Annotated in this window: 100 protein-coding genes, 1 tRNA gene, 1 rRNA gene and 1 pseudogene (1 of these 103 running past the window's edge); 56 read left to right on the forward strand and 47 right to left on the reverse strand. The window is 66.1% G+C overall.

The genetic code is table 11. The features are described from left to right. Positions 1-58: 58 nt before the first annotated feature. A 5S ribosomal RNA gene (gene rrf, locus PRN20_RS14025) occupies positions 59-174 on the forward strand. 144 nt (positions 175-318) lie between these two features. After that, positions 319-2,073, forward strand: a complete 1,755-nt coding sequence (locus PRN20_RS14030) for an O-linked N-acetylglucosamine transferase, SPINDLY family protein (protein WP_273958101.1) — start codon at positions 319-321, stop codon at positions 2,071-2,073. Here PRN20_RS14030 and PRN20_RS14035 read toward each other — a convergent pair. After that, positions 2,070-3,068, reverse strand: a complete 999-nt coding sequence (locus tag PRN20_RS14035; protein ID WP_273958102.1) for an ATP-dependent DNA ligase — start codon at positions 3,066-3,068, stop codon at positions 2,070-2,072. The genes PRN20_RS14030 and PRN20_RS14035 overlap by 4 nt on opposite strands. A gap of 138 nt (positions 3,069-3,206) precedes the next feature. On the opposite strand from PRN20_RS14035, the gene PRN20_RS14040 reads away from it, so the two are divergent. After that, positions 3,207-4,214: an alpha/beta hydrolase gene (locus PRN20_RS14040; RefSeq protein WP_273958103.1), complete on the forward strand. Its 1,008-nt coding sequence runs from the start codon at positions 3,207-3,209 to the stop codon at positions 4,212-4,214. Positions 4,215-4,309: 95 nt separating this feature from the next. Here the strand turns inward: PRN20_RS14040 and PRN20_RS14045 are convergent, their stop codons facing one another. Further along, positions 4,310-5,155: a hypothetical protein gene (locus PRN20_RS14045; protein ID WP_273958104.1), complete on the reverse strand. Its 846-nt coding sequence runs from the start codon at positions 5,153-5,155 to the stop codon at positions 4,310-4,312. 140 nt (positions 5,156-5,295) lie between these two features. Between PRN20_RS14045 and PRN20_RS14050 the strand changes: the two genes are divergently transcribed. Beyond that, positions 5,296-6,276, forward strand: coding sequence for an aldo/keto reductase (locus PRN20_RS14050; RefSeq protein WP_273958105.1), 981 nt, complete (start codon positions 5,296-5,298; stop codon positions 6,274-6,276). 622 nt (positions 6,277-6,898) lie between these two features. On the opposite strand, the gene PRN20_RS14055 is transcribed toward PRN20_RS14050, so the two are convergent. Both PRN20_RS14055 and bfr read right to left on the reverse strand, forming a co-directional pair. Next, positions 6,899-7,309 (reverse strand): VOC family protein, encoded by a 411-nt coding sequence (locus tag PRN20_RS14055; RefSeq protein WP_273958106.1) that lies wholly within the window; start codon positions 7,307-7,309, stop codon positions 6,899-6,901. Between the two features lie 122 nt (positions 7,310-7,431). Continuing rightward, positions 7,432-7,917, reverse strand: coding sequence for a bacterioferritin (gene bfr, locus PRN20_RS14060; protein ID WP_273958107.1), 486 nt, complete (start codon positions 7,915-7,917; stop codon positions 7,432-7,434). A gap of 415 nt (positions 7,918-8,332) precedes the next feature. Between bfr and PRN20_RS14065 the strand changes: the two genes are divergently transcribed. Beyond that, positions 8,333-9,592 (forward strand): SEL1-like repeat protein, encoded by a 1,260-nt coding sequence (locus tag PRN20_RS14065; RefSeq protein ID WP_273958108.1) that lies wholly within the window; start codon positions 8,333-8,335, stop codon positions 9,590-9,592. 11 nt (positions 9,593-9,603) lie between these two features. Here PRN20_RS14065 and PRN20_RS14070 read toward each other — a convergent pair whose 3' ends face one another. The 3 genes from PRN20_RS14070 to PRN20_RS14080 all read right to left on the reverse strand — a co-directional run bounded on the left by PRN20_RS14070 (position 9,604) and on the right by PRN20_RS14080 (position 11,954). Next, entirely contained in the window at positions 9,604-10,290 is a 687-nt protein-coding gene (locus tag PRN20_RS14070) for a DUF599 domain-containing protein (protein ID WP_273958109.1), read from the reverse strand. A gap of 57 nt (positions 10,291-10,347) precedes the next feature. Further along, on the reverse strand, positions 10,348-10,554 hold the full coding sequence (locus tag PRN20_RS14075) for a hypothetical protein (RefSeq protein WP_273958110.1): 207 nt from the start codon (positions 10,552-10,554) through the stop codon (positions 10,348-10,350). A gap of 362 nt (positions 10,555-10,916) precedes the next feature. Then, a complete protein-coding gene (locus PRN20_RS14080; protein WP_273958111.1) occupies positions 10,917-11,954 on the reverse strand; it encodes an aldo/keto reductase in 1,038 nt (345 codons plus the stop codon). A gap of 156 nt (positions 11,955-12,110) precedes the next feature. Between PRN20_RS14080 and PRN20_RS14085 the strand changes: the two genes are divergently transcribed. From PRN20_RS14085 to PRN20_RS14125, 9 genes and pseudogenes are all read left to right on the forward strand, one after another. Then, positions 12,111-12,935 carry a hypothetical protein gene (locus PRN20_RS14085; protein WP_273958112.1) on the forward strand — a complete coding sequence of 275 codons (825 nt, stop codon included), beginning with the start codon at positions 12,111-12,113 and terminating at the stop codon, positions 12,933-12,935. Between the two features lie 141 nt (positions 12,936-13,076). Then, positions 13,077-13,153 (forward strand) — tRNA-Met (locus tag PRN20_RS14090). A gap of 222 nt (positions 13,154-13,375) precedes the next feature. Beyond that, a complete protein-coding gene (locus PRN20_RS14095; protein ID WP_273958114.1) occupies positions 13,376-14,722 on the forward strand; it encodes an MFS transporter in 1,347 nt (448 codons plus the stop codon). An 18-nt stretch (positions 14,723-14,740) separates the two neighbouring features. Then, positions 14,741-15,044: pseudogene (locus PRN20_RS14100) on the forward strand (GIY-YIG nuclease family protein). A gap of 588 nt (positions 15,045-15,632) precedes the next feature. Continuing rightward, entirely contained in the window at positions 15,633-16,655 is a 1,023-nt protein-coding gene (locus PRN20_RS14105; protein WP_273958115.1) for a LacI family DNA-binding transcriptional regulator, read from the forward strand. Positions 16,656-16,902: 247 nt separating this feature from the next. Further along, positions 16,903-17,787, forward strand: coding sequence for a carbohydrate ABC transporter permease (locus tag PRN20_RS14110; protein ID WP_273958116.1), 885 nt, complete (start codon positions 16,903-16,905; stop codon positions 17,785-17,787). A 226-nt stretch (positions 17,788-18,013) separates the two neighbouring features. Continuing rightward, complete coding sequence (locus PRN20_RS14115) at positions 18,014-18,772, forward strand: carbohydrate ABC transporter permease (RefSeq protein WP_273958117.1); 759 nt, start codon at positions 18,014-18,016, stop codon at positions 18,770-18,772. A gap of 32 nt (positions 18,773-18,804) precedes the next feature. Continuing rightward, complete coding sequence (locus PRN20_RS14120; protein ID WP_273958118.1) at positions 18,805-20,037, forward strand: ABC transporter substrate-binding protein; 1,233 nt, start codon at positions 18,805-18,807, stop codon at positions 20,035-20,037. 276 nt (positions 20,038-20,313) lie between these two features. Further along, on the forward strand, positions 20,314-23,493 hold the full coding sequence (locus PRN20_RS14125; RefSeq protein ID WP_273958119.1) for a glycoside hydrolase family 31 protein: 3,180 nt from the start codon (positions 20,314-20,316) through the stop codon (positions 23,491-23,493). Between the two features lie 22 nt (positions 23,494-23,515). On the opposite strand, the gene PRN20_RS14130 is transcribed toward PRN20_RS14125, so the two are convergent. Beyond that, positions 23,516-24,169, reverse strand: a complete 654-nt coding sequence (locus PRN20_RS14130) for a GntR family transcriptional regulator (protein WP_273958120.1) — start codon at positions 24,167-24,169, stop codon at positions 23,516-23,518. 262 nt (positions 24,170-24,431) lie between these two features. On the opposite strand from PRN20_RS14130, the gene PRN20_RS14135 reads away from it, so the two are divergent. The 10 genes from PRN20_RS14135 to PRN20_RS14180 all read left to right on the forward strand — a co-directional run bounded on the left by PRN20_RS14135 (position 24,432) and on the right by PRN20_RS14180 (position 36,279). Next, positions 24,432-25,547: an ABC transporter ATP-binding protein gene (locus tag PRN20_RS14135; protein WP_273958121.1), complete on the forward strand. Its 1,116-nt coding sequence runs from the start codon at positions 24,432-24,434 to the stop codon at positions 25,545-25,547. 37 nt (positions 25,548-25,584) lie between these two features. Beyond that, positions 25,585-26,850: an ABC transporter substrate-binding protein gene (locus tag PRN20_RS14140; protein WP_273958122.1), complete on the forward strand. Its 1,266-nt coding sequence runs from the start codon at positions 25,585-25,587 to the stop codon at positions 26,848-26,850. A 144-nt stretch (positions 26,851-26,994) separates the two neighbouring features. Further along, positions 26,995-27,840: a carbohydrate ABC transporter permease gene (locus tag PRN20_RS14145; protein WP_273958123.1), complete on the forward strand. Its 846-nt coding sequence runs from the start codon at positions 26,995-26,997 to the stop codon at positions 27,838-27,840. A gap of 7 nt (positions 27,841-27,847) precedes the next feature. Continuing rightward, entirely contained in the window at positions 27,848-28,735 is an 888-nt protein-coding gene (locus PRN20_RS14150; protein ID WP_273958124.1) for a carbohydrate ABC transporter permease, read from the forward strand. A 72-nt stretch (positions 28,736-28,807) separates the two neighbouring features. Then, the gene (locus PRN20_RS14155) at positions 28,808-29,962 is read left to right on the forward strand and encodes an enolase C-terminal domain-like protein (RefSeq protein WP_273958125.1); all 1,155 of its coding nucleotides are present in this window, start codon (positions 28,808-28,810) and stop codon (positions 29,960-29,962) included. Between the two features lie 41 nt (positions 29,963-30,003). Next, a complete protein-coding gene (locus tag PRN20_RS14160; RefSeq protein ID WP_273958126.1) occupies positions 30,004-31,257 on the forward strand; it encodes an extracellular solute-binding protein in 1,254 nt (417 codons plus the stop codon). 232 nt (positions 31,258-31,489) lie between these two features. Continuing rightward, positions 31,490-32,443 (forward strand): carbohydrate ABC transporter permease, encoded by a 954-nt coding sequence (locus PRN20_RS14165; protein ID WP_273958127.1) that lies wholly within the window; start codon positions 31,490-31,492, stop codon positions 32,441-32,443. Between the two features lie 4 nt (positions 32,444-32,447). Then, positions 32,448-33,293, forward strand: coding sequence for a carbohydrate ABC transporter permease (locus tag PRN20_RS14170; RefSeq protein WP_273958128.1), 846 nt, complete (start codon positions 32,448-32,450; stop codon positions 33,291-33,293). A 5-nt stretch (positions 33,294-33,298) separates the two neighbouring features. Then, positions 33,299-34,375 (forward strand): ABC transporter ATP-binding protein, encoded by a 1,077-nt coding sequence (locus PRN20_RS14175; protein ID WP_273958129.1) that lies wholly within the window; start codon positions 33,299-33,301, stop codon positions 34,373-34,375. Positions 34,376-34,380: 5 nt separating this feature from the next. Next, positions 34,381-36,279: a hypothetical protein gene (locus PRN20_RS14180; RefSeq protein WP_273958131.1), complete on the forward strand. Its 1,899-nt coding sequence runs from the start codon at positions 34,381-34,383 to the stop codon at positions 36,277-36,279. A gap of 206 nt (positions 36,280-36,485) precedes the next feature. On the opposite strand, the gene PRN20_RS14185 is transcribed toward PRN20_RS14180, so the two are convergent. The 5 genes from PRN20_RS14185 to PRN20_RS14205 all read right to left on the reverse strand — a co-directional run bounded on the left by PRN20_RS14185 (position 36,486) and on the right by PRN20_RS14205 (position 41,152). Next, positions 36,486-36,929, reverse strand: coding sequence for a MaoC/PaaZ C-terminal domain-containing protein (locus tag PRN20_RS14185; protein WP_273958133.1), 444 nt, complete (start codon positions 36,927-36,929; stop codon positions 36,486-36,488). Next, the gene (locus tag PRN20_RS14190) at positions 36,929-38,023 is read right to left on the reverse strand and encodes an extracellular solute-binding protein (protein WP_273959021.1); all 1,095 of its coding nucleotides are present in this window, start codon (positions 38,021-38,023) and stop codon (positions 36,929-36,931) included. The genes PRN20_RS14185 and PRN20_RS14190 overlap by 1 nt, the downstream gene beginning before the upstream one ends. A gap of 14 nt (positions 38,024-38,037) precedes the next feature. After that, the gene (locus PRN20_RS14195; protein WP_273958135.1) at positions 38,038-39,186 is read right to left on the reverse strand and encodes a CaiB/BaiF CoA transferase family protein; all 1,149 of its coding nucleotides are present in this window, start codon (positions 39,184-39,186) and stop codon (positions 38,038-38,040) included. Then, on the reverse strand, positions 39,183-40,247 hold the full coding sequence (locus PRN20_RS14200) for a Gfo/Idh/MocA family protein (protein WP_273958136.1): 1,065 nt from the start codon (positions 40,245-40,247) through the stop codon (positions 39,183-39,185). The genes PRN20_RS14195 and PRN20_RS14200 overlap by 4 nt, the downstream gene beginning before the upstream one ends. An 80-nt stretch (positions 40,248-40,327) precedes the next feature. Then, complete coding sequence (locus PRN20_RS14205) at positions 40,328-41,152, reverse strand: amidohydrolase family protein (RefSeq protein ID WP_273958138.1); 825 nt, start codon at positions 41,150-41,152, stop codon at positions 40,328-40,330. Positions 41,153-41,432: 280 nt separating this feature from the next. Between PRN20_RS14205 and PRN20_RS14210 the strand changes: the two genes are divergently transcribed. The 8 genes from PRN20_RS14210 (at position 41,433) to PRN20_RS14245 (ending at position 54,096) form a co-directional block, all read left to right on the forward strand. After that, a complete protein-coding gene (locus PRN20_RS14210) occupies positions 41,433-43,307 on the forward strand; it encodes an autotransporter assembly complex protein TamA (RefSeq protein ID WP_273958139.1) in 1,875 nt (624 codons plus the stop codon). After that, a complete protein-coding gene (locus tag PRN20_RS14215) occupies positions 43,304-47,224 on the forward strand; it encodes a translocation/assembly module TamB domain-containing protein (protein ID WP_273958140.1) in 3,921 nt (1,306 codons plus the stop codon). Before PRN20_RS14210 ends, PRN20_RS14215 begins: the two co-directional genes overlap by 4 nt. A 41-nt stretch (positions 47,225-47,265) precedes the next feature. Further along, positions 47,266-49,743: a DNA ligase D gene (ligD, locus tag PRN20_RS14220; RefSeq protein ID WP_273958142.1), complete on the forward strand. Its 2,478-nt coding sequence runs from the start codon at positions 47,266-47,268 to the stop codon at positions 49,741-49,743. 9 nt (positions 49,744-49,752) lie between these two features. Next, a complete protein-coding gene (gene ku, locus PRN20_RS14225; protein ID WP_273958144.1) occupies positions 49,753-50,646 on the forward strand; it encodes a non-homologous end joining protein Ku in 894 nt (297 codons plus the stop codon). A gap of 8 nt (positions 50,647-50,654) precedes the next feature. Then, positions 50,655-51,734 carry a tetratricopeptide repeat protein gene (locus tag PRN20_RS14230; protein ID WP_273958149.1) on the forward strand — a complete coding sequence of 360 codons (1,080 nt, stop codon included), beginning with the start codon at positions 50,655-50,657 and terminating at the stop codon, positions 51,732-51,734. Then, on the forward strand, positions 51,734-52,375 hold the full coding sequence (locus PRN20_RS14235; protein ID WP_273958150.1) for an alpha/beta hydrolase family protein: 642 nt from the start codon (positions 51,734-51,736) through the stop codon (positions 52,373-52,375). The genes PRN20_RS14230 and PRN20_RS14235 overlap by 1 nt, the downstream gene beginning before the upstream one ends. Then, on the forward strand, positions 52,372-53,145 hold the full coding sequence (gene xth / locus PRN20_RS14240) for an exodeoxyribonuclease III (RefSeq protein ID WP_273958151.1): 774 nt from the start codon (positions 52,372-52,374) through the stop codon (positions 53,143-53,145). Before PRN20_RS14235 ends, xth begins: the two co-directional genes overlap by 4 nt. Positions 53,146-53,208: 63 nt before the next feature. Next, positions 53,209-54,096 (forward strand): siderophore-interacting protein, encoded by an 888-nt coding sequence (locus PRN20_RS14245; RefSeq protein WP_273958153.1) that lies wholly within the window; start codon positions 53,209-53,211, stop codon positions 54,094-54,096. A 67-nt stretch (positions 54,097-54,163) separates the two neighbouring features. Here PRN20_RS14245 and PRN20_RS14250 read toward each other — a convergent pair whose 3' ends face one another. The 4 genes from PRN20_RS14250 to PRN20_RS14265 all read right to left on the reverse strand — a co-directional run bounded on the left by PRN20_RS14250 (position 54,164) and on the right by PRN20_RS14265 (position 58,313). Continuing rightward, entirely contained in the window at positions 54,164-55,507 is a 1,344-nt protein-coding gene (locus PRN20_RS14250) for an aspartate aminotransferase family protein (protein WP_273958154.1), read from the reverse strand. Between the two features lie 112 nt (positions 55,508-55,619). Continuing rightward, the gene (locus PRN20_RS14255; protein WP_273958155.1) at positions 55,620-56,006 is read right to left on the reverse strand and encodes a RidA family protein; all 387 of its coding nucleotides are present in this window, start codon (positions 56,004-56,006) and stop codon (positions 55,620-55,622) included. A gap of 16 nt (positions 56,007-56,022) precedes the next feature. Further along, positions 56,023-57,501 (reverse strand): M81 family metallopeptidase, encoded by a 1,479-nt coding sequence (locus PRN20_RS14260; protein WP_273958156.1) that lies wholly within the window; start codon positions 57,499-57,501, stop codon positions 56,023-56,025. Next, a complete protein-coding gene (locus PRN20_RS14265; RefSeq protein ID WP_273958157.1) occupies positions 57,498-58,313 on the reverse strand; it encodes an IclR family transcriptional regulator in 816 nt (271 codons plus the stop codon). Before PRN20_RS14265 ends, PRN20_RS14260 begins: the two co-directional genes overlap by 4 nt. A 211-nt stretch (positions 58,314-58,524) precedes the next feature. Here PRN20_RS14265 and PRN20_RS14270 point away from each other — a divergent pair, with 211 nt between their 5' ends. Genes PRN20_RS14270 through PRN20_RS14280 form a run of 3 tightly spaced genes read left to right on the forward strand, consistent with a single transcriptional unit; the run spans position 58,525 to position 61,666 of the window. Then, on the forward strand, positions 58,525-59,823 hold the full coding sequence (locus PRN20_RS14270) for an amino acid aldolase (protein ID WP_273958159.1): 1,299 nt from the start codon (positions 58,525-58,527) through the stop codon (positions 59,821-59,823). Between the two features lie 10 nt (positions 59,824-59,833). Continuing rightward, positions 59,834-60,607, forward strand: coding sequence for an IclR family transcriptional regulator (locus PRN20_RS14275; protein ID WP_273958161.1), 774 nt, complete (start codon positions 59,834-59,836; stop codon positions 60,605-60,607). Positions 60,608-60,616: 9 nt separating this feature from the next. Beyond that, positions 60,617-61,666, forward strand: coding sequence for a malate/lactate/ureidoglycolate dehydrogenase (locus PRN20_RS14280; protein ID WP_273958163.1), 1,050 nt, complete (start codon positions 60,617-60,619; stop codon positions 61,664-61,666). 15 nt (positions 61,667-61,681) lie between these two features. Here the strand turns inward: PRN20_RS14280 and PRN20_RS14285 are convergent, their stop codons facing one another. From PRN20_RS14285 to PRN20_RS14325, 9 genes are all read right to left on the reverse strand, one after another. Continuing rightward, the gene (locus PRN20_RS14285) at positions 61,682-62,167 is read right to left on the reverse strand and encodes a hypothetical protein (RefSeq protein ID WP_273958165.1); all 486 of its coding nucleotides are present in this window, start codon (positions 62,165-62,167) and stop codon (positions 61,682-61,684) included. Continuing rightward, positions 62,164-62,613: a hypothetical protein gene (locus PRN20_RS14290; protein WP_273958167.1), complete on the reverse strand. Its 450-nt coding sequence runs from the start codon at positions 62,611-62,613 to the stop codon at positions 62,164-62,166. The genes PRN20_RS14285 and PRN20_RS14290 overlap by 4 nt, the downstream gene beginning before the upstream one ends. Continuing rightward, positions 62,610-63,785, reverse strand: coding sequence for an N-acetylglucosamine-6-phosphate deacetylase (locus PRN20_RS14295; protein WP_273958169.1), 1,176 nt, complete (start codon positions 63,783-63,785; stop codon positions 62,610-62,612). The genes PRN20_RS14290 and PRN20_RS14295 overlap by 4 nt, the downstream gene beginning before the upstream one ends. A gap of 16 nt (positions 63,786-63,801) precedes the next feature. Further along, positions 63,802-64,563, reverse strand: a complete 762-nt coding sequence (locus tag PRN20_RS14300) for an SDR family NAD(P)-dependent oxidoreductase (RefSeq protein ID WP_273958171.1) — start codon at positions 64,561-64,563, stop codon at positions 63,802-63,804. Beyond that, positions 64,560-65,399 carry an ABC transporter ATP-binding protein gene (locus tag PRN20_RS14305; protein ID WP_273958172.1) on the reverse strand — a complete coding sequence of 280 codons (840 nt, stop codon included), beginning with the start codon at positions 65,397-65,399 and terminating at the stop codon, positions 64,560-64,562. Before PRN20_RS14305 ends, PRN20_RS14300 begins: the two co-directional genes overlap by 4 nt. Continuing rightward, the gene (locus PRN20_RS14310) at positions 65,396-66,382 is read right to left on the reverse strand and encodes an ABC transporter ATP-binding protein (protein WP_273958173.1); all 987 of its coding nucleotides are present in this window, start codon (positions 66,380-66,382) and stop codon (positions 65,396-65,398) included. The genes PRN20_RS14305 and PRN20_RS14310 overlap by 4 nt, the downstream gene beginning before the upstream one ends. Next, positions 66,379-67,248 carry an ABC transporter permease gene (locus PRN20_RS14315; protein WP_273958174.1) on the reverse strand — a complete coding sequence of 290 codons (870 nt, stop codon included), beginning with the start codon at positions 67,246-67,248 and terminating at the stop codon, positions 66,379-66,381. The genes PRN20_RS14310 and PRN20_RS14315 overlap by 4 nt, the downstream gene beginning before the upstream one ends. A gap of 10 nt (positions 67,249-67,258) precedes the next feature. Next, the gene (locus PRN20_RS14320; protein WP_273958175.1) at positions 67,259-68,206 is read right to left on the reverse strand and encodes an ABC transporter permease; all 948 of its coding nucleotides are present in this window, start codon (positions 68,204-68,206) and stop codon (positions 67,259-67,261) included. A gap of 93 nt (positions 68,207-68,299) precedes the next feature. Then, a complete protein-coding gene (locus PRN20_RS14325) occupies positions 68,300-69,823 on the reverse strand; it encodes an ABC transporter substrate-binding protein (RefSeq protein ID WP_273958176.1) in 1,524 nt (507 codons plus the stop codon). A 430-nt stretch (positions 69,824-70,253) separates the two neighbouring features. Between PRN20_RS14325 and PRN20_RS14330 the strand changes: the two genes are divergently transcribed. From PRN20_RS14330 to PRN20_RS14345, 4 genes are read left to right on the forward strand one after another with little or no spacing between them, the layout of a single operon-like run. Continuing rightward, entirely contained in the window at positions 70,254-71,183 is a 930-nt protein-coding gene (locus tag PRN20_RS14330) for a sugar ABC transporter substrate-binding protein (RefSeq protein WP_273958178.1), read from the forward strand. Positions 71,184-71,185: 2 nt separating this feature from the next. After that, positions 71,186-72,673, forward strand: coding sequence for a sugar ABC transporter ATP-binding protein (locus PRN20_RS14335; protein ID WP_273958180.1), 1,488 nt, complete (start codon positions 71,186-71,188; stop codon positions 72,671-72,673). After that, on the forward strand, positions 72,670-73,602 hold the full coding sequence (locus PRN20_RS14340; protein ID WP_273958182.1) for an ABC transporter permease: 933 nt from the start codon (positions 72,670-72,672) through the stop codon (positions 73,600-73,602). Before PRN20_RS14335 ends, PRN20_RS14340 begins: the two co-directional genes overlap by 4 nt. Then, positions 73,599-74,996 carry a xylulokinase gene (locus PRN20_RS14345; RefSeq protein ID WP_273958184.1) on the forward strand — a complete coding sequence of 466 codons (1,398 nt, stop codon included), beginning with the start codon at positions 73,599-73,601 and terminating at the stop codon, positions 74,994-74,996. The genes PRN20_RS14340 and PRN20_RS14345 overlap by 4 nt, the downstream gene beginning before the upstream one ends. Here PRN20_RS14345 and PRN20_RS14350 read toward each other — a convergent pair. From PRN20_RS14350 to PRN20_RS14390, 9 genes are all read right to left on the reverse strand, one after another. After that, positions 74,993-76,201: an ROK family transcriptional regulator gene (locus PRN20_RS14350; RefSeq protein WP_273958185.1), complete on the reverse strand. Its 1,209-nt coding sequence runs from the start codon at positions 76,199-76,201 to the stop codon at positions 74,993-74,995. The two genes, PRN20_RS14345 and PRN20_RS14350, sit on opposite strands and share 4 nt — an antisense overlap. Positions 76,202-76,332: 131 nt before the next feature. Then, a complete protein-coding gene (locus tag PRN20_RS14355) occupies positions 76,333-77,484 on the reverse strand; it encodes a mandelate racemase/muconate lactonizing enzyme family protein (RefSeq protein ID WP_273958186.1) in 1,152 nt (383 codons plus the stop codon). Between the two features lie 108 nt (positions 77,485-77,592). Further along, entirely contained in the window at positions 77,593-79,071 is a 1,479-nt protein-coding gene (locus PRN20_RS14360) for a mannitol dehydrogenase family protein (RefSeq protein ID WP_273958187.1), read from the reverse strand. A 44-nt stretch (positions 79,072-79,115) separates the two neighbouring features. Continuing rightward, positions 79,116-80,117 carry an ABC transporter ATP-binding protein gene (locus PRN20_RS14365; protein ID WP_273958188.1) on the reverse strand — a complete coding sequence of 334 codons (1,002 nt, stop codon included), beginning with the start codon at positions 80,115-80,117 and terminating at the stop codon, positions 79,116-79,118. A gap of 10 nt (positions 80,118-80,127) precedes the next feature. Further along, positions 80,128-80,955 carry a carbohydrate ABC transporter permease gene (locus PRN20_RS14370; protein ID WP_273958189.1) on the reverse strand — a complete coding sequence of 276 codons (828 nt, stop codon included), beginning with the start codon at positions 80,953-80,955 and terminating at the stop codon, positions 80,128-80,130. 187 nt (positions 80,956-81,142) lie between these two features. Beyond that, entirely contained in the window at positions 81,143-82,012 is an 870-nt protein-coding gene (locus PRN20_RS14375) for a carbohydrate ABC transporter permease (RefSeq protein WP_273958190.1), read from the reverse strand. Between the two features lie 134 nt (positions 82,013-82,146). Beyond that, positions 82,147-83,451 (reverse strand): ABC transporter substrate-binding protein, encoded by a 1,305-nt coding sequence (locus PRN20_RS14380; RefSeq protein ID WP_273958191.1) that lies wholly within the window; start codon positions 83,449-83,451, stop codon positions 82,147-82,149. A 154-nt stretch (positions 83,452-83,605) separates the two neighbouring features. After that, positions 83,606-84,565, reverse strand: coding sequence for a sugar-binding transcriptional regulator (locus PRN20_RS14385; protein ID WP_273958192.1), 960 nt, complete (start codon positions 84,563-84,565; stop codon positions 83,606-83,608). An 82-nt stretch (positions 84,566-84,647) separates the two neighbouring features. Beyond that, on the reverse strand, positions 84,648-86,360 hold the full coding sequence (locus tag PRN20_RS14390; RefSeq protein ID WP_273958193.1) for a DUF6311 domain-containing protein: 1,713 nt from the start codon (positions 86,358-86,360) through the stop codon (positions 84,648-84,650). A gap of 169 nt (positions 86,361-86,529) precedes the next feature. On the opposite strand from PRN20_RS14390, the gene pncB reads away from it, so the two are divergent. Beyond that, positions 86,530-87,837, forward strand: coding sequence for a nicotinate phosphoribosyltransferase (pncB, locus tag PRN20_RS14395; protein ID WP_273958194.1), 1,308 nt, complete (start codon positions 86,530-86,532; stop codon positions 87,835-87,837). Between the two features lie 14 nt (positions 87,838-87,851). Beyond that, positions 87,852-88,607, forward strand: a complete 756-nt coding sequence (locus tag PRN20_RS14400) for a hydroxypyruvate isomerase family protein (protein ID WP_273958195.1) — start codon at positions 87,852-87,854, stop codon at positions 88,605-88,607. A gap of 864 nt (positions 88,608-89,471) precedes the next feature. Here the strand turns inward: PRN20_RS14400 and PRN20_RS14405 are convergent. Continuing rightward, on the reverse strand, positions 89,472-90,263 hold the full coding sequence (locus PRN20_RS14405; protein WP_273958196.1) for a siderophore-interacting protein: 792 nt from the start codon (positions 90,261-90,263) through the stop codon (positions 89,472-89,474). Between the two features lie 225 nt (positions 90,264-90,488). On the opposite strand from PRN20_RS14405, the gene PRN20_RS14410 reads away from it, so the two are divergent. Then, positions 90,489-91,433: a VOC family protein gene (locus PRN20_RS14410; RefSeq protein ID WP_273958197.1), complete on the forward strand. Its 945-nt coding sequence runs from the start codon at positions 90,489-90,491 to the stop codon at positions 91,431-91,433. Next, entirely contained in the window at positions 91,433-92,041 is a 609-nt protein-coding gene (locus PRN20_RS14415) for an alpha/beta hydrolase (RefSeq protein WP_273958198.1), read from the forward strand. The genes PRN20_RS14410 and PRN20_RS14415 overlap by 1 nt, the downstream gene beginning before the upstream one ends. 52 nt (positions 92,042-92,093) lie before the next feature. On the opposite strand, the gene PRN20_RS14420 is transcribed toward PRN20_RS14415, so the two are convergent. Further along, positions 92,094-92,387 (reverse strand): GNAT family N-acetyltransferase, encoded by a 294-nt coding sequence (locus tag PRN20_RS14420; protein ID WP_273958199.1) that lies wholly within the window; start codon positions 92,385-92,387, stop codon positions 92,094-92,096. 84 nt (positions 92,388-92,471) lie between these two features. Continuing rightward, positions 92,472-93,023, reverse strand: coding sequence for a tetratricopeptide repeat protein (locus PRN20_RS14425; protein ID WP_273958201.1), 552 nt, complete (start codon positions 93,021-93,023; stop codon positions 92,472-92,474). Positions 93,024-93,314: 291 nt separating this feature from the next. On the opposite strand from PRN20_RS14425, the gene PRN20_RS14430 reads away from it, so the two are divergent. The 6 genes from PRN20_RS14430 (at position 93,315) to chrA (ending at position 100,119) form a co-directional block, all read left to right on the forward strand. Beyond that, the gene (locus PRN20_RS14430; RefSeq protein WP_273958202.1) at positions 93,315-94,058 is read left to right on the forward strand and encodes a FadR/GntR family transcriptional regulator; all 744 of its coding nucleotides are present in this window, start codon (positions 93,315-93,317) and stop codon (positions 94,056-94,058) included. Between the two features lie 179 nt (positions 94,059-94,237). Continuing rightward, the gene (locus PRN20_RS14435; RefSeq protein ID WP_273959022.1) at positions 94,238-95,320 is read left to right on the forward strand and encodes a sugar ABC transporter substrate-binding protein; all 1,083 of its coding nucleotides are present in this window, start codon (positions 94,238-94,240) and stop codon (positions 95,318-95,320) included. A 61-nt stretch (positions 95,321-95,381) separates the two neighbouring features. Then, on the forward strand, positions 95,382-96,926 hold the full coding sequence (locus PRN20_RS14440; protein WP_273958204.1) for a sugar ABC transporter ATP-binding protein: 1,545 nt from the start codon (positions 95,382-95,384) through the stop codon (positions 96,924-96,926). Next, a complete protein-coding gene (locus PRN20_RS14445) occupies positions 96,923-97,909 on the forward strand; it encodes an ABC transporter permease (RefSeq protein WP_273958205.1) in 987 nt (328 codons plus the stop codon). The genes PRN20_RS14440 and PRN20_RS14445 overlap by 4 nt, the downstream gene beginning before the upstream one ends. A gap of 12 nt (positions 97,910-97,921) precedes the next feature. After that, positions 97,922-98,905: an ABC transporter permease gene (locus PRN20_RS14450; RefSeq protein WP_273958206.1), complete on the forward strand. Its 984-nt coding sequence runs from the start codon at positions 97,922-97,924 to the stop codon at positions 98,903-98,905. Between the two features lie 44 nt (positions 98,906-98,949). Then, entirely contained in the window at positions 98,950-100,119 is a 1,170-nt protein-coding gene (gene chrA / locus PRN20_RS14455; RefSeq protein ID WP_273958207.1) for a chromate efflux transporter, read from the forward strand. Positions 100,120-100,189: 70 nt separating this feature from the next. Here chrA and PRN20_RS14460 read toward each other — a convergent pair whose 3' ends face one another. The 4 genes from PRN20_RS14460 to PRN20_RS14475 all read right to left on the reverse strand — a co-directional run bounded on the left by PRN20_RS14460 (position 100,190) and on the right by PRN20_RS14475 (position 102,901). Next, positions 100,190-100,564: a RidA family protein gene (locus PRN20_RS14460; protein WP_273959023.1), complete on the reverse strand. Its 375-nt coding sequence runs from the start codon at positions 100,562-100,564 to the stop codon at positions 100,190-100,192. Positions 100,565-100,782: 218 nt separating this feature from the next. Continuing rightward, positions 100,783-101,634 (reverse strand): fumarylacetoacetate hydrolase family protein, encoded by an 852-nt coding sequence (locus PRN20_RS14465; protein WP_273958208.1) that lies wholly within the window; start codon positions 101,632-101,634, stop codon positions 100,783-100,785. Between the two features lie 111 nt (positions 101,635-101,745). Then, complete coding sequence (locus tag PRN20_RS14470; RefSeq protein WP_273958209.1) at positions 101,746-102,177, reverse strand: RbsD/FucU family protein; 432 nt, start codon at positions 102,175-102,177, stop codon at positions 101,746-101,748. 31 nt (positions 102,178-102,208) lie between these two features. After that, positions 102,209-102,901, reverse strand: coding sequence for a GntR family transcriptional regulator (locus PRN20_RS14475; RefSeq protein ID WP_273958210.1), 693 nt, complete (start codon positions 102,899-102,901; stop codon positions 102,209-102,211). A 206-nt stretch (positions 102,902-103,107) separates the two neighbouring features. On the opposite strand from PRN20_RS14475, the gene PRN20_RS14480 reads away from it, so the two are divergent. From PRN20_RS14480 to rnk, 3 genes are all read left to right on the forward strand, one after another. Next, a complete protein-coding gene (locus PRN20_RS14480) occupies positions 103,108-104,658 on the forward strand; it encodes a UxaA family hydrolase (protein WP_273958211.1) in 1,551 nt (516 codons plus the stop codon). Further along, positions 104,658-104,936, forward strand: a complete 279-nt coding sequence (locus PRN20_RS14485) for an acylphosphatase (RefSeq protein WP_273958212.1) — start codon at positions 104,658-104,660, stop codon at positions 104,934-104,936. The genes PRN20_RS14480 and PRN20_RS14485 overlap by 1 nt, the downstream gene beginning before the upstream one ends. Before the next feature lie 272 nt (positions 104,937-105,208). Next, positions 105,209-105,595 carry a nucleoside diphosphate kinase regulator gene (gene rnk, locus PRN20_RS14490; protein ID WP_273958213.1) on the forward strand — a complete coding sequence of 129 codons (387 nt, stop codon included), beginning with the start codon at positions 105,209-105,211 and terminating at the stop codon, positions 105,593-105,595. Positions 105,596-105,758: 163 nt separating this feature from the next. On the opposite strand, the gene PRN20_RS14495 is transcribed toward rnk, so the two are convergent. Beyond that, positions 105,759-106,667: an SMP-30/gluconolactonase/LRE family protein gene (locus PRN20_RS14495; protein ID WP_273958215.1), complete on the reverse strand. Its 909-nt coding sequence runs from the start codon at positions 106,665-106,667 to the stop codon at positions 105,759-105,761. Positions 106,668-106,783: 116 nt separating this feature from the next. On the opposite strand from PRN20_RS14495, the gene PRN20_RS14500 reads away from it, so the two are divergent. Beyond that, positions 106,784-108,256 (forward strand): NAD-dependent succinate-semialdehyde dehydrogenase, encoded by a 1,473-nt coding sequence (locus PRN20_RS14500; protein WP_273958216.1) that lies wholly within the window; start codon positions 106,784-106,786, stop codon positions 108,254-108,256. Between the two features lie 26 nt (positions 108,257-108,282). Here PRN20_RS14500 and PRN20_RS14505 read toward each other — a convergent pair whose 3' ends face one another. Further along, positions 108,283-108,681, reverse strand: coding sequence for a GNAT family N-acetyltransferase (locus PRN20_RS14505; protein ID WP_273958217.1), 399 nt, complete (start codon positions 108,679-108,681; stop codon positions 108,283-108,285). Continuing rightward, positions 108,668-109,081 (reverse strand): Cu(I)-responsive transcriptional regulator, encoded by a 414-nt coding sequence (cueR, locus tag PRN20_RS14510; protein WP_273958219.1) that lies wholly within the window; start codon positions 109,079-109,081, stop codon positions 108,668-108,670. The genes PRN20_RS14505 and cueR overlap by 14 nt, the downstream gene beginning before the upstream one ends. An 82-nt stretch (positions 109,082-109,163) precedes the next feature. Between cueR and PRN20_RS14515 the strand changes: the two genes are divergently transcribed. Continuing rightward, entirely contained in the window at positions 109,164-111,677 is a 2,514-nt protein-coding gene (locus PRN20_RS14515) for a heavy metal translocating P-type ATPase (RefSeq protein WP_273958220.1), read from the forward strand. A gap of 55 nt (positions 111,678-111,732) precedes the next feature. Here the strand turns inward: PRN20_RS14515 and PRN20_RS14520 are convergent, their stop codons facing one another. After that, positions 111,733-112,509: an SRPBCC family protein gene (locus PRN20_RS14520; protein WP_273958221.1), complete on the reverse strand. Its 777-nt coding sequence runs from the start codon at positions 112,507-112,509 to the stop codon at positions 111,733-111,735. Positions 112,510-112,520: 11 nt separating this feature from the next. Then, a complete protein-coding gene (locus PRN20_RS14525) occupies positions 112,521-113,117 on the reverse strand; it encodes a helix-turn-helix domain-containing protein (protein ID WP_273958222.1) in 597 nt (198 codons plus the stop codon). 168 nt (positions 113,118-113,285) lie between these two features. Here PRN20_RS14525 and PRN20_RS14530 point away from each other — a divergent pair, with 168 nt between their 5' ends. Both PRN20_RS14530 and PRN20_RS14535 read left to right on the forward strand, forming a co-directional pair. Then, on the forward strand, positions 113,286-113,891 hold the full coding sequence (locus PRN20_RS14530; RefSeq protein ID WP_273958224.1) for a TRAP transporter small permease subunit: 606 nt from the start codon (positions 113,286-113,288) through the stop codon (positions 113,889-113,891). Then, positions 113,888-114,653 carry the 5' portion of a TRAP transporter large permease gene (locus PRN20_RS14535; protein WP_273958225.1) on the forward strand. Its footprint extends 719 nt past the window's final position, so 766 of the gene's 1,485 nt are visible here — the first part of the coding sequence; its start codon is at positions 113,888-113,890; the stop codon falls past the right edge of the window. The genes PRN20_RS14530 and PRN20_RS14535 overlap by 4 nt, the downstream gene beginning before the upstream one ends.

A 114,653-nucleotide genomic window follows, 5' to 3' on the forward strand; every position in this document is an offset into this window, starting at 1 on the left:
TGCTAGGCCTCGCGCCGGCAGGCTGAAAACCAGAATTCACCCGCATGCTTTTCGCCGATCTGGTGGTAATTGCAGGGGCCCCAGAACCCGATCCCATCCCGAACTCGACCGTTAAAGCCCTTTGCGCCGATGGTACTAAGTCTCAAGACTTGGGAGAGTAGGTCGCTGCCAGGTCTGCCAAAAGCATGTGGTCTCATACGAAACCGAACAACAAACCCCGCCCGCGCAAGCCGGCGGGGTTTTGTTTTGTCCAGTTGGCAGCGCCGCCCGCCTGAGGCATAGCTCGGCGCCGGACAAATGGGGCAGGGATCGCGCGACATGCCGACCGAAACGCAGCTGGCCAAAGCGCTCGCACTCATCCGTCGCGGCGCCAGCGCCGAGGCCGAGAGCCTGCTGCGAAGCGCTCTCGAGGCCGTTCAGCCGTCGGCGGAGGCATTGAATCTCCTCGCCTTTTCCATCCAGCAGCAGGGCCGCCTCGCCGAGAGCGTCGAGATCTGGGCCGAGGCCACGCGCCTCGAGCCGACCCGCAGCGAGCTCTTCAGCAACCTCGCCGGCGCCCAGCTGGCGCTCAGACGCGAAGCCGAGGCAGCCGCAAGCGCCCGGCAGGCGATCAACCTCGATCCGTCCCGGGCCGACGCCCATGCCAATCTCGGTGGTGCGCTGAGGCGGCTGGGGCAGTGGGAGGAGGCAGTCTCCCATCTCCGTCGTGCTTCCGAGCTCCGTCCCGACTTTGCCTCCTATCGCAACAACCTGGGCGACGTGCTGCAGCAGCTCGGCCGGATCGACGAAGCCATTCCGCTTCTGCGCTCGGTGGTGGCCGACCACCCCGCAAACCTCAAGGCGCGCAGCGACTTGCTGATGGCCATGAACTATGGCGATGCCGTCTACGGCGCTGACCTCCATGAGGAAGCCCGCCGATACGGTGCCGCGGCCAACGCCAGCATTGCCGGGAAGCCACGGCCGGTGCTTGTCCCCCGCGAACCCGGCCAATCGCTCCGCATCGGCCTCGTCTCGGCCGACTTGCGCACGCATTCGGTGGCTCGCTTCCTTCCTGATGCGCTGACCGGCCTCAAGACCCGGGGCGTGCAGCTCTTCGCCTATCCGACGTGGGCCGGCGAGGACCAGGTGACGGCTCAGCTCAGAAGGCTCTTTGCCGGCTGGACCCCCATCGACCGCATGAGCGATCGCGCCGCCGCACACGCCATCGCCGCCGACAACCTCGACATTCTCATCGATCTCTCCGGTCACACTGGCGGTAACCGGCTGCCGGTGTTCGCCTTTCGGCCGGCACAGGTGACCGCGACCTGGATCGGCTACTCAGGCACGACCGGCCTCGAGACGATGGACTACATCATCGCCGACCGCTACGTGCTCCCGCCTGAAGACGAACGCTTCTACAGTGAGCGCCCCTGGCGCCTGCCGGATTGCTACCTGCTCTTCTCGCCAGCCGAGGACGGTCCGGAGATTGCGCCGCTCCCCGCTGCGGCGACCGGCCGGGTCACGTTCGGCAGCTTCAACAACCTGAGCAAGATCGGCGACGATACGCTCGACGCCTGGGCTCGCATACTCAAGGGAGTGCCGGGAAGCCGCCTGGTGCTCAAGTCGCCGACGCTGCCGGAGGATGTCGCGCGCCGCCTCATGGTCGCGCGCCTCGCCGTACGCGGCATCGAGGAGGCGCGGCTCGAGATCCTCGGCCGCATCCCGCAGGCGGAATCGCATCTCTCGGCCTATTCCGCCATCGACATCGCCCTCGACCCCTTCCCCTATGCCGGGACCACCACGACCTTCGAAGCCCTGTGGATGGGCCGGCCGGTCGTTACCCTGCGCGGTAACCGCTTCACTGCCCGTGTCGGCGACAGCGTGCTGAGCAATCTCGGCCTCACCGACTGGATCGCGCCTGACGTTGACGCCTATGTCGATCTTGCGCTCCGCAAGGCCGCCGACATCTCCTCACTCCAACAGCTCTCCGCGTCGCTGCGCGACCGGCTGCGTGCTTCGCCGCTCGGCGACGCCGATCGGTTCGCCGACAATCTCCTCAATGCCTTCAACGGAATGCTCGCCTCGCGAACCTAGCCGGCCCCGATCTGCTCCATGGTGCATTGCCGCGGCGCCTTGTCGGGGCGCCAGCGCAGCAGGCGGGTGCCGTGGCGGAAGCGGCCGGAGGTGACGTGGTCGTAGAGAACCTCGACGACCAGCTCAGGTCTCAGCTTCTCGTAAGTGGCGGTCCGTTCGGTCGACCAGCGGCTCGGGCCGCCCGGGGCACGGCCGGTGAAACCGGAACCGCCGGCCAGGGCCTCGAGCCGTGCGGTAAGTTCGGCGCGTTCGCCGGCCGGGATCATCGAAGTGAAGCCGACATGGTTCAGCAGCCCGTCCTTGTCGTAGAGGCCGAGGAGAAGCGAGCCCACCTCCCGGCTGCCGGTGCCGTAGCGGAAGCCGCCGACCACGCAATCGGCCGAGCGCAGGCGCTTCACCTTCACCATGGCGCGCTCGCCGCTGAGATAGGGCGCATCGAGCCGCTTGGCGACGACACCGTCCCGATCGCTGCTGTTGCCCTCGAGCCAGATCTCCGCTTCGTGCCGGTCGGTGGTCGCCGGCGACAGACGCAGGCTGCCGTTGGCAATGGTCGCAAAGAGTGTCTCGAGCGCCGCCCGCCGCTCGCGGAGAGGGCGCTCGCGCAGGTCGTCGCCATCGGGCCCGATCAGCATGTCGAACACCACAAGCACCGCCGGATGCGAGGTGGCGAGCTTCTTCACCCGGCTTTCGGCCGGGTGCAGCCGCATCTGCAGTTCGTCGAAAGACAGCGCATCGCCGACCGGGATCACCAGTTCACCGTCGAGCACGAGCTTGTCGGCCGGCAGCTGCTCGAGCACGGTCAGCATGTCGGGGAAGTAGCGGCCGAGCGGCTTGCCGGATTTGGCGAAGAGGGCAACCTTGCCGCCCAGTTTCTCGGCAATGCAGCGGAACCCGTCCCACTTGGGCTCGAACTGCCAGCCGGGGCCGGCCGGCAGCTGGCTCGCGCTCCTGGCTTCCATAGGCTCGATGGGCTGCAGGTCCACGGTCGCGGCCATAGTCTTGCCTCCGGGTCATAAACGCGCCGGTGGCCGAAATGTGCCATTCGCGCGAAGAGGGCCAAGCGGTCACAAAATCTTCAGGTTCGTCGGCAATGGAGAGGGCAGCTCCCCGAAACAGTTTCGACGGCGTTCTCAATGATCGACAAGCCTTTTGCCTCCGCCACGCGGCTCATCCTCGCTTTGCTCATCGTGCTCGCCGCGGCGGTGCCCGCTTTTGCGCAGGTGACGATCTTTTCGCCGTTCAACATCGCCGAGGCGATGGACAAGGGCGTCAAGAAGAGCGCCGACGTTCCCTATGCCGACGGGCAGCGCAAGAAGCTCGACGTCTACCGGCCGACCGATGCCAAGGATCCGGCGCCCGTCGTGATGTTCATCTATGGCGGCGCCTGGCGGGCGGGCGACAAGTTCGAATACGAGTTCGCGGCGCGCGCCTTCGCCGCGGCCGGGTTCGTCGCCGTCATCGCCGACTACCGGCTGTGGCCGGAGGTCAAGTATCCGGATTTCCTCGAGGATTGCGCGCAGGCCATGCGCTGGATCCAGGACAATATCGCCGGCTATGGCGGCGATCCGAAGCGCTTCTTCCTCGCCGGCCACTCGGCGGGGGCCTACAACGCGGTGATGCTGGGGCTCGATTCCTCGTTCCGGCGCGAGTACGGCGTCACCATGCCCATCCGCGCCATCGCCGGCATTTCGGGCCCGTACAACTTCTATCCGTTCGAGGCCGACCAGGTGCGCGACACCTTCGGTCCGGCAGCCAACCCCGAGGGCACGCAGCCGATCAACCTCGTCACGTCGGATGCGCCGCCGATCCTGCTCGCCAGCGGGACGACAGATCCCATCGTCCGCGTCCAGAACTCGGAAGCGCTGGCCGGCCGGCTGAGGCAGAGCGGCGCCTGGGTCACCGAGAAATACTATGAGGGCTTCGGGCACCTCGAGCCGGTGATCGCGCTCGGCTCGATGATGCGCTTCCGCATGCCGATCCTGAACGACATCGTCGAGTTCTTCCAGACCTTCGGCGCCTTCCCGTCGGGAACGCCGCGGCCTGTCTTCACCCCCGATCCGCCGGAAACGGAGATGACGGCGGTGATCAGGCAGATGGACGAGGTGCTGGCGCCGATCGACATCGGGGCCGAGGACCAGTAAGGGGCCAACCTCTCCGCCCGGGCCGGCTGCAAAATGGGTCCCTGCTTTCGCAGGGATGACATCCGGCGGCGATGTGGACCACCGAGGCCCGGCCGCTAAACGTTGACGCTCTTCATCCGCGCCGCGAACGCCTCGCCGAAATCGGCCATGCCTTCGGCGACGATACGGCCCACCGCATAGGCGGCGATGGCGTAGAACTTCTGCGCCGCCGGGCTCTTCAGGAACTCGATGTAGCGGTCGAGCTCGGCATCGGTGAGATCGCGGTAGACATAGGCCATCATGGCGCGCTGCGTGTGGCCGATATCGGCGAGCAGGCTCGGCATCATGGCCTGGACCTGCGTATCGATATCCTGCCAGGGCACGGTGATCTGGCCCTGCTGGTGCGAGACCGACAGGCCGAGCAGCAGGGCGCGCAGCGATTGGCCCACCATGGCGGCCGAGATTTCGGCCGAGACGAGCTCCATCAGCTGGTCGATCTGCGTCGCGCGGATCACCGGGGCATCGACGAGGATCCGATCGCCGCTGGCGATGGCCGCGGTCTGCTGCGCCGGTGCGAGCAGCGCGGCCTGGCGTTCGAGGCGGGTCATGCGCCCGCCGAACTCGGAGCGAAAGAAGGCCCTGAGGACGACCTGTTCCTCCTCGGAGAACTTGCCCTCGAGGGCTCGCGCGAGCCGCTCGTGCAGCCTGTCGGCCTCGAAGACGCTGTTGGCGGTGGCCTCCCAGTGCTTGAGGAAAATCTCGTCGGTCGAGATGTCGTCGTCGCGGGCGGAGGAGGCGATGGTCTCGGCAAACTGGCTGAACACCACGTCGAGCGCCGTGGCGCGCATCAGGTCGGCGACCACCATCTGCTGCGCCTGCGCCAAGGCAGGGCGGATCTCGGCGAGGGGGATCGCGACGGGCGAAAGCGCCAGCAGCAGGACGGCGAGCGATCGGATCAGCATCGGGTGCGCCTCCTCACGAGCCATGGAAAGCTAGCGCAGCACCGGCTGCGCCGCCACGTGGCTTTCCGGTGTTTCGCACAGAACTTGCCTAAGCCCCTATCCCACCTGCTAAACTTGGTGGCCGCAACAGGAGAACCGAAATGCAGTTTACGCGCCTTGGCCGCACCGGTCTCGAAGTCAGTCGCATCTGTCTCGGCTGCATGTCCTTCGGCGATCCGGCGCGCGGTTCGCACGAGTGGACGCTGGACGAGGCGGAGAGCCGGCCGATCCTGCGCGCCGCCTGGGAAGCGGGCATCAACTTCTACGACACCGCCAATGTCTATTCGCTGGGCTCGAGCGAGGAGATCGTCGGCAAGGTGCTGAAGGAACTGGCGCCGCGCGACGAACTGGTGATCGCCACCAAGGTGCATGGCGAGATGCGCAAGGGTCCGAACGGGCGCGGCCTCAGCCGCAAGGCGATCCTCAGCGAGATCGACAACTCGCTGCGTAGGCTCGGCACCGACTATGTCGATCTCTACCAGATCCACCGCTTCGACCCGGTGACGCCCATCGAGGAGACGCTCGAGGCGCTCGACGACGTCGTGCGCGCCGGCAAGGCGCGCTACATCGGCGCCTCGTCCATGGCGGCGTGGCAGTTCCTCAAGATGATCATGACGTCCGAACGCCACGGCTGGGCGCGGTTCGTCTCCATGCAGGACCAGCTCAACCTGATCGAGCGCGAGGAGGAGCGCGAGATGCTGCCGCTCTGCATCGACCAGGGCATCGGCGTCATCCCGTGGTCGCCGCTGGCCCGTGGACGCCTCGCGCGCCCCTGGGGCGAGACGACCGAGCGCGCCGAGACCGACGAATACGGCAAGACGCTCTATGCGAAGACCGAGGCGGCCAATCGCCAGATCAACGCCGTGGTCGGCGAAATCGCCAGGGCGCGCGGCGTGAAGATGGCGCAGGTGGCGCTCGCCTGGGTGCTGCAGAAGCAGCCGGTCACGGCGCCGATCGTCGGCGTCACCAAGCTCAGCCAGCTCACCGACGCCATCGGCGCCCTCGACGTGACGCTCACGCCCGACGAGATCGCCCGGCTCGAAGCGCCCTACCGCTCAACGGGCGAGCGCAGCTTCCGGTAGGCGGCAAAAGTGCCCCATCGCCTCCCTCCCCCTTGAGGGGAGGGAACGAGGGAGGGGGTGGGCCGGTGATCGCCGATGGACCCCCACCCCCAGCCCTCCCCTCAAGGGGGAGGGGAGCCAGAAACCTCGCGYCCGGRCTCGCCGGCGGCAATAGATCCAGCATCGCCGAGCTCCGAAGCCTCCCGCCGAACATGCCCCATCGCCTCCCTCCCCCTTGAGGGGAGGGATCGAGGGAGGGGGTGGTCCGGGGATCGCCGATGGACCCCCACCCCCCGCAAGGGGGAGGGGAGCCAGAAACCTCGCGCCCGGAATTGCCGGGCGGCAATGGCCCCCAGCTTCGCCGGGCTCCGAAGCCTCCCGCCGAATACGCCCCATCGCCTCCCTCCCCCTTGAGGGGAGGGAACGAGGGAGGGGGTGGTGCGGTGATCGCCGATGGACCCCCACCCCCAGCCCCTCCCCTCAAGGGGGAGGGGAGCCAGAAACGCCCGGACTCGCCGGCAACAGACCCAGCATCGCCGAGCTCCGAGGTCTTCCCCCGAACGTGCTCCACGGCCTCCCTCCCCCTTGAGGGGAGGGATCGAGGGAGGGGGTGGTCCGGGGCTCACCGATGGACCCCCAGCCCTCACGCCGGTTCGCGGATGACCGAAGGGGCCGAGCGCGTCTCCTTGCCGTGGGTCACGGCTTCGATGTTGTTGCCGTCGGGGTCGAAGACGAAGGCGGCGTAGTAGCCGGGGTGGTAGGGGCGTTCGCCCGGGCCGCCATTGTCGCTGCCGCCGGCCTTGAGCGCGGCCGCGTGGAAGCGCTTCACCATCTCCTCGTCGCGCGCCTGGAAGGCGAGGTGGACCCTCGAGATGGCCTGGCCCGGCTGGGGCTCGCTGATGAAGAGTTCGTCGGCCTGGAAGCCATAGGGCCAGAGGTTGCCGGGCGGCATTTCCAGCGCCTCGAGCACGGCGGCGTAGAAGGCGGCCGACCGACCGAGGTCGGCGACGTTGATGTGCACGTGGTCGATCAGGCGGCCGGCGTGGAACTGCATCGGTCATCTCCTCCAAACGGCATCAACATGAACAAACAGGGAACGAGTGTCAATCTGCGGGCAAACGAAAGGGCCAGCCGCAAGGTTGCGACCGGCCCCGAAAATCTGTTGCCGATGAGGTGCTACTCGGCCTTGTCGGCGCTGTCGGAATTGAGCTGGCCGTACTTCTCGGCGCCGATGGTGTTGAGCAGCTGCAGCTGGCTCTCGAGGAAGTCGATATGGCCTTCCTCGTCGGCGAGAAGCTCCTCGAAGAGGTTCTTGGAGACATAATCGCCGAGGGACTCGCAGAGCTCGCGCGAAGCCTTGTAGGCCTTGCGGGCGTCATACTCGCCGGCGAGATCGCACTCGAGCACTTCCTTGATGGTCTGGCCGATGCGGAGAGGCGCGACGCGCTGCAGGTTCGGGTGGCCCTCGAGGAAGATGATGCGCTCGATCAGCTTGTCGGCGTGGTGCATCTCCTCGATCGACTCGGCGCGTTCCTTCTGAGCCAACTTGGTGTAGCCCCAGTCCTGCAGGATGCGGAAATGCACCCAATACTGGTTGACTGCACCGAGCTCGAGGAACAGGGCCTCGTTAAGCCGCTCGATGACCTGTGCTTCGCCTTTCATTCCGACCTCCTGGGCGCTTGCGACGCATAGCCAAAAGCCGCTCGGGGGCAGGAGGTGCCTCAGCGGGTTTTTCGACCATCTGGAGGTGGTACTCTTCCGTTACGGAGAGGATAATGTCCACCACATTCGGAACGCAGCCGGCGCATTTGCAGCGCTTCTGCAGCTCGCGGTAGACCATGGCGGGGACGATGATCCGCCAGGGATCCTCCTTGAGAAGCTCCAGGATTATCTGCTTGATCTCCCTGTCGGTGATCACATTACACTGGCAGACAAGCATGAGCAGACGGGCGCAACTCGCGGAGAACCGACAGCGATAAAGCGCCAATCAAACCTGATTGTCAAGGTCAGATATTGCGGGACGGCCTAGGCGGGCAGTGCCGCCGACGCTAGGATGATGGGCCAAGGGAGATCGTCGATGCATTTGCGCCGCCTTGCGCTCGTCCTGATGCTGGCGCCGTCACCGGCGCTCGCCACCGAGGCCTTCGATGCCTGCGCCGGCGCCGCCGCCAGCCAGTATGAGACGGGCTACGCCGAAATCGGGCGCACCGTGGCGCAGATGGATGTGGCCCGGGCGATCGAGCTCTGCAGCAAGGCCCTCGCCGAAGATCCGGAGTCCGTGCCGCTCCAGGCCTGGCTCGGGCGCGCCTACGATGCCAATGGCGAGAGCGAGACTGCGGCCAACCATCTCGAACCCGCCGCAGCGGCCGGCAACGCGCTGGCCCAGACGATCCTCGGCGACATGCTGATCGTGGGCGAGGGGGTGAGCCAGGACATGAGCCGTGGCGCCGAGCTGCTGAAGCTCGCGGCCGCCGCGGGCTTTGCTCCGGCGCAGGATAGCCTGGGGCTCTCCTACGACTATGGCGAGGGCGTCGAGCAGGACTATGCCGAGGCGGCCCGCTGGTATCGTCGCGCCGCCGATCAGGGCCTGCCGCGCGCCATGGCCAATCTCGGCTCGATGTATGCCGAGGGGCTGGGGCTCGAGCGCGACATCGTCGCCGCCTCCGCCTGGTACCAGCGCGCCGCCGACCTCGGTGACGGACGGGCGCAGTATTTCCTCGGCCAGATCTACGAGGCCGGCGAGATGGGCGCGCCCGACTACGCGCGCGCCGCCGCCCTCTACGAAGCCGCCGTCAACCAGGGCCATGCGCCCTCCGCCAATGCGCTCGCCTATCTCAAGGAGGCGGGGCTCGGCATGGAAAAGGATATCGATGCGGCGCTCGCGCTCTACCAGCAGGCTGCCGACGACGGCTTTGCGCTGGCCCAGTTCAACCTCGGGCTGATCCACGAGGATGGCACGGTGCCCGAGAACTTCGCGCTCGCCCGCCAGTACTACCGGCAGGCCGCCGAGAGCGGCTATTCCGACGCCGCGGCGAACCTGGGGCTCATGTATCTCGATGGCGACGGCGGGGTGAAGGACCTCGAAAAGGCCGTGCTCTTCACCCGGCGCGCCGCCGACGAGGGTAACGCCATCGGCCTCAACAACCTCGGCTACCTGCATGAAAACGGCATCGGCGTCGCGCAGGATGTCACGCAGGCCCGCCAGCTCTACCAGCAGGCCGCCGATCTCGACTACGAGCCGGCAATCGAGAACCTCGCCCGCCTCGACGCGCTACCGGTCGAACCGGTCGTGAAGCCGCGGGTAAAGCCCTACGGCCCGAGCAAGATCGCGAACTAGCGCACCTGAACTCAGTCGTGCCCCTTCTCGCGCCGGCTGGCGAGCACCGCCACCGACGCCGCGACACGATGCGCGCTCGAGAAGAACTCGCGGTGGATGAGGAAGGCGACCGTGACGATGCTGCTCGCGATCGCCAGCCACTCCATGGCGAACCAGAACACCATCGGCACGGCGAAATAGTAGGCGCGGATGCCGTTGTTGAAGTTCTTGGCGGCCAGCGTGTTGAGCTGCGCGATGGCGTCGATCTCCTCGGGCGTGGTGTGGCCGTGGTGGTCGATGGCGCCGATCAGGATACAGAAGTGGTTGAACTGCCGAAGCGCCAGCGTGAACGAGAAAAAGCTCATCACGAAGATGGCGAGCGTGGCGAACAGATGGATCTGCACGTCCTGCGTGGTGTAGCCGGCGCGCACGCCCACCGCGTCGAGCGTATCGGTCAGCGCCGTGAGGTTGCCGAAGGCGGTGAAGACCGCAAGCACCAGCAGCACCGTGGTCGAGGCCAGAAGGCTCACCGAGCCCATCAGGTTGCCGGCGAGGATCGCATCGAGCGGGGTGTCGCGCGTCACCGCATTCGCCACCCAGCGGCGGCGCTGCATCGACATGATTACCGAGAGCGACGGCCGCTTCCGCTCGAGGAAGGGCACGCCACAATTGTAGGCGAACCAGCACAGCAGCGGAAACAGCGTCGAGAGCAGGATCATCCAGCCGGGCCCCGGGGGAATCGATTTCCCTTTATAGCGCGGCGGAGTTGCTCTCGCTCACAGGAATGGCGGGCCGAGAAGGCTCGCGAAACGCATGGTTTCGGCGGGATCGGTCGGGGGCTTGCGCGCCTCGGGCGCGCGTCCGTCGGTGACGACGACGATCTCCGGCGTCAACCGCAGCTCGGGCCCGAAGAACGGCTTCTGGCGATCGTCGCCCGGGGGCAGGTCCTCGCGCGGGCTCAGGATTCCGATGAAGTGCAGCATGCGAACTCCTCTCGATTTACCGGCTCCGCCACCGACAGGGGGCGGCGGCGGAGCCGCTTGGCCGCCGGAGGAGGGAGGAAGGAGAGGGAACCCCGGCGCATGTCGACACTGTGCCAAAGACGACGGGATAGGTCGAGAATTGAGGTGCTAATCTGCGCGGCAGCCGGGAAAGAGCATTCTGCGCGAAGGTGGCAAGGAGAGAATGGCGCCCGCGGGCGCTGCCTGCCCCTCCCCCGCGGGGCGGGGGAGGGGGACCGGCGAAGCCGGTGGAGGGGCGGCCCCAATCACCGATGTAGCTCGACCCAGCCACCTTCTCCCCTAAGCGGAGGAGGCGACAGCCTGCGGACCTCGGGGCGTCCCGCCTACAGCGTCCGTGCGTAGCGCATGAAGATCTGCTGGATCCCCTGCAACACCTCTTCCGACAACTGAACATCGGCCGCGTCGATATTGGTCTTGAGCTGGTCCATGGTCGTTGCGCCGATGATGACCGAGGTCATGAAGGGCTTGGTCAGACAGAAGGCGATGGCCATCTGGTTCACGTCGAGACCGTGCTTTTCGGCGAGCTCGATATAGGCCCGGATCGCCGGCTCGGTGTACTGGTTGTTGCGGTAGGCCGAGCCTGCGACGGCGCCGCGCGATCCCGGCGGCAGCACGCCGCCCAGGTACTTGCCGCTGATCGCGCCGGCGGCCAGCGGCGAATAGGCCAGCAGCCCCACATCCTCGTGATAGGCGAGTTCGGCGAGGTCGAGGTCGTAGTAGCGGCGCAGGAAGTTGTATTCGTTCTGGATGGTCTGCACGCGGGGCAGGCCGAGCTCCATCGAGAGCTTGAGGTACTGCATGGTGCCCCAGGCCGACTCGTTGGAGAGACCGAAATGGAGGATCTTGCCCTCCTTGACCAGGTCGCCCATCACCTGCAGCACTTCGAGCAGGTTGGGCAGCACGCTCGCCTTGTCCTGCTCGTAGGGGTTGTAGTCCCACGAGCCCTCGAAGTGGTAGTGCCCGCGGCGCGGCCAGTGGATCTGGTAGAGGTCGATGCGGTCGGTCTTCAACCGCCGGAGGCTGCCCTCGACGGCTTCGCGCACGCTCGGCCCGTCGATGCCGCGGCCATTGCGCACCCAGGGGCGGCCGCCGCCGGCGACCTTGCTGGCGAGGACGATCTGGTCGCGCTTGCCGGTCTTTGCGAACCAGTTGCCGATGATCTCCTCGGTCTTGCCGTAGGTCGAGGCATCCGGCGGCACGGCGTACATCTCGGCGGTATCGAAGAAGTTGATGCCGCGCTCGACAGCATAGTCCATCTGGGCGTGGCCTTCGGCCTCGGTGTTCTGCTTGCCCCAGGTCATGGTGCCCAGACAAATCTCGGACACGGCCACGTCGGTGCGGCCCAGCTTCTTCATCTTCATTGGAAATCTACCCTCGAGATACGGGCGAACCCCAGCGGGGCCCGCGAGAAATGCGGGCGAACCCTATTGGCCTCACGACAATGAGACAATCCCTGCAGTTGCGCCGCCGATGGCAATCGGTGAGATTGCGCGCTCGTCCAGTCGAGGTCTCCAGTCTTGCCCAAACTGCTCCCGTCGCTCGCCCTGTCGCTCCTCGTTCTCGCCACGCCCGTCGCGGCGCAGGACCCCGTGGACAAGGCGACGATTGCGAAGATGGATACGCGGCAACTGCTCCAGCTCGTCGGGGCGATCACGACATCGGTCGGCCAGGATTCGCTGAAGCTGCAATCGGCCGCGCAGCGGAACGATTGCCTTGAGCTCACGCGGGCGGCGAACTCCTTTGCGCTCGGCTACACCATGCTGGCCGATGTCGATGCCGCCACCGAGGGACGGCCGGCGCAGGAGGCGGCGCGGGTCAAGCTGCAGGTGGTCCAGTCGCGTGTCATCACCTTCGCATCGCGGGTCAAGGCCGAGGAATACCATTCCCGCCGCTGCGCCAGCTACGTGATTCCCGCCGAGCATGCGGACGAACCGCGCTACGCCAGGCCGGCCAAGATCCAGGTCGCCGAGTACAGCCGGGCCATCGTCGAGGCGCGCCACGCGGCCGAGGCCAATCTCGCCGTCGCCATCGCGGCCGGCCGGTCGAAGAAGTGCCCCGAGGTGCTGGGGGCCATGCAGTCGATCCAGCTGCTCGTCCCCTATCTCGAAAAGCTCTCCCGGGATGTCGGCAAGCGCCCGCAGGTCCTGGGGCCGCAGGCCAGCCGCCGCGGGCTCGAGGTGGCGAGGGCCCAGYTCGTCAACGCCGGCAACGCCATCTACCGCCAGGTCGGGATCGGCTGCGCCGGCGCTTCTCCGCCGGTCCAGGCCGAAGAGAAAACCCCACCCGCCGATGCCCCCACCGACAGTGCCCCGGGGGAAGGTTCTCCCGCAATCGCGCCGTAGTTCCTGGCGCGGGTCAAAAAACTGTCACGGTCCGTGCTTTTTGCCTTGAGGTCTCCGAACTCACCACCTATATACGCCCTGCGTCGCGGTTGATGGCCGCACCCAAAGGACGCAAAAAGCCCAAGGCTTTGATCTTCTTGGCGCGGGGTGGAGCAGCCCGGTAGCTCGTCAGGCTCATAACCTGAAGGTCACAGGTTCAAATCCTGTCCCCGCAACCAAAGCTTGGCATTGGAAAACCCCGCGAAAGCGGGGTTTTTCGTTTTCTGCGCCATTGCATTGGAACGTCCTGCTGCCGCTGATGGGGCCGATCGTGGTGGGTATCGCGGTGGCCCTGCCGTGAAGAAGGCGTCGCATCACAAGTAACCCGGTGTCGATCCGGCCGGGTTCCAATCGTCAAGTCGATGCGTTACCCCTTTCAACCCTCGCGCCGGATCGAAGCCATGTCGCCGTTCCACCAGATCCTGGGCAACAACCTCGTTGCCAATGTCACGAACTACACGGTGTGGTTCGCCGTCACCTTCTGGGTCTATCTCGAGACCCGGTCGGTGTTCGCCACGGGCATGATCGCCGGCTACTACCTCGTGCTCACGGCCGCCTTCGGCATCTGGTTCGGCTCGATCGTCGATCACAATCCCAAAAAGCTCGCCATGCTGGGCTCGAGCGTCGTCTCGCTCGGCTTCTATGCCCTGGCGCTGGCGGTGCTGCTGCTCGCCCCGGCGGAGAGCTTCACCACGCCCTACAGCGTGTTCCTGTGGGTGTTCATCACGCTGGTGATGCTGGGCGTCATCGCCGGCAACATCCGCTCGATCGCGCTGCCCACCCTCGTCACCATCCTCGTCCCCGAGGACCAGCGCGACAAGGCCAACGGGCTCGTCGGCATGGTGGGCGGCATCGGCTTTCTCACCACCTCGGTCATCTCGGGCTTCCTCGTCGCGTGGGGCGGCATGACGGCCGTACTGGTCCTGGCGCTGGCGTTCACCGCGCTCGTCCTCGTCCACATCAACTTCGTCGCGCTCGACGAGAAGCGGGTCGAAGCGACACCCGAAGCGCCGGCCGAGCCCAAGCGCGTCGACATCAAGGGCACGATCAAGGTGGTCGCGGCGGTGCCGGGCCTCTTCGCGCTGATCCTGTTTGCCACCTTCAACAATTTCCTCGGCGGCATCTTCATGGCGCTGCTCGATGCCTATGGGCTGTCGCTGGTCTCGGTCGAGATCTGGGGCCTGCTGTTCGGCGTCCTCTCGACCGCCTTCATCCTCAGCGGCATCGTCATCGCCAAGACCGGGCTCGGCAAGAAGCCGCTGCGCACGCTCCTCTTGGTCAACCTCATCAGCTGGACGGTGTGCTGTTTCTTCACCATCCAGCCCTCGATCTGGCTGCTCGCCGCCGGCATGTTCATCTGGATGCTGCTCGGCCCCTATGCCGAGGCGGCCGAGCATACGACGCTGCAGAAGGTCGTGCCGCTCGAGCGCCAGGGCCGCGTCTTCGGCTTCGCCCAGTCGGTCGAGCAGGCGGCGTCCCCGCTCACGGCCTTCCTCATCGGGCCGATCGCCGAGTTCATCTTCATCCCGTTCATGACGGTCGGCCTCGGCGCCGAGCTCATCGGCGGCTGGTTCGGCACCGGCCCCGACCGCGGTATCGCGCTGGTCTTCACCCTCGCGGGCGTCGCCGGCGTCATCGTCACGATCCTCGCCTTCAACAGCAAGTACTACCACCAGCTGACCGCCGCCTACGCCGCCACCCCGGACGACGCCGAGGGCGGAACACCCGAGGCCAGTCCGGCGCAGTAAGGCAGGGACGGGCGCGCGGTGGAAAGCACCTACTTCGTGTATCTGCTGGCCTCGAAGCGCAACGGCACGCTCTACATCGGCGTCACCAACAACCTCGTGCGCCGTGTCGCCGAACACAAGGCGCGCGAGGTCCCCCGGCTTCACCAGCACGTACGGCGTCGATCGGCTGATCTGGTACGAAGTCCACAGCTCCATCGACGCTGCCATTGTGCGCGAAAAGCAGATCAAGGCCTGGAAACGCGCCTGGAAGCTCGAGTTGTTCCGTGATCTCAACCCGGACTGGAGCGACCTCTACCCGTCACTCGTCAAGGGGATCTGGTAGTTCCGGACGCCCCCCGTTTCTCCTCCATCACCGGCTGTCATCCCTGCGAAAGCAGGGACCCATCTCTCCTCCGGCACGATCTGCGAACTGGGTCCCAGCTTTCGCTGGGATGACATCGAGTCTTTCGGATCCGCCGTGGCGTGCCCTGACGCCAAAGGCCACAAACCGTCCCACCCACCAGCTGTCATCCCTGCGAAAGCAGGGACCCATCTCTCCCCTCGGCACGATCTGTGAGCTGGGTCCCAGCTTTCGCTGGGATGACATCGAGTCTTTCGGATCCGCCGTGGCGTGCCCTGACGCCAAAGGCCACAAACCGTCCCACCCACCAGCTGTCATCCCTGCGAAAGCAGGGACCCATCTCTCCCCCCGGCAAAGTCTGCGAACTGGGTCCCAGCTTTCGCTGGGATGACATCGAGATTGCCTCTCTTGACTCGCCATCCGCTCCCGCCGTACACAATCCATCTCGGTTTAACGTAAAACCAGCATCTGCCTTTCCCGCCGCACTCACCACAACAAGAATAGTCGCGGGAAAACACGGGCTTGCTGGTTTAACGCAAAACCGCCGAGGGGATCGGGGAGGGTTTCTGCTTGGCTCGCGCCACCATCAAAGACATCGCGCTTGCCGCGAACGTGTCGCCGATGACTGTCTCGAACGTCCTCAACGGGCGGCGGGCCAAGGCGTCGGACGAGACGGTCGAGCGCATCATGGTGGCGGTGCGCGAGCTCGGCTACCGGCCCAACATGAGCGCCCGCAGCCTCGTGTCCAATGCTTCGCGCATGGTGGGCGTGGTGATCCCCTTCACCGAGACGCAGAACCAGCTGCTGCTCGACAATCCGTTCTACGCCGAGATGATCTCGGGCATCGAGAGCGCGCTGCGCCAGAACGGCTACTACATGATGCTGTCGGGCGTGGGCGAGTCCAACGCCCAGCTCGATACGCTCTCGCACTGGAACATGGACGGGCTGATCGTCCTCGGCGTCTACCGAGAGGGGCTGTACCAGCACCTGCGCGAGCTCGACCTGCCGACGCTGCTCATCGACAGCTATATCGACGACGCGCATTTCCACCACCTGCGCCTCGACGACGAGGCGGCGGCCTACGCGGCGACCAGCCACCTGATCGCCCGCGGCCATACCGGTATCGCGCTGGTCACCGGCGTCATCCGCACGAGCGGCGTCATCGAGCGCCGCCTCGCCGGCTACAAGCGGGCCCTCAGCGAAGCCGGCATCGGGTTCGATGCGGCCCGCGTACTCTCGGGCTCGGTCACCTTCGACTGGGGCGCCGAGGCGGCCGACCGGCTCACCCAGCTCCCCGGCGTCACCGCCGCCTTCTGCACCGCCGATCTCATCGCCGCGGGACTGCTCGCCGGCCTCCATCGCCTCGGCAGGCGCATTCCCGAGGACTACTCGGTGATGGGCTTCGACAACCTGCCGGTGTCGCGCATGGTCTATCCGGCGCTGACCACGGTCGATCAGTCCATCCTCGAAAAGGGCAAGCTCGCCGGCGACCTCATCGCGAGAGTCCTCCGCAAGGAAGCCGCCCCGCGCGAAAGCACCACCGACGTGCGCATCGTCGAGCGCGACAGCGTGCTTGATCGGAGGCCGAAATGACCGCCCGGCCAAGCGGCTCCATCGCCCCCCTCCCCCTTGAGGGGAGGGGTTGGGGGCGGGGGTCGCCCGGTGGCGAACCGCGCCACCCCCACCCTCATTCCCTCCCCTCAGGGGGGAGGGAGGCGCCACTACCCCGGCTGGTGCGGGACGATGACTTGCGAGCGCAGGTCACCTCCCCCCTTGCGGGGGAGGGACAGGGTGGGGGGTACCCTCACGCACCGCTGCTCATGCGCCGACGGAGCCGGTCATGAGCCCGGCCAACACCCGCCAGCGGTACCTCGCGCTCGCCGTGCTGCTCGGGCCGAGCCTTGCCGGCATGTTCGTCTTCCTGATGCTGCCCGTCGCCTCGAGCTTCGTGCTCAGCTTTTCGAGCTGGGACCTGATCGGCGAGATCCAGTGGATCGGGCTCGACAACTACTGGAAGGCGCTGGCCGATCCGGCCGTCCTCGGCGCGCTCAGGAACACCGTCACCTTCATTGCCGGCTACATGCCGGCAACCGTCGGCATCGCGCTCGGGCTCGCGCTGCTGCTCAACCGGCGCATCCGCGGCCGGGTGGTGTTCCGCGCCATCTATTTCGTGCCGGTCGTTACCTCATGGGTCGCGGTGTCGCTGATCTGGAAGTGGCTGCTCAACCCGCAATACGGGCTCGTCAACGTCGCGCTCGGCTGGCTGGGCTTCAAAGGCCCCGGCTGGCTGTTCGATCCGCAGTGGGCGATGACCGGCGTCATCCTGACCTCGATCTGGAAGGATATCGGCTTCGTCACGGTGATCTACCTCGCGGGCCTGCAGGATATCCCCGAGCACCTCTACGAGGCGGCTTCGCTCGACGGCGCCACGCCCTGGCAGCGCTTCCGGCACATCACCCTGCCGATGCTGATGCCGACGACCTTCTTCGTCACCACCATCTCGCTGATCTCGTCGTTCCAGGTGTTCGACCAGGTCTGGGTGATGACCCAGGGTGGCCCGGCCGGCGCCACTTCGGTGATGGTCGAACTCATCTACAAGAACGCCTTCAGCTACTACCAGATGGGCTACGCCTCGGCGATTTCGTGGGTGCTCTTCGCCCTGATCTTCGCCGTCACCATCGCGCAGAACCTGCTGCAAAAGCGACTGGACCGGTCCGATGGCTGAGCGGGTGCTTCTTGCTGGCCGAGACGGCCCCCTCCCATCCTCCCCCATGAAGGGGGAGGTGCCGGCCGGTGCGTCAGGCACAATCGAAGATCGAACCTCGACTCTTCACCTCCCCCTTCATGGGGGAGGCCGGGAGGGGGCCGTCTCTATCAGTCAGCGCAAGAAGACCCCGCTGCGGTTCGCCGACCTCGCCACCTACATCCTCCTCATCCTCGGCGCAGTGATCATGCTGCTCCCCTTCGCCTGGATGCTGTCGACCTCGCTCAAGACGCGTGGCGCGACTTTCGCGACGCCGCCGCAATGGATCCCCGATCCGGTCACGCTCGATAACTACGCCACCGTCTTCGACTCCGTCCCGGTCGGCCAGTTCCTCGTCAACTCGGCGTTCGTCTCGGTCACGTCGACGGCGCTGATGGTCCTGTTCTGCGCCATGAGCGGCTATGCCTTCGCACGCATAGAATTCCGCGGCCGGACGCTGCTCTTCTATGCCTACCTCGCAACGCTCATGATCCCGCAGCAGGTGACGCTCACCCCGCTGTTCATCATCATGAACTGGCTGGGCTGGACCAATACCTACCAGGCGCTGATCCTGCCCTCGAGCTTCGGCGCCTTCGGCACGTTCCTGCTCCGGCAGTTCTTCCTGCGCCTCCCCAGGGAGATCGAGGAGGCCGCCTTCATCGATGGCGCGGGCTACATCCGGATCTTCTTCACCATCGCCATCCACCTCGCGCGCCCGGCACTGGCGACGCTCGCCGTGTTCGCCTTCATGGCCAGCTGGAACAGCTTCCTGTGGCCGCTGATCATCACCACCGACACCTCGATGATGACGCTGCCGCTCGGGCTCTCGGCGCTGCAGGGGCGCTGGTCGACCGTCTGGAACGTGCTGATGGCGGGCACGGTCATCGCCACCGTTCCCATCCTCGCCGTCTACGTCTTTGCCCAGCGCTTCATCATCAAGGGCATGTCCCACACGGGGCTCAAGTGACCACCAAGGTTCATAACAGGAGGAGAACCAACATGCTGCGTAGGACCTTCACCGGGCTGTTGCTCGCAACCGCCCTCGTCACCCCGGCAATCGCCCAGGACGTGACGATCAAGTACATGACCTTCTCGGCCGCGCCGAACTACCTCAAGGAACTCGACGCCACGATCGCGGCCTTCGAGTCGGAGCATCCGGGCATCAAGGTGGAGTACGAAACGGCCGCCTGGGACGCCTATTTCACCAAGCTGCAGACCGTCGTCGCCGCCAAGCAGGCGCCCGATGCCTTCGAGCTCAACTACGAGAACTTCGTCACCTATGCCGACAAGGGCGCGCTGGCCGACCTGACGCCGATCATCGCGGCCGACACCGGTTTCTCGACCTCGGTCTACAACCCGACGGCGCTCGCCGCCTTCAGCCAGGACGGCAAGCAGCTCGGCCTTGTCGAGAGCTTCTCGAACGTCGTGCTGTTCTACAACAAGGACCTGTTCGACAAGGCCGGCGTCGCCTATCCGACGGCCGACTGGACCTGGACCGAGGAACTCGCCGCGGCGCAGAAGCTGACCGATCCGGCCAACGGCGTCTGGGGGAGCTTCGCCCCCATCCAGTTCTGGGAGTTCTACAAGACCATCGCCCAGAACGGCGGCTCGATCCTGTCGCCCGACAAGAAGTCCGTCACCATCGACTCGGCGCAGAACATCGAGACGCTGACGTGGATGATCGACAAGGTGAACACCTACAAGGTCACCCCGTCCGACATCGAAATGGCCGGCCAGTCCTCCGAGGATCTGTTCAAGGCCGGCAAGATCGCCATGCTCCGCACCGGCATCTGGCTGCTCGGTGATTTCGCGCAGAACGCGCCGTTCAAGTGGGACATCGCGCTCGAGCCCGGCAAGACGCAGAAGGCGCACCACTTCTTCGCCAATGGCGTCGCGGTCTCGGCCAACTCGGCCCATCCGGACGAAGCCTACCAGTGGATCAAGTTCCTGACTTCGTCGAAGGCCGCAGTCGACCTCCGCATCGCCGCCGGCTGGGAACTCCCCGCCGTCTCCGACGCCGCTGCCGTCCAGGGCTATCTCGACCAGCCGATCCCGGACAGCCGCGAAGTCGTGTTCCAGGCCCTCGACAGCGCGGTCGTCCCCCCCGTCATCGGCAACTGGAACCAGCTGACCGATGCCGTGGGCAAGGAACTCGAAGCCGCCAAGCTCGGCCAGAAGACCCCCGAACAGGCCCTCAAGGACGCCAAGGTCGCGATCGAGGGGCTGCTGTAAGGCGCCGAACCATCAGTCGGGCTGCCTTCTCCCCTTGTGGGAGAAGGTGGCGCGCAGCGCCGGATGAGGGGTGATCCTCCCCCGCGTGGCGGGGGAGGGGGACCGGCGTAGCCGGTGGAGGGGGCGGCCCCACGCGCCGGTGTTTGCTGCTTACCCCTCATCCGCCCTTCGGGCACCTTCTCCCACAAGGGGAGAAGGCCCGACTGCAACCAGTTTGCCTCCCAAGGGCAAGGCCGGGAGTTCCAGTGCTCCCGGCCACCACCACCGGAACCAGCCATGACCACCGAAACCACTCGCGAAGCGCCGCTCGCTACCCTCCACCCCTGGTTCCTCGACCTCTATTCCCAGCTGCTGGCCAACCCCGTCGCCGCCGCGCCCGCGATCGCGTCCCGCCTTGCCGACGCCGACCCAACCGACCCAATCGAAGCCGCGCTGGCCCTCTATCTCGCCGCCCTCGATTCCCAGCCGCAGGCGCTGCAGTCGTCTCCCTCCCCCTCGGGGGGAGGGATCAAGGGTGGGGGGCAGCCCGCACCGGGTCACATGCTCCACACTCCCCACGCCCTCACCCTCCGCGACACCGTCGCGCGCCGCCTCGAGCGCGAGCTCTCGCCCAACCAGAACCACTTCACCGATACCTGGGTGGTCGCCCTGTGGGCCGCCGCCCTGCGCGAGGCCAATCATCTCGTCCGCCGTGAGGCCGATACGCGGCTCGTCGGCCGGGTGAAGAACCACGTCTATGCGCGCCATGTCCGCGCCGGCGGCCTCATGTCGTCGTCCGACAAGGCGACGCTCGATTTCGACGTCCTCCTCGCCGCCGTCCCGTTCGGCCTGTTCGATGTCGAGGATCTCGTCCTCGTCGACTCCGTCCGCGCCCTCGCTACGCCCGAGCGCATTGCCGCCGCCACGCCGGCCGATCGCCAGCTCCTCGCCTGGTACTGGGCCGAGCAGGGGAGCTATTCGCGGAGCCGCCAGCTTCTCGCCGAGACCCCGTCGGCCATCGTCGCCAACCGGCTCAAGGCGCATCGCCAGCTCGAAGCGCGCTTCATCCGCCATGCCCCCGATGGAAACGGCAATCGCTACGAGCCGCTGGTCGAGGAGCGCTTCCCGAAGCTCGTCACCGACACCGACGAGGTCACCGTCCGCGCCGTCGCCTCGCCGCTCTCGGCGGACGAGCCGCTGGAACTGCTGCTCGGCGACACCGTCCTCGCCGGCACGTTCAAGGGCGACTGCTGGGAGTTCATCCTGCCGCGCGCCGTTGGCGGATCGCTGGTCGAGTACCGTATCCGCTTCGCAAACCACCCGAACGTCGTTCAGGGACCGTTCATGTACGAGGTCCTGACCCGGATACGGAATGTCAGCGCCGCTGACCTCTCCGGCTCCCGCCTCGAGCTGCGGCCCGGCGCAAGTGCGGGAAACTTCTCGCCAATCCGCCTCGGCGCGGCGACGCTCACCGCGGTCTCGTACCTCCACGATCGCGCCGGGAAAATCCGCGAAATCTCAGCCACTCTCAGCCATTCGCCCTGCGGCTGGTACGGCTTCGGCGAGCGCTACAATGCGCTGGACCAGGCCGGCAATCGCATCGATCAGTTCGTCTACAACCAGTATAAGGAACAGGGGCTCAGGACCTACATGCCGATGCCGGTCGGCTACACCGATGCCGGCTTCGGCCTCCACATCGCGACCGATTCCTACTCCTGGTTCGACCTCTCGACCCCCGGCGAGACCCGTTTCGGCGTCGAGGCCGATAGCCTCGCCATCGACCTGTTCACCGGCACCGTCGCCGAGCAGATCAGCCAGTTCATGGCCCTAACCGGCGACCCCGAGCCGGTGCCCGCCTGGGCACTAGGCCCCTGGATGTCCTCGAACAACTGGGACAGCGAGGCCGAGGTGCGAAAGCAGGTCGCCCTCACCCTCGAGCACCAGATCCCGGCCACCGTTCTGGTCATCGAGGCCTGGTCCGACGAGGCGACGTTCTACATCTTCAATGACGCGCAGTACGCCGAAAGGCCCGGCGCCGAGGCGTTTGCCTACGGCGATTTCAGCTTCCCCGAATGGGGCCGCTGGCCCGATCCCAAGGGTCTGGCCGATCACCTGCACGACAACGATCTCCGCCTGATCCTCTGGCAGATTCCCATCATCAAGCAGTCCCCGGCGCTGAAGCACGCGCAGAAGCGCAACGACGAAAGCCATTTCTTCGCTGAGGGTTATGGGGTGAAACACCCCGACGGCACGCCGCTCCGGTTGCCCGAGGGCTGGTTCAAGGACAGCCTGCTGATGGACTTCACCAATGCGGAAGGCCGCGACTGGTGGTTCTCGAAGCGCCAGTACCTGATCGACGATCTGGGCGTCGACGGCTTCAAGACCGACGGCGGCGAGATGGTGTGGGGCAGGGACCTCGTCTTCGCCGATGGACGCACCGGGCTCGAAAACCGCAACGCTTATCCCCGCGACTATATCTCGGCGTATTATCGGTTCGCGCAACAGAACGGGGGCATCTGCTTTTCGCGCGCGGGCTACACGGGTGCGCAGACTTTCCCGGCGCATTGGGCCGGCGATGAACGATCGACGTGGGAAGCGTTCAAACGGTCCATCCTCGCCGGCCTCTCGGCCGGAATGTCGGGTGTGATCTTCTGGGGTTGGGACATGGCAGGCTTTTCGGGCGAAGTTCCGAGCGCCGAACTCTATGTCCGGTCGGCGCAGATGGCCTGCTTCTGCCCGATCATGCAGTACCACGCCGAGAGCAAGGCCGAGTTCAACCAGGACCGCACACCCTGGAACATTGCCGAGCGCTCGGGCGACGAGCGGGCGCTGAGCGGCTACCGGTTCTATGCGAACCTGCGCATGTCGCTGATGCCGTACCTCGTCCGCGAAGCCGCCTGGTGCGTCGCCGAGCGTCAGCCACTGATGCGCGCAATGCTGCTTGATTATCAATCAGATAGCGAGGTCGTCCCCCTCTGGGACCAGTACATGTTCGGCCGCGACCTGCTCGTTGCCCCGATCATCCGCGAGGGCGATACGAGCCGCTCGGTCGTCTTGCCAGAAGGGCGCTGGTGGCACCTGTTCCAGAACCGCTGGTACGAGCCCGGCACGCATCAAGTCACTGCGCCGCTTGAGGAAATCCCGGTCTTCCTGAGCGAAGGCAGCATCCTGCCGCTGGCCTTCGACCGCGAGGTTCACCTTGGCGCCAGCATGCCGTCCCGGCTCGATGCCCCGGGCACGCTCGTCCTGCTGGTCGCCGGCCTCGCCGAAGGTAGTCCCGCCCGCCACGAAGGCATCACGCTCGAACGTTCGGGCGATACCGTCCGCATCGTCGGCGAGGCTCCGCTCGTTCGTCGCTGCCTGCTGGTGTTCGCCGATCGACCCGCACAGGTGGAGGTCGATGGCGTCCCTCATGTCATTGGCGCGTTGTCACTTTCGGGCGTGCCGCTGCCGATGGTCGAGCTCAGCGCCGGTTGAACGCCGGCGTCCGGGTCAGGGGTCAGGCCGCGAAGGTGCGGTGTGTCGATGCCCGGAAATGGGCCTCCATCGCCGCAATGGCCCCCGCCACATCGCGCTGCTCGAGCGCGGCGATGACGCGCATGTGCTCGTCTACCGTATCGACCAGATAGCCGCGGAAGCCAGGGCGGCGGTGGACGCGCTGCGCCATGCGGATGTTCTCCTGCAGGCGCTCGTGCGTATCGAGGATGGCGCGGTTGCCCAGTGAGGCGACGATCTCGCGATGCATGCGGCCATCGAGCTCGAGGAACGGGATGTGCGCCGCCTCGAACGGGCTGCCGTCGGTGAGGCTGATGCGGCACTTCTCGTGGTTCAGGCGCATCTCGGCGAGCCAGGCATCCGAGACGGTGTCGCCGAAGCTCTTCAGCGCAAAGATCTCGATCATGATGCGGAACTGGTAGTTCTCGCGGATGAACGCCACCTCCGGGTAGACGATCTTGATGCCGGCGCGCGGCTTGATTTCGACGAGCCCGAACTCCTCCAGCAGCACCAGCGTTTCGCGCAGCGGCGAAAGCGACAGGCCGAGCAGTTCGCACAGCTCGGATTGGGTCACCACCATGCCGGCCTCGAGCGTGCCGTCATTCATCGCCTTGCGGAAGCGGCGGTAACCTTCGTTGTCATTGCGGACGTCAGACATGTGCACCGGTGAACTGGTCAAGAGGCGTTTTCGGACCTCTGTATATCAACAGGCGATTTGGAAATCTCACGAAAACGCCCGTGAACACAGGTTTCTGCGGAACCTGCGAGCTACCAGACCCCCGCCGAAGGGCGAGATATCCACCCATTGGCACGCTGTAGCGCCTTGACTTGAGATATTATTGCCTCTCATTAATATCTCAACGGGGAGGGTCAGCATGAAGCTGGTGATGGTGTCGCACTCGGCGGCCGGGGGCTGCTAGGTGGTCGCGGTCGAGCTGAAGAACGTCCGGAAGTCCTTCGGGACGGTCGACGTCATCAAGGGCGTGGACCTCAACATCGACAAGGGCGAGTTCGTCGTGTTCGTCGGCGCCTCGGGTTCGGGCAAGTCGACGCTGCTCCGGATGATCGCCGGGCTCGAGACGGTGAGCGATGGCGACATCCTGATCGACGGCAAGGACGTGACCTTCGCCGAGCCGTCGGAGCGGGGCATCGCGATGGTGTTCCAGTCCTACGCGCTCTACCCGCACATGAACGTCTACGACAACATCGCCTTCAACCTGAAGCTGGCGCATTTCGGCAAGGACGAGATCGACAAGCGGGTCAAGGAAGCGGCGCGGATCCTCAGGCTCAACGAGCTCTTGAGCCGCTCGCCGGCGCAGCTGTCGGGCGGGCAGAGGCAGCGTGTTGCCATCGGCCGCGCCATCGTGCGCAACCCCAAGGTGTTCCTGTTCGACGAGCCGCTGTCGAACCTCGACGCGGCTTTGCGGGTGCAGATGCGGCTCGAGATCGAGCGGCTGCACCGCGAGCTCGGCACGACCATGATCTACGTCACGCACGACCAGGTCGAGGCGATGACGCTCGCCGACCGGATCGTCGCACTCGACAATGGCCGCATCCAGCAGGTGGGGCCGCCGCTCGATCTCTACGCGCGGCCGAACAACCTGTTCGTCGCCGGCTTTATCGGCTCACCCAAGATGAACCTGCTGCCGGCCAAGATAGTGAGCAACTCGGACGGCACGGCGACGATGAGCCTCGATGCGAGCAGCGGGACCAGGCTCGAGCTTGCCGCTCGCGGCGCCGGTGTCGGCGATGCAGTCACGCTCGGGGTGCGGCCGGAGACGCTGGAAGTGGTGCCGGTGGGCGCCGCGTTACCGGCGGGGCTCGCGGCGCTCTCGGCCAAGGTCGAGTCGGTCGAACGGCTCGGCAACATCACTTACGCCTATCTCGATGGGGGAACGCCCGAGGTGATCACCGTTCAGGTGATGGGCCATTCCGACCTCGAGCCGGGGCAGGAGGTCCAGGTCGGGCTGAAGCCGGATCAGGTGCACGTCTTCGATGCAGCGGGCGCCGTCTTGGCGTCGGCGGTCGGCAGATAAATCCGGCGCAAAACCGGAAACACAGGAGGAGAGACTAATGCTTCGTACAAGGACCGCCGCGCTTGCCGGCGGTGTAGCGCTGAGCCTCGTGGCCGGTGCAGCGACGGCCCAGGATGCGGTGACGCTGAACGTCTGGTCGGACACGCCGCGCCTCACGATGTTCGATCTCTACGACAAAACGCACGACAACGTGACGCTCAACGTCACGACCGTCGCGCCGGCCGATCTGATCGCCAAGATCCAGCTGGCGCTGCAGGCAAAGAGCGAGATCCCCGACGTGATCTTCATGTCGGATATCGGCTACACCGCGCAGCTCTCGACCCGCCGCTCGAACTACCTGCTCGATCTGACCGACAAGGTGCCGCAGGCGCTGCAGGACGAGTTCTACCCGAACGGCAACTCGCCGTGCCATGTGAACGGCAAACTGCTGTGCATGCGCAACGACCTCGCGCACATGATCGTCTGGTACGACAAGGACGCCATGGCGGCCCTCGGCAAGGCCGTGCCGACGACCTGGGAGGAGTTCCAGAAGCTCGGCGAGGAACTGGGGCCACAGGGCTACAGCCTGGGCACCGGCGTCGAGGCGTTCCCGCTCTACGCGATGCTGGTGTCCGACGGCTGCGACATGGTGATGCCGGTCGAAGGCAAGGAAGATACTGTCAAGATCGACCTCACCACCGACAAGTGCCTGAAGCCGGCGAAGATGGTCGACGCTATGCTGGCGAATGGCAGCCTGACCAAGATCGGGCCGTTCGAGCCGGATTTCGTGGCGAAGGCCAAGGATGGCAAGATCCCGCTGATGATCGGGCCGACCTGGTTCGGCGAATACGTGATCAAGCCGACCTATGAATGGCCGGCCGGCAAGCTCGCCGCGGCTCTGCCGCTGAAGTGGGACGACCAGAGCCAGCCGCTGACCTGGAGCTGGGGTGGCGGCACCTACGGCGCCTGGAAGGACACCGCGCACCCGGCCGAAGCCGTCGACCTCGTGACCTGGATGTCGACCGACGTCGCCAACCAGACTGGGGCCGTGACGCTGCCGGCGCACCGTCCTTCGGCTGAAGCCTGGGGTGCGCGCCTCGCGAGCGATGCCTACTATGCCGATCCGAACGTCTTCCAGGTGGAAGCCGAGGCGGCGCAGTTCAGCCACCCGGGCTACGCGAGCCTGCGCTTCTCGGTCAGTGACGCGATCGCCAAGGTCGTGGTGCAGCCTCTCGCCAGCGGCGGCACGGTCGAGGGCGCCCTGCCGGCGCTGCAGACCGAACTCGTCAACCTCGCCAAGCTCAACGGCTACCAGGTCGAGTAACTGACCGGCCGGATGCGTCTTCGGGCGCGTCCGGTCCTATCGGGCGGGGCATCCATGAGCGCGACGGCAATGGCATCAGACGTGAGGGCGGCGGCGAGCGATCGCGTCCGCAGGGCCAGGCAGAAGGCACGGCGCGATACGCGCATGTCGTATCTGCTCTTGGCGCCCTACCTGATCCTGCTGCTGATGTTCGGGCTGTTCCCGATCGCCTATGCGTTCGGGCTCAGTTTCTTCGACACTATCGAAATGGTGTTCTGGGGCTTCACCAACTACCAGTTCGTGTTCGACGATTTCCGCGTGCCGGCGAGCGTCGTCAACGTCCTGGCGTTCGTTGCGATCTGGGTGACGCTGACGATGATCGGCGTGGCGATGCTGTCGCTGATGCTGGACAGCATCAATCGCAAGACCGCCAACACGCTGAGGACGATCTATTTCCTGCCCGGCGCCGTCACCTCGTCGGCCATCGTGGTGCTGTGGCTGTTCGTGCTCGACCCTTCGGTCAGCCCGTTCCAGCCGGTGCTGCACACGCTGGGCTGGGGCACACGGGCGGACGTGATCTCGGGCATAGGCCTCGCCGGGGTGTTCGCCATCATGGCGTATTTCTCGGCCTCGGGCGGCTGGATCGTCGTGTTCGGCGGGGCGCTGTCGAGCCTCCCCACCGAAGTGATGGAAGCGGCGCGCATCGATGGCGCCAACCGGTTCCAGCTCGCGACACGGATCAAGCTGCCGATGATCTGGCGCTCGCTGGTGCTGATGGGGATTTTGAGCTTTGCCGGCGGGTTGCAGCTGTTCGTCGAGCCGCAACTGATGGGGCTCGCCGGCCCGCAGTTCGCGCAGAACGACTGGTCGCTGAACCAGATGGCGTTCCAGTACGCGTTCCGGATGGGCGATTTCGGTGCCTCGGCGGCGCTGTCGACGCTGCTTGTCGGGGCCTCGATCGTCATCGCGCTGGTGATCGTCTTCGCCACCAAGTTCTACAAGATCGATTGAGGGCGCAATGAGCACCAGAACCGCACCGATGCGGATCAATCCCGGCAGGTTCGTGGTCTTTGCGACGCTGGCCTTCGCGGTGTGCTTCTACGGCATTCCGCTGCTCTGGCTGTTCATCGCGGGAACCCGGTCGGAATCCTCGCTGCTGACGCAATCGCCGTTCGCACTGGGCGACTGGGACTCGTTCGCCCGCACCTGGACCAACCTCACCACCTACAACAACTTCCAGATCCTCACCTGGACGGTGAACTCGCTGATCTACGTGGTGGGCGGGGTGCTGCTGTCGCTGATCGCCTGCATTCCTGCGGGCTACGCACTGGCGGCATCGGAGTTCCCGGGGCGCCGGCTCGTTCTGATCTTCACGCTGATCGCGATGATCACGCCATCGACGGCCGTGGTGCTGCCGATCTTCCTCGAGCTCAACATGCTCGGGCTCAGCAACACCTATGCCGGGCTGATCCTCGCGTCGGGCTTTTTCCCGTTCGGCGTGTACCTGACCTACGTCTACTTTTCGACCTCGCTGCCCAAGGGCGTGATGGATTCCGCGCGGGTCGATGGGGCCAACCGGTTCCAGCTGTTCAGCCGGATCGCGCTGCCGCTGGCCCGGCCGATCATCGCGCTGGTGGCGTTCTTCAGCTTCCTTGGCATCTGGTCGAACTACTTCCTCGCCTTCGTGCTGCTCAGCGACGACAAGCTCTACAACCTGCCGGTGGGGCTGACGGCGCTGGTGAGCGGTTCAGGCGCGCTCAGCAACCTGCCGTCCAACGATGTGCCGATCAAGAAACCGGAGGTGGTGCTCGCCGCCATCCTCGTGGTGCTGCCGGTGCTGCTGATTTTCATGGCCGCACAGCGGTTCGTGCGCTCCGGCATGCTGTCGGGCGCGGAAAAGGGTTAGCGGCCACGGGCGGACTTGGCGAGGCCAAGTCCTGCCTGGAGCGGCCGCATAGGATCTACCTAGGAGGACTGAATGAAGATCACGGGGTTCACGGCATGGCTGGTCGAGCACGAGCCGGGACCGAAGTTCATCTGGCGCGACGGCATTCCCGGCTCGCACGGTGACATCCCGCGCGGTTCCAGGCCGCACAAGGCAGTCATCCGCATGGAGACCGATGCCGGCATCGACGGCGTCATCGAGATGGGGCGCGGCGAGGCGGTGATCGACCTGGTGCGGCGGCGCTACCACGAGTTCATCGGCGAGAACCCGTTGCTGACCGAGCGGATGTGGCGGCTGATCTGGGAACTCGACCGCATCGAAGAGTTCCACATGCGCACGCTCGGCATGCTCGACATGCTGTGCTGGGACGTGAAATCGCAGCACGCCAGGATGCCGATCTACCAGATGCTGGGCGGCGACGACCGGGTAGTGCCGGCTTATGCCTCGACGGTCACCTGGCCGACGATGGATGAGTACGAGCGCTACATCAAGATGAGCCGCGACGTCGGCTTCAAGGCGTTCAAGCTGCACGCCTGGGGCGGTCCGGTGAAGCGCGACATCGAGCTCTGCAAGAACCTCCGCAAGTGGGTCGGGCCCGATGCGGACCTGATGTTCGACGGCTCGGCCGGCTGGGACTACGTCAACGCGCTGGAGTTCGGCAAGGCGATTCAGGACCTCGGTTTCCTCTGGTACGAGGAGCCGATGCGCGAGTTCCACCTCGGCAGCTACACCAAGCTCTGCGAGAAGCTCGATATCCCGATCCTCGCCGCCGAAACCTCGGACGGCGTGCATGGCAACATGGCGACCTGGATCGAGAACAGGGCGCTCGACATGACGCGCGTCTCGACCTTCTACAAGGGCGGCTTCACCGGCTCGATGAAGGTGGCGCACCTCTCGGAAAGCCACGGCATGCGGGCCCAGGTGCACGGCATGGGACTCGAGAACGCGCAGATCTGCGCCGCCATCTCGAACAACGATTATTACGAGCAACTCGTGATGAACGAGGAGCAGATCAAGGGCCTCGACAAGCTCGGGCCGCTGTCGATCGTCGACGGCAACCTGACGGTCAGCGACGAGCCCGGCATCGGCTACGAGTTCGATTTCAAGAAGCTCGACGAAACCGCGCTTGCCAAGATCGAGGTCACAGAGCGGCTGAGGCCGATCGGCGCGGAGGTGCCGTGGCACTGACATATCCAAGTTCGTAACTGAGCATCAGGAGGAGGACGCTCATGACGACCAGGTTTGATAGACGATCAGTTCTGAAGATGGGTGGCGGCCTGTTGGCCGCCTCGGCGCTGCTGCCGGCCCGCGCCATGGCTCAGCAGACGGCGATCAACTACTGGCACACGTTCACCAGCCAGTCGGAGTTCGCTGGGCTGGAAGACGTGATGAAGCTGTTCGCGGCGGCGCACCCCGATATCGCGGTGACGCAGGAGAACATCCCCAACCCCGAGTTCATGGCCAAGATCACCGCGGCGGTTGTGTCGGGCAGCCGCCCGGACTCCACCATGGTCTCGTCCGAACGCGTCGCCGACCTCGTCGCCATGGGCGGGCTCACCGACCTCACCGACCGGATCGCGGCGTGGGAGCGGCGGGGCGATTTCGACGACTCGCGCTTCGCCTCGATCACCAAGGACGGCAAGGTCTACGGCATCCCGGCGTTCACGTTTGTCGACTGGATGTACTACCGCAAGGACTGGTTCGACGAAGCCGGCCTCGCACCGCCGACCACTTATGCAGAGTTCCGTGACGCGGCGATCAAGCTGACCGACCCGGCCAAGGGCCGCTTCGGCTTCGGCATGCGCGGTGGTGCGGGTGGTCAGTCCTATGTGATCAACATCATGGAAGGCTTCGGCGCCAAGCTGATCCAGGACGACGGCTCGATCAGCCTCGATCGCGACAAGGCGATCGAAGCGGTGGACTGGTGGTCGGGCCTCCTGATCAAGGACGGCGCGGTGCCGCCCAGCGCGCCGAACGACGGCTTCCGCCAGATCATGGAAGCGTTCCAGACCGGCCAGACCGCGATGCTGTGGCACCACACCGGCTCGTTCCAGGACAACTCGAAGCTGCTGAAGGCCGGCGTCGAGTTCGCCACCGCCGCGATCCCGGCCGGTCCCGTCAACCGCGTGTCGCGCCTCGGCTATGCCTACAACACGGTGACCAAGCCCGAGACGATCGACGCCAGCTGGGAGTGGATCAAGTTCTGGGGTGAGCCCGACGCGGCCGTCGCGTTCCTCGAAAAGACCGGCTACTTCCCGGCCTCGACGGTGGCGGCGCAGGACGAGCGCATCTCCGGTAACCCACTCTACAAGCCGGCCGCCGATACGCTCGGCTTCGGTATTCCGGCGCCGAGCTTTGCCGGGTTTGCCGGTTGGTCGGAGAGCGTGGTGCTCCCCGCCTTCCAGCGCGTGCTGATCAAGGAAGCGACGCCCGAACAGGCGGTCGACGAGATGATCGACGGCCTCGCCCAGGCGATCGCCTGAGGTTGATCGAAGGCGGCCGGAGTCATCCGGCCGCCTACTTGCCCGCTGTGGCAAAGGCTGAGCGCTGAACATCGCCCAAACTCGGTGTCATCCCCGCGAAAGCAGGGACCCATCTCTAAGCCGGCGCTTGCGGAAGCTTGGATCCCAGCTTTCGCTGGGATGACAGCCGGTGGGAGTGGGTACAGGCGGGCTACCCGATACGTTCGTCCGCCAAACAATCCAGGAGTAACGCATGGTTGAGGCGAGGATCAGCTACCCGCCACCGCTAACGCTGTGGGATCGCATCAATCCGGTCCGGATGATCGGCGAGCTCTCGGAGACGCGGTACTGGATGTACCTGCTGCTGATCCCGAGCGCGCTGCTGATCACCGCCGTGGTGATCTACCCGACGCTCTACGGCATGCAGATGAGCTTTCGCGAGATGCGGCTCAACCGGCCGGACCTCGGCACCGGCTGGGTCGGGCTGAAGCACTACCAGCGCATGCTGACCGACCCGATCTTCTGGGTTTCACTGCGCAACACCGCGGTGTGGGTGACCTCGGCCATCGCGCTCGAATTTCTCATCGGGTTGATCGCGGCGCTGGCGCTGAACCGGAACCTGCCGGGGAGCAAAGTGCTCGCGGTGCTGATCCTGCTCCCATACTTCCTTCCCAACGTGGTCGCCGGCCATATGTGGGCGCTGATGCTCGATCCGCGGCTGGGGGTGATCAACGACCTCCTCGTCAAGATCGGCTGGCTCGAGGGCTACAAAGCCTGGTTCGCCGACCCCTCGACCGCCATGGCGGCGGCGATCGTGGTCGAGGCCTGGCACAGTTTCCCGTTCTTCACGCTGCTGATCCTGGCGGGGCTGAAGGGCATTCCCTCCGACCTCTACAAGGCGGCCGACATCGATGGCGCGGGGCCGTTTGCGCAGCTCAGGCTGATCACCCTGCCGATGCTGAAGACCATTATCGCGGCGGCGGTGATCCTCAGGGTCATCGGGCTGGTAAACTCGCCCGACCTGCTGCTGATCCTGACCAGCGGCGGGCCGGGACGGTCGACCCAGGTGCTGAGCCTCTACGCGTTCCAGACCGCCTACAAGGATTTCAACTTCGGCTATGCCGGTGCCCTCTCGGTGGTGATGTTCATCCTCCTGATGGGTTTTGCCTGGGCCTATGTCCGGCTCTCCAAGGTGAACGAGGACTGACGCCATGGCCGCCACCCGCTCACGTTCGAAACTTCTCTGGGACGTCATCAGCTACGTCGTGCTGGTCGGCCTTGCCTTCATCGCCATCGCGCCGATCGTCTGGACCTTCCTCACCTCGCTGAAGTTCGAGGAGGACATCGTCACCCGGACGATGCAGTACATCCCCTCGCGCATCACGTTCGAGAACTACGTCAAGCTCTGGAACCAGTCGGGCTATCCGGTGCTGGTGATCAACAGCCTGATCGTCACCACGACCACGGTGCTCTTGTGCCTGCTCACCGGGACGGTCGCCGCCTATGCGTTCAGCCGCTTCCAGTTCAAGGGGCGCACGCAGCTGATGCTGGGGTACCTCGTGGTGCGGATGTTCCCGGCGGTGCTGATGATCATCCCGCTGTTCATCATCATGCGGCAGGTGGGGCTGCTCGACAGCACCATCGGGCTCGCCATCGCGTACACCAGCTTCCTGCTGCCGCTGTTCGTCTGGATGCTGAAGGGCTTCTTCGATGCGGCGCCCAAGGAGCTCGAAAGCGCCGCCCGCATCGACGGCACGACACGGCTCGGCGCCATGTTCATGGTGGTGATCCCGATCGCGCGGAACGGACTGCTCGCCACCTGCGTGTTCGTCGCCATCGCGGCGTGGAACGAGTTCCTGTTCGCGCTGATGCTGACCACCAGCCAGGGCTCGCGCACCTGGCCGGTGGGCTTGCAGCTGATGGTCGGCGAGTTCCAGCTGCCGTGGGGCATGCTGGCGGCCGGCGGCATGATTTCCATCCTCCCCGTCATCGTGCTGTTCGCCATCGTGCAGCGGGCGATGGTCGCCGGCCTCACCGCCGGCGCAGTGAAAGGCTAGGTGCAATGGCGACGCTTTCGATCAACTCGGTCCGCAAGAGTTTTGGCGCCGTCGAGGTGTTGAACAACATCGACATCGAGGTCGAGGATGGCGGCTTCCTGGTGCTGCTCGGGCCGTCAGGGTGCGGCAAGTCCACGCTCCTCGCCATTATCGCCGGGCTCGAGAACAGCTCGGGTGGCGACATCCTGATCGGCGACAAGAACGTCAACGACGTGCACCCCAAGGACCGCAACATCGCCATGGTGTTCCAGTCCTACGCGCTCTACCCGACCATGCCGGTGCGCAGGAACATCGGCTTCGGGCTCGAGATGCGGAAGGTGGCGCCGAAGGACAGGGAGGCGGCAGTCCAGCGAGCGGCGGAGTTGCTGCAGATCGAGCACCTGCTTGATCGGAAACCCGGGCAGCTGTCGGGTGGACAGCGCCAGCGCGTGGCGATGGGGCGGGCGATCGTCCGCAACCCCGACCTGTTCCTGTTCGACGAGCCGCTCAGCAACCTCGATGCCAAGCTCCGGGTCGAGATGCGGACCGAGATCAAGCGGCTGCATGACAGGCTCGGTACCACCACCGTCTACGTCACACACGACCAGGTCGAGGCGCTGACGCTCGGCACCAAGGTGGCGGTGATGAAGGGCGGGGTGATCCAGCAGTTGGCCGACCCCGAAACGATCTATGATCGGCCCGCCAACATGTTCGTCGCGGGCTTCATCGGCTCGCCGACGATGAACTTCCTCAAGGGGACGCTGGAGCAGGGCGATGGCGGGCTGGTGCTGCGGCATGCGGCCGGGACGCTGGCGCTGGCGGGGCTGCAGCAGGATGTCGCCGGCTTCGTGGGCCGCGAAGTCACGGCCGGCATCCGGCCCGAGATGCTCGATTCGGGCGACGGCCCGGCATCGCTGACCGGTGTCGTCGACGTGGTCGAGCCGACCGGGCCTGACACCATGGTGATCGCAAGCGTCGGCGGGCAGCTGATCACCGCGCGGCTCGGGCCCAAGGACCGGCCGAGACCGGGCGAGCCGCTGACACTGACCGTTGACACCACCGCCATCAATCTCTTCGACCCCGTATCGGGAAACCGGATCTAGCCACCATGACAACCGCCGACCTGAACCTGCCGTCCATCGAGGCGGCCGATATCGCCCCCTTGCCCGAATGGGCGCTGCTGCAGCGGCAGATATTCGCCATCCTCAACGAGGCGGCGATAGAGTTTGCCGACCGCTACACGCGGCCGGACGGCACGCTGATCTGGCGCGATCGCTGGCCGGGGATGGATGGTTCGGACGACCCCTATGAGGGGTTCATGAACATGCCGCTGTTCTACGCGCTGGGCGGCTCGGAGGAGGTGTACAAGCGCTCGCGCATCATCTGGGACGGCATCACCTGGCAATGGACCGAGTACGGCCAGATCCATCGCGAGTACGACGCCTATTACGACTGGATGCATCACGGCGAGAGCAACCTGTTCTTCTACTTCTTCGGTCTCGCCGACCCCTCGGTGCCGAAGGACCGGCAGCGCACGCGGCGGTTTGCCGGGTTCTACAATGGCGAGGATGCCGAGGCGCAGAACTGGGATGCAGAGAAGCGGCTGATCCGCTCGCCCATCACCGGCAGCCGGGGGCCACGGTTCGAGCAAACGGCAGAGGACTGGTCGACGCATCGCGAGATCCTCGACGAGTATCTGCCGCCGTTCGAGGACCTGCCGGGGATCGACAAATACGGCATGAAGACGCCGTGGTCGGACGATGCCGTCTACGCGGAGATTCTGACCCGCATCAACCAGCGGCAATCGCGCGGCGACGTGCCGCTGAACCTCGGCGCGACGTCGCTGATGACGCACGCCTTTGCCTACACGGGCGAGGAGAAATATCGCGCCTGGGTGCTCGACTATCTCGCGGCATGGGAGGAGCGGACCCAGAAGAACGGCGGAACAACACCGGACAATGTCGGACTTTCGGGGGAAATCGGCGAGTACAATGACGGGAAGTGGTGGGGAGGCTATTACGGCTGGCGCTGGCCGCACGGCTCGTTCTCGCTGCTCGAACCGCTCTGCGTGTCGGGCGTCAATGCGGCGTTGCTGACCGGGGATATGAAGTATCTGGCGCTGGCGCGTTCGCAGCTCGACATGCTGTGGGGGCTCCGGCGCGAGGAGGGCGGCCAGCAACTGGTGCCGAACCGTCATTATGACGAGGGCTGGCGCGACTATCGCCGCTTCCACCCGATGTACGGGGTGTATCTGTGGAACGTCTCGATGGCCGATGAGGACGCCGAGCGGGCCGAGCGCGGCTGGGCCGGCGACCTGTTCGACGAGGTGAACCCGGCCTATCACGGCTACGGCAAGACCAATGGCGGCCACATGGGCTTCAACGGCAACACCGCGCAGTGGTTCAGGTTCATGCGCGGCAACTACCCGGACTATCCGGAGCAGGTGCTGAAAGCCGACCTCAAGACCATCACCGAGCAGATCGCGAATTTCCGGAAGGCCGAGAACGATCCGCTGACCATGGATCACTTCCGCGAGTCGATGACCATCCACATGTGGCAACAGCTGACGCCGATGGTGGTGGAAGCGCTGACGCAGCTGACACTGGGCGGGCCGATGCACGTCTATCACGGCGGCCTGCAGGTGGCGCGGTTCCGCTACTTCGATGCCGCGGGCAAGCGCCCGGGCTTGCCGCAGGGCGTGGCGGCGCTGGTCGATGGCTTGAGCGACGATGGCGCGACGCTGACGCTGGTGAACACTGACGCGGTGCACGCGGCCGAAGTGGTGATCCAGGGCGGGGTGTTCGGCGAACACGACTTCACGTCGGTGACGCTGGGCGACGGAGCGACGATACCCGTCAGCGGGCGATGGGTGACGGTAAAGCTGGCGGCCGGAGCGACGGCGCGGCTGTCGCTAGGAATGCGCCGTTACGCCAACGCGCCGAGCTACGACACGCCGTGGGCGCGGGCCGCCGATGGCCCGGCGGTGCTGCTGGGGCGGGAGGAGTAGGGCACGATGGTGCGGTGATCGCCTTCTCCCCTTGTGGGAGAAGGCGCCCGAAGGGCGGATGAGGGGTATCTCTCCGTGCACTCAGTCGCTCGTCGCCTCGCTCCGATCGCGCAAACCTTCGGGTTGCGTGACCCCTCATCCGGCCTGTCGGCCACCTTCTCCCACAAGGGGAGAAGGCCCACGTGGCGAGATCGCGCCTCGACTAACTACCCCCGCCGCTGCGCCAAGTAGATGTGCTGGCAGGCCAGCACGGTCTCGCCGCGCTGGTTCAGCACCCGCACTTCCTCGGTCACCCGCCCGTACTGGGGGCGCTTGGGGTCGTCGTCCAGCGCCGCAATCGTCAGTTCGGTGTGGATCGTATCGCCGATGAACACCGGCTTCGGAAACCGCAGGCGTTCATAGCCATAGGTGAAGGCGAGCGGGTTGATCTCCGTGGCCGTCAGCCCGATGCCGATGGCGAAGGTCATGGTGCCGTGGGCGATGCGCTGGCCGAATTCCGAGGCCTTCATGAACTCGGCGTCCATGTGGTGCGGGAAGAAATCGCCGGTGTGGCCGGCGTGGACGACGAAGTCGGTCTCAGTGATGGTGCGGCCGGTGGTCTTCCTGACCTCGCCGACGACGTAGTCCTCGAAGTGGCGCGGCCGCTCCATCAGAAACTCTCCCGGAACATGCGGTTCAGATCGGCGACGATAGCCGCCGGCGTCTCGCCGCCGACGAGGCCAGCGCTGAGGCGTTTGCTCGCCGCATCCTGGAACGCCATGTAGCCGCGGTGGCGCGGGCGGACATAGGCGGCTTCGAGGGTGTTGCGGGTGTTGCGGTAGAAGTCGCCGGTCGCGGCATTCACCGCCGCGTCCGCCCAGGCATCGGCGTGGCCGGGCTGGCCGCCGGAGCTGGCGTAGAGGCCGGATTGCACCGGGCCGGAGGCGACCCAGTAAGCGTAGTCGATGGCGGCATCGCGGTGCTGCGAGAACGCCGAGACGGCGATGCCGGTACCGCCGAGAGCCGAACCTCTTGCCCCGGGCAGCGGGATATCGGTGAAGCTCAGGGTGTGGGGGCGGAAGCCCGGCATGGCATAGCTGACATAGCCGTAGCCGAGCGGCATCAGCGCGACCTTCGCATCCGGGCGGGCCATGGCTTCGGAGGCGGCGATGGGGTCCATGGCGAAGTTGGCGGGATCGATCAGCGCGGTGATTTCGGCCAGCCTGTCGACGACCTGAGCACCAATCGCCGGGTCGATCAGCTCGCCCTCGGCCGTAGCGCAGGGGTGGCCGAGATTGGCGGCGAGGGTGAAGAAGCTCATCATCGAGTGCGGCGCCAGCATGGGCAGCACGACTTGCCCGGCGCGCGCCAATGCAAGCACGCCGGCCCAGTCCTTCGGCGGCTCGATCAGGTCGGCGCGGAACGCCATCACCTGCGCCGCAGCGTCGATCGGAAAGGCCCACTGGCGGCCGGCATATTCGTAGCTCGGGTAGCTCTGGCCGACCGAGGCCCTGGCCAGCGCGGCGCGCTCGGCCTCGCGGCCGGGAACGTCGAGCGGGGCGAGGCAGTGTTCGGCGACGATCTGGCCGACATGCGGGTGGTCGATGACGATCAGGTCGTATTGCCGGGCCAGTTCCTCGACCGGGAAGCTCTCGAAATCCTGCAGGCTGCGCTTGTCCCAGTGGATGGTGACGCCGCTTTGCTCGGCCCATGCCCTGGTGGTAGCAACCATCGGGTCATAGCCGCGCGGATGGCTCCAGGTCATGCCCCTGAGTTCGATCACAGGCCGAACTCCCTGCGGATGGCGGCGCTCTGTTCGCCGATCAATGGGGCGGCCCGGCTGGTGGTGGTGCGTTCGCCGTCGATACGGAGCGGCGAGCGGGTGGTGAGGATGGAGACGCCATCGTCGCGGGTCACCGTCTGCAGCATGTCGAGGGCCTTGAAGCCGTCGCTCTCCAGCAGCTCGGGCCATTCCAGCACCTTGGCGCACCAGATGTCGGCCGGCTCCAGCAGTGCGAGCCAGTGCGCGGTAGGCCGGGTTTCGAGCGCGTTCGAGATGATGGTCTTGATGGCGTCGCGTTCGCGGAACCAGCTCTTGGGATCGCCGGCATAGGGGTCGAGCGCCGCCAGTTGCAGCAGGTCGCGGAGCTTGCCGAGCGGGGTCATGGCGAGGGCGAGGTAGCCGTCGGCGGTGGGATAGACCCCGTAGGGTGCCGAGAGATAGGCGTGGGCGGAGCGGAACTCCGAACGCTTCGGCTTGCGCCGGCCATCGTTGAGATGGGTGGTCAGCACCTCGAACTGGAAGTCCACCAGCGCTTCGAGGAGGCTCGTCTCGACATGGGCGCCCTGACCGGTTCGGCCTTTCCTGACCAGCGAGGCGAGGATGCCCTGCGCCACGGCGGCGCCGGCCAGCATGTCGGCGATGGCGAGGCCGAAGGGGACCGGACCCTGGTCGTGGTCGCCGTTGAGCCACATGACGCCGGAGCGGGCCTGCGCGAGGAGATCCTGGCCGGGGCGCTGCACCCACGGTCCCTCCTCGCCATAACCTGTTATGGAGGCGTAGACGATGCCCGGGTTGATTGCCCTCGCGCTGCCGTAGTCGAGGCCGAGCCGCTCGATGACGCCAGGGCGGAAGTTCTGCAGCATGACGTCGGCCCGGCCGATGAGCTTCTTCAGCGCAGCGAGGTCGTCGGGGTTCTTCAGGTCGAGCGCCAGGCTCTCCTTGGACCGGTTGATGGCGTGGAAGATGGTAGAGTCGCCGCCGATCTCCGTGTCGCTCAGATAGAGCCGCCGGCTGAGGTCGCCGCCATCGGGCCGCTCGATCTTGATGACGCGGGCGCCAAGGTCCTGCAGGCGCAGCGAGGCGTAGGGACCGCTCAGGAACTGGCAGAGATCGACGACGAGCACGCCATCGAGGGGCAAGGTCATGGCTTTGCTTTCACGGGGGTGGCGGGCTTGGCGGCGGATTCGAAGGCGGCTTCGGCCAGCGCCATGGTGTGCCAGGCGTCCTCAACGGAACTGATTAGCGCCGCGTCCTCGCCGGCGGCGTAGCGCTGCAGATTGCTCATCGTGCCGATGAACGCGTGGGGGAACCAGCGGCCCTGCAGGGGGACTTGGGTCCAGTCGTCACCCTTGCGAGTGATCCAGAGTTCGTCGGACTCGCCCTCGGGATAGTTGAGCAGCAGGCCGAGCTTCACCATCGCGGCGCCGTCGGTGCCTTCGAAGCGGAAGCTCGCGTCCTGGAAGCGGCGGCCGAAATCGTGGTTGTGATTGATCGAGAATGTGACTCGCTGATCCGGGGCGAAATCGAACAGCGCCGAGGTGCGGGTCTGCGCGAGATCGGTCGAGGGGTGCCCGAGGGTGCGGGCATGGACACCGGTGGGGTTGCCGAGAAGAGCGCGCAACGTGTCGAGATAATGGATCGAGTGCACCGCGATCTCGACGCGCGGCATGCCGACGAGGAACGGGAACAGGTGCCAGGGGGTGACGAGGTTGAGATGCACCTCGACATCGATCAGCCGGCCGAGCCAGCCGCGCGCGAGCGCATCGGCGACGGCCAGCATCATGGGCGAGAAGCGGAGCTGGAAGTTGACCGCGGCCTTGAGCGACTTGGCGCGGCAGAGTTCGAGGATAGCGGTGGCCTCGACAAGGTCCCGGCCCATCGGCTTCTGCAGCAGCACGGCCGCGCCGTCCGGCAGTTTCGGCAGCACGTCGAGATGTGCCCCGGGGGGCAAGGCGAGGTCGAAGACGGCGTCGGGTGTGGCGATGGCCTGGTCGAGGCTCTCAAATCCTCGCGTGTTCCACTGTGTGGCTACCGTTCGGGTCCGTTCAGCGTCGAGATCGTAGACGCCGGCCACCGGCAAGTTTGCGAGGCGGTAGGCCGGCAGGTGCGCATCGGTGACGATGCCGCCGGCGCCGATGATGACGATCGGGCGGGGAAAAGAGGGCCGCGGCCAGCTCTGGCGCAGCGCTGTTGTGTCGATGCTCACACGGGGCCTCCGGGACCGCTCGCGGTCATTCTTATTTGAATGCTCTCTTCATATATAGGTCAGACGGCCGCTCTGATAGATCAGATGCGGTAGATGCGCTCAGCGTTGCGATGGAACAGGCGGGCCTGTTCGTCCGGGCTGGCGCCCGCGACGATCTCCTTGAGCGCGGTGACCCAGCGGGTGAGGTCGGCGGTCACAGTCAGGACCGGATAGTCGGAGCCGAACACCACCCGGTCCCAGCCGAAGCAGGCGATGGTGTGCTCGACGAAGGGCCGCAGATCATCGACCGTCCAGTCGTTTCCGGCATAGGCGACGATGCCCGAAATCTTGGCGGCGACGTTGGGTCGCTCGGACAGGGCCTCGATGTCGCGACGCCAGGGATCGAGCGCCTTGGCGGCCACATCGGGGACGCCGCAGTGATTGAGCACGAACTGGACGTCCGGGCATCTGGTCACGAGTTCCAGCCCGATCGGCAGTTGTCTCGCCAGCAGGCCCAGATCGAATGGGTGCCCCGTTGCCGCGAGCCGGCGGAGGTTCTGGGCGAAGATCGGTCTCTGGCTCAGTTCGTCCGGCGAAGTATGAAGAATGCGCCGAAATCCCTTCACCCCGTCAAGCGCCGCCATTCGCTCGAGATAGGCGGGAAACTCCGTCGACTCTGGGCGGCAGGCGGCGATGGCGCCCACCACCCCCGGGTGCGCGCCGAGCATGTGGCGGGTCTCGGCTTCCATGTCGGCTTCAGCGACATCGACCTCCATGTGCAGCGCCGCTTCTATCCCCAGTTTGCCGGCTTCGGCGAAGTAGACGTCGGCGGGCCAGTCGCGGTTGAGTGTGCCGGCATCGGCCAGCCACGGGTAGGAGAAGCGGGCCATATCGACTAGGTGCAGGTGCGTATCGACAATGCGCATGTGATCCCCTCATTTGTTAACTGGCGCGGACGATAGTCCGCGCCGGCCGAGGCGGCCATATTGCGTTCGTCGATGAACGGATTGGGCAGGTTTGTGAACGACTTGCCCCATTGTCGCCTCATAGTGGCCGCCCTTTGCCGGTCGATTGCGAAATCGCGACAGGGTGCGGCGGGTCGGCCGGAACTCATCAGCATCCACCAGGCCACGGTGGAGCGGGTGGGGCGCCGGGGCGCCGAAGTGGGGGTAGTCGGGACTGTTGGTGCGGCAGGTTCGTTTCGGTTTGGCCGTTCTGGCCCTTATGCCGTTGCTCGTGACGGGGGCGGCCGGCTTCGAACTGTTCGGCTTCAAGCTGTTCGAGGACCAGAGCGAAATCGACGCTGACGCCGTGATCGGCGACCCGCAGCCCTACACCGCAACGCTGCAGACCAATGCGACCGGCGATATCGAATCAGCGATCCGCAAAGCCTCGAGCCTGATCGCCGACCAGGGAACGCCCGCCTCCGGAGCTTCTGGGCTCCTCGCCAAAGCGCGCGCCGACTACCGGCGCATCCTCGCCGCGCTCTACAACCAGGGCTACTATGGCGGGATGATCAGCATCCTTGTCGGCGGCAGGGAGGCCGCCAACCTGCCCCCCGATACGTCGCTGCCCGATCCGGTCGCCGTCGTGCTCAGGGTCGAATCGGGCCCGCTGTTCCGATTCGGCCAGGTCCGCATTACCCAGAGCGCGCCTCCTCCAATCAGTGACGACGATGTCGTCGAGAGCCCCGTCGAAGCTGGCTTCGGCGCGGGGCTCGTGGCCAGGGCGACGGTGATCGCGAAAGCGGAGCAACTCGCGCTCGAGGCGTGGCGCCAGCAGGGATTTGCCGAGGCAGAGGTGATCAAGCGCGATGTCGTCGCCGACCATGCGACGGACACGGTCGATGTCGTCATCACTGTCTCGCCCGGCCGGCGCGCCTATGTCGGGAGCATCGGGGTCAGCGGGACCGACCGCATGGATCCGCAGTTCGTGGCTGAGCAGACAGGGCTGATCTACGGCGAAGAGTACGATCCGGACGACGTCACGCGAGCCCAGAAGCGGCTGGCCCGGCTCGATGTGTTCCGCGCCATGCGGATCGAGGCGGCGAGCATCGGCAAGGAAGGGGTCATGCCGTTCGACGTGATCGTCGAAGAGCAGGCGCAGCGCCGCTTCGGCGTCGGTGCGACCTATTCGAGCATCGACGGGCTGGGCATCGAGGGCTTTCACCTGTGGCGCAACCTGTTCGGTCGCGCGGAGCGGCTGCGGCTCGATGCCAAGATTGCCGGCATCAACTGGCCGGTGAACACGGCCGAGTTCGACTATGCCTTCGGCGGCACCTTCACCAAGCCCGGCTTCCTCAACCCGGACAACGACCTCGTCGCGGCAGTCTCGGCCGAGCGCAGCGTGCTGCCGGCCTATACCGAGACCTCGGCCTCGGCCCGGGTGGGCATGACGCAGTTTCTCAACGACCAGATCACGCTGGACGGCTTGGCCTACTATGAGCGCTCGCTGTTCGACGACGATTTCGGCGATCGCAACTTCTCGCTGGTCGGGCTCACGAGTGGGCTCGTCTGGGATGCGCGCGACGATGCGACCGACGCAACCAGGGGCTTCTACCTCAACCTGACGGGGGAGCCGTTCTACGAGTTCTTCTACGGCAACCCCGCCTTCCGAACGACTGCGGAGGTGCGCGGCTACCTCAGTCTCATGGCCGACAGCCAGCTTGTCCTTGCCGGACGCGCCAAGGTCGGCGTGCTGGTGGGGCCGGAGCTCGCTGAGATCCCGCCGGACCGCCTGTTCTTTGCCGGCGGCGGCGGATCGGTGCGCGGCTATGCCTACAAGAGCATCGGCGTCGAGCAGCCCAATGGCACGCTCACCGGCGGGCGCTACCTCGTCGAGGGTTCGGTCGAGGCACGCTACAGGGCTACCAATGAAATCGGAGTCGTCGGCTTCGTCGATGCCGGCTATGTCGCCGACGACACATTCCCGGGCCTAAACGAGTTGCGGGTCGGGGTGGGCGCCGGCCTGCGCTACTATACCGGCCTCGGTCCCCTGCGGCTCGACGTTGCGTTTCCGCTCAACAAGGGTCCGGACGATCCGGACTATGCGCTCTATGTCGGGATAGGACAGGCATTTTGAGACGGCTCGTCGCGCTTTTCATGCTGATCGGTCTCGGCCTCCTCGCCGCGATGCCGCTTGTCGCGCAGGACCAGGCGCAGATGACGCCTGAGCAGCAGAAAGACTGGTTCGTCCAGTTCGTCGAAGGCCAGCTGTCGACGCCCGAGCGGCAGATCCGCATCTCCAACATCGATGGCGCGCTGTCCTCCACCGCCTCGATCCGAGAAGTAACGATCTCGGACAAGGAAGGCGTCTGGCTGCGTATCAACAATGCGGCCATCGACTGGGACCAGGGTGCCCTGTTCACCGGCCGCCTGCTCGTCAGGTCCCTGAGCGCCGACAGCATCGACTACATCCGCAACGCCATTCCGACGGGCGATCGCAACCTGCCTGGCCCCGAGGCCGCGCCGATGCAGGTGCCGGAGTTCCCCGTCGCCGTCCAACTCGACAAGCTGAGCGTGCCCAAGGTGACGTTCGGCGAAAGCGTGTTCGGTCTCGGCTCCGAGATTTCGGTCGAGGGCAACCTGCGTCTCGAGGGTGGCTCGCTCGATACTGCGCTCGACATCGTGCGCCTCGACGGCCCGGGCGGCCGGCTCGATGCCGATATCGCCTATCGCAAGGGTGACAACACGATCGATATCGGCGTGACCCTCACCGAGCCGCCGAACGGCATCCTCGCCAACCTCCTCAACATCGAAGGCCGCCCCGAAGTGGCGCTGGCCATCACCGGGTCGGGGCCGGTCGCCGACCTTCGCACGACGATGACGCTGGATGCGGACGGCAAGCGCGCGCTCACGGGCGAGGCAACGCTGGTGCAGGCGGCGGACGGGTTGAAGGTCGATGCCGATCTCGGCGGTCCGATCGGCGATCTTGTTGCGCCGGCCTACCGGCCGTTCTTCGGTGCCGAGAGCGCGTTGAAGGCCTCGGCGCTGGTGCGGTCCTCCGGCGGTGTCGAGATATCGGCTTTCCAGCTCTCGGGCGGCCAGCTCTCCGTCGCGGGTTCGGGCGCAACGACCGAGGACGGGTTCCTGAACCGGCTGCAGCTTTCGGCGGCCATCGCCGATACCGCGGGCGGAGTTGTCACTCTCCCTGTGCCGGGTGCGGCGACTACCATCGAAGGCGCGATCCTGGAGGTCGACTACGGCACCGGGAGCAGCGACGGCTGGACGGCCAACCTCGTGGCAAAGGGCTTCGTCAATGGCGGGCTCCGGGCTGAGCAGGTGACGCTGAAGGGCAGCGGCGTTGCCGCGAACCTCGAGGATCCGGCGACGCGCCGCGTCACCTTCAATGCCGACGGTGCCATCAGCGGCATCGTGTCGGAAGACCCGGATGTACAGGCGGCTCTGGGCACGAGCGCCGGCCTCGGGCTGGCCGGATTGTGGAACGCCGGCGAGCCCGTACAGCTGGCCGAACTCCGCATCAGCGGCGAGGCACTCAGCCTCGCGATGAGGGGCAACGTCGACAACTGGGTGTTCGACGGCAAGGTCGGCATCGAGACCAGTTCGATCGCACCATTCTCGGGCGTCGCCGGCCGCGATCTCGACGGTGCGCTGACGCTCGACGCAACGGGCACCATCAGCCCGCTGATCGGCGGCTTCAACCTGACCCTCGACGGCACCGCCGAGAACCTCGCGCTGGCGGAGCCTGCCCTCGACAAGGTACTGGCGGGCACGGTGCGGATGACCGGCCGTGTCGCGCGCACCGAGAAAGGGCTCGAGGCGGAGGCGTTCCGGCTCGGCAACGATCGCGTGCAGATCGTGGCTGACGGGACGTTTGCGACCGGCGCTGCCGACTTCACCTTCACCGCTGACCTCACCGACCTGGCGCTGGTTTCGGATCAGGCCAAGGGTGCCCTCAACCTGACGGGCACGGCCAAGGGGCAGGGCAGTATCGCGCTCGACGTCACGGCTACGGTGCCGAGTGGCCGGCTGGCCGGCAAGGTGCTCAACAACGCGTCGTTTGGCTTCAAAGGTACCCTCGCCGAGAAGGGCACGCTGAATGGCGCCCTCACTGGTGACGCGTTCCTCGATCGCTTCCGGGTCGAGCTCACCGGCGATGTCGCGACCGATACAGAGACGCGACGGCTTAGCGGACTGCGCCTGACGGCAGGGCCGACCCAACTGACCGGCGACATCGTGCAGGATGGCGCGGGACTCCTGACCGGTCAGCTGATCCTCGCCTCGAGCGACATCTCGACGGCCGCGGCACTCATGCTGGTTGATGCGACGGGCAGCGCGAACGCGCGGATCACGTTCACACCGGAAGGCGGCAAGCAGGGCGTGCAGATCACCGGCACCGCGCGCGAGATTCGCGCCTCCGACGTCCGCGTTGCATCGGCCGACATCAATGCCCAACTCGCCGATCTCTTCGGCAATCTCGCAATCGATGGCAGCTTCAATGCACGCTCGATCAGCACGGGCGAACTTTCCATTTCCGAGCTCACCGGCACGGCCACGCAGCGGGGTGGGCAGACGAGCTTCGTCGTCGATGGCACCGCCAGCGGTTATGGATTGTCATCGCTGACAGTCGCCGCGCGGGGCAGTATCGCGGGACAGATAGTGACCCTCGACAGCGCAACTGCCGATGGCGGCAGCGGCCTGAGAGTGCAGGCCAGCGGCCGCGTCCCCCTGAGTGGGCCCGGGCTGCAGATCGCTGTCTCAGGGGCGGCACCGCTCGCCTTCGCCAACCGGTTCGTCTCGGATCGCGGCGGGCAGTTCAGCGGCACGGCGACACTCGATGCCAATGTCACCGGCAGCCTTTCGTCGCCCCAGTTCGTGGGCACCGTCTCGACCAGCGGATCGGGATACATCGATCCCGAGCTCAACATTCGGCTGGTCGACATCAACGGTCGAGCCAGCCTCCGGGGCGACACGGTTTTCATCGACAGCCTGACCGCTGGGCTGGCAACCGGCGGATCGGTTTCCGCCTCCGGCTCGGTGGGGCTGGGCGCGGGTAATCCGGTCGATGTGGCAGTGCGGCTCAACTCGGCCCGCTATGCCGATGGCACCTTGTTCGTGGCCACGGTGTCGGGCGATCTCGCACTACGCGGTCGCATGGATCGAGATCCTGTGCTCAGCGGCAACGTACTGGTCGAGAAGGCCGACATCACGGTGCCGGATTCCTTCGGCGGTGCCGGGGCGCTGGTCGATGTCCGGAACGTCAACACGCCGCCCGCGGTAGTTGCAACGCTCAAGCGGGCTGCGGTGACGCCATCGGGTGCGCCCATGCCGCAACGGCGGCCCTCGGTGGTGCAACTCGACGTCAATGTTGCTGCACCCAACCAGATCTTCGTGCGCGGTCGCGGGCTCGATGCCGAGGTCGGCGGCTCTGTCCGCCTCACAGGATCGGTGAACGACATCCACCCGGTCGGCGGCTTCGAGCTCAACCGGGGACGCCTCGCCATCCTGGGACAGAGGGTCACGTTCGAAGAGGGGTTGGTGACGCTGGTTGGCGACCTCGATCCCTTCCTCGACTTCACCGCGCGGACCGAGGGCGACGACATCACCGTGGTCGTCAACGTCACCGGCCGGGTCTCGGAACTGGACGTTTCGTTCAGCTCAAATCCGCCGCTGCCGCAGGATGAGGTGATGTCACGGCTGCTGTTCAAGCGCTCGATGGGAGAACTGACGCCGCTCCAGCTTGCCAAGCTCGCCGGTGCGGCGGCCGAACTCGCAGGTGGCGGCAGCTCGCTGGCGGAGTCGCTCCGCGCCCGGGCTGGGCTCGACGATTTCGATATCGTCACCAATGAGGAGGGCGGATTGGCGGTGCAGGCCGGTACCTACCTGCAGGACAATATCTACCTGGGCGTCCAGGCCGGTGCCGACGGCAACTCGCGCGTGACCGTCAACCTCGACATCACGAACGACCTCAAGGCCAAGGTCTCGACCGGCACGGACGGCGATACCAGCGTCGGCGTCTTCTACGAGACCGACTACTAGCGGGGATTGCGGCGCAGCGAGTGCGGCCCTAGCGTTCGCACATGGCCGACAAAAAGCTCAGCAGCTACCGCGGGAAGCGCGACTTTTCCAAAACCTCGGAGCCCGCCGGTGAGGTCGTCGCGACCGGCGGCAGCCGCTTCGTCGTGCACAAGCACTCGGCGACGGCGGATCACTACGACCTGAGGCTCGAGCATGGAGGCGTGCTCTTGAGCTGGGCGGTGCCGCGCGGGCCCTCGCTCAACCCGGCCGACAAGCGGCTGGCGGTCCACACCGAGGACCATCCGCTCGAATACATCGACTTCGAGGGCGTGATCCCCGAGGGCGAGTATGGCGGCGGGCCGATGATCGTCTGGGATGCCGGCGACTGGGCGCCGATGGAGGATGTCGACGCAGGGCTGAGGAAGGGCGGGTTCAAGTTCCGGCTGTGGGGCGAAAAGCTCAAGGGCGGTTGGATGCTGACCAAGCTCAAGGGTCGCTCCGGCGACAACGACAAGGAGAACTGGCTGCTCATCAAGGAGCACGATCCTGCCGTCGATCGCGAGACCGACATTCTCGCGGCGCGGCCGGAGAGCGTCAAATCCGGGATGACCACCGAGGAACTGGTCGCAGCTTCGAAGCCCAAACCGAAGCCTGCTGCCGCCGAGCTGAAGCCGGCCAAGCTCGACGGTGCGGTGAAGGCGCCACCGCCGGGTCAGGTCGAGCCGCAACTGGCGACGGCGGCGCAGAAGCCGCCCGAGGAAACGCGGGCAGCGAACTGGGTGCATGAGATCAAGTTCGATGGCTACCGCACCATCGCCCATGTCATCGACGGCAAGGTGCAGCTGATCACGCGTAGCGGTATCGACTGGACCAAGCGCTACGGCGACCTGCCCAAGGAGTTCGCCAGGCTCCCGGTGAAACAGGCGATCATCGACGGCGAGATCGTGGTGCTGGACGAGCACGGCATCTCGCGCTTTGCCGCGCTGCAGGATGCCCTCTCGGAAGGGGCGGGCAACAAGCTCCATTTCTACGCCTTCGACCTGCTCTACCTCGATGGCTACGACCTGCGCGGGGCGGAGCTGATCGCGCGCAAGCAGCTGCTCGCGCAACTGCTCGGCGGGCACGTCACGGGGCGGTCGGCGATCCAGCTCAGCGACCATGTCGACGGCGACGGCGAGGCGCTCTACGAGCGGGCGTCGGAGATGGGGCTCGAGGGGATTGTCTCGAAGCGGACCAAGGCGACCTATCAGTCGGGTCGCACGACGACTTGGATGAAGATCAAGGCGCTCAACACCGGCGACTTCGTCATTGCGGGTTACACGATTTCCGATCGCGCGGAGGGGCTGGCGTCGCTGGCACTGGCGGAGTGGGTCGGAGACGACCTGCAGTATCGCGGCAAGGTCGGAACGGGGTTCGATGCAGCGATGCTCGGCCAACTGTTGCGCCGGCTCGGGCCGCTGCAGGACCCGACGCTGAAGCTCGATGGCGCGCCCAAGGACATTGTCTGGGTGCAACCAGTTCTGCGCTGCCACGTGCACTATGCCAACCGAACCACCGACAACATGCTGCGGCACGCCGTGTTCAAGGGCCTGCTGGAGGCGGAGCTGACCGCTTCGGCGGCGCCGCGGCAACGGCTGATCACCGATGCCGACCTCGCATCGATCTCGATCACCAACCCGACGCGCCGGCTGTTCGGCAAAAGCGGGCCGACCAAGCTCGACATCGCGGTCTATTATGCGGCCGTGGGCGACTTCATGCTGCCGCACCTGTTCAACCGTCCGGTGTCGCTGTTCCGCTGCCCGAGCGGGCTGCCGAAGGACTGCTTCTTCCAGCGGCACGCGTTCAAGGGCATGCCGCCGAGCATCAACGTATTCGAGACGCAGAACTCGGACGAAGAGGACAAGACCTACCTCACGGTCGAGGACGCCAAGGGGTACCTCGCGCTCGCTCAGTTCGGGGTGGTGGAGTTCCACGCCTGGGGCTGTCACCTCACCCATGTCGAAAAGCCGGACAGGGTGACGTTCGATCTCGATCCCGGCGAGGGCATCGAGTGGCGCGAGGTGGTCGAGGCCGCTGTTCACCTGCGCGGCGAACTGGAGGCGATGGGGGTCGTGCCGTTCGTCAAGACGTCGGGCGGCAAGGGCCTGCACCTCGTCGTCCCGATCAACCCCAAGCAGACCTGGAAGCAGGTCCATGCGATCACCGGCGAGATGGCTGCCGTTCTGGCCAAAACTGCCCCTGACACGTTCGTCACGGTTATCGGCGCACAAAACCGGAAGCGTCGCATTCTTATCGATATCCATCGAAATGCGCGAAGCGCGACGGCCGTGTCGCCCTACTCGCTGCGGGCCCGCACCAACCTGCCGGCCTCGACGCCGCTCGACTGGCGCGACCTCGAGAGCATCGACGCTCCGATCGATCTCAACTATTCTACCCTTCCGGGTCTATTAACCACTTCGGGCGATCCCTGGTCCGAAATTAACGAGTCCGCCCGGGATTTGCCTGCATTCTCGAAGGCTGGACGCAGTATGCGCACGTAGGAGGCGAGGGTGGCACCAAGAGCGAGCTGGAAGGGCTATATCAAGCTTAGCCTCGTTAGCTGTCCGGTGAAGATGTATCCGGCGACGAGTACGTCGGAGCGCATCACCTTCAACCAACTGCACAAGGACACGCACAACCGGATCAACATGAAGCCGGTGGATCCCGAGCTTGGGCTCGTGGAGCGTTCCGACCTCGTCAAAGGCTACGAGTACGAGGACAAGCAGTACGTCATCATCGATGACAGCGATCTCGATGCCGTGCGGATCGAGTCCAGCCACACGATGAACATCGAGGCTTTCGTCGACGAGGACGAGGTGGACGTCATCTACCAGGATGCGCCCTATTACCTCGCGCCCGATGGGGCGATGGCCGAGGAAACCTTCGCCGTGTTGCGCGAAGCGATGCGGCGTTCGGGCAAGCTCGCCATTGCGCGCCTCGTGCTTTCGAGCCGCGAGCGGGTGATCACGATCGGCGCGCGCGAGAAGGGCATGTTCGTAACGACGCTGCGCAACCCCAGCGAGGTGCGCGGCACGGCCGAGTATTTCGGCAACATTCCGGATGTGAAGGCCGACGAGGAGATGCTGGATCTGGCTGAAAAGCTGATCGAGCAGAAGGTGAAGCCCTTCAACCCGAAGGACTACGAAGATCGCTACGAGGTCGCGCTGATGGCGATGATCCGCGAGAAGCTCAAGGGCCACAAGCCGATCATCGCGGCGGCGCCTGAGCGCGGCAACGTCATCAATCTCATGGATGCACTCAAGGCCAGCCTCGGCACGGCCAAGCCGGCAGCCGCCAGCAAATCCAAGACCGAGGCGCCCGCCGCCAAGAAACCCTCGCTCAAAGAGGCCGTCGCTGCCTCCAAGGCCGCCGCGGCCAAGCCCGCTGCAAAGAAGAAGGCCTGACGAGCTAGATGCGGAAGCCGGACACCACCTTCGGCATCGTGGGAGGCCTCAGTGCCTTCCCGCGACGGCTGGCGGCGCGTGCGCTGGCAAGCAAGGGCGGTCGGCTCAGGCGCGGCATCACCCGGCACACGGCAAGCGTGGTGCTGGGGCGGACGATGCTCGACAAGCTCAGCGATGCCGAGATCGAGGCGCGCGTCGAAAAGCTGCGCGAGAGCGGCACGACACTGATGAGCGAGAACGGGTTCCTGCGCGCCCTCGGACTCATGTCGGCGCCGGAGCAATCCAACCTCACCCGGCAGTCGCTGCTCGATCAATCCCGCCTCGACCGGCACGCCTTCGACATGCTCGTGCTGTTCGATGCGTTCGAGCACGATGTCGAGCCCTTCTCGTTCCGCGACCTGATCCTGTCGCGCAAGTATGCCGGGCTTGTTGCCGGCGGCGCGACCTGGGGCGCGATAGCCCGGTCCGTGCATCGCTCGGGACCGGTCCAGTCGCTGACGGCGAAGTCCCTGCATCCAGGTGGGCCGTCGCGCATCCATGCGCTCGAGGGCGACCAGCGGACCGAACTCGACGGGCAGCGGCTGCTGCCGCTGCAGCCGATCGAGGATGAGTCCGAGGAGTATTTCTCGCTCGCAGAGGCGGCGGAAGGCGCAGGGCTATTTGCCGAAGCGGCCGTGCTTTATGGGCACTGCCTCGCCATCGATCCCAACGATTCCGTTGCGGCCTTCAACCGGGCCAACTGCCTCAAGGCGACGCACGACAATTCCGAGGCGGCCGTGGCCTACATGCTCGCGATCAAGCGCGACCCGGAGTTCGTCGAAGCCTGGTTCAACTATGCCGGGCTCCTGCGCGAGGAGGGCAAGATCCAGACGGCGCGTGAACACCTGGCGCGTGCCATCGAGATCGACCCCGACTATGCCGATGCGGTCTACAATCTGGCGACGCTCGAGTACGATGCCGGCCGCCTGGCGGAGGCGCGGCGCTGGTGGGCGCGCTATCTCGAGCTCGACCAGAACACCGAGTGGGCACGGACAGCTGCGCGCGGCATCGCCTATGCCGACAGCCAGTTGCGGAAATCGGCGGGCTGATGGCGACGAACTTCCTTTTCGATGGTTCCGAGGATGCCCGGGTAACGATCCTGCTGGCGCACGGCGCCGGTGCGCCGATGGACTCGGCGTCGATGAACGCAACGGCCAGGGCGCTGGCGGCGGCCGGGTTCCGCGTGGCGCGCTTCGAGTTCGGCTACATGGCAGGCCGACGGACGGGGACGCGGAAGCCACCGCCCAAGGCCGAGACGGTGATGCCGGAATACGTCGCGGCGGTGGACGACCTCGGGCCGACTGACGGGCCGCTGATCATCGGGGGCAAGTCGATGGGTGGGCGCGTCGCCAGCATGGTGGCCGACGCGCTCCATGATGCCGGCCGCATCGCGGGCCTCCTCTGCCTCGGCTATCCGTTCCATCCGCCCGGGCGGCCGACGCAGCTGCGCACCAAGCACCTCATCGGACTCAAGACACCGGCGCTGATCTGCCAGGGCACGCGCGACGAGTTCGGCGTGCCGGACGAGGTGGCAACCTACGGGCTGTCACCCTCGATCGAGGTGAAGTGGCTCGAGGACGGCGACCACGACCTCAAGCCGCGCAAGGCCATCTCCGGCTTTTCGACAGCAGATCACCTGAAGACGGTGGCTGACACAGCGACGGCATGGGTCGGGCGCATCGCGCCTTGAAGATCGCCACCTTCAACGTCAACAACATCAACAGGCGGCTGGACAACCTCTTGGCCTGGCTGGACGAGGCGGAGCCGGACGTCGTCTGCCTGCAGGAGTTGAAGGCGAGGGACCATCAGTTTCCGGCAACGGCGCTGGCCAATGCCGGCTATGGCGCGGTGTGGCGCGGCGAGGCGAGCTGGAATGGCGTCGCGATCCTCGCACGCGGGGCGGAGCCAGTACTGACCGCCGACGAGCTGCCGGGAGACCCCGAGGACAAGCAGGCCCGCTACATCGAGGCGGCAGTGAACGGGGTGGTGATCGCCTCGCTCTATGCGCCCAACGGGAACCCGCAGCCGGGGCCGAAGTTCGACTACAAGCTCAACTGGGGCACGCGGCTGATCGAGCATGCGGCGGAATTGCTCGACAGCGGCCTGCCGGTCGTCCTCGCCGGCGACTACAACATCGTCCCCGAGCCGCGCGACATCTACGTCACCACCTCATACAGGGATAACGCGTTGGTCCAGCCGGCGCCACGCGCGCAGTTCGCGCGGTTGATCGAGCAGGGGTGGACGGATGCCCTGAGGAAGCGCTTCCCTGATGAGACGCTCTACACCTTCTGGGACTACATGCGGAACCGCTGGGAGCGTGACGCGGGCCTGAGGCTCGACCACCTGCTCATCTCGAAGAAGTTGGTCCGCAAGCTCAAGGACGCGGGAATCGATCGAGACGTCCGGAGCGAGGAGGGCGCAAGCGACCATGCTCCCGTCTGGATCGAGCTGGACGTTTAAGTTGACTACGTTAGTCAAAATTAGTAGCCCAGACCCATAGCTTTACGACGATGGGTTTGAGTGATGGCGCCGCTGAGACTGATCAAGGGCACGGTCCTGAACCGGCAGATGGTCACGCCGGGAATGGTCCGGGTGACGCTGGGGGGCGACGATATCAAGGCGCTCAAGACGACCGGCGTCGGCGACGAATACGTTCGCCTGTTCTTCCCGGATCCTGAGACCGGCGAGCTGGTCCTGCCCGACGTGGACGAGAAGGGGTTCTGGAAGTACCCCGAGGGCAAGAAGCCGGCCCATTGCGAGTGCTACACCATCCGCTATTTCCGCGACGGCGAGATCGACCTCGATTTCGTGGTGCATGAGCATGGCCGGGCCAGCGAGTGGGCACAGGCAGCCGAGCCCGGCGACGAGATCGTCATCCGCGAACCTTACGGTATCTACGAGGCTCCCGCCGATGCGGACTGGCAGCTGTTCGTCTGCGATGCAACGGGGCTGCCGGCGCTTGGTCGGCTGCTGGAAGGGCTGGGCGAAAATGTCGAGGCGCGGGTCATCGTCGAGGTGCCCGATGCGAGCCACGAGCAGGCGTTCGAGAGCAAGGCCAACCTGAAGCTGGTCTGGCTGCATGGCGCCGGCAACGGCATAGCGCCCAGCCAGCTGGAAGCCGCCGTGCGGGGGATCACATTCCCGGCCGATCGGTCGGTTTATGTCTGGGTTGCGTCCGAGGCCAAGGCGGTGCGGCCGATCCGCAAGTACCTGCGGCATGAGCTCAAGTGGCCGGCGACGCGCTACTCGATCACCGGCTACTGGACCGACAAGCTGACCGAGTGGGAGAAGGGTTGGGAAGCGCTCGATCCGACGATCAAGAAGCGGATCGACGACCTGTGGCGTTCCGATCGCGACCCGCAGGACGTGCGGGATGAGGTCGAGGCCGTGATGGAGAAGTTCGGCCTCTAGGACCCACCGCACCCGGCAGGCGAGAGTGGAACGCGGGGGCTGGGGTCCCCCGCGCTCTCTGCTCCGGCTAGAGCGTGCCCTTGGTCTTGAGCTCGCGCACGGCGCCGTCCATGGCATCGATGGTGGCTTCGATGACATCGGAGCTGTGTTCGCTGGACACGAACCAGGCGCCACGCTCGAGGGCGCGCACGCCGCGGTGCATCAGCGCCGTGGTCAGCGCGACGTAGGCCGGGCGGTTCATCCTCGCGAGGTCGCGGTAGTTCCGGGCCGGCTGCTCGAGTCCGAGCGCGACGTGGAAGACCTGCCCGAAGCCTGCGACCGAAGCCTTGACGTCGTGGCGCGCAAACACGGCCTTGAAGCCTTCCATCAACTGCGTGCCGGACTTGCCCACGCGCTCATAGAGATCGGGCGTCAGCGACTTCAGCGTGGCGACGGTCGCGGCCATGGCGATGGGCTGGGCATTGTAGGTGCCACCGTGGACGACGCCGCCCGAGACGAACATGTCCATCAGATCAGCGCGCCCGGCGATGGCGGCAACGGGGAAGCCGTTGGCGATGGCCTTGCCGAAGGTCGAGAGGTCGGGCGTGACGCCGAATTTCTCCTGAGCGCCGCCTGCTGCGAGACGGAAGCCGGTGATCACCTCGTCGAAGATGAGGATCGTGCCGGTCTTCGTGCAGGCCTCGCGCACGCCTTCGAGATAGCCCGCGGCCGGGTGGATCGAGCCCTGGTTGCACATGGCCGCTTCCATGATGACGGCGGCGATGTCGCCCTGGCTGAGGCGAGCCTCGAGGATGGCGAGGTCGTTCCACGGCAAGACGACGAGGTCATCTGCGGTGCTGGGGAGTTGACCCTTGCTGCCGATCACCGGGACCGGCGCATCGGCGGGGCCGGCCGCATCGACGGACGGCGCGGTCGACCACAGCACGTTGTCGAACCAGCCGTGGTAGTGGCCTTCGAACTTGATCACCTTGGTGCGCCCAGTGGCAGCCCGGGCGAGACGCAAAGCAGCCTGATCGACTTCGGAGCCCGAGGAGCCGAAACGCATGCGCTCGGCCGAGGGCACCATCTGGCAGACGAGGCGCGCGGCCTCGGCCTCGATGGCGGTCTGGCCGGCAAACAGGATGCCGCTGTCGATCTGGCTCTTCACCGCATCGACGAGCGCCTTGGGCTTGTGCCCCAGGATCATCGGCCCCATGCCGAGGTAGTAGTCGATCAGCTTGTTGCCATCGACGTCGAAGAGGTAGGGGCCTTCGCCGCGCTCGAACACCAGCGGGGTGGGCGCGATGTTGAGGCGGAAGTTGCTGTTCACGCCGCCCGCGATCCACTGCGAGTTGGTCCGGATGGTCTCGGCCGACTTGTCGAAGCTCAGGAGCGACGACGCCGACGGATTGGCGGGGGAGGTAACGGACAAGGCAGGACTCCTGAAAGATCGTAGTCCAAGTGGCCCCAGGGGCCGGTTGATGTAAATGCCGGCCAGTTCCGCGAGGCGAAAAAATGCCCGCGGACTGGCCAAACTCCACGGACTATTCTTTGGCCTTCTTGGCCACGGCGATGCATTCGATCTCGTACCTCAACGCCGCACCGAGGCAATTGGTTATGGTCGTCCGCGCGGGGAACGGCGCCTTGAAGTATTCTGGGTAGATCTGGTTGAAGCGAACGAGATCGTCGTTGTCGCGCACATAGTTACGGGTCTGGACGACATGGTCGAGATCGCTGCCGGCGTCCTCGAGGACCTTCCGCAGGTTCTCGATGGAGCGCCGCATCTCGCCCTCGAACGAGTCCGAGACAATCTTGCCGGTCTTGTCGACCGAGGCCTGGCCGGAGACGAAGATGAGGTCGCCGACCTTGGTCGCGGGGCTGAACGGCAGGTGCGAGCGCGGGGTGTCCGGCGCGCTTGGGTATTCGATCATTTTTCGGTTCCGATCGTCAGCTGACGGGAAAGACCGGCTGACGCAGCCGGCGGTAGGGCAGGGTCTTCAGTGCGCTGGTGCACGGGCCCGGGGTGGTTACGGTGTAGCTCGCCCTCGCGATCTTGTCGTAGGCGCGGCGGTGGGCAACGGCTGCCTTCACGCCGATCAGCGACAGGTCCTCGGGGATGATCCCCTGCGAGCGGAACTGGCCGAGGTCGAAGGGTGGCGTCTTGCGGCTGTTGAGCAGGATCTTGATGCCCTGTGCCTCGACGACAGCGCTGGGGCCCATCGAGATGTGGACGCCCTGCATGGCGGCGAGGTGGCTGTTGCGATCCTCGAGGGTGAACTCGCCATCGCTGCGGGAGATGAAGGTCACGTCGAGTTCGACCGGCCCCGGATCGAGCCGGCTGCCCTTCCCGCCGATGGAGAGCCGAACGATGTCGCCCGGCCTGGCGTCGTCTAAGGCGCGAACGGACTCGGCGTCGGCGATCGCAACTGCGGCGTTCGTCACGCCATGGCGGAGGAAGCCGCGCAGCACGGACGTGCAGTCGCCCGGTGCCCCGCCGCCGATGTTGTCTGCCGGCTCGACGATGACGACAGGCCCGGGCTTGCCCTTGGCGTCAGCCAGAGCGGCGTCGAGGTCCCATTCCTCTGGCAGGCCGAGTTCGCGGAGCGAAGTCGCAAGCTGCTCCAGGTCGGTGAGGGCCGCGGTGGCCTCGTCTTCGCTGCCCGCGGTGATGAGGGAGAAGGCGACGCCAGCAAAGGGGACGTCGGAGAAGGAATAGCCGGCGATGATGTTCACCGCCCAGATGTCGGAGTGCTCCGCCTCGATCTGCCGTGCCAATGCCTCGAGGTCGCGCATGGGGCTATCGGCAGTGCCGGTTCCGGTCGGCGGCCAGATCAGGGCCGCGTTGCGGACATGCATGCGCGGGATGACGCCTTCGCGCAGCGTGCGGGCCAGGAGGTCGGCAGAGCGCACTGCCGACTCGCGGGCATCGGTATGGGGGTTCTCGCGATAGCCGACGAGGCCGGTGGCATGCTCGGCCATCAGCGGCGTGAACGTGGCATGGAGGTCGAACACGCCGTAGATCGGCAGGCTCTCGGCGCCGGGCACAGCCCGAATACGGCGGAGGAGTTCGCCCTCGGGGTCGACGCTGCCGGTGGTCACCATCGCGCCGTGGAGGCCAAGCCAGACGCCGTCCAGACCGCCATCGGCGAGCGCTGCCCGCAAACCAGCATCGAGCTCGTTCCAGAACTTCTCGAACACGGCTTGGTCTGCGGTCCCCGAGGGAAGGGCCGAGTAGTCCGAGACCGGTACGACTTCCCACCCCTCGCGTTCGGCGACCTCGAGGAAGCCGTCGATGGTCGAGCCGTCGCCGCGCCGGGCGAGGATCGCGTCGCCGCGATTGATGTCGAAGTCGGCGAGACCGGTGATCTCGTCAACGAAGGTGTGGGTCTCGTGGTACAGGCTGGCGAGCAGGATACGTTTGGTCATCGGGCGGCAGTGCGTGTCATTTCGGTGGTGATTTCGGCGAGTGCGGCGACAAGGAGCTTGCCCAGCCGCTCGATATTGTCGGGCTCGAACCGGGCCGACGGCCCGGCGATGCTGACTGCGGCGATCGCATCGCCGCTGGGTCCGAATATGGGCGCGGCCACGCAGGCGCTCCCCATCTCGTTCTCTTCGTACTCGGTGGCCCAGCCGACGGATCGGCAGCTTTCGAGGATATGCTCCAACTCCTCGGGATCGGTGATGGTCCGGCTGGTGGCCGGTGGCAGCGGGCCGACAGAGTAAATGATCTTGCGGAAGCCGGGAGACTGATGTGCCAACAGGGCGCGGCCGCAGGCCGTGGAGTGGTACGCGGCGCGGGTACCCGAGTACGAGGATACACGCAGCGACTGCGTGCCTTCGAGGCTCTCGACGATCACGGCATCAGTCGGGCCGGGCAGTGCGAGGTTCACCGTCTCGCGCGTCGTCGCACAGAGGCGGATGAGGTGGGGTCGGGCAATCGCCGCGATGTCGAGGCGGCGCTCGACCGCCTTGCCATAGACGAGGTGCTGCAGGCTGAGGCGGTAGGCGCCCGCCTTGGGGTCGCGCTCGGTAAGGCCTACGTCGACGAGGGCGCTGACGAGGTTGAAGGCCGTCGTCTTGGCCAATCCCGTGCGGGCGGCAAGGTCGCGTAGCGACACCCATTCGCCGCCGGCCATGGCGTCAAGCAGGGCCTTGGCCCGCGCTACGGACTGGATGCGGGCCTCGGCGGCTGGCAGATTGGTCTGAGCGTCACGAGGGGGACCGGCGGTCCTGGGCATGCGAGGGACTCCGCGTTAGTCGTTGGTTCCACAGTATAGGACGAAGTTCGGCGCTCCAGCGTGGCCAATTAGGCACGAACATGGCTCATGTGCAACCTCGGAATCCCCTTATTCCGCGTACTCCTGTTGACATGGTGCGACCGGGTGCCGTTACATCGACGGCGCTGAACACAAATCAAACGTCCCATCATGTGGGACAGCGTCGGACCTCATGACCCATCTTCCCCGCCTCGATCTTTCCTCCCTTGACGCCCTGCCGCTCGATGCCTCGACCAAGGGCCTGCCATACGCCACTTCGCCGCTGACGGTCGGCGAAGTCGGAACTCGTGGATGGAACGTTCTCGACGGCGATCTGCCTATGCCGCTGGCGGTGATCCGCCAGCAGGTGGTCGAGGCCAACAGCGCCTGGATGAGCGCGTTCACGGGCGCCAACGACCTGGTCATCGCCCCGCACGGCAAGACGACGATGTCGCCGCATCTGTTCGACCTGCAGGTTCGGGACGGGGCCTGGGCGATCACGGTCGCCACCGTCCAACAGCTCGAGGTCTGCCTGCGCTTCGGAGTGAAGCGGGTGCTCATCGCCAACCAGCCGGTTGGGCAGCAGGCGATCGATGCCTGTTTCAGGGCCCTGCAGCGAGACGGCGTCGAGCTCTATTGCCTCGCAGACAGTCCAGCAGGACTGGCGCTCCTCGCCGAGGGTGCCGGCAGGCTGGCGCCTCCGCAGGGCAACCCGCTGCGCGTCCTGGTCGAGATGGGATTTGCAGGTGGCCGGACCGGCGCCCGCAGCCGCGATCAGGCCATCGACGTCGCGCGCGCGGTAGCGCGAACGCCGGGCATGGTCCTTGGCGGGTTCGAGTGCTTCGAGGGGCTGTTGCCGACAGCCGAGGCCGCCGATGGGCTTATCGATGACGTCGCGGCGCTCACCGTCGCTGCGCTGGAAGAGGGGCTGTTCGTTGACGGCCAGCCGGTGGTGCTGAGTGCCGGCGGCTCGTCCTTCTTCGATCGCGTCGGCGAGCGTTTCAACCGGGTGCAGTTCAATCGGCCGGTGGTCAAGGTGCTCCGCTCCGGCTGCTACCTCACGCACGACTCCATCTCCTACGCCGCGGCGTTCGAGCGGATCATCAGCGATACGTCATTGAAGCTGCCGGCCGGCCGCCTCGAAGCGGCGCTCGAGGTCTGGGCGCAGGTACAGTCGCGGCCCGAGGACGGGCGCGCGATGCTCAACATGGGCAAGCGGGACGTGAGCTTCGATGCGGGCATGCCGTTGCCGCTGCGCTGGTTCCGGCCGGGAGAAATGACGAAGCCCGAGGCCATTGCGGCCGGGCACAAGGTGGTGGCGCTCAACGACCAGCACTGTCACCTCGAGACGCCTGCCGACAGTCCGCTACGGCCCGGCGACATGGTGGCTTTCGGCATTGGGCACCCCTGCACGACCTTCGACAAGTGGCAGATGCTGGTGCTGGTGGACGAGGACTACCGCGTGACCAAGGCGTTGAAGACGTTCTTCTAGGGAGGGAAGGATGGGCGACGACTACATTGTGCAGCCGGTGATCAAGGCGCTGCAGGTGCTCGAGTATGTAGCGCGGCAGGGCCGCGACGTGACGCTCACGGAAACAGTCCACGAACTCGGGCTACCCAAGACCACCGTGTTCCGCTACCTGCAGACGCTGTCGGCGGCGAACTACCTCGAGCACGATGTTGGTCGCGACCGCTATCGCGTGGGGCGCAAGTTCCGCGACATGGCGCGGGTCGACCAGGACCTGACCGGCCTGCGCCAGGTGGCGCAACCCGAGATGCGCAAGCTCGTCGACACCTTCCACGAGACGGTCAACCTCGCCGTGCTGACAGACAGCCAGGTGGTCTACATCGACATGTTGGAGCCGGATGCGCGCGCGCTGAAGGCGAGCGCACGGGTCGGCTATCGCCACCCGGCGCATTCGACGTCACTGGGCAAGGCGATGATGGCCTTCCTGCCTGATGCCGATCAGCGTCTGCTTGCCGAGGGCATGCTGTCGCAGATGACATTCCGCACGCTCACCGATGCGGGCCAGCTTCGCCGCCAGGCCGACGACGTGCGGCGGCGGGGCTACGCCATCGAGATCGGCGAGAACGAGGACGGCGTCATGTGCATCGGCGTACCCATCCTCGACCGGAGCGGCTACCCTGTAGCGGCGATGAGCTTGTCGGCCCCCGAGCGACGGATGAAACCCGAGTTGACGACGGTGGCCGCCGATGCCCTAAAAGGCGCGGCGCGCCGCATCTCGACCAATCTGCGCTCCAACTTCAGCCGCTAAGAGGACTTCATGACTCAATCGAACATGCGCCTTGTCCCCTGGGACCGGCTGCAGGCCAGCACGGTTGCGCTCTTTCGCGCGGCCGGCTCGGAAGCCCGCGAAGCACGGCTGATCGCCGAGCATCTGGTCGAGGCAAACCTGCGCGGGCACGACTCGCACGGGGTGGGCGTCGTGCCGATGTACATCAACGGCCTTGTCGCCGGTGGTCTCGTGCTCAACCAGAGTCTCAATGTTGCCGTCGATACGGGCGCGATGCTGATCTGCGACGCGGGGCAGGGTGCTGGTCAGGTCATGGCGCATGACGCGATGGAACTCGGCATCGCGCGGGCGCGCGATACTGGCAGCGCCATCGTCAGCCTGCGCAACAGCCACCATATCGGCCGCATTGGCCACTGGGCCGAGCAGTGCGCGTCGGCGGGTCTGGTGTCGATCCACTTCGTCAATGTCGTCGCGGGAGCGATCGTCGCGCCGTTCGGTGGCACGCGGGCGAGGCTCGGGACCAATCCCTTCGCCGCGGCCTTCCCGCGCAAGGACGCGCCGCCGGTGGTGGTGGATTTCGCCACCAGCAAGCTCGCCTCGGGCAAGGTGCGCGTCGCGCACAACAAGGGTGTCGAAATCCCGCCGGGAGCGCTGCTGGACAACATGGGCCAGCCGACCACCGATCCGGGCAAGCTGTTCGAAACGCCGCCGGGTTCGCTGATGACGTTCGGCGAGCACAAGGGCTGGGGCATGATGCTGGCCTGCGAGCTTCTCGGCGCGGCGCTGGTCGGGGCGCCCACGCAGCATCAGGCCGCCGGCAACGGCGCGGTGATCAACTCGATGTTCTCGGTCATCGTGTCGCCGGACCGGCTGGGTACCGGCGGTCCCTTCGGCGAGGAGCTCGAGGCCGTCCTCGGCTGGGTGTCGTCGGAGGATACGGTGAAGCTTCCCGGCGAACCGGAGCTCGAAACACGCCAGCAGCGCATCATCGACGGCATCCCGATCGATGCAGCGACCCTCGAGCAGCTCGATGCCGCGGCGCGGCAGGTCGGGCTAGAGAAGGGCTTCGGGATCGTCTAGGCGGGGCGGGGCGGCTCAGACCTTGTGTCCGGGCCAACCCATCAGCAGCTTCACGTCCTTTTCGGCCTCTTTCGCCTTGGCGGCGTCCTTGAACACCCGCATGACGCATTGCGGCTGGTTGCGGTCGATCACGTCGTAGACGAGGTGATAGCCGGTCTTGTCCATGATCGGCCCGATCCAGCCGGCGCAGTGGTCGCAGTAGCGGCGCATCGGCTCGGCGTCGTTGTCGAGGACCTTGGAGAGGCTGGGGCAGACATTCATCCGCAACTCGAGGCGATCCTCGTTGCGGTCGATGTCCATGTCGCAGTTTTCCTCGATCTTGATGTGCGACCAGTACTCGTCCATGCCCTCGAGGCCGCGGGTCTGGATGAGCTCGAGGATGTGCTTTTCCTGGTTCTTCGAGATGGCGAGGAAGTAGGCCTCGAGCTCGGCTTCGCCCTGCTGCTCGAGGAACTTGAAGACCTCGTTGTAGAAGCGGGTGAAGTGATCGGACGGGATCATGCGCGCTTCCTCAGGACCTGCCGGCAACTGCCGGGACCGGTGATCTCGGTGTCGATGGCGTAGGGCGAGCCCTCGGCCATTGCTTCGTTGGTGCGGATCGTCTGGTCGCAGAACTGGGCCGACGGCTGGCCGACGAGCTTGGCGACATGGTGCCAGGCGGTGCAGTGACGGACCGTGAGGATGATCTCCTCGCTGCCGACCTCGATATCGTAGTCGCAGTTCTCGCGGCTGAAGAAATGGCGCCAATGGGCGACGAGCTGTTCGGTGTCGCCGGCGACGAGGTCGTCGTGGATTGAGCGATAGACGTCGCGGCCGACCTTGCGGAAGATGTCGTCGAGCGCCTCGATGCCGTAGCGGCCGATGATGAAGTCGATCGTGGTGTTGGTGGCGCCGTGGAAGTCGAGGTGGACCTCGCCGCCTTCGGCGTAGCGCAGCTTCTCGCTCATGCTGCCTTGCTCCACATTTCTTTCCCGCCGACCCAGGTCGCGGTCACGTCGAGCGAGGCGCGATCGAGGACGGCGAAGTCGGCGAGCTTGCCGCGCTCGAGACTGCCGAGGTCGCGTTCCATGCCGAGGACGCGCGCCGGCACCAGGCTCGTGGCGTTGGCGACCTGTGCGAGGTCCTTGCCGGAGAAACGGAGGTAGTTGCGCATGGCCTCGTCGGGGGTGAGGGAGGAGCCGCAGAGGCCGCCGCCCTTTGCCTCGCGCACTGCCTTGCCGGGCGCGCTGGTGACGACATAGCCCGGGTAGAACTCGAACGTTGCGCCGGGCGTGCCGGCATACTTCATCGCATCGGTCTCTAGGAACACCCGGTCATCAGGGAGCTGCGCGAGCAGCCGCACGAGCTGCGGTTCGACATGGATGCCATCGCAGACCAGGCCGAGCGCGAGGCTGGGCTCGGCGAGCAGGGCGTCGGTCAGAGAAAGCACATGGACGCCCATGTTCCCCGGCGGATAGGTGGGCATCACGTTGTACATGTGGGTCACGGCGTCGATGCCCCAACTCACGTAGCGCGGGATGTCTTCCGGCCGAGCCTGGCTATGGCCGAGATGGATGGAAACGCCCGCGGCCTTGAGGGTCTTGATGAAGCCTTCGGCTCCGGGCTTCTCGGGGGCCAGCGTCACAGCCTTCAGTCGCCCGTCCGTCGCGGCGAGCATCCGCTCCGCCAGCTCGACGCTGGGCAACTGGATGTTCTCGGGATTGTGCGCGCCGGGTGAACCGAACACCGGGCCCTCGCTGTGGACGCCAAGCGCGCGGGCGCCGGTTGCCTCCACAGTCTGAGCCGAGAGTCGGCTCAGCGTCGGCTCCATCTTCATTGGTGGCAGGCAGGAGATCGACGGCAGGAAGCCGGTAACACCGTTCTTCAGCAGCAGCTGCGAGTTGCTCGCGACGGCGCCCTCCTCGGTGTCGTTGTAGAGATGCTCGCCATAGCCGTGCTGCAGCAGGTCGATGCTGCCGGGAAAGAGGATGGCGCCGGCGCCATCGATCACGCGCCAGTCGTCGCCGACGGCAGTCCCCGAAGGAACAAGGCCGGCGATCCGGTCCCCATCGACAAGCAAGTCGTTGGCGACCTCGGCCTGCGGGGTGACGACGGTGACATTGGTCCAGCGGGATTTCATCGGTAGGTCCGGGTGGTCATGTCGCGGGCTCCCACGACATCTGGTTGGCGAGGATGCCGCCGTCGACATAGAGCATCTGTCCGGTGATGTAGCGGGCGGCGGGGGAGGCGAGGAACACGGCGGCGCCGCCAATTTCGTCGGGCACGCCGACGCGACCGAGAGGGATCTGTTTTTCGAGGGCAGGGCGGACGCCCGGCGCCGCCAGCCCCTTCGCGGACAGCGGCGTCTCGATGATCCCCGGCCCGATGCCGTTTACGCGGATGCCGCGCTCGGCGAGCGTGACCGCAAGGTTGCGGACCAGCATCAGCACCGCGCCCTTCGACGTGTCGTAGATGACGCTGTTCTTTTCGGCCGCCAGTGAGTTGGTCGAGCCGGTGCAGATGATGCTCGGGTTCTCCTGCTCCGGCGCCAGACCTTTGACGAAGGCCTGCGCGGCGAACAGGTAGCCCTTCACGTTGAGGTTGAAGGTGCGGTCGAACACCGCCTCGGTGAGGTCGTCGAAATTGGTGTCGAGGTAGGTGCCCGCGTTGTTGACCAGCGTATCGAGCCGACCGAGTTTCGCGCGCGCCGCCGCGACGAAGCCCTGCGCACCAGCCACCGTCGAGAGATCGGCCTGCACGAAATGGCACTCAGTCAGCGCGCCGAGGCGTTCCGCCGCCCCGCCATCATCAGCAAGGTGCGAGTTGATCGCCAGCCGCGCGCCGGCATGCGCGAAGGCTTCGGCGATGGCATAGCCGATGCCGGTGGTAGAACCTGTTATGGCGACGCACTGGCTCATGCTAGCGCGTTCCCGGCCAGCCCAGCTTCGACGCTGAGTACGGCGCCAACAAGCGCCTGCGTGGCCTCCGCTTGCGGGTTGCGGAACAGGTCGAGCGGTTTGCCCACCTCGACGATCTTGCCCGATGACATCACGTAAACCTTGCTGGTTGTGTAGGCGACTACCGACAGGTCGTGCGCGATGAACACGAGGCCCAGCCCGAGGTCGCGGACGAGGTCCTTCAAGAGGTTCAGCACCTGCGCCTGGATCGAGACGTCGAGCGCGGAAACCGGCTCGTCGGCGATCAGCACTTTCGGGCCGGGCATCAAGGCGCGGGCGATGGCGATGCGCTGCAACTGGCCGCCGGAGAACTCGTGCGGGAAACGCTCGAGCGCGCTCTTCTGCAGCCCGACCTGGTCCAGCACTTCGAGGACGCGGGCGGCATGATCGCCTTCGATCTTGAGGCTGCGGAGCGGCTCGAGCAGCGAAGTGCCGACGCGCATGCGCGGATCGAGCGAGGAGCGCGGGTTCTGCAGCACGACCTGCACCGAGCGGCGGAAGAGCTTGCGATGCGCTTCGCCGCCGGTCCAAACGTCGAGACCGTCATAAAGGACGTTCCCGCTCATGGGCTTTTCGACACCCGTCAGCATGCGGGTCAGCGTCGTCTTGCCCGAGCCGGACTCGCCGACGAGTCCGACGGCCTCGCCGGGGCGGACCGAGAGATCGATCGTGTCGAGGACGCGGAGCGTCGGACGAGACGCGAACAGCTTCTGGCGGCGCAGATTGTAGGTCTGGCTCAGTTGTCGGACTTCGAGCAGCGGACGTGCATCGGCGGGAAAAGGGGTGACGGCAGTCATTGCGCGGCCACCTCGCTGGAGTTGGGCACCGGGTGCCAGCAGGCCGATTTCAGCGTATCGCCGGAAAGTTCGGGCATCTCGGCACGGCACCTGTCGGTGGCGACGGCACAGCGCGGGTTGAAGGCGCAGCCGGTCGGGAGGTCGTGCAGGGGCGGCACCATGCCGGGGATGGAGACGAGGCGCGACGTGCCATCGAGCGCGATGTTGTCCATGGTCGGCTGGCTGTCGAGCAGGCCGCGCGTGTAGTGGTGGCGCGGGTTGCGGAACACTTCCGCCACCGGGCCCATCTCGACGATACGGCCGGCGTACATGACCGCGACGGTGTCGCACATGGCGGCGATGATGGGCAGATCGTGGGTGATCATCAGCAGGGCAGAGCCCCGATCGTGCGCCGCGCCGTTGAGGAGGCGGAGCACCTGCTTCTGCACCGTCACGTCGAGGGCCGTCGTCGGCTCGTCGGCGATGATCAGCTGCGGATAGCAGGCAAGCGCCATGGCGATCATGATGCGCTGGCGCTGACCGCCCGAGATCTCGTGCGGATAGGCACGGACGAGCTGCTCGGGACGCGGTAGTTTCATCTGCGTGATGAGTTCGATCGTCTGCTGCTCGGCGGTCTTCTTGTCGACGCCCATGTGCTTGCGGATCACCCAGCTGATCTGGTCGCCGACCCGGCGGACCGGGTTGAGCGAGGAGAGGGGATCCTGGAACACCATCGAGATGGTGCGGCCGCGACGGCTCGACAGCGCCTTGTCGGATTGGGTGACGAGATCGACGCCGTCGTGGAGGACGGAGCCATGCGTGCTCCAGCCCATGGGCAGCAGTCCCATCAGCGCGAGTGCGGTCATCGACTTGCCCGAACCGCTCTCGCCGACGAGGCCCATGCGGCCGCCCTGCGGGATGGTGAAGGAGACGCCGCGCACGGCGGTGACGTCGCCGTTGCCGACGACGAGGTCCCTGACCTCGATGGCGTTGCGGGAGGTCATGCGCTCCTCCGCTTGAGCTTGGGATCGAGCACGTCGCGCAGGCCGTCACCGAGCAGGTTCAGCCCGAGCACCACGAGGACGATGGCGAGGCCGGGCCAGATGGCGAGCGGCGATGAGATGCCGACCGTCTGCTGGGCCTCGTTGAGCATCATGCCCCAGGAGATCGAGGGACGCGTGACGCCGACGCCGAGGTAGGACAGGCCAGCCTCGGTGAGGATGCCGGCGGCGAAGTAGAGGGTGAACTGGACGATCATGACGCCGGCGATGTTGGGGATGACGTGGCGCGCGAGGATGAAAAGCCGCCCGCGGCCATAGAGCTTGGCCGACGTGATGAAATCCTCCTGCAGCACACCCATCGCCGCCGAACGGATGACACGGGTGAAGGAGGGGGTGAAGAAGGCCGAGAGCGCGAGGATGGTAGTGAACGCGCCTGAGCCCATCGTGGCGGCCAGCACCAGCGCGGTCACCATGCCGGGGATCGACAGCAGGATGTCGGCGCCACGCGAGATCGCCTCGTCGGCGAACTTGCCATAGGCAGCGGCGACGAGACCGGTGATGGTCCCGAGGACGAGCGCAATGGACGCGCCACCGGCGCCGACGAGAATCGACGTGCGAGCGCCAACCATCAGTTGGGCGACGATGTCGCGACCGAGCCCGTCCGTCCCCAGCCAGTGGTTCGGGGAGAAGGGCGGCATCATGCGCGCCTTGATGTTGGGGATGTTCGGGTTGGAAGGCAGCCAGAAGAAAGAGATGATGGCGATGGCGAGAAAGCCGATCGTCAGGACGACGCCGACGACCAGCGAGGCGTTGAGGTCGAGGCGGCGGCGCCTTTTCGGCACTGAGACGGCGGGGGCTGTAATGGTCATCTGAGCCTCCTCACGCGGCGTTGCGGATGCGGGGGTCGAGGATGCCGTAGAGCAGGTCGACCACGAAGTTCACGAAGATCACGAAGACGATGATCAGCATCACCGTTGACTGCACGACGATCACCTCGCGCGCGGCAACGTTGGCGAGGATCATGCGGCTGAGGCCGGGCAGCGAAAACACCATCTCGATGATCACGGTGCCGCCGATCAACTCGGCGATCTGCAGCCCGACAATGGTGACGATGGGGAGCGCGGCGTTGCGCAGGCCGACCTGCAGCAGCGCCTGCGTGCGCGTCATGCCGACGGCGCGAGCGGTGCGGACATAGTCCTGGTTCATCACGTCGAGCACGGCGGAGCGTACGTAGCGGATCAGCACCGCGGCCATGATGAGTCCGAGCGACAGGACGGGAAGAACGAGCGAGCGGATCGAGCCGACCCAGTCATCAGACCAGTCCACCCAGCCGCCGGTGGGCAACCAGCCGAGGCGCACCCCGAAGAGGACGGAGAGCAGGATGCCGGCCCAGAATACGGGGATGGCGATGCCGATCTGGCTGATCAGTGCGAGTACTGCACCCGATGGCTTGCCGACGTTCCGCGCGGCGTAGGTGCCGACGGGGATGGCGATGATGAGACCAAGAAGCAGGCCGGAAAGGGCGAGCGGAATGGAAACGCTCAGTCGTCCGACGACGAGATCGGCCACGGCCTCCTTGGTGCGGAAGGACTGGCCGAGGTCGCCCTGCAGCATGCCGAGGATCCAGTCGAAGTACTGGACCGGCAGTGGGCGGTCGAGACCGTAGGCAGTGGCGAGGGCGTTGATGGCGTCGGCAGTAGCGTCCTTGCCGAGCACGATGGCCGCGACGTTGCCGCCGGCGGCGCGGATCAGGAGGAAGATGGCTACGGAGGCGACGAAGACTGCGCCGATAAAGAAGACCAGTTTGCGTAGCGCGTATAATGCCATTCTGCATGCCTCTGCGGTGACCGGACAGACTGCGGTCGGTTGCGGGCCGCCGGTTAGCCGGCGGCCCGCGAGTTTCGTGTCAGAACACCAGCCTTACCAGCTGAGGTTCTTGAACTCGATTGCCACGGCGACGCGGGGCTCGATGAAGCCCTTGAGGTCCTGCTCGAACAGGCCCACGCCCTTCTTGGCGATCAGCGGGACGATGACGGCATCATCACGCAGGATCTTGGCGGCCAGCTTCATCTTGGCGAGGTAGTCCTCGTCAGAGGTCGCTGCGTCGGCATCGGACAGGGCCTGGGTGTACTCGGCGCTGCAGTAGGTGCTCCAGCCGGCCTTGGCCGGATCGGTGCAGTTCCACTGGGTCGGATCGGCGTCGCCCGACATCACGGTGATGTCGAACTGCGGCGGACGGCCCTGGAAGATCAGCTGCGAGTAGCGTGCCAGGTCGATGGCATTGCGGGTGACGTTGAAGCCGGCACCCTGCATGGCCGGGACCATGATGTCAGCCGGCAGCGACAGATCGGGAACGTCGCTGAGCGAAGCGTATTCGAGCGGCGTCGAAGCATATGCCGAGGCCTTGGCCATGGCGCCTTCGAAGTCATACGGATACGGGCAGCTCTCGGCGCTCTCGGGTTCGTACCAGGGCTGGTTCGGCAGAGCGAAGGTGCAGGTGTTCTCGGCACCCCAGGAGGCGCCGAAGGCGTCGTTGTAGGACTGGCGGTCGAGCGTCGCGGCAAGTGCCTTGCGCAGTTCCGGGTCGAGCTTCTGGTTGAGCACGGCATAGGTCGGCTCGCCGACCTGGGGATAGGTCAGCAGCGTGAACTTCTTGTCGAGCTCGCGCTTGGTCACCTGCTCCCACAGGTCGATGGTGATGACCGGCAGGGAGTCGACTTCGCCGGCTTCGAGGGCGTTGAGCCCCGCGCTGCCGTCGGTGATGACGCGAACGGTCACGTCCTTGATCGACGGAGCGTCGCCCCAGTACTGGTCGTTGGCGGTGAACTCGAACGCGCTGTTGGTGGTGTACTTCACCAGCTTGTACGGGCCGGTGCCGATCGGATTGGTGGCGATCGTGCCGGCGGCGTGTTCGGGCTGGATCAGGCCGGCGGTGCCGCCCATGCCCAGCCAGAAGTTCTGGCTCGGACGCGACAGGGTCACCTTGACGGTCTTGTCGTCGACCTTCTCCATCGAGGCGACAGCCGCATAGGCTGCCGAGTTCTGCGAGACCGGGCTGCCCTTCATGGTGTTGAGCGAGTACAGCACGTCCTCGACGGTCACCGGGGTGCCGTCGGAGAATTTCGCCTCGCGGATGACGAAGGTGTAGACCAGCTTGTCGTCGCTGATGGTCCAGGACTCGGCAACGCCCGGGGAGACCGAGCCGTCCTTGTTGAAGTAGACCAGCGGCTCGACCACGTTGGCCGGAATCCACAGGCGTAGCGCCGTGAGGTTGCTGGTGACGTAGTCAAGCGTGCCCGGATCCTGGCGGGCGACCAGAACCACCTTGTTCTCGGCTGCGCGCGGCGAAGCGGCCATGGCCTCGGCGCCGCCGAAGGCAGCCAGCATGACCGTCGCGGCGGCGATCGCGCCGAGCCGTTGGCCGAACTTGTACGAAGATTGCATGAAGAATCGTCCCTTCCGATTGTCCCTGAGATTCAATGTGCCACGCGGTGGCTCCACAAGATGCCCCTGCTCACTCGACGGTGCGCCGCGCCGCACGCTTCGAAAATGTCCCATAATGTGGAATGCAAAGTCTTTTTGCATTTGATTAGTCTGCATAGTGTGTGGGCGACATGCAAGTAGGTATACGTGTTCTGGCGAATTCAGCGCCCGTTTCTGGGCATTCTCACAGGGATGCGTTCCGTTCCATGGAACGCAATGCGTTCTACCTTGTGAAACGGCCGTGGTTTCTTCAGGAAAATCATGACCTGCGCCAGGTCCCCTCCAGGGCAAGTGCTCCGCCACGGGCGCACCGCGATTTTTCTCCCCAACGAGGGCTTTGCGGCCAATCGCGCCGTCGATAATGTCGCGCGGATTTCAGGAGGATCCTTCCATGCACAAAACCATCGCAGTCTTGGGGCTCGCGGCCGCACTCGCACTCGGCGTCTCGTCGGTAGCGCTTGCGGCAGGCGAGAAAGTGTCGGTGATCACCCCGTACCTCGCCGCCACGGCGACGGGTGAGATGATCGAGGCGTTCAAGGCCAAGGCTGCCGAGTACCAGTGGACTGTCGATGTGGTCGACACCGCCGGCGACATGGGCGCCTTTGCGAGCCGCGTCGAGGACGCGACTACCAGCGGGGCCAATGCCATCGTGCTCGTCTCGGTCGACCCGGCGCAGATCCAGGACCAGGTCGACAAGGCCAAGGCCGCGAGCATCCCCGTCGTCACCATCGACGGCGCCAAGAACGCTGCGACCGCTCTGAATGTCACGTCCGACAACTACGTGCTGGGCGAGACGATGACCAAGTTCCTGTTCGAGCAGCTTGGCGGCAAGGGCAACATAGTGCGCTTCTTCCACTCGGCGCACCCGGGAGTGCACCAGCGCGAGATCGCGCTCGACGACGCGCTCAAAGCCAATGCCGAGATCAAGCAGGTCGGCGAGCATTACGTGCAGGTGCCGGGCCAGATCGACGACAGCCGTTCCGCCATGGATGCGCTACTGCTCGCCAACCCGGGCGATGGTGCGATCAACGCCGTGTGGGCTGCGTGGGACGAGCCGGGGATCGGCGCCAACCTCGCCATCGAGGCGGCTGGCCGCAAGGGCATCATCATTGCCGGCATCGACGGCAACCCGCAGGCGATCGAGCTGATCAAGGGCTGCACCGCCTATGTCGGTACGGTCCGCCAGGGCTTCGGCGAGATGGCCAACATCGCTGCCGATCAGCTCAACGCGATCCTTGCCGGCGGTCCGCCGGAGAAGGATGAACTCTTTGCGCCGGTCGAGCTCATCACGCGCGACAGCCTCGGCGTCACCTGCAACTGACGGTGCTCGAGCTCAGGGGCATCAGCCGGCGGTTCGGCGCCACCCACGCGCTCGATGACGTGAGCCTCGCCCTTTCCGAGGGCGAGGTGCTCGGGCTTGTCGGGCCGAACGGGGCCGGCAAGTCTACGCTGATCAAGATCGTCGCCGGCGCGGATCAGCCGGATGCCGGGGAGATCCTGATCGACGGCAAGCCGGTGCAGTTCCACTCGGCGCACGACGCGTATGCCGCGGGCATCCGTGTGATCCACCAGGACGCGCCGCTGGTGCCCGGGTTCGATACGGTCGAGAACTGCTATCTCGGCCGGCACTATCCGCGACGGGCTGGACTGATCGACCGCAGGGCGATGCGCGAGGCCATCGCCGAAGTGGCGGCCGACATCGCGCCGGATCTCGATCTCGACCTGCCGGTGATGTTCCTGCCGCCGGCCGAGCGGCAGTTCGTGCGCCTCCTGCGCGCCATCGCCGACAAGGGACGGCTGCTCATCCTCGACGAGCCGACGGCGGCATTGCCGGCCGAAGACGCGGAGCGCTTCTACGAAGTCCTGCGCCGCACGCGCGAGCGTGGCACCGCCATCGTGCTCGTCAGCCACCGTCTCGACGAGATCGCCGATTTCTGCGGACGTGCGGTGGTAATCCGCGACGGGCGCATCGTCGCCCGGTTCGGCACTGGAGAGGTGAAGCCCGAAGCGATGATCGCCGCGATGGGTGGGAGTACCACCGAACGCTCGACCAGAGCCACCGACACGACCGCACCCAGGATCATCGAACTCGACGGCGTAACGGCAGGCGACCTGTCGCGGGCGGCATCGCTTCATGTGCATGCCGGCGAGGTCATGGCGCTCTACGGCCTTGCAGGATCGGGCCGGTCGAGCCTTCTCAATGCCATCTGGGGCGCGATCCCGTCGACAGGCGCGATGCGTCTCGAAGGAGCGGCCTACGCTCCGCGCTCGCCGCGCGATGCCATCGCACGCGGCGTGTCGTGCGTGCCGGCGGACCGGCATCGCAGCGGGCTGTTCCTCGACCAGGACCTCGTCTTCAACAAGACCCTGCCGCTGCTTTCGACCTATCGCCGAGCGAGGGGATTGCCGGTACCGGACACCATGGCAGAGCATGCCGAGTTCCTCGTTGCGGCCGAGCGTGTGTCGCTCACCTATCGCGACCCGCAGCAACTGGCGCGAACCCTCTCGGGCGGCAACCAGCAGAAGCTGATCTTCTCGCGCTGGGCCAACCGGCACTCCCGGGTGATGCTGCTCGACGAGCCGACCGAGGGGGTCGACGTGATGGCCAAGGCGACGATCAAGGAGATCATCCGCACCATCGCGGCGGATGGCAACGCCGTGCTGGTGTCGACCTCCGATCGCGACGAGGCGCTGGAGCTCGGTGATCGCATCGCGGTGTTCCGCAACGGCGGCATCGTCAGGATTTTCTCGCGGGCGGAGGCGAGCGCGGAAGCGCTGTCGGCCGCTGCGCAATCGAGGGAGGCGGCGTGACCCGCACCAATCTCAATCGCTTCGGCACGCTGATCGCGTTCGTCCTGCTGTGCGTCGGCTTTTCCATCGCGGCGCCGCAGGCCTTCGCCTCGCCGGCCAACGTGTTCAACCTCGTCCAGCAGATGGCGACGCTCGCCATTGTCGCGACGGCGGCGACGCTGGTCATGACGATATCCGAGTTCGACCTGTCGGTCGGCTTTTCGGCGTCGCTCGCCGCGGTGATCTGCTTCGTGCTGTTCGGGCAGGGCTATGACGTATGGCTCGCGGTGCCCGCGGCGCTGCTGGCAGGCCTCGCTGGCGGGGCGGCGAACGGCGTTCTTGTCGCGCGTTTCGGCATTCCATCCTTCGTCGCGACACTGGCGCTGGGCACGATCCTCTCCGGCTTCGCTTTCGGGCTCAGCGGCGGGCAGAGCTTGTTCCAGTCGGTGCCGGATACGTTCAAGGCGCTGGCGCGGGGCGAGGTACTCGGCATCCCGGTACTCGGCTTCTGGATTGTCGGCGTGCTCGGTGTCGCGGCGTTCGTGCTGACGCAGACCGAGTTCGGGCGGCGCCTCAAGGCCATTGGTGGCAATGCGCAGGCAGCACGGCTCGCTGGCCTGCCGATCATGCGCGATGTCATCGTCACCTTCGCCATTGCCGGCGGGTTGTCCGCCCTGGCGGGCCTGCTGCTCGCCGCGCGGCTGGGCAGTGTGCAGCACACGATGGGCGAGCCGCTGCTGCTGCCGGCCTATGCCGCGGTGTTCATCGGCACGACCGCGTCACCGACCGGAGCGCCGACCGTGGCTGGAACGCTGCTCGGCGTCGCCATCACCGGCGTGATGGTCAACGGCATGACCATCGTCGGCGTCGAGCCCTTCGTGCAGAAGATCATGACCGGCGGGATCATCCTCGTGGCGGTGCTGCTGCGCCGGGTCGGGCGGGCCAAGTGAACGTCCTCGTTCTCGATTGCGGAAGCTCGGCGCTCAAGGCCACGATCTTTGCGGCGGATGGCCGCGTGATTGCCACCATCGATGCGGCCTATCCCGAACCTGCCGGTCCGCACCGGCGCGACCCGGCCGACTGGTGGCAGGCAGCGGTCAAGGCCGTGGGGAAGCTGCCTCGCGACGACGTCGGCGCGATCGCCCTGACGGGAATGATGGAGAACCTCATTCCGGCCGGTGCCGACGGCGGCTCCGTCGGCGACGCGGTAATCTACTCCGACCCGGTGGGGGCGGGCGTTCATGCGGGCCTCTCGCCTCGACTGGACGCGCTCGGTGCGACGGCGATCCTCGGCAATGCACCGGAGCCGTTGATGACGGCGTTCAAGCTGCTCGCGGTCGGAGCCAACGGTGCCCGGTGGATTCTGCCGGGATCGAAAGACTACCTGGCGCTGAAACTCACCGGAGTGGCGGCGACGGACCCGAGTTGTGCGAGCACCAGCGGGCTCATGGACATCAGCCTGCGCGACTGGTCGCCGGCGCTGCTCGACATGTTCGAGATCGACCGGGGACAGTTCCCCGCCATCCTCGCCGCCGACGCGGTAGTGGGTCCCCTGACAGAGGCGGCGGCGTCGCATCTGGGGCTGATTGCCGGAATTCCTGTGATCAACGGCTGCGGCGATGGCGCGGCCACGACCATCGGCAGTGGGGCCGAGCGACCCGACGAAGTGAGCATCTACCTCGGCACGAGCGGGTGGGTCGCTGGCGTGACGGCCGAGACGGACCGGTCGCCGCGCCCCTACTACCGGCTTGCTCATCCGTTGCACGGCGGGCTGATCGAGATCGCGCCGATCCTTTCGGCGGGGGCGGCGGCGCAATGGGCGCGTGACACGCTGGGGCTGGCGCTGCCGGAGGCGGAGAGGCTGGCAGCGGATGCCGATAGGGCACCCGGGTCGGCACTGTTCCTGCCCTATCTCAACGGCGAGCGCTCACCATTCGTCGACCTCGAGCTCCGGGCCGGGTTTGCCAATGTGTCGGCCGCGGACGGAACTGGGGCGCTTTACTATGCGACGCTTGAGGGCGTGGCCTTTGCCATTGCCGCCAATGTCAGGGCGATGGGTGCCAGGGGGTCAGTGTACCTTGTCGGCGGCGGGGCGCGCAGCGCGATCTGGCCGCAGGTCGTGGCCGACGTGCTTGGGCGTGACGTAACCGTGCCGGAGCATCCGGTACTGGCGGCGAGCCTCGGCGCATACCGGGTTGCGGCAAAGGCGCTGGGCCTGGCTGTCGGGTCGGCCGCGCAGGGCAGGGTGTACCGGCCGAGACCCGAGCGCGCCGAGCGCATCGGGCGTCAGACCCGTGCGTTCGAGCGCGCAACGACGATGCTGCGTGAGCTCGCCCGGGACTAGGGTATCTCGGCGGCCAGCATGTCCTCGAGCTGGCGGGAGAAGTGCCGGCGGAACATGATGAGCTGCGCGGCCCCCAGGGCCGGAGCGCGATCGCCCAGTACCCCGGCAGAGACGCGCGGCAAGAGGTGATCCTTGAACACCGCCAGCGCCGCGAGCGCGGCGGTCGTTGCCTCAACGAGGCGCGCCACTATGGCGGGGGGCGCGACGCTGTCGATGATGACCCGATCGACTTCCAGTACTGCCGCAGTATTGAAGACGATCTCGGCCAGGGCCGAGCCGGAGGCCTCGATCCAGGCGGCGACATGCGGCTCCCACGCGTCCCATGGCCAGTCGGCCGGATCGCCCTCCGGCAGCTCAACGCCTGCGGCTGCGAGGCGATGTTCGAGCGCGATCATGGAGGCGACATCGTGGCCGAAAGCGCGGCGCCCGTTCTCGCCGTTCACCAGCATGGACCCGAGGTCGGCAGAGTTGCCCGTCGGTCCTTCGTAGAGCGTGTGTTCGGCAGCGATGCCTGCGCCGAGGAAGGTGGTGACGTACAGGTGAACGAGGTTGGCAGGGCGCGGCGGATCGGACATCACCATCGTGGCGAAACAGGCGCTGCTGCCGTCGTTGGACCAACTGGCGGGGAGGCCCGTCTCGCGTGCGATGGCCGTGCGGATGTCGAGGGCGCGCCACAGGTCGGACTGCTCGGCGGGAGCGCCGAGGCGCTTTATGCCGCGCCACACCTGGCTGGGGGACGTGATGCCGAGTCCTACCATCCGTGCGCGCTGACGCGGATCCAGCTTTTCGAGCAGCTCGGCGACCACATTGGCGACCTCGGCGACGATGGTAGCGGCATCGGGGTAGCGGTAGTCGCGCCGGTAGCGGCCGATCACTTCGCTGCCGAGATTGATGAGAACGACATCAACGTGGCGCCAGGAAATATCGCAGCCGATGCCGAAGGCGCCGGAGTAGTCGAGATAGAGCGGGGTGGCGGGCTGGCCGCGGCGGCCGCGCAAAACTTCGCCGCGGGTGATGAGGCCGTCTTCCTCGAGCTCGCTGACGATGGCGGAGGCTGTCTGCGGGGCGAGGCCGGTGCGCCGGGAGACGTCGGCATTGGAGATGCCGGGGTTGAAGCTGATGGTGTTCAGAACTGCCCGACGGTTCGCGGCGCGCAAGCTGGCATGCTGCACGCCGCGTCCGGCAGGCTCAAAGAAGTCCGACACTGCAATTGCCCCCCGCGACCCAGACCACGCAAAAGCAACGTCGCCCATTCCACGTTGTGGAATGGGCGCCGATTCCTGCGTCCGCAAGTAATAGATGGGTCAGAGCGACGGGCAGTCAACCCGCCCCTATGCTACCAATTGGTCACCGAGCCATCCCGCCGGTAGAGCATGGGGGCCTGCCAGTACTTGAAGCTCTGCTTCTTGATCAGTTCCTCGTTCACTTCAATGCCGAGACCGGGAGCATCACTGACGGGATAGTAGGCGCCCTCAAGTCGCGGTTGCACCGGGAAATAGTCGGAATTGTCGAAGCCCAGATGAGTTTCGGCCGGGCTCGATCGTGTTTCCAGCCACGCGAAATTGGGCACCGCCGCGGCGAAGTGGACTGTAGCTGCGGTACAGATCGGGCCGAGCGGATTGTGCGGCATCATGTCCACATAATGCGCCTCGCTCCAGCCTGCGACCTTCATCGATTCCGTCAATCCGCCGACATTGCACACGTCGAGGCGGTTGAACTGATGAATGCCGCGCTCGATGTAGGGCAGGAACTGCCACTTGGACGCGAACTCCTCGCCGATGGCGAAGGGAACGTCGGTGAGGGTGCGGAGCGACTCGTAGGCCTCCGGCGTCTCGTCGCGGATCGGTTCCTCGAGGAAGTCGAGCGTGCCGGACGGCATCTTCTGGCAGAAGCTCGCGGCTTCGGCGACCGACAGGCGATGGTGGAAGTCGATGCCGAGGATGACGTCCTCGCCCAGTTCCTCGCGGGCCTTGACCATCCATTTGGCGGTCTTGCCGATGTGCTCGCGCGGCTCGTAGATCTGCTCGCCATGGCCCGAGGGCGACAGGCGCATGGCGGTCCAGCCGTGCGCGATGAGCATCTTGGCCTGCTCGATCATCTCGGGACCGGGCTCACCGGAGGTGGTGGCGAAGGTCGGGATCTTGTCGCGCTGCTTGCCGCCGAGCAGTTCGTAGACCGGCACGCCTAGGGCCTTGCCCTTGATGTCGTGCAGCGCGATGTCGATGGCCGAGATTGCCGCCTGCAGCACGCGGCCGCCCTCGAAATACTGGCTGCGATAGAGCAACTGCCAGATCTGGCCGATCTTGAACGGGTCCAGGCCGATCAGGATCTCGGTGTAGTGCTCGATGGCGCCGACGACCGCCTTTTCGCGGCCGCTGAGACCGCTCTCGCCCCAGCCAAAAATGCCCTCGTCGGTCTCGATCTTGACGAGGAGCTGGTTGCGCGTGCCCACCCACACGGCATAGGGCGTGATGGCAGTGATCTTCACTTCGATATTCTCCCTCGATGGCGGTTCGATCCGCCCTGCGCGAGAGGGGGAACTGATTGGCGGCGGCAAGTCAATTGGGCGAGTGGGGTATGCCCGAGCACCGTGGCGCTAGAGCGTGCCGCGCTGGTAGCGCGTGAGGGTTTCCCTAGTGCCGACGCGCCAGAGGGTGGAGAGGGCGCGAGTAAAGGCGGCGACGTAGGTTGGGTTGGTAGCGAGGTCGCCGAAGATGTCGCTCATGGTCAGCCAGGCGGCCGGGTCGTCCTTGGCCCTTCTTGCCAGCGCGATCAGGCGGTCCCAGCTCGGATCGTTGGGCGGGATGGCTTTGCCGCTGTCGCTTTCGCCGTAGCAGTAGCGGGCCCAGAGCGCCGAGACGAGGGCGAGGCCGTTGACGGACTGGCCGGCGGCCAGCCGGTCGCGGACCGAAGGCAGGATGAACTTGGGCTGGCGGTTGCTGCCATCAAGGCAGAGGCGCTGGATGGTGTCGCCGATCTTGGGGTTGGAGAAGCGGCGCTCGATCAGCTTGTAGTAGTCCTCGAGATCGGTGTCGGGCACCGGGGGCACGATGGGAATGATCTCGTCGTGCTCGACCTTATCGAGGAAGGCGCGGACCAGCGGATCCTCCATCGCCTCGTGGACGAAGTGGATGTCCATCAGCCCGGCCGGATAGGCGATGGTGGCATGGCCGCCATTGAGGATGCGGATCTTCATCAGTTCGAACGGCGCGACGTCGGGCACGAACTGGACGCCGACCTTTTCGAGCGCCGGTCGGCCGAGCGGAAACCTGTCCTCGAGCACCCACTGCTTGAAGCCTTCGCAGAAGACCGGCCAGGCATCGGCGATGCCGAACTCGTCGGCGATGATCCTGCGCTCACGCTCCCCCGTCGCTGGCGTGATGCGATCGACCATGCCGTTGGGGAAAGCGACCGCATGCTTCACCCAGCTGGCGAGCTCGGCATCGACGAGGGCGGCGAGACCGGCCACGGCGTTCTCGGTGACATGCCCGTTGCCTGGGATGTTGTCGCAACTCATGACGGTGAAGGGCGGGACGCCGCCGTCGCGCCGCCGCTTCAGCCCGGCGAGGATGAGGCCGAAGACGGTGCGCGGTGCGTCGGGGTGGTCGGCGTCGTAGCGGATATCGGGATGGGCCGGATCGAACCTCTGCGTGGCCGGGTCGATGTAGTAGCCGCCCTCGGTGATGGTCAGCGAAACGATGCGGATTCGCGGATCGGCGAGCTTGCCGATGATCGCGGCGGTGTCGCCGACCGGGAGGAAATCGACCATCGGGCCGGTGACGTGGACCGCGCTCTTCTCCGCTTCCTGCTCGACGACGCTGGTCAGCCAGTCCTGCCTCTCGAGCGTCGCCCGCATTGCAGTATCGGTCTCGCGCACGCCGGCGCCGATCAGCGCCCAGTCGTGATCAAGGCCGAGGTTGAACAACTCGTCGAGATAGACCGCCTGGTGGGCGCGGTGGAAGTTGCCGACGCCAAAATGGACGATGCCCGCCTTGAGATCGGCCTGCCGATAGCGGGGCACGGCCGCAAAGGTCGAAATCACCTCGAGATTGGCGGCGGAGAGCTCGGTAGGCATCGGCAACCTCGTCAGCAAGAGACCGCGATCGCGCGGCCGGTAGATCAGCGGAGCGCCAGACCGGACTGGTCGAAGCGGTAGATGCGGGACGGATCCGGGCTCAGCCAGACCGTGTCGCCAGGGACGAACTCCTTCTCGCCCTCCGTGCGCACAGTCTGCAATCCGACGCCCTCCATGTGAACGTGGAGGAAGGTATCGGAGCCGAGGTGTTCGACAACCCCCACGCGCCCGTGCCAATCGCCCGATTCACGGGAAATGCGCAGATGCTCGGGACGCACGCCGATGGTCGCGGCGCGGTACTTCTCGGCGTGGGCGCCCTCGAGGAAGTTCATCCTGGGCGAGCCGATGAAGCCGGCGACGAACTTGTTCGCCGGGGTCCGGTAGAGCTCCATCGGCGTGCCGTACTGCTCGATGCGCCCAGCGTTCAGCACCACGATCTTGTCGGCCATCGTCATGGCCTCGACCTGGTCGTGGGTGACGTAGACCATGGTGGTCTTCAGGTGCTGGTGCAGTTCGGTGATCTCGATGCGCATGTTGACGCGCAGCGCAGCATCGAGGTTCGAGAGCGGTTCGTCGAACAGGAACGCCTTGGGTTGGCGCACGATGGCGCGGCCGATGGCGACGCGCTGGCGCTGGCCGCCCGAGAGCTGGCGGGGTTTCCGGTCGAGATAGTCGGTGAGGTTGAGAACGCGGGCAGCGTCGTCGACCTTGCGCTCGGTGGTCGCCTTGTCGGTATTTGCCATCTTGAGTGGGAAGGCGATGTTCTGGCGCACGGTCATGTGCGGATAGAGCGCATAGGATTGAAACACCATGGCGAGGCCGCGGTGCGCAGGGCCCCTCTGGGTAACGTCCTCGCCGTCGAGGCGGATGATCCCCGACGTCGTGTCCTCGAGGCCGGCAATCAGTCTGAGGAGAGTAGATTTGCCACACCCCGAGGGCCCGACGAAGACGACGAAGGCGCCGTCTTCAATCTCGAGCGATGCATCGGGGATGACCTGGTGACCGCCGAAGCTCTTGTTGACGTGTTCGAGCGTGATCGAGCCCATGGTGGTTCCCCTATTTCACGGCGCCGAAGGTCAACCCGCGCACCAACTGCTTCTGGCTGAGCCAGCCGAGCACGAGGATCGGCGCAATGGCGAGGGTCGAGGCGGCGGAGAGCTTGGCCCAGAACAGGCCCTGCGGCGACGAGAAGGACGAGATGAAGGCGGTCAACGGCGCCGCCTTGGAGGCGGTCAGGTTGATGGTCCAGAAGGCTTCGTTCCAGGCCAGGATGATGTTGAGGAGCAAGGTCGAGGCAATGCCCGGCACGGCCATGGGCACGAGGACGTAGACCAGCTCCTTCCAGAGGATCGCGCCGTCCATGCGCGCCGCCTCGAGGATATCGACCGGGATCTCGCGGAAGTAGGTGTAGAGCATCCAGATCACGATCGGCAGGTTGATGAGAGTGAGGATCATGGTGAGCCCCCACACCGTGTCGAGAAGGCCGGTATCGCGGAAGATCAGGTACATCGGCACCAGCACGCCGACCGCCGGCATCATCTTGGTCGAGAGCATCCACATCAGCACGTCCTTGGTCTTGGGTGTGGGAGTGAAGGCCATGGCCCAGGCCGCGGGGATGGCGAAGAGCAGCGCGATGAGGGTCGAGCCGACCGAGATCCACACCGAGTTGAGGAAGTGGCGGAAGTAGTCGGACCGGGCCTGGACCTCGAAGTAGTTATCGAGCGTCCAGCTCGGGATGATCATGGGGGGGGAGGCGATCGCCTCCTGCTCGGTCTTGAAGCTGGTGAGGATCGTCCACAGGATCGGGAAGAAGAGCAGCAGCGCCACGATCCAGGCGAGGGCGGTAAAGAAGATCTTGCGGCGGGTGCTTACGGCGCGGGCCATTTAGTTTGCTCCCAGGTTGCTGGCTGAGACAGACGACCCCCTCCCGGCCTCCCCCATGAAGGGGGAGGTGAAGAACGGCCCGCGTCTCTCGCCTCGATCGCGCCCGAAGCGCCGGCAGGGCACCTCCCCCTTCATGGGGGAGGATGGGAGGGGGCAGTCTGTGGCGACAGCCGCGATGTCCATGAACTTACGCATCGAGGTTCCTCCCCACCGCGCGCATCAGGAAGATCGCGACGATGTTGGCGAGGATCACGGCGATGACGCCACCGGCCGAGGCACCACCGACGTCGAAGCTCAGAAGCGCCGTGCGGTAGACGAGGAAGGCGAGGTTGGTCGAGTTGTAGCCGGGCCCGCCATTGGTGGTGACCAGCACCTCGGCGAAGATCGCGAGGAGGAAGATCGTCTGGATCAGGATCACCACGGTGATCGCCCGGGCGAGGTGGGGCAGGATGATGTAGATGAAGCGGCGCACCGCGTTGGCCCCGTCCATCTCGGCCGCCTCCTTCTGCTCCTCGCTGAGCGACTGGAGCGCCGTGAGCAGGATCAGCGTCGCGAAGGGCAGCCATTGCCAGGCGACGATCAGGATGATCGAGAACAGCGGGACCTGGGCGAACCAGTCGATCGGCTGCTGTCCGAACGCCTCGGCGATGCGCGCGAAGATGCCGTAGCCGGGGTGCATCAGCATGTTCTTCCAGATCAGCGCTGCGACCGGCGGCATGATGAAGAACGGGGAGATGACGAGGATGCGGACGATCCCCTGGCCCCAGATGGGCTGATCGAGCAGCAGCGCGAGGAATATGCCGCCCACCACGGTGATCAGCAGCACGCCGCCGACCAGCAGGAGCGTGTTGACGATCGATTGGGCAAAGGCCGGATCGGTCAGGAAGAACTGGTAGTTGAGCCAACCGGCGAAGGTGACGACCGGGTTCAGCAGGTTGTAGTTCTGGAAGCTGAACCAGAGCGTGAGCGCCAGCGGCACGATCATCCAGATCAGGAGGACGATGACCGATGGTGCCATCATGATGCGCGCAATCGTGCGCGATTCCCGCGTGGCCATTGGCGTTCTCTCCCCTTAACGCCGGTTGCGAAACTGCTAGGGCGGTGCGCAGGGCGCGCCCCTGAGCCAGAAGATAGGCCGCCAGCAGCTAGAGGGTTGTCGAACTGCCGGCGGCCCCAGGTCGCCTCGGGAGGCTACTTGAGATATCCGCCCTTCATCATTTCGCGCGTCGACACGTCCTGCGCCTGCTTGAGCGCATCATCGACGCTCATCTGCCCGGCAAGGGCGGCCGAGAAGAGCTGACCGACCGTCGTGCCAAGGCCCTGGAACTCGGGGATGGCAACGAACTGCACGCCGACATAGGGCACCGGCTTGACGGTGGGCCTGGTCGGATCGGCGGCGTTGATCGAGTCGAGCGTCACCTTCGCGAATGGCGCCGCAGCCTGGTATTCGGGATTGTTGTAGAGCGAGGTGCGGGTGCCCGGCGGAACGTTGGCCCAGCCTTCCTTGGATGCGACTAGATCGAGATAGGCCTTGTCGGTCGCCCAGGAGATGAACTTCTCGGCGGCCGCAGCCTTCTGAGAGCCGGCCGGAATGGCCAGCGACCAGGCCCAGAGCCAGTTGCTGCGCTTGCCCAGGCCCTTGTCGGGTGCCAGCGCGAAGCCGACCTTGTCGGCGACCGTCGAGTCCTTTCCGGTGACGAACGAGGCGGCGACGGTGGCATCGATCCACATGCCGCACTTGCCCTGCTGGAAGAGGGCGAGGTTCTCGTTGAAGCCGTTGGAGGAAGCACCGGACGGGCCGGCATCCTTCATCAGGTCGACGTAGAACTGGAGCGTATCTTTCCACTCGGGCTGGTCGAACTGGGGCTTCCAGTTCTCATCGAACCAGCGGGCGCCAAACGAGTTCGACATGGCGGTCAGGAATGCCATGTTCTCGCCCCAGCCGGCCTTGCCGCGCAGGCAGATGCCGTTGATGCCGGCAGCGCGGTCGGTGATCTTCCTCGCGGCGTCGGCGATGAAGTCCCAGGTCGGGGCATCGGGCATGGTGAGCCCGGCCTTGTCGAACAGGTCCTTTCTGTACATCACCATCGAGCTCTCGCCGTAGAACGGCGCGGCATAGAGCTTGCCGTCGTAGCTGAGGCCCTTGCGGATGGCAGGAAGCAGGTCATCGACGTCATAGTCTGCGCCGAGGTTCTCGAGGGGGAGAAGCCAGCCCTGCTTGGCCCAGATCGGAACCTCGTAGGTACCGATGGTCAGCACGTCGTACTGCCCGCCCTTGGTGGCGATGTCCGTGGTGACGCGCTGGCGCAGGACGTTCTCCTCGAGCGTCACCCACTCGACCTGAATGTCCGGATTCTTGGCGGTGAAGTCGTCCGTCAACCTCTGCATGCGGATCATGTCGCCATTGTTGACGGTGGCGACCGTGATGGTCTCGGCCGAGGCAGTACCGGCGAGCGCGACAAGCATCGCACCCGCGACAAGCGGTAGTATTCTCATCGGTTCCTCCCATTCCCAAGACGGGCATTTGTCTCGGTGATGGGCAAATTCTCAACATGCCGCAGATAAAGTCAAGCGGTTGATTTATCGGGCGGTCTAGCCGAATGCGCGGTCGCGCGTGTCGTGCGACCGTTCGTTTAGTCCTGCCAGTGGGTTAGTTGCCGGCGAGAAGGCCTTCGGCCGTCGCTTCGTCTGTTAGCAAACCGTTCACGAGGCGGCGGCTTAGGGCGGCCTTGATCCCGGGCAGCTTTTTCTCGCCCATGGCGATGGCCACTACCAGCGAGGTCTCGCGGGAGGGGAGCGGGGCGCTCGCCACCCGCTCGTTGGTCAGGCCCTCGATCAGCTTGCCATTGGCGTCGAAGGCCCAGCCGAGCACTTCGCCGACCGCTCCGGCCTTCTGCAACTGGCGCAGTTCGGGTTCCGAGATGAAGCCGTCGAGGTAGAGCGGCGCCTCGGGCCCGAGGTCGCCGAGACCGAGGAACGTAACGTCGGCCTTCGCGGCGAGCGCCAGGGTGTCCCGGACCATGGGTTGGCGGTGCAGCATCTCGCGCTCGGTGGCGGAGGAGGCGATGACTGGCAGCGGCATGGGAAAGCTGCGCGCCTTGACGGCGTCGGCCATCGAGAAGATCACGTTGTAGAAAGCGGCCGAGCCGTCCGGCGCGATGTTGCCGGTGAGCGAGACGATCTTGTGCTGTGAGGCTTCCATCGGGGTCAACTGCTCGATGGCGGCCTTGAGCGTGCGCCCGGTGCCGAGGCCGAGCACGATCGGCTGGTCGCCGCGCAGGCGCCGCTCGATCTCGGCCGCCGCGGCCTGGGCCAGTCCGAGGACTGTCGAACTCGATCCGGGATCGGACGGCACCACCTCGGTGAAGTCGAGGGCATAGCGGCTGCGCAGTTTCTCGGCGAGTTCCATGCAGCGGCCGATGGGGTGGTCGAGCCGGACCTTGATCAGGCCTTCGGACACCGACAGGGAGACGAGGCGCTGCGCCGTCTGGCGCGACACGCCGAGCTTCCTGGCAATCTCCTCCTGGTTGTTGCCGGCAACGTAGTAGAGCCAGCCAGCCCGTGCGGCATCATCCAGGCGGTTGCCCAAGGTCTCCTGTCGCTGCGCCATAGTCCTGCTTCCGATAACGGGCGGATACTCACGCAATGAGCTTTTGCCCGCAAGAGGGTTTGAACGAAAGTCGAGGTGCCGGTCAGTACCGGACCGGGACGAACGGGGAGAGCCGGATGCCGGCGGCCTCGAGGATGGGCCGGCCGCCGGGTGCGAAGAGGATCAGGCCGTCGACCGGTGCGAGCACGTCGTCGGGTCCGATCACCGGCAGAACCCGTAGCGCGGCGTGCGTGTTGAGCCCGTAGATCGCACCACGATCGAAGTTGCCTGTTGCGACTGCCACGGCCGATGCCTGTTGTGCCTGCTCCAGTGCGTCCGGGTCGATGCGGCCGAGATACACGGCGTCGGTGGGCAGTTTGTGGGTGACGGCGAACCATGAAAGCTCGCGCCAGTTCGGTCCCTCGTTCTCGACCGGCAGGGCGCGGACGCGCTGGTAGTGCGGCGCCAATGCCTCCCAGGCGGGCGAGGTCAGCATGGTGCGGAACGCCGTGCCGGTCCGCTCGGGACCGATGACGAGGGCGCGCGGGCCTTTCTGGATGTCGGCGAACTGCAGCCCGAGGACGAGGCAGGCGGCAACGAGGGCGAAGGTGGGGCGCAACTGGCGGGAAAGCAGGAACAGCAGCGCGAAGATGATGAGGTAACCCATCGGCCAGAACATGCGGCCCGAACTGCGGAAGATGGAGAAGAACTTCTCTGCGAACTCGGGCAGGGGAATGGTGAAGAGCTCGATCGAGCCCAGGGCGACGCGGTTGCTCAGGGCAAAGAGGGCGAGGCCCAGCGCGACGAAAACCAGCGGGAGATAGCGTGGCCCGATGAGCGGTCGAAGACCGGCCGGCTTCAGCGTGACGAGAACGACGGCGATCAGCGCGAAGATGCCGAGGCCCATGTAGTTCACGCCCTCCCACTCGAAGGCATTCACGGGTGTGCCCGGAACGATGAGCTGGAAGAAGGCAGGATTGAAGGGCCCCATCAGGTTCATGCGGAAGAGGCCGAAGCCCCAGCTGGCGGTGGAACCGACCATGAAGATGCCGGTGGCCCAGAGGACGGTCAGCATGCCCGTCGCGACGGCAATGGCTTCGACGGCGATGGGCGCCAGCCGATCCTCGCGGGTCCAGAGGCGGGAGGCGAGGGAAGCGGTCCAGAGGCTGAACACCATGACCATGAGGTAGCCGTGGATGGCCGCAGTCACGGTGAGCAGCAGCGGCCAGGCCCAGCGCGGCGGCGTACGCAGCAGGTAGAGCCAGATCCCGGCGAGGATGGTCCAGTGCCCGGCCAGAGCCATGTGCGCTTCGAGCCGCACGAGGAAGGCCGGCTGGAACACGCAGAACATGGCCGCGACAAGTGCGATCGGTCGCGACAGCTTCAGCTGATGCGCGATCAGCGCGGCGAAGAGCGACTGCAGCACGAAGCAGAGGAGCTGCCAGTAGCCCCAGTACTGGAAACGCTCGGGCAGCCATTGGGCGAAGAGCTTGAACGGGAAGGCGAAGAGCGGCAGCGAGTCCGAGAGGCCGACGCCGTTGGCGAGCTCGAGCCCGTTGAGCGGACTGGCTCCGGGCGGCCAGCCCCAGGGCGCCATGGCGAACCACCACCAGCCCAGCGTGTGCATGGCGCGGTCGCGCTCGTCGAGCCACAGGACGTTGGTGGGATCGAGCGGGGCGAGGCCGCGGGCGATCATGAAGGCGATGATGCCGATGAGGATGGCGGGCACGATGGCCGGGGCTTCGCCGCTGCGCGTCGGTACCGCGGCACGCGCGCTTGCCGGCTGCTCGCGATCAATAGCCCCCGCTACATTCATCGGTGTTCGCCGATCCCAATCCGCCTACAGGCCGCCAATGCCTCAATACATGCGGGTGATGAAGGAAGGGTTGGCGGTCGAAAGCTTCATCGTCACTTGACGATGGATGCCTCTTTTCTTTTTGTGCTTATCCGCGTAGGGGAAGTCGGGCGAGTTCAAGGGACGCGTGATGCCGAAGACCGATATCGCCCGGCGGGTCTACAACCACACCTGGAAGCTCGATCCGATCGTGCGCTCGCTGCTCGATACGGATTTCTACAAGCTCCTGATGCTGCAGATGATCTGGGGGCTTTACCCCAAGGTCGACGCCACTTTCTCGCTGATCAACCGCAAGACCACGGTCCGCCTCGCCGACGAGATCGACGTGGTCGAGCTGCGGGCGCAGCTCGACCACGCGCGTTCGCTGCGCTTCTCCAAAAAGGAGATGATCTGGCTGGCCGGTAACAGCTTCTACGGCTCCAAGCAGATCTTTTCGCCCGAGTTCCTGCGCTGGCTCGAAGGCTTCCGGCTGCCCGAATACAGGCTCGAGAAGCGCGACGGGCAGTACATTCTGGAGTTCCCCGGCAAGTGGGTCGAGACCACGATGTGGGAGATCCCGGCGCTGTCCATCATCAACGAGTTGCGCAGCCGCGGGGCGCTGCGGAACTACGGTCCGTTCACGCTCGACGTCACCTATGCCCGGGCCAAGGCCAAGATGTGGGAGAAGGTCGAGCGGCTGAAGAAGCTGCCGGACCTGCGCATCTCCGACTTCGGGACGCGCCGGCGGCACTCCTTCCTGTGGCAGCGCTGGTGCGTCGAGGCGCTGAAGGAGGGACTTGGTCCGCGGGTCTTCACCGGCACGTCGAACGTGCTCCTCGCCATGGACAACGATCTCGAAGCGCTGGGCACCAATGCGCATGAGTTGCCCATGGTGCTCGCCGCCATTGCGCCCAACGAGGACGTGCTCCGCGCCGCGCCCTACCAGGTGTTGCAGGACTGGGAGAGCTACTACGGCGGGAACCTGCTGATCGTATTGCCCGACGCGTTCGGCACCGATGCGTTCCTGCGCGACGCGCCCGACTGGGTGGCCGACTGGACCGGTTTCCGGCCCGACAGCGCGCCGGCCATCGAGGGCGGCGAGAAGATCGTCCAGTGGTGGAAGGCGCATGGCCGCGATCCCGGCGAGAAGCTGCTGATCTTCTCGGATGGGCTCGACGTCGACATGATCGAGGAAGCCTATCACCACTTCCACGGGCGGGTGCGCATGAGCTTCGGCTGGGGCACCAACCTCACCAACGATTTCGCCGGCTGCTCCCCCAAGCCCAATCCGCAGCTCGAACCGATTTCCCTCGTCTGCAAGGTCAGCGAGGCCAATGGTCGCCCCGCCGTCAAGCTCTCGGACAATCCGGAGAAGGCGACGGGCGATGCCGCCGAAATTCGGCGCTACATCAAGATATTTGGCGACAAGGGCCGGGTATCTCACCGAGTGACTGTCTGAATTACTGAGGTTTCATGCGCTATTCCGCTTGCATCGAGTGGCTCTTCGCCACCGAGGAGCCCGATGTCGTCAATCGTATCCATGCCGCCAAGGCGGCGGGACTGGATGCCGTCGAGTTCTGGCGCTTCTCCAACAAGGACTGTGTCGCCATTCGGCAGGCGCTGGACGAAACCGGCCTGACGCTGGGCGGTATCCTGTGCGAACCCATCGCGCCGCTCGCCAATCCGGAGTCGCACCAATGGTTCCTCGAGGGCGTGCGCACGTCGCTCGCGGCTGCACTGCAACTGGGGGCCAAGGTGATGATCGCGCAGGCCGGGGACTTCCAGCCGGGCGTGGCGCGGGCGGCCCAGCATGCAGCCATCGTCAAGGTGCTGAAGGAAGCGGCCAAGATCATCGAGGGGTCGGGCGTGATCCTCGCCCTCGAGCCGCTCAACGACCGGGTCGATCATCCGGGTTACTACCTCACCTCGACCGAGGAGGGGCTCGACATCGTCGATGAGGTCGGCCGGCCCGAGATCAAGCTGCTCTACGACATCTACCATGCCGCCGTGATGGGCGAGGAGATCGAGGTGCTGAAGGGGCGGCTCGACCGCGTCATCCACGTGCATCTCGCCGACACGCCCGGTCGCGGCGAGCCGGGTAGCGGCCGGATGGACTATGCCGATCGCCTCGAATGGCTGGAAAAGCAGGGCTATGACGGCCTGATCGGGCTCGAGTACAAGCCGAGCAAGCCGACGGTTGAAACGCTGCAGTTTCGCGAGACGGTGTAGCCGCGCCATCGCATGGGTCCCCGGGTCAAGCCCGGGGATGACGGTGGGTGGTGGGGCGAGGGCGGTGCGACACCCTCGATGTCATCCCTGCGAAGGCAGGGACCCATCTCGCCGCCGGCGCCGGCCGATGGTTGGGTCCCTGCTTGCGCAGGGATGACAGCCGGTGGCGAACATGCCGATGCATCCGACAGCCACGCGGCTTCGGAGTTCTCAAAGAGCGCATCTCCCGCGAAGAGAGATGAAGCGGGGCCGGCGAGGCGATTGCCTCACGCGGGTAGTCCGCAGATGAAACGAGGCTCGCGCCTCGCCGGCCGGCCGGGGTTTTGGGCGTATGGCACGATGGCCCGGGCGCATCCCGTACCGCATCGCGAGGAACGTGCCGGCTGACAGACGGCCGGAATCCACCGAACCGTCCCGCCTCAGCGGCTGCCTCATGCGTGGCAGCCTTGTCCCCTGAACCAGCCTGCATTCGGATGGCTCCCGCGTGCTAGCGGCGTCCCCGGCGAACCGGTTCATGCCGTCGTGCTTTCGGCCTGATGGCGAACGACTCCACCACCACCCGGTCTCCCCTGCACCAACCACTCGTCATGATCTCGCTTCGGTGCAGCGGACGGGGGGAGAGTCGCATGGGTGGCGAGGCGTGGGGATAAGTCGGTTCGTGGGCGTGATGCTGCGAGGTGTGAGCGTGGGGCGCACCCCCTCCCGGCCTCCCCCGTCCAGGGGGAGGTGAAGGGGGCGTGGGGCGTGGGCGGTGCTTGTCGCGCGTCCGGCGCGGGGGAGAGATGGGAGCCCGGGGATGACGGCGCCGGGGGCGAGCCTGGTGCATAGCCGGCGCCTTCCTTGCCGGCGGGCTGCTCGTCGCCTCTATTCCCCCGCTTCGCCTTTGACCCAATAGCCGGAGGCCCGGATGTATTCGGGGTTGAGGCCGCGGGCGAGGAGGTGGGCCTTTACCGAGCGGTTCATCTCGGCTTCGCCGGCGACGAAGGCGTAGCCGACGCCTGGGGGGAATGCCATTTCCGCGACTTTGGGCAGCAGCAGGTTCTGGGCGCCGGCTTCGAGGCCGTTGCGGTGGACCCAGTGGATCTCGACGGGCGCACTGGTCTGGATGACCTGTTCGTCGGCTTTCTCCGGCACCTCGATGATAGCGATGGCGGGCTTGTCGGCCGGCAGTTCCTCGATGCGCCGGCCGATGGCGGGCAGGGCCGTCTCGTCGCCGACGAGGAGGTACCACTCGAAGGCTTCGGGCACGATGACGGAGCCGCGCGGGCCGCCGATCATCAGCGTGTCGCCGACTCTGGCGGAGGTCGCCCAACTCGACGCTGGGCCATCGCCGTGCAACACGAAATCGACGTCGAGGGTCAGCGCCTCGGGGTCGAAGTAGCGCGGAGTGTAGTCGCGCATCAGGGGCTTGGCCGTGCCGTCGGGCCAGACGAGGCCATCGGGATGGCGCTCGGGACGGGGCAGGGGCTTGCCGTCCGCGGGGAAGAACAGCTTGATGTGGTCGGCGTGGTTGGGGGAGCGGAACCCCTCGAGCTCCGGACCGGCCAACCTGATCCTCCGCATGTGCGGGGTGATGTCCGTGACGGACGCGACGGTGAGGACGCGGATACGGACTTCGAGCCTGATGCGCTCGATGGTTCTATTTATGACATCCATACTCAGGAATTAGCGCCCGCAGGTGGGAGCGGTCAAGTGAACTTCGGTCAAGGCGAGATTGTTTGAAATAAGCGAACAATCCCTTGCGCGACTGGTGCGCTATTCGAGGGAAAGGGTCTCGCCTATCTCTACGGTCGAAGCGACCGGCGGGGATGCCGGTACAATCAGCGACCCGGCGAGAGCCGGCACAAGGCGACCGGCAAGAGCCGGCGCAAGGAGGCAGAAATGCTCACTCAGATCAAGGGATTGCACCACGTCACCTCGATGGCCCGTAGTGCAGCCGAGAACAACCATTTCTTCACCGACACGCTGGGCCTGCGCCGGGTCAAGCAGACGGTCAACTTCGATGCGCCCGACGTCTACCACCTCTACTACGGTGACGAGGTCGGCACGCCCGGCACTGTCATGACCCACTTCCCCTTCCCGCATATCGCCCGCGGCCGTCCCGGCACCGGCGAGGTGGGGCGCACGGTCTTCTCCGTGCCCAAGGGTTCGCTCGGGTACTGGCAGGATCGGCTGGTGGCGGAGCGGGTCGGCGATGTCGAGCTGACCGAGAGCTTTGGGGCCAGGCAGCTCAACTTCCGCGCGGCGGAAGGCGATGCCATGGCGCTGGTCGAGGCGGCGGACGACAAGCGCGTGCCGTGGACCGGCAGCGGTGTCGATGCCGAGCATGCCATCCGTGGCTTCAATTCGGTTTCGCTGCGGCTGCGCGACGGCGGCGCCACCGAGGAGCTGCTGAAGTACATGGGCTACGAGAATGCCGAGACCCGTGACGGGATCAAGCGGCTGATCCGGCCCGGCGGCAACGGCGCCGACGCGATCGATATCGAGGTTCTGCCCGATGCCGGATATGCCGGGCTGGGCGCAGGCTCGGTGCATCACGTCGCCTTTGCGGTCGAGAACCGTGCGGCGCAGCTCGAGGTACGCAAGGCCCTGCTCGACACGGGCTACCAGGTGACCCCGGTGATCGACCGCGACTACTTCTGGGCGATCTACTTCCGGACCCCGGGCGGCGTGCTGTTCGAGATCGCCACGAACGAGCCGGGCTTCGACCGTGACGAAGATACGGCGCATCTGGGTGAGAGCCTCAAGCTCCCCGCCCAGCACGAGCACCTGAGGAGCACGCTGGAGCACACGCTCGAGCCGCTCGAGGACAAGGAGACGGCATAATGGCCGCGGTTACCGACAGCTACCACTTCGTCGACCTCCCCGGCGCATCCCCGGATGCGCCGGCCTTCTTCCTGTTCCACGGAACGGGCGGCGACGAGCACCAGTTCACCGATCTCGCGGCCGAGCTCAAGCCCGGCGCGCGCCGGATCGGTGTGCGCGGCGACGTTTCGGAAGGCGGGGCGCTGCGCTACTTCAAGCGCGTCGGGGAAGGCCGCTACGACATGGCAGACCTGGCGCGGGCGACGACCAAGCTCGCGAGCTTCGTCGGGGCCAGCAAGGGCGCGGCCAAGGAGGTGATCGGGCTCGGCTATTCGAACGGCGCGAACATCCTCGCCTCGGTGCTGTTCGAGGCGCCCGAGCAGTTCGATGCGGCGGTGCTGATGCACCCGCTGATCCCCTTCACGCCCAAGCCCCAGCCGGGGCTGAAGGGCAAGCGGGTGATCATCACCGCGGGGCGGCGCGATCCGATCGCGCCGGTCCATTCGGCCGAGCTGCTCGCCGCCTATTTCAAGGAGCAGGGCGCCGAGACCACTGTGTTCTGGCACGAAGGCGGCCACGAGATCCGGCGGGAAGAACTGCTGGCGGTTCGGGACTGGCTGAACGACTAGACGGCCGCCGATCCTCCCTCGCGTTGCGGGGGAGGATCGTCCGCGTCGCGGGTCAGGCGCGCAGGTCCGCCCATTCGGGGTGGCGGCGGAACTGGGCGACCACGTAGGAGCAGACGGGCACGATCCGGCCGCCGGTCTCGCGCGCATGCTCCATCGCGGTCTTCACCAGCTTCTCGGCAAGGCCATGGCCGCGATACTGCGGCGGAACGCCGGTATGGTCGGCGATGATGGTCGAGGCATCGCGCCGCGCGTAGGTCATCTCCGCTTCCGAGCCGTCGGGCAGGTAGATGACGTAGCGGCCGCGATCGCCGTTTTCCTCGTGTTCGACGGGGTAGTCCTCAGACATTGCTGGCCTTTCGTGGTGCCGGCGTCAGTGCCAGCCCTGATATGGTGGTGATGGACGCGCGCGTTCAGGGGCGGGTGTTGCGGATCAGATATGCGTTGGTGGCTTGCCCAGTTCGGGGAAGAGCCGGCGTTCGTTGAGATAGGGGTGGAGGGCGAGCGCGGCGGCCATGTCCTTGATGGCGAGGGCCCGGTTGCCCTGCTGCAGGTACATGAGGGCGCGGCCGGAAAGCGCGCCGTAGTGGCGGGGCTCGAGCGCCAGCACCTTTTCGCAATCGGCGATCGAGTGCTCGAAGTCGCCCATCATGTAGTAGATCGTGGCGCGCTGGTTCCAGGCCTCGGCATAGTCGGGGCGATCGGCGATCAGGTCGTCGAGCAGCTTGATCGCCGAGGTCAGCTCGCCCGTTGAACGGGCGACGATCGCCTCGCGCATGCGGCCGGCAAGGATGGGGTCGGAGGGCGAGGTCCAGATCGCCCAGATGCGGGTGCTGAGGTCCTGCGCCGTTTCGGCGTCGTCGGCCACGCGCAACTGGGCGAAGAGCTTGTCGAGCGCAGCCCGGTCGGCCGCGTCGTCCGCCAGGGCCGGGGCGGCGAGCAGGGCAAGGCTCAGCAGGACGGCTCGAACCAGACTGCGCAGCATTTGGCGATAATTCACCTTGCCGGCCGTGGGCGCAAGTCGGGCGTGGTGGGCCGATGTGCCGGTCGGCATTCGTGCGAAATGGGGCTGACGGCTAACATGTTAACAGCTCGCAATTTTCTCCGAGTTTGTGTGCTGGAAGCAGTATTTGTCATACCAGTTTCGGCCATTTCTATACCAGACTCAGCAGTATTGGACTATTGACGGTAGTATCCGTGGGTAGTAGCGTCCCTCTGGTCCTACAAATGTGGGGCTTGAGGGGATCTTTACATCAGTAAACGGGGCGGTCCGGTCATGTCGGCCAGGAGCAATGTCGTTCGTCTGGGTGAAGGAGATACGAGCGGGCGACCACCTGTCGGGGCGGTACATCTTTCAGATTCCGCCGTTGAGACACTGGTCGGCCAGATCAAGTCACTGATCGACGCGCGTAACCTTGGGGTGGGCGATCCGCTGCCCTCGGAACGCGAGCTGGGCGAGACGTTCGCGTCGAGCCGCACCACGGTGCGCGAGGCGATGCGCATCCTCAAGGCGTATGGCGTGGTCGATGTCAGGCCCAAGGTCGGCGCGGTGATCATCGACCGGCGCATGGACGCCGTGTTCGACCTCTATTCGTTCAACACGCTCGAACTCAGCCGGCAGACCTATCTCGATACGCAGTTCTTCCGGGAACTGATCGAGGTCGGCTCGGCCGACCGGCTGATCGAGAACTTCACCACGGCCGACATTGTCGAGCTGCGCGAGATCAACGACGCGATGCGCGAGGAGGCGCACCTGCCGGCGGCGGCGCGACACGACTTCCATTTCCACCTCAAGCTGGTGGGCCTGCTGGGCAACAAGCAGGTGCTCGAGATCTACCGCATCATGCAGCCGGTGATGCTCAAGATCATGGAAACGGGCGTCGCCCGCATGAAGTCCAACGGCATCAATTTCGACGAGCATGGCGGCATCGTCGATGCGCTCGAGAGCCGCAACCGGCTCGCCTACCAGTATCGCATGAGCCAGCACCTCGAAGCCGGGCTCGCGCTGTTCAAGGAGTGACGACAGAGGAATTTGGCGCTGCCCGTGATGGGCGCGCCGGATAGGGGCAGTGCCCCGGACGGTGGCGAAGACTCGCCGAGGGAGGCGGGCGCGATCACCGGTGAGAGAGTGCTTCACACGTTCTCTGGGAGGAGAAAATGAAGTTGTTCAAGACCGCTGGGCTTGCCGTCGCAGCCCTGATGCTGACCACCGCCGGCGTGGCTCTCGCAGAGCCGGCAGTCGTGTCCGGACCGGCTGCAGATCCGGAATGCTACGTGCCCTGGGACGCTGAGACCCAGTTCTTCCAGTTCCCGGCCAAGACCGGGCCGTTCCGTGTTGCGCTGGCCAATGGCTACATCGCCAATACCTGGCGCATCCAGATGATCCAGACGGCCAAGGCCTATGCGGCCCAGCCGGACGTCGCCGCCAAGCTCAAGGAGTTCAAGGTGGTCTCGACCGGCGAGGACGTCGCCGCCCAGATCGCCGCGATCAACAACTTCATCGACAGCGGCTACGATGCGATCGTCGTCAACGCACAGAACCCGCAGGCCTTCGCGCCGGTGATCAAGCGGGCCAAGGACGCGGGCGTCGTCCTCGTGGCGTTCGACAACATCCTCGACACCAAGGATGCGATCAACGTCAACGTCGACCAGAAGGGCCTGGGCGTCCTCTGGGCCAACTGGCTGGACAAGCACCTGCCGGAAGGCGGCAAGATCCTCGAAGTGCGCGGCGTGGCCGGCACGTCGGTGGATACCGACCGCCACAACGGCATCCACGAGACGCTGGGCGCCACCGGCAAGAAGTGGGACATCGTCGAGGTGGTCGGCAAGTGGGATGACGGCACCGCCCAGAAGGCGACCGCCGATGCCATCGCCGTGCACCAGAAGTTCGACGGCATCACCGCGCAGGGCGGCGATACCGGCGTGGTGCAGGCCATGCTCGACGCGGGCCATCCGATGGTGCCGTTCGGCGGCGAGACCGAGAATGGCTTCCGCAAGTTCTGCGCTGCCAAGTCGGCCGAAGGCCTCGTCTGCTCGTCGGCGGGCACCGGCCCGGCGCAGGTCGCCGTGGCCATCAAGACCGCCATCGACGCGCTCGAGGGCAAGGTCGTTCCGCAGTCGGTGAAGCTCCCCCTCGCCATCGTCGAGGACCCGGACTTCAAGGATGGCGTGAACTATTATTCCGACCAGTCCGACAACTTCTTCGTCGGCAACGCCTTCCCGACCTGCGGCATCAACTTCACCGCCCAGGAAATCATGGGACAGTCAGAGGCCAACCAGTAAGCGGCGGGCCCGGGGCGGCGGTTTCCGCCGCCCCTTTCCAGTTCAAACGGATGCGCGGTGAATGACCGAGACCACTCCTCTCTTCCGTCTGGAAGGGATCTCCAAGCGCTATGGCGGCGTCCGCGCGCTCGAAAATGCCGACCTCACCGTCGAAGCGGGGCGCGTCCACGCCATTCTCGGCGAGAACGGGGCCGGCAAGTCGACACTCATCAAGGTCATCGCCGGCGTGGTGCAGCCCGATGAGGGGCGCATGCTGCTCGACGGCCGCGAGATCAGTTTTCGCGACCCGGCGGCGGCCAATGCCGCGGGGATCGTGTGCATCTTCCAGGAGTTGTCGCTGATCCCCGACCTGTCGGTCGCGGACAACATCATCGCCTCGGACCCGCCGACGCGGTTCGGCATGATCGACCGCCGCGCGCAGCGCCGGCTGGCAGAGGACGCGCTGGCGCGGGCCGGCGGCGTGGACATCCACCCGGCGGCGCTGGTCAAGGACCTGCCGCTGAGCCGGCGCCAGATCATCGAGATCGCCAAGGCGCTGGCGCGCAAGCCGCGCCTGCTCATCCTCGACGAGGCGACGTCGGCGCTGACGGCGGCCGATGTGAAGACCGTATTCGAGGTACTGAAACGGCTGCGCTCGGAGGGCATCGCGCTCCTCTACATCTCGCACCGCATGCACGAGATCGCCGAGCTCGCCGATGACTGCACGGTGTTCCGCAACGGGCGAAAGATCGCGACCTACCGGGCGGGCACCAAGAGCGACAACGAAGTGGTCGAGATGATGATCGGCCGCGAGTATCACCACGTGTTCCCCTCCAAGCCGGAGCCGAAGCCGGCGACCGGTGCACCGGTGCTCGAGGTGCGGAACCTCGGCTGGGCACCGCGGCTCAACGGCGTTTCGCTCACCGCCCGGGCGGGCGAGGTGGTGGGCCTCGGCGGCCTCGACGGTCAGGGACAGCGCGAACTGCTGCTCGCTTTGTTCGGCGTGCTGCGCGGCATTTCGGGCGAGGTGCTGATCGACGGCAAGCCGCGACGCATCAGTTCGCCGCGCGCCGCCAAGGACGACGACATCGGCATGGCGCTGATCCCCGAGGACCGGAAGACCGAGGGGCTGATGCTGCCCATGTCGGTGCGCGACAACCTGAGCTTTGCCGCCATGTCGCACCTGTCGAAGGGCGGCATCATCGATCCCGGCGCGGAGCGGCGCGCGATCGACGAAATGATCCAGCTCCTCGCCATCAAGACCGACGGCACGGCGGTGCCGGCCGGCTCGCTGTCGGGCGGCAACCAGCAGAAGGTGGTGATCGCCAAGTGGCTGATGCGCGAGCCGCGGATCATCCTCCTCAACGACCCGACGCGCGGCATCGATGTCGGCACCAAGCAGGAGATCTACGCCCTGCTGCGGCGGCTGGCCGATGCGGGGGCAGCGATCGTCCTCTACTCCACCGACTACGACGAGCTCATCGGCTGCTGCGACAAGGTGCTGGTGATGTATGACGGCGCGATCAAGCGCACGCTCACCGGAGCCGAGATCACCGAGCGCGCGCTGATCGCCAGCGCGCTCAACATCGACGTCGCAGAGGCGGGGCCCGCCCCGGCACTGGCATGAAGGACTGGCGCTTCTGGTTCAACGAGCAGCGCGGCACGCTCCTGGCGCTCGCCATCTTCATCGTGATGTTCGGCTTCTACGTGCTGAACCATCCGGCCGGGTTCACCGCCAACGTGGTGCAGACGGCGGCCAACAAGGGCGTGCTGCTGGCGCTGGTCGCCATGGCGCAGACCTTCGTGGTGCTGACGGCGGGCATCGATCTCTCGGTCGGGATGGTGTTCATCCTCTGCAACTGCCTTGCGTCCTACGTCATCGTGGGCTCGCCGCTGATGGTGGCGGGCGGAGTGCTGGCGGTGGTGCTGACTGGCGCCGTGTGCGGAGCGGTCAACGCGGCCATCGTCATCCTGGGGCGGTTGCAGCCGATCGTTGCGACCATTGCCTCGGGCGCGGTGTTCTTCGGCGTCGCGCTGTGGCTGAGGCCGTTTCCCGGCTCGGACCCGACCTTCTCATCCGACCTCGCCGACGCGCTGACCGGCAAGGTTTTCGGCGTTATTCCGGCGAGCCTCATCTTCCTCGCCGCTACGGTGGTGCTGATCTGGATCCCGTTCCGGCGCTCGGTGTCGGGCCGCACCGTCTATGCGGCGGGGTCGTCGGAGGTTGCGGCCTTCATGTCCGGCATGCCCATCAGGCGGGCGAAGTTCCTCGCCTATGTGCTGTCGGGCGTGTTCGCCTCGTTCGCCGGGCTCTACCTGACGTTCTTCACCTATTCGGGCGAAGCGTCGGCGGCCAACGGCAACACCTACACGCTCTATTCGATCGCGGCGGTGGTGCTGGGCGGCGTGTCGCTGTTCGGCGGTCGCGGCAGCGCCATCGGCGCGATCTTCGGGGCGCTCGCCTTCCGCGCCATCGGCGACCTGCTGTTCGTGTTCGAGATCGATCCACTGTGGCAGCCGCTGTTCCAGGGCATCGTGCTGCTCCTCGCAGTGTCGGTAGGCGCCGCCCGCCTGTTCCAGGTCCGTAACCGGCTCGACCTCTTCGGCTGAGACAAGAGAACCATGTCCGATACCACCGCCCAAGCCGCGACCAAATCCCGCCCCTGGCGACAGCGCATCGACCTGCCGGTCGTGACCGCGTTCGGCTGCATCGTCATCCTGCTCGCAATCGGCAGCCTCTATTCGCCGAACTTCCTGTCGCCCGAGTACCTGCTGCAGCAGCTCAAGGTCGGCGCCTTCCTCGGCGTCATCGCCACCGGGATGATGCTGGTGATCCTGCTCGGGCAGATCGACCTCAGCGTGCCGTGGACGGTGACGCTGGGCGCCATGATGGCATCGGCCGCGGTTTCGTGGGGGCCAGCGGGCGAGGTCTTCGCCATCCCGTTCGGGGTGCTGTGCGGGATCGCCATCGGGCTCGTCAACGGCATCGGGGTTGCGTATTTGCGCATCCCGTCGATGATCATCACGCTTGCGGTGAACGCCGTCGCACAGGGGCTGATGGTCGCCTATACCGGCGGGTTCGCGCCGCAGGATTCCGCCTCGGCAGCGATGAAGGTGCTCGCCGCGCAATCGACCTTCGGCGTGCCGCATGCGGTGCTGGTGTGGGTCGTCGTCGGAGCGCTAGCGGTGTTCATGCTGACCCGCACTACCTTTGGCCGCGCCGTCTACGGCATCGGCAACAAGGAGGTCGCGGCCTACCTATCGGGCGTGCCGACGCAGCGCGTGGTGATGATCGCCTTCGCGCTCTGCGGCGGGCTCGCGGCCTTCGGCGGCGTGCTGCTGGCGGGCTATGCGGGCAAGGCGGCGCAGTCGATGGGCGATGCCTACCTCCTGCCAGCGATCGCGGCGGTGGTGCTGGGGGGCACGTCGATCCTCGGTGGTCGCGGATCCTACCTCGGCACAGTCGCGGGCGTGATCCTGATCACGCTGCTGCAGTCGATCCTCTCGGTAATGCAGATCGCCGAATTCGGCCGGCAGATCATCTATGGCGTGGTGATCATCGGCATGCTGCTGCTCTATGGCCGCAGCGGCAAGGTCAGCAGTTGATTGTGACGACGGGCTAGGGCATGCGCACCCGGGGCGAGGGTGCGATGCAGCAAACCAGGGGTACAGTCAGCGAGGTCTTTCGCGCATTCCTGCTGCTGGGGCTCACGAGCTTCGGCGGTCCGGTGGCGCATCTCGGCTTCTTCCGCACCGAGTTCGTCGAGCGGCGCAAATGGCTCGACGATGCGGCCTATGCCGATCTCGTCGCGCTCTGCCAGTTCCTGCCCGGCCCCGCCTCGAGCCAGGTCGGCATCGGCATCGGGAAGCTGCGTGCCGGTTACTGGGGCGGGATCGCGGCCTTCGTCGCATTCACGGCACCGTCGGTCATCCTGCTGCTCGCCTTTGCCTTCGGTGCGACGCGCCTCGCCGGTCCGCTGGCGGATGGCGCACTGCACGGACTGAAGGTGGCGGCGCTGGCGGTGGTGGCGCAGGCGGTGTGGGCCATGTCGCGCTCGCTCACGCCGGACTGGCCGCGCCGCATTCTCGCGCTCGCAGCCGCCGCGATTGCACTGCTGCTGCCCACCAGCCTGACGCAGGTGGCGCTGATCGCCGGCGCGGCGATCGCGGGCTACGCGATGCATCGGAGGGAGCCGGCGCCGAAGCTGCATTTCCATCGGACCGGGGCGATCCTCATCGCCGCGTTCTTCGTCCTCTTGGCGGTGCTGCCGCTGCTGGCGCTGACCGGCAACCCGGTGCTCGTCGTGGCCGAGAAATTCTACCGCACGGGATCGCTGGTGTTCGGCGGGGGTCACGTCGTGCTGCCGCTGCTCGAGGCCGAGCTGGTGGCGCCGGGGCTGATCAGCCGGGACCTGTTCCTCGCGGGATACGGCGCCGCGCAGGCGGTGCCCGGTCCGCTGTTCTCGTTCGCCGCCTATACCGGAGCGCTGCTGACCAACCCGCCGAACGGGCTGGGTGGAGCCTTGCTGGCGCTGGGGGCGATCTACCTGCCGTCATTCCTGCTTGTGTTCGGTGCGCTGCCCTATTGGCAGGGCCTCCGCTCCAACCCGCGGCTGCGGGGCGGGCTGGACCTCGCCAACGCCGTGGTCGTGGGCCTGCTGGTGGCGACGCTCTATGACCCCGTGCTCGTCACCACAATCGGCGGGCCGGTCGACCTCGCGTGGGCGGCAGCGCTGCTCGCCCTGCTGGTCTGGCGTGCACCGCCCTGGGCCGTCGTGCTGCTCTCGACGGCGATCGGGGTGGGGCTGGCGCTGGCTTAGCAGACGCTGCGTGGCTGGATGGCGGGGACAAGCCCGGCCATGAGGGGCAAACAGATGCAGTCGAGTTGCGCTAGGGGCGGCGGGCCACGAGGTCGATCTCGACCAGGGCGCCGACAGCGAGGCCCGTGACGCCGATGGTCGTCCGCGCCGGGAGCTTGCGTGCCTCGAAGAAGCTCGGCCACAGCTGGTTCAGCGCGGCATAGTCGCGCTGGAAGTCGGTGAGGTAGATGCGCGCCATGGTGACGTGCTCGAGCCCGAGGCCGATGCCGCCCAGGATCAGCTTGAGGTTCTCGATCACGCGACGTGTCTGCGCCTCGATGCCTTCTGGAAGCGGGGCATTGGGCGCGGCCGGGTCGGTCGGCATCTGGCCGGTGATGAACACCCAGCCATCCGCTTCCACCGCATGACTGAAGGGCGCGACCGGCTGCGGGCCAGCCGAGATCATGTGATGAATGGGCAGGGACATCGTGAACTCCTGAGGCGCGAGCCCTCGTCATGGGCCAGGTCGCGCGTGGTGATTGTACTTCCGGGTGCCTCACCAAGTGGTGTCCGAGGTGCGCCAGCACGCTGCGTACACGCTTGCCGGTTCCTGCCCGAAGAGCGTTTCCCAATAAAGAAACGCCGGCTGTGCGCCGGCGTCCTTCAGTCTCGAATGGCGAAGCGTCAGGCCGCGTAGGCCTTGGTCTTCTGGGTCTGGTCGCCCAGGCCCTCGATGCCGAGCTTCATGGTCTGGCCCGGCTTCAGCCAGATCGGCTCGGGCTTCTGGCCCATGCCGACGCCCGGCGGGGTGCCGGTGGTGATGACGTCACCCGGCTGCAGGCTCATGAACTGGCTGAGATAGGCGACGATGTGCGCCACGCCGAAGATCATGGTCTTGGTCGAGCCGTCCTGATAGCGGTGGCCGTCGACGTCGAGCCACATCTTGAGGTTCTGGACGTCGTTGACCTCGTCCTTGGTCACGAGCCACGGGCCGATCGGGCCGAAGGTGTCGGCCGACTTGCCCTTGGTCCACTGGCCGCCGCGCTCGGTCTGGAAGTGGCGCTCGGAGAGGTCGTTCACGACGCAGTAGCCGGCGACGTAGTCCAGCGCGTCCTTCTCTTCGATGTAGCGGGCTTCCTTGCCGATCACCACGCCAAGCTCGACTTCCCAGTCGGGCTTGAGGGTGTTCTTGGGCAGGATCACGTCATCGTTCGGGCCGATGATGGCGCTGGTGGCCTTCATGAACAGGATCGGCTCGGCAGGGATGGCGGCGCCGGTCTCGGCGGCGTGGTCGGCGTAATTGAGGCCGATGCACATGAACTTGCCGACATTGCCGACGCAGGGGCCGATGCGCAGCGACTTGTCGAGCACGGGGAGCGTCGAAGCATCCACGGCGCGGATCTTGGCGAGACCCTCGGGCGTGATCGCGGCGCCGGCGATGTCCGGAACGACAGAGGACAGGTCGCGATAGGTCCCGTCAGTGTGGAGGATGGCGGGCTTTTCAGAGCCCTTGGCGCCGACGCGCAGAAGTTTCATTGAAGATGCTCCTCAGTTTGGGGCGAAGGCATAGGGCGGTGCCGGTACGGAGTCGAGGCCAACGATGGTCGAATCCGTTCGGCAGGCGCACCCGGTCGGAGGCGAGGCGGCCTATTCGGGCCGCACGATGCCCTTCTTCAGCAGCACATTGCCGTAGAGGCGGCGTTCACCGGTCTGGATGACGGCAAAAGCACCGCGCACGCGCTCGTAGAAGGCGAAGCGCTCCAGCATCGAAAGCTGCATGTCGGGCTCGTGCTTCTTGATGAGCGTGTCGAACTCCTTGTGGGTCTGCTCCCGTTTCTGGGGGGCACCCACGACCTCCATGCCGAAGGCCTGATCGTCGACGAAGGTGTCGAGCGGCATCAGCGTCAGCACGGCGTCGAGCACGTCGGTGGCGGTGATGCCGTCGAGGCGCACCAGCTGCGGGCCGGCGCTGTCGGCCGGGTAGTTCGCGTCGACGATGGCGATCTCGTCCCCGTGCCCCATGGCACGCAGGATGTAGAGCAGATCGGGGCCCAGGATCGGGGGTATCCCCTTGAGCATGGCAGTCCTCCCTATGGATTGTCTTGCCCGTTCAGCCGAACGGGAAGGCGGTGTAGCTGGGGTCGTCGTTGAGCAGGCCCCCATCGGCGAACAGCTCGGGGTGGGCGGCCGCAAACGTAATGAGCTCGGCCATGACGGAATCGATGTGGGCGCGCATGGCGCCCGAGGCGGCGGGCGCATCGCCGGCGACGATGCCGTCGAGGATCCTCTGGTGCTCGGCGAGGGTGACGCTCAGGCGGCGCGGCGTGAGGATGAGGCGGCGGGCCCGGTCGAGATTGGCGCGGGTGTTCTCGATCACGCCCTTCACCTTGGTGAAGCGCATGTCGCCGAAGATGATGTCGTGGAACTCGAGGTCGCGCTCGTGGAAGCCGTTCTGGTCGTCGATCTGCACGGCGGCGCGCTGGTAGCTGAGGTTGCGCTGCAGCGTATCCACCAGCTCCTCGGAGTGGTTGCCGGTGACGACGCGGACTGCTTCGGCCTCGAGCGCCTTGCGGATCAGCATGTATTCGAGCACGTCGGCGATGCGGACCAGCGACACGGTGGAGCCGCGCTGGGGCAGGATGTCGACGAGCCCTTCGGCCTGCAGCCGCGCCAGGGCCTCCGAGACGGGAAAGCGCGAGACGCCGAGCCGTTCGCAGATGGCGCCCTTGTCGAGCACCTCGCCGGGTTTCAGGTCGAGCTGCACGATCGCCTGACGCAGCGTGTCGGTGACGAAAACCGTCACGTTGCCGCGTGTTGGCGTTGCGGGCGTTGACAGAAATGAGTAGGGACTTGCCTCGGTCTTCATGCTAACATGTTAGTTGGACTGCCGGAGCAATTCAATCGCACCTGCTTGTCACCCGGGCGGCTTGCCGCCGCAAGGTGGCGCTCCCGGTGCGAGGGGAAAATCGGCGGCCAGCGCCCAAGATTCTGGATCACACGAGCCCGCCCATGTCCGACGTCATGTCCCGCCCCGCAGCCAAGACCCTGCTCCTCAATTCCAGCGACAACGTCGCCGTGGCGCTCACCAATCTCGACGTGGGCACCGAGACGCAGCAGGGCGTCACGACGGCCAAGCGTGTGCCCAAGGGCCACAAGTTCACGGTGCGCGCTGTCGCGGCCGGCGAGCCCATCGTCAAGTTCGGGCAGATCATCGGCTTTGCCAAGGACAACATCCCGCCGGGCGAGTGGGTGCACGAGCACAACGTCACCATCGGCGAGGACCACGGCGCGTTCGAGCGCGACTATGCCTTCGGCGAGGGCGTGGTGCCGGTCAACTTCTTCCCCGAGGCCGAGCAGGCGACGTTCGAGGGCTTCCGGCGCGCCAACGGGCAGGTGGGCACGCGCAACTATGTCGGCATCCTCACCTCGGTGAACTGCTCGACCACCGTCGCCGGCTTCATCGCCCGCGAGATCGAGCGCTCGGGCATCCTCGACGACTACCCCAATATCGATGGCATCGTGGCGCTGAAGCAGGCCAATGGCTGCGTCATCGACTATCGCGGTGTGATCTTCGACACGCTCAAGAAGACCACCTGGGGCTATGCGACCAATCCCAACATGGGCGGCGTGGTAATGGTCGGGCTGGGCTGCGAGGGCTTCCAGATTCCGCGTCTCAAGGAGGCCTACGGGGTCACCGAGAACGAGACGTTCCGCACCATGACCATCCAGGAAGTGGGCGGCACCAGGAAGACCGTCGAGGCAGGCGTCGAGGCAGTGAAGGCGATGCTCCCCATCGTCAACCAGTCGCGGCGCACGACGCAGCCGGCGTCGGAACTGATGCTGGCGCTGCAGTGCGGCGGCTCGGACGGCTATTCGGGCATCACCGCCAATCCGGCGCTGGGCGTTGCGGCGGATATCCTCGTGCGTCACGGCGGCACGGCGATCCTCTCGGAAACGCCGGAGATCTACGGCGCCGAGCACCTGCTGACGCGGCGCGCCAAGACGCGCGAGGTCGGAGAGAAGCTGATCGACATCATCCACTGGTGGGAAGACTACGCCGAGCGCAACAACATGGAGATGAACAACAACCCATCTCCAGGCAACAAGCTCGGCGGTCTTACGACAATTCTCGAAAAATCCCTCGGCGCCGCGGCCAAGGGCGGGACGACTCCGCTCAACGCGGTGTATCACTACGCCGATCCGGTGACGGAGAAGGGCTTCGTGTTCATGGATACGCCCGGCTATGACCCGGTATCCGCAACCGGCCAGGTGGCCGGCGGCGCGAACGTCCTCTGCTTCACGACGGGTCGCGGCTCGGCCTATGGCTGCAAGCCGACCCCGTCGATCAAGATCGCCACGAACTCGGACATCTATCACAAGATGATCGACGACATGGACATCAACGGCGGCGAGGTCATCGAGGGTGGCTCGCTCGAGGCTAAGGGGCAGGAGATCTTCGACGAGATCCTCGCCGTCTCCTCCGGCAAGAAGACCAAGTCGGAACTGCTCGGCTACGGCGACAACGAGTTCGTGCCCTGGAACATCGGGGCGACGTTCTGATGCGCCGCTCCGTCCACGTGGTCATCACGGGACGGGTGCAGGGGGTTGGATTTCGCGCATTCGTCGTCAGCGAGGCCGAGGCGCTCGGCCTTGACGGCTGGGTGCGCAACCGTCGTGACGGCACGGTAGAGGCTGTGTTCGCAGGCGACGAGCAGGACATCCAGCACATGCTGATGGAGCTGAATGCGGGCCCGCCGGCGGCGGCCGTCACCGACGTGCGCACCGGCCCCTATGAAGGGCCGATGCCGACAGGGTTCAGCGCGTTGCCGACGGCCTAGTCCCAAGGATTTGACTTTTCCGGCAGGGGCCCCATATTGCCCATATGTCTTGCTTCGCGACCACCATTGGTATGGCACCGCGCCGGGGTATCCCGGCCGCAGGCATATAGCCCCATGACTCGCGCCTAGGCGCCGCCGGGTCTGGGGCTATCCCGGGTCCGCAGCGGAAGCGCCGCGGGGGTCAACAAGGCGCCAAATCACACACAGACACTTCTCCGAGCTGTCGCGGCCTATCGGCCCGTCGCAGCTCGCATTCGAAAGGAAACTGAATCATGTCGTCGCTACGTCGCAACGACCTCAAGCCCAGGATCGTCCTCACCGAGGACGACCACCGCGTGCTCAGCGCCCTGGCGCTGACCGGCACCGAGGCGGCCGACGACCTTCTCGATGAGGTCGAGCGGGCTCGCGTCGTTCCGGCCGCCAAGCTCGCCCCGAGCGTGGTGAAGATGGGCTCGACCGTCACCTATCGCCCGGACAATGGCGCCGAGCGCACCGTTCAGCTCGTCCTGCCGGCCGATGCAGACATCGCGCAGGGCAAGATCTCGGTGCTGACCCCGATCGGCACCGCGCTTATCGGCCTCGCCGTCGACCAGTCGATCACGTGGGAGGCCCGCGGTGGCCAGAAGCACGTGCTGACCGTGGTGTCCGTGGAGGGCTGACGCCCCCGACATCCGGGAGACCCTGATGGCCGGGCTTACCCGGCCATCCAGCTGCCGCGCATCGGCGCGGCCTCACGACACGCGGCAGACGCCGCGGGCGTGGATCACCGGGACCAGCCCAGTGACAACGAACGCCGAGCCGCATCTGCGGCTCTACCGCCGCCTACGGCCGCGTCGCGCCGTTCACCGCCACATAGATGCTGTGCAGGCTCTGCGTGCCGCAGATGAACAGGCGGTTGCGGCGGGGGCCGCCGAACTCGACATTGGCCACAGTATCGGGCGTCAGGATCTTGCCGAGCAGAGTGCCGGACGGGTTGAAGCAGTGGACGCCGTCGCCAGCCGAGGTCCAGACATTGCCGCGGTCGTCGAGGCGGAAGCCGTCGGGCAGGCCGGTGTCGGTCTCGCAGAAGACGCGGCCGTTGCTGACAGTGTTGTCGGCATTCACGTCGAAGACGCGGATGTGGCGCGGCAGGTTGGCGCCATGGCTGTAGGCGCTGTCGGCGACATAGAGCAGCTTCTCGTCGGGCGAGAAGGCGATGCCGTTGGGGCGGACGAAGTCGTCGACGACGACCTTCAGGTCGCCCGTCGCGGGATCGAGGCAGAAGACGTAGCAGCCATCCTGCTCGAACTCGCCCTTGTAACCCTCGTAATCGGACAGGATGCCGTAGCCGGGATCGGTGAACCACACCGTGCCGTCCGACTTCACCACCAGATCGTTGGGCGCGTTGAGCTTCCTGCCGCGATAGCTGTCGGCGAGGACGGTGATCGAGCCGTCGATCTCGGTGCGGACCACATTGCGGCCGCCATGCGAGCATGAGACGAGCCGGCCCTCGCGGTCGCGGGTATTGCCGTTGAGGTAGTTGGCGTTGTGCCGGAACACCGAGGCGCCGCCATCGGGCGTCCAGCGCATCAGGCGGTTGTTCGGGATATCGGACCAGATAAGCTGGTTGGCATCGGCGAACCAGCACGGGCCCTCGGCCCAGCGGCAGTCCGAATACAGTGTCTCGAGCTTGGCACTGCCCTGAATCAGGTGCCCGAATTCCTTTTCGTGGTGCTGGTAGATGCCGGCCATATGCCCCTCCCTGGTATCGTTTGGCGCGCATCCAATCGGAAGATTCGGAGCCCGGCAAGGCTACTTGCGTTATGCCAGATCGAGGCGCAGACCTTTATGGCTCAAGGAGATTTCCAATGCCGATCACCGACGCGCTGAAAAGGCACCTGAAGGACAGTTCGGTTCTGAGGGCGGCGGCCTATATCGGCGGGCGCTGGCTCGAGTCGGCCGAGAACGGCACGAGTTTCGAGGTGACCAACCCGTCGACCCGTGAGGTGCTGGCGGTGTTGCCCAATTGCGGGGTCGCCGAAGCCCGGCTTGCCATCGACGCGGCCCGTTCGGCGCAGGCGGAATGGGCGACGAAGACCGGCAAGGCGCGCGCCGCGGTGCTGCGCCGGATCTACGACCTGATGGTCGCCAATGCCGATGACCTTGCCGCGATCATGACGGCGGAGCAGGGCAAGCCGGTCGCCGAGGCGCGGGGCGAAGTGCTGTACGGCGCGAGCTATGTCGAGTGGTTCGGCGAGGAAGCCAAGCGCGTCTACGGCGACACGATCCCCGGCCACCAGGAAGACAAGCGCATCATCGTCATCAAGCAGCCGATCGGCGTCGTCGCGACGATCACGCCGTGGAACTTTCCCAACGCCATGCTGGCCCGCAAGATGGCCCCGGCGCTAGCAGCAGGGTGTGCCGTGGTGTCGAAGCCCGCGGGTGAGACGCCGCTCTCGGCCATCGCGCTGGCGGTGCTGTGCGAGCGGGCGGGATTGCCGGCCGGGCTCTTCAACCTCCTGCCCTCGACCCATGCCGCCGACATCGGTCAGGAGTTCTGCGCCAACCCCACCGTGCGCAAGCTGAGCTTCACCGGCTCGACCGAAGTCGGCCGCATCCTGATGCGGCAGGGAGCGGACAAGATCATGCGGCTCAGCCTCGAGCTCGGCGGCAATGCGCCGTTCATCGTCTTCGACGATGCCGACCTCGATGCGGCGGTCGAGGGCGCGATGATCTCGAAGTATCGCAACAACGGCCAGACCTGCGTGTGCGCCAACCGCATCTATGTGCAGGCCGGGGTCTACGACGCGTTTGCCGCCAAGCTGACGCGAGCGGTCGAGAAGCTCCGGGTGGGCGACGGGTTCGAGGAGGGGGTCACGACAGGACCGCTGATCGACGAGAAGGCGGTCGAAAAGGTCGAGCGGCACCTCACCGATGCGCTGCGCAAGGGCGGGCGGCTGCTGACCGGCGGCAAGCGCAAGCAGGGGCTGTTCTTCGAGCCGACCGTCGTCGCCGATGCGACCGAAGAGATGGTGCTGTCGCGCGAGGAGACGTTCGGTCCCCTGGCGCCGCTGTTCCGGTTCGAGACGGAGGAGGATGTCATCCGGCTCGCCAACGCCACCGAGTTCGGGCTCGCCTCCTATTTCTACGCGCGCGACCTGAGCCGCGTGTTCAAGGTGGCGGAGGCGCTGGACTACGGCATGGTGGGCATCAACACGGGGCTCATCTCCACCGAGGTCGCGCCCTTCGGCGGCATCAAGCAATCCGGCCACGGGCGGGAAGGCAGCAAGTACGGCATCGAGGACTATCTCGACATCAAGTATCTGTGCCTGAGCGTTTGAGGGCGGGGCATTTCCCGCACCATTGCCTAGGCCAGTCTGATCAACCCGGCCGCCGTAGGCCGAAACCCGCAGGCCGTGTAGAAACCGTCGAGATGCGGCTCGTAGTCGACATGCAGCCATTCGGCGCCGCGCTCGCGTGCGGCGTCGGCGACGTGGCGGATCAGTTCGCGGGCGATGCCGCGGCGCTGGTAGGCGACATCCACGGTCGGATCGAGCAGGAAGGCGTGCCCGCCGCCGTCCCAGGCGACATTGACGTAGCCCACCAGCCGGTCGCCGTCATAGGCGCAGGCATGGACGATGCTGCGCGGCAGCATCCTGCCGAGGTCCCCGGTCCAGGGCTCGCCCCAGGCCGGCCCCCAGATCTGCGCAAGCTCGGCGTCGGTCGGAAACGGATCGAGCCGGTATATGATCTCAGTGGTGGCCATGGTCGTGCTGCTCGTCGCCGGCCAGGCCCTTTATGATGGGGCAGTCCGGCCGATGATCGCCGTCGCAGGCTTCCGCCAGATGGGAGAGGGTAGTGCGCATCTCGCCGAGCAGGCGGATTTTCTCGTCGAGGTCCGAGATGTGCGTCTGCGCCAGCGCCTTCACGTCGGCGCTCGAGCGCTGCGTGTCGCCCCAGAGCCGCAGCAGGTCGCGGATCTGCTCGATGGAGAAGCCGAGGTCGCGGGCGCGGCGGATGAAGCCGAGCCGGTGGATGTCGTGATGGCCGTAGTCGCGATAGTTGCTGTCGCGCCGGTCGGCACTGGGGATGAGGCCGATCGATTCGTAGTGACGGATCATCTTTGCGGATACGCCGGTCAGGCGGGCCGCCTCGCCAATCTGCATGAGAGCTCCCATCTAGAGACAGTGCTTGACCTTACCATGATGGGAAGGTGCAGAACAGGCCCCAACAGGATAGGAGCCGAACATGGACACGCACGCTCATCACCACGGCCATTCCGAGGGCGCGGTCATCCGCGACCCGGTTTGCGGCATGACGGTCGACCTGGCGAAGACGCCGCATCGCACCGCCCATGAAGGGCGGGAGATCGGCTTCTGCAGCGGCGGCTGCAAGGCGAAGTTCGAGGCGGAACCGGCGAAATACCTCAAGGCGACCGACCCCGTCTGCGGCATGCAGGTGGATCGCGCGACGGCGCGGCACATGCTCAAGCATGAGGGGACGCGCTACTATTTCTGTTCCGAAGGCTGCCAGAAGAGTTTCGAGGCCGATCCGGGCAAGTACCTGAACCAGAAGCCGTTCGTGCTGCCGGGCATTGCCCCCGCAGGGCACGACCATGGCGCGCCGTCGGTCGATCCCGCCAGCGTGCCCAAGGGTACGCAGTGGACCTGTCCGATGCATCCCGAGATCGTCAAGGACGGTCCGGGCGACTGCCCGATCTGCGGCATGGCGCTCGAGCCCATGGTCGCCTCGCTCGACGATGGCCCGAACCCCGAGCTGGTGGATTTCACCCGCCGCATGTGGGTCAGCGCGGCGCTGTCCGTGCCGATCCTTGTCATCGCAATGGGCGGGATGGTCGGGCTGCCGGTGCGGGAGTGGCTGGGCGAGCCCCTCGCCAGCTGGCTCGAGCTGGTGCTGGCAACGCCGGTCGTGGTGTGGGCGGCGTGGCCGTTCTTCCGGCGCTTCTGGAATTCGCTGGTCAATCGCTCGCCCAACATGTGGACGCTGATCGGGCTCGGGGTCGGCGCGGCCTACCTGTTCTCGGTGGTGGCAGTGCTGTTCCCGCAGATCTTCCCGATGAGCATGACGCATATGGGCGGCATGCCGCCGGTCTATTTCGAGGCAGCTGCGGTCATCGTCACGCTGGTGTTCGTCGGGCAGGTGCTCGAGCTCAAGGCGCGCGACGCCACCGGCAAGGCGATCCGGGCCCTGCTGAACCTCGCCCCCAGGACGGCGCTGCGCGTCTCTGAGGGCGATGACATCGAGGTTCCGATCGAGGAGGTGAAGCCGGGCGACTGGCTGCGCGTCCGGCCCGGAGAGTCCGTGCCGGTCGATGGCAAGGTGGTCGAGGGCCAGAGTTTCGTCGACGAGTCGATGCTCACCGGCGAGCCGGTGCCGGTCGAAAAGCTGAAGGGCGAGCCGGTCACCGGCGGGACGATCAACGGCGAGGGCAGCTTCGTCATGGAGGCGTTGCGCGTCGGCGCCGACACGCGGCTCAGCCAGATTGTCGAACTCGTCGGCAAGGCGCAGCGCAGCCGCGCACCCATCCAGGCGCTCGCCGACAGGGTGGCGAACTGGTTCGTCCCGCTGGTCGTGGTCATTGCCATCGCCGCCTTCTTCGGCTGGCTGATCTGGGGACCGGGGCTGGGCGAGGCGACTGTTGCCGCCATTTCGGTGCTGATCATCGCGTGTCCGTGTGCGCTGGGTCTCGCGACGCCAATCTCGATCATGGTGGCGACGGGGCGCGGGGCGCATGCCGGGGTGCTGGTGAAGGACGCCAAGGCGCTCGAAGGCTTCGCGCGGGTCGATACGCTGATCGTCGACAAGACCGGCACGCTCACCGCGGGCAAGCCGGTCCTGGGCCAGGTGATCCCGGTGCAGGGCGTCGACGAAGGGTTCGTGCTCGCGGTTGCGGCCGCGCTCGAGAAGCATTCCGAGCATCCGATCGCCTATGCCATCGTCAACGGTGCGAAAGAGAGGGGCGCGCGCGTCTACGAGGCGACCGAGTTCACCTCGCTGACGGGACGCGGCATCAAGGGCAATGTCGGTGGCAAGGCGACGTTCATGGGCAATGTCCGGCTGCTCCGGGAGCAGGGGATCGCGGTGGACGACAAGCTGGCAGCGCTCGTCGAACAGCAGGCTGCGGCGGGCCGGACGGCCATCCTCGTCGCGCATGACGGCGCCCCGATCGGCGTCGTCACCGTGGCCGATCCGATCAAGGCGGAGGCCAGGCCGGCTATCGCCGCGCTGCGCGCGGATGGGGTCGCCGTGGTCATGGCCACCGGCGATGCCAAGGGTACGGCGGAAGCCGTCGGACAGGAGCTCGGGCTCAGCGATGTGCGCGCCGGCATGACGCCGGAGGACAAGCACACGCTCATCGAGCAGCTGAAGTCCGAGGGGCACGCGGTGGCGTTTGCCGGCGACGGCATCAATGATGCACCGGCGCTGGCCGCCGCCGATGTCGGCGTCGCCATGGGCACGGGCGCCGACGTGGCGATCGAAAGCGCGGGCATCACGCTGCTCAAGGGCGACCTCGCCGGCATCGTGAAGGCGCGGAAGCTCGCCCATGCGACACTCGACAACATCAAGCTGAACCTGCTCTTCGCCTTTGGCTACAACGCGCTCGGCATCCCGATCGCGGCGGGGCTGCTCTATCCGTTCACCGGCTGGCTGCTGTCGCCGATGATCGCCGCGGCCGCGATGGCGCTGAGTTCGGTCAGCGTTATCGTCAACGCGCTGCGACTCAATGCGGTGAAGCTCTAGGCCCCGCCTGCAAGAGCCGGTGGCGGACGGTTCGAACCGTCCGCCGTCCTCGCGACTATTCGCCAGCCAGCTCCGCCGATGGAGTGTCGGCCCGCTTCTTGGGGAAGTTCTGCGCCCACCACGCTGCCCAGCGTTGCTCCAGTGCGCTGAAGGCCGCGTCAGAGAGGCCAAAGGTCGTCAGCACGGCCGTGCCGCCGCCATCGGGGGCGCGGTTCGGCGGCGGCTGATCGGTGATCACCATCAGCCCATCGCCCCAGCCCTCGACGCTCATCCCGACCTGATGCCCGGAGCGGTGCCAGACCTGGCCGGACGCCCTCGCCCCGACAGGCAGATCGAAAGACACTGCGCTCCCCACCGGGGCAGTCATCAGGCCGTCCAACCCCAGCGCTTCCACCGGCAGGTCGCCCGCATTGCCAGGGCGATTGCCGGAGAAGAACAGCGTCCGGCGTTTCGCGCCGGGATGTCGCTCGATGAGGAAGCGCAACTGATGGAAGAAGGTGGTCCAGCCCTCCCAGGTATCCTCGTAGAAGGCGTTCCACTCGCCATCATCGACCGCGCTGGAGCGCACCACGCGCAGGACAGTCCCGCCGGAAGCGGGCCTGAGCTCGATCCGGTCGGCCATCCCCTCGTGTTCCTCGATGGCGACCACCTTGCTGGCCTCGTCCGCCGTCGCGTGGTCGAAGAAGATGAACTGGATTTCGTCGCGCAGCGTATCGGCGTCCCAGCCGAACCAGTTGAGCATCTGCTCGGGGTCGCGCAGTGTCGACCACACCGTCTCGATCGGTGCCGCAATGGTCATCTCGACGATGACGCGATCCTGCTTGTCAGCCATCTCCAGCTCCCTCAGTTGATCCCTGCTGTTGTCTTGCCCTTGATCGCGGGGTGCCCGCCGATCAGCAGCCGGTAGCGGCGGCCACCCTCGGGCGGTGCGAATTCTCCCGCGAGCTCTGCCACCATCGCAGTCAACCGTTCCGTGAATGCCTCGACGTCCCGTGGCGCCGCGAAGCCGATGTCGGCCTCGATGGTGAAGGTGATCAGTCGCGTGCCTTCCTCGGCAGCCGCGGCCTGCATCCGTGTCACCTCGCGCACCGTTTCGGCCGACCGTGCCACCAGGTGCTCGGCGGCGAAGCGATCCTGCTTCTCGGTCGCCGGCGGCGCCCCGAGGATGGCCGGGTCGACGACGAATGAGCCGGCCCTGGCGACGAACAGCCGTTCGGTGAACCCGCGCCGCTGCCGCTCGCCGGCAGGCGTCACCAGCCCGGCCTTCTCCAGCGCGTGCAGGTGGTAGCCGACCTTCTGGCGCGGCAGTGCCAGAGCCGCGGCGAGCGTTGCCGCTGACGCGGGCTCGCGCAGAAGCGCCAGCATGCGCAGTCGCAGCGGCGTCATCGCCTGCCGCGCCTTTTCTGCATCTTCGATCAGGGTTGGGGCCGTGTTCTCCATGCGTCATCGCTAGTATAGACAAATTATTTTGTCAATTCTGGACGTCGCAATCCGTCCGCAACCGCACGGGCGCAGTTGACGCGCGCCACCGACGCATGTTGCCTTGAGTTCCGGACTACGCCAGCAGAGCGGGCCGGGCGGGACGAGGGGCCGGGGGGACAGTCGCCAATGGCGCTGGCATTGCGCTTCACGCGCGTCATCGACGAACTGAGCCGCTTGGTCGGCCTCCTCGCCATCTGGCTGGTGCTGTTCTCGGCGCTGGTCTCGGCGTTCAACGCCATCTTCCGCTATTCGGTCAGCGGCATGATCTGGCTCGAGCGCACCTATGGTGGCGGCGTGTTCGGCGGCATGGTCTCGCTCTACACCGAGTACTCGAACGTCCTCAGCGAATCCGTCTGGTACATGTTCGGCGGCATGGTGATGCTGGGGGGCGCGTGGACGCTGAAGCTCAACGAGCATGTGCGCGTCGATCTGCTCTACGGCGCCATTTCCGAGCGCGCCCGCACCTGGATCGACCTCCTCGGTGGGCTGTTCTTTCTCATGCCGCTCTGCATCCTCCTCATCTGGTTCACCTGGCCCTGGTTCGTGCAGGCGTGGACGCAGAACATCATGTCCAATGCGGCCGGGGGCCTGCCGCGCTGGCCGGTGCGGCTGATGCTGCCCGTCGGCTTCGGCGTGCTGATGCTGCAGGGCATAGCCGAGATCATCAAATGCATCGCGGCGCTCACCACGGACTATGTCCGTGAGTTCGCCTACGAGAAGCCGCTGCAATGATCGACGTGATCCGCGAAAACATGGCGCCGATCATGTTCGGCGGGCTGGTGATGTTTCTCATCATCGGCTATCCGGCCGCCTTCTCGCTCGCTGCCATCGGCCTCTTCTCCGGGTTGGTCGCCATCGAGCTCGGGCTCATCGCGCCCAACTTCCTCGGCAACCTCACCTTCCAGCTCTATGGCGTGCTCAGCAACGAGCTGCTGCTCGCCATCCCGTTCTTCACCTTCATGGGGGTGATCCTCGAGAAATCCGGCCTTGCGGAGGACCTGCTCGAAGGCTTCGGCCAGCTGTTCGGCGGCATCCGCGGCGGGCTGAGCTACGCGGTGATCATTGTCGGCGCCATCCTCGGCGCCATCACCGGCACGGTCGCCGCCTCGGTCATCGCCATGGGGCTGATCTCGCTGCCGGTAATGATGCGCTATGGCTACAACGTGCGCCACGCCACCGGCGTCATCGCCGCCTCGGGCACCATCACCCAGCTGATCCCGCCCTCGCTGGTGCTGATCGTCCTCGCCGACCAGCTGCAGCGCTCGCCCGGCGAAATGTATATCGGAGCCACCGGCGCCTCGATCGTCCAGGTCCTGCTCTTCATGGGCTGGGTGTTCATCCTCTCGATCATCCGGCCGCAGGATGTGCCGGCGCTGCCGCCCGAGGCGCGCACGCTGCGCGGCTGGCCGCTGTGGAAGAAGATCATCCGCGGCACGGTGCCGAGCCTCGCGCTGATCTTCATCGTGCTCGGCACCATCCTTCTCGGCCTCGTCA

The organism is Devosia sp. ZB163 (genome assembly GCF_028613635.1).
GTDB lineage: Bacteria > Pseudomonadota > Alphaproteobacteria > Rhizobiales > Devosiaceae > Devosia_A.

What these genes read in the sequence shown, in the direction of transcription:
- PRN20_RS14360 (WP_273958187.1), bottom strand. Translation starts at nt 79,071, where the DNA reads ATGCCTACCGAGCTCTCCGCCGCCAATCTCGAGGTGATTTCGACCTTT.
- PRN20_RS14420 (WP_273958199.1), bottom strand. Translation starts at nt 92,387, where the DNA reads ATGTCTGAGGACTACCCCGTCGAACACGAGGAAAACGGCGATCGCGGC.
- PRN20_RS14425 (WP_273958201.1), bottom strand. Translation starts at nt 93,023, where the DNA reads ATGCTGCGCAGTCTGGTTCGAGCCGTCCTGCTGAGCCTTGCCCTGCTC.
- PRN20_RS14505 (WP_273958217.1), bottom strand. Translation starts at nt 108,681, where the DNA reads ATGGCCACCACTGAGATCATATACCGGCTCGATCCGTTTCCGACCGAC.
- PRN20_RS14055 (WP_273958106.1), bottom strand. Translation starts at nt 7,309, where the DNA reads ATGCAGTTCCACGCCGGCCGCCTGATCGACCACGTGCACATCAACGTC.
- PRN20_RS14300 (WP_273958171.1), bottom strand. Translation starts at nt 64,563, where the DNA reads ATGAGCCAGTGCGTCGCCATAACAGGTTCTACCACCGGCATCGGCTAT.
- PRN20_RS14120 (WP_273958118.1), top strand. Translation starts at nt 18,805, where the DNA reads ATGCTGCGTAGGACCTTCACCGGGCTGTTGCTCGCAACCGCCCTCGTC.
- PRN20_RS14165 (WP_273958127.1), top strand. Translation starts at nt 31,490, where the DNA reads ATGGTTGAGGCGAGGATCAGCTACCCGCCACCGCTAACGCTGTGGGAT.
- chrA (WP_273958207.1), top strand. Translation starts at nt 98,950, where the DNA reads ATGCAGCAAACCAGGGGTACAGTCAGCGAGGTCTTTCGCGCATTCCTG.
- PRN20_RS14315 (WP_273958174.1), bottom strand. Translation starts at nt 67,248, where the DNA reads ATGACCATTACAGCCCCCGCCGTCTCAGTGCCGAAAAGGCGCCGCCGC.
- rnk (WP_273958213.1), top strand. Translation starts at nt 105,209, where the DNA reads ATGTCGTCGCTACGTCGCAACGACCTCAAGCCCAGGATCGTCCTCACC.
- bfr (WP_273958107.1), bottom strand. Translation starts at nt 7,917, where the DNA reads ATGAAAGGCGAAGCACAGGTCATCGAGCGGCTTAACGAGGCCCTGTTC.
- PRN20_RS14275 (WP_273958161.1), top strand. Translation starts at nt 59,834, where the DNA reads ATGGGCGACGACTACATTGTGCAGCCGGTGATCAAGGCGCTGCAGGTG.
- PRN20_RS14170 (WP_273958128.1), top strand. Translation starts at nt 32,448, where the DNA reads ATGGCCGCCACCCGCTCACGTTCGAAACTTCTCTGGGACGTCATCAGC.
- PRN20_RS14430 (WP_273958202.1), top strand. Translation starts at nt 93,315, where the DNA reads ATGTCGGCCAGGAGCAATGTCGTTCGTCTGGGTGAAGGAGATACGAGC.
- PRN20_RS14405 (WP_273958196.1), bottom strand. Translation starts at nt 90,263, where the DNA reads ATGGATGTCATAAATAGAACCATCGAGCGCATCAGGCTCGAAGTCCGT.
- PRN20_RS14155 (WP_273958125.1), top strand. Translation starts at nt 28,808, where the DNA reads ATGAAGATCACGGGGTTCACGGCATGGCTGGTCGAGCACGAGCCGGGA.
- PRN20_RS14380 (WP_273958191.1), bottom strand. Translation starts at nt 83,451, where the DNA reads ATGAGAATACTACCGCTTGTCGCGGGTGCGATGCTTGTCGCGCTCGCC.
- PRN20_RS14400 (WP_273958195.1), top strand. Translation starts at nt 87,852, where the DNA reads ATGCGCTATTCCGCTTGCATCGAGTGGCTCTTCGCCACCGAGGAGCCC.
- PRN20_RS14295 (WP_273958169.1), bottom strand. Translation starts at nt 63,785, where the DNA reads ATGAAATCCCGCTGGACCAATGTCACCGTCGTCACCCCGCAGGCCGAG.
- PRN20_RS14530 (WP_273958224.1), top strand. Translation starts at nt 113,286, where the DNA reads ATGGCGCTGGCATTGCGCTTCACGCGCGTCATCGACGAACTGAGCCGC.
- PRN20_RS14285 (WP_273958165.1), bottom strand. Translation starts at nt 62,167, where the DNA reads ATGATCCCGTCCGATCACTTCACCCGCTTCTACAACGAGGTCTTCAAG.
- PRN20_RS14265 (WP_273958157.1), bottom strand. Translation starts at nt 58,313, where the DNA reads ATGCCCAGGACCGCCGGTCCCCCTCGTGACGCTCAGACCAATCTGCCA.
- PRN20_RS14435 (WP_273959022.1), top strand. Translation starts at nt 94,238, where the DNA reads ATGCTGACCACCGCCGGCGTGGCTCTCGCAGAGCCGGCAGTCGTGTCC.
- PRN20_RS14280 (WP_273958163.1), top strand. Translation starts at nt 60,617, where the DNA reads ATGACTCAATCGAACATGCGCCTTGTCCCCTGGGACCGGCTGCAGGCC.
- PRN20_RS14230 (WP_273958149.1), top strand. Translation starts at nt 50,655, where the DNA reads ATGCGGAAGCCGGACACCACCTTCGGCATCGTGGGAGGCCTCAGTGCC.
- PRN20_RS14480 (WP_273958211.1), top strand. Translation starts at nt 103,108, where the DNA reads ATGTCCGACGTCATGTCCCGCCCCGCAGCCAAGACCCTGCTCCTCAAT.
- PRN20_RS14045 (WP_273958104.1), bottom strand. Translation starts at nt 5,155, where the DNA reads ATGCTGATCCGATCGCTCGCCGTCCTGCTGCTGGCGCTTTCGCCCGTC.
- PRN20_RS14370 (WP_273958189.1), bottom strand. Translation starts at nt 80,955, where the DNA reads ATGGCCCGCGCCGTAAGCACCCGCCGCAAGATCTTCTTTACCGCCCTC.
- PRN20_RS14030 (WP_273958101.1), top strand. Translation starts at nt 319, where the DNA reads ATGCCGACCGAAACGCAGCTGGCCAAAGCGCTCGCACTCATCCGTCGC.
- PRN20_RS14080 (WP_273958111.1), bottom strand. Translation starts at nt 11,954, where the DNA reads ATGAAGATGAAGAAGCTGGGCCGCACCGACGTGGCCGTGTCCGAGATT.
- PRN20_RS14375 (WP_273958190.1), bottom strand. Translation starts at nt 82,012, where the DNA reads ATGGCCACGCGGGAATCGCGCACGATTGCGCGCATCATGATGGCACCA.
- PRN20_RS14525 (WP_273958222.1), bottom strand. Translation starts at nt 113,117, where the DNA reads ATGGAGAACACGGCCCCAACCCTGATCGAAGATGCAGAAAAGGCGCGG.
- PRN20_RS14130 (WP_273958120.1), bottom strand. Translation starts at nt 24,169, where the DNA reads ATGTCTGACGTCCGCAATGACAACGAAGGTTACCGCCGCTTCCGCAAG.
- PRN20_RS14115 (WP_273958117.1), top strand. Translation starts at nt 18,014, where the DNA reads ATGCTGCTCCCCTTCGCCTGGATGCTGTCGACCTCGCTCAAGACGCGT.
- PRN20_RS14260 (WP_273958156.1), bottom strand. Translation starts at nt 57,501, where the DNA reads ATGACCAAACGTATCCTGCTCGCCAGCCTGTACCACGAGACCCACACC.
- PRN20_RS14095 (WP_273958114.1), top strand. Translation starts at nt 13,376, where the DNA reads ATGTCGCCGTTCCACCAGATCCTGGGCAACAACCTCGTTGCCAATGTC.
- PRN20_RS14390 (WP_273958193.1), bottom strand. Translation starts at nt 86,360, where the DNA reads ATGAATGTAGCGGGGGCTATTGATCGCGAGCAGCCGGCAAGCGCGCGT.
- PRN20_RS14140 (WP_273958122.1), top strand. Translation starts at nt 25,585, where the DNA reads ATGCTTCGTACAAGGACCGCCGCGCTTGCCGGCGGTGTAGCGCTGAGC.
- PRN20_RS14065 (WP_273958108.1), top strand. Translation starts at nt 8,333, where the DNA reads ATGCATTTGCGCCGCCTTGCGCTCGTCCTGATGCTGGCGCCGTCACCG.
- PRN20_RS14160 (WP_273958126.1), top strand. Translation starts at nt 30,004, where the DNA reads ATGACGACCAGGTTTGATAGACGATCAGTTCTGAAGATGGGTGGCGGC.
- PRN20_RS14485 (WP_273958212.1), top strand. Translation starts at nt 104,658, where the DNA reads ATGCGCCGCTCCGTCCACGTGGTCATCACGGGACGGGTGCAGGGGGTT.
- PRN20_RS14255 (WP_273958155.1), bottom strand. Translation starts at nt 56,006, where the DNA reads ATGATCGAATACCCAAGCGCGCCGGACACCCCGCGCTCGCACCTGCCG.
- PRN20_RS14150 (WP_273958124.1), top strand. Translation starts at nt 27,848, where the DNA reads ATGAGCACCAGAACCGCACCGATGCGGATCAATCCCGGCAGGTTCGTG.
- PRN20_RS14495 (WP_273958215.1), bottom strand. Translation starts at nt 106,667, where the DNA reads ATGGCCGGCATCTACCAGCACCACGAAAAGGAATTCGGGCACCTGATT.
- PRN20_RS14440 (WP_273958204.1), top strand. Translation starts at nt 95,382, where the DNA reads ATGACCGAGACCACTCCTCTCTTCCGTCTGGAAGGGATCTCCAAGCGC.
- PRN20_RS14310 (WP_273958173.1), bottom strand. Translation starts at nt 66,382, where the DNA reads ATGACCTCCCGCAACGCCATCGAGGTCAGGGACCTCGTCGTCGGCAAC.
- PRN20_RS14050 (WP_273958105.1), top strand. Translation starts at nt 5,296, where the DNA reads ATGCAGTTTACGCGCCTTGGCCGCACCGGTCTCGAAGTCAGTCGCATC.
- pncB (WP_273958194.1), top strand. Translation starts at nt 86,530, where the DNA reads ATGCCGAAGACCGATATCGCCCGGCGGGTCTACAACCACACCTGGAAG.
- PRN20_RS14110 (WP_273958116.1), top strand. Translation starts at nt 16,903, where the DNA reads ATGAGCCCGGCCAACACCCGCCAGCGGTACCTCGCGCTCGCCGTGCTG.
- PRN20_RS14235 (WP_273958150.1), top strand. Translation starts at nt 51,734, where the DNA reads ATGGCGACGAACTTCCTTTTCGATGGTTCCGAGGATGCCCGGGTAACG.
- PRN20_RS14365 (WP_273958188.1), bottom strand. Translation starts at nt 80,117, where the DNA reads ATGGGCTCGATCACGCTCGAACACGTCAACAAGAGCTTCGGCGGTCAC.
- PRN20_RS14470 (WP_273958209.1), bottom strand. Translation starts at nt 102,177, where the DNA reads ATGCTCAAGGGGATACCCCCGATCCTGGGCCCCGATCTGCTCTACATC.
- PRN20_RS14075 (WP_273958110.1), bottom strand. Translation starts at nt 10,554, where the DNA reads ATGCTGCACTTCATCGGAATCCTGAGCCCGCGCGAGGACCTGCCCCCG.
- PRN20_RS14325 (WP_273958176.1), bottom strand. Translation starts at nt 69,823, where the DNA reads ATGCAATCTTCGTACAAGTTCGGCCAACGGCTCGGCGCGATCGCCGCC.
- PRN20_RS14180 (WP_273958131.1), top strand. Translation starts at nt 34,381, where the DNA reads ATGACAACCGCCGACCTGAACCTGCCGTCCATCGAGGCGGCCGATATC.
- PRN20_RS14465 (WP_273958208.1), bottom strand. Translation starts at nt 101,634, where the DNA reads ATGAAACTTCTGCGCGTCGGCGCCAAGGGCTCTGAAAAGCCCGCCATC.
- PRN20_RS14320 (WP_273958175.1), bottom strand. Translation starts at nt 68,206, where the DNA reads ATGGCATTATACGCGCTACGCAAACTGGTCTTCTTTATCGGCGCAGTC.
- ligD (WP_273958142.1), top strand. Translation starts at nt 47,266, where the DNA reads ATGGCCGACAAAAAGCTCAGCAGCTACCGCGGGAAGCGCGACTTTTCC.
- PRN20_RS14245 (WP_273958153.1), top strand. Translation starts at nt 53,209, where the DNA reads ATGGCGCCGCTGAGACTGATCAAGGGCACGGTCCTGAACCGGCAGATG.
- PRN20_RS14500 (WP_273958216.1), top strand. Translation starts at nt 106,784, where the DNA reads ATGCCGATCACCGACGCGCTGAAAAGGCACCTGAAGGACAGTTCGGTT.
- PRN20_RS14515 (WP_273958220.1), top strand. Translation starts at nt 109,164, where the DNA reads ATGGACACGCACGCTCATCACCACGGCCATTCCGAGGGCGCGGTCATC.
- PRN20_RS14185 (WP_273958133.1), bottom strand. Translation starts at nt 36,929, where the DNA reads ATGGAGCGGCCGCGCCACTTCGAGGACTACGTCGTCGGCGAGGTCAGG.
- PRN20_RS14290 (WP_273958167.1), bottom strand. Translation starts at nt 62,613, where the DNA reads ATGAGCGAGAAGCTGCGCTACGCCGAAGGCGGCGAGGTCCACCTCGAC.
- PRN20_RS14330 (WP_273958178.1), top strand. Translation starts at nt 70,254, where the DNA reads ATGCACAAAACCATCGCAGTCTTGGGGCTCGCGGCCGCACTCGCACTC.
- PRN20_RS14035 (WP_273958102.1), bottom strand. Translation starts at nt 3,068, where the DNA reads ATGGCCGCGACCGTGGACCTGCAGCCCATCGAGCCTATGGAAGCCAGG.
- PRN20_RS14415 (WP_273958198.1), top strand. Translation starts at nt 91,433, where the DNA reads ATGGCCGCGGTTACCGACAGCTACCACTTCGTCGACCTCCCCGGCGCA.
- PRN20_RS14070 (WP_273958109.1), bottom strand. Translation starts at nt 10,290, where the DNA reads ATGATCCTGCTCTCGACGCTGTTTCCGCTGCTGTGCTGGTTCGCCTAC.
- PRN20_RS14305 (WP_273958172.1), bottom strand. Translation starts at nt 65,399, where the DNA reads ATGACTGCCGTCACCCCTTTTCCCGCCGATGCACGTCCGCTGCTCGAA.
- PRN20_RS14450 (WP_273958206.1), top strand. Translation starts at nt 97,922, where the DNA reads ATGTCCGATACCACCGCCCAAGCCGCGACCAAATCCCGCCCCTGGCGA.
- PRN20_RS14190 (WP_273959021.1), bottom strand. Translation starts at nt 38,023, where the DNA reads ATGACCTGGAGCCATCCGCGCGGCTATGACCCGATGGTTGCTACCACC.
- PRN20_RS14520 (WP_273958221.1), bottom strand. Translation starts at nt 112,509, where the DNA reads ATGGCTGACAAGCAGGATCGCGTCATCGTCGAGATGACCATTGCGGCA.
- PRN20_RS14385 (WP_273958192.1), bottom strand. Translation starts at nt 84,565, where the DNA reads ATGGCGCAGCGACAGGAGACCTTGGGCAACCGCCTGGATGATGCCGCA.
- PRN20_RS14410 (WP_273958197.1), top strand. Translation starts at nt 90,489, where the DNA reads ATGCTCACTCAGATCAAGGGATTGCACCACGTCACCTCGATGGCCCGT.
- PRN20_RS14195 (WP_273958135.1), bottom strand. Translation starts at nt 39,186, where the DNA reads ATGACCTTGCCCCTCGATGGCGTGCTCGTCGTCGATCTCTGCCAGTTC.
- PRN20_RS14040 (WP_273958103.1), top strand. Translation starts at nt 3,207, where the DNA reads ATGATCGACAAGCCTTTTGCCTCCGCCACGCGGCTCATCCTCGCTTTG.
- PRN20_RS14460 (WP_273959023.1), bottom strand. Translation starts at nt 100,564, where the DNA reads ATGATCTCGGCTGGCCCGCAGCCGGTCGCGCCCTTCAGTCATGCGGTG.
- PRN20_RS14205 (WP_273958138.1), bottom strand. Translation starts at nt 41,152, where the DNA reads ATGCGCATTGTCGATACGCACCTGCACCTAGTCGATATGGCCCGCTTC.
- cueR (WP_273958219.1), bottom strand. Translation starts at nt 109,081, where the DNA reads ATGCAGATTGGCGAGGCGGCCCGCCTGACCGGCGTATCCGCAAAGATG.
- PRN20_RS14270 (WP_273958159.1), top strand. Translation starts at nt 58,525, where the DNA reads ATGACCCATCTTCCCCGCCTCGATCTTTCCTCCCTTGACGCCCTGCCG.
- PRN20_RS14125 (WP_273958119.1), top strand. Translation starts at nt 20,314, where the DNA reads ATGACCACCGAAACCACTCGCGAAGCGCCGCTCGCTACCCTCCACCCC.
- PRN20_RS14445 (WP_273958205.1), top strand. Translation starts at nt 96,923, where the DNA reads ATGAAGGACTGGCGCTTCTGGTTCAACGAGCAGCGCGGCACGCTCCTG.
- PRN20_RS14175 (WP_273958129.1), top strand. Translation starts at nt 33,299, where the DNA reads ATGGCGACGCTTTCGATCAACTCGGTCCGCAAGAGTTTTGGCGCCGTC.
- PRN20_RS14145 (WP_273958123.1), top strand. Translation starts at nt 26,995, where the DNA reads ATGTCGTATCTGCTCTTGGCGCCCTACCTGATCCTGCTGCTGATGTTC.